Origin of the sequence: Marilutibacter chinensis (assembly GCF_021725675.1) — a bacterium.
Taxonomy (GTDB): Bacteria; Pseudomonadota; Gammaproteobacteria; order Xanthomonadales; family Xanthomonadaceae; genus Marilutibacter; species Marilutibacter chinensis.
This window is the reverse complement of the sequence record NZ_JAKJPO010000004.1, coordinates 164529-279871: the sequence shown is the minus strand read 5'-3', so window position 1 is coordinate 279871 and position 115343 is coordinate 164529. Positions and strand designations below refer to the sequence as shown.

93 protein-coding genes, 1 tRNA gene, 1 pseudogene and 1 riboswitch (2 of these 96 cut by a window edge) are annotated in these 115343 nt (G+C 68.8%); of the genes and pseudogenes, 64 read left to right on the top strand and 31 right to left on the bottom strand.

Translation table 11 applies throughout. The features are described from left to right. The 7 genes from murG to lpxC form a co-directional block, all read left to right on the top strand. On the top strand, positions 1–1013 hold the 3' portion of the coding sequence (murG, locus tag L3V18_RS09730; RefSeq protein WP_237054477.1) for an undecaprenyldiphospho-muramoylpentapeptide beta-N-acetylglucosaminyltransferase. 106 nt of this gene lie to the left of the window's left edge; the window shows 1013 of its 1119 coding nt (coding positions 107–1119); its start codon lies off the left edge, out of view; the stop codon is at positions 1011–1013. After that, positions 1010–2464: a UDP-N-acetylmuramate--L-alanine ligase gene (murC, locus tag L3V18_RS09725; protein ID WP_237054476.1), complete on the top strand. Its 1455-nt coding sequence runs from the start codon at positions 1010–1012 to the stop codon at positions 2462–2464. The genes murG and murC overlap by 4 nt, the downstream gene beginning before the upstream one ends. Further along, positions 2461–3468 carry a D-alanine--D-alanine ligase gene (locus L3V18_RS09720; RefSeq protein WP_237054475.1) on the top strand — a complete coding sequence of 336 codons (1008 nt, stop codon included), beginning with the start codon at positions 2461–2463 and terminating at the stop codon, positions 3466–3468. Before murC ends, L3V18_RS09720 begins: the two co-directional genes overlap by 4 nt. Then, complete coding sequence (locus L3V18_RS09715; RefSeq protein WP_237054474.1) at positions 3465–4202, top strand: cell division protein FtsQ/DivIB; 738 nt, start codon at positions 3465–3467, stop codon at positions 4200–4202. The genes L3V18_RS09720 and L3V18_RS09715 overlap by 4 nt, the downstream gene beginning before the upstream one ends. Next, positions 4199–5449 carry a cell division protein FtsA gene (gene ftsA / locus L3V18_RS09710; protein WP_237054473.1) on the top strand — a complete coding sequence of 417 codons (1251 nt, stop codon included), beginning with the start codon at positions 4199–4201 and terminating at the stop codon, positions 5447–5449. Before L3V18_RS09715 ends, ftsA begins: the two co-directional genes overlap by 4 nt. A gap of 150 nt (positions 5450–5599) precedes the next feature. Then, a complete protein-coding gene (ftsZ, locus tag L3V18_RS09705; RefSeq protein ID WP_237054472.1) occupies positions 5600–6820 on the top strand; it encodes a cell division protein FtsZ in 1221 nt (406 codons plus the stop codon). A gap of 482 nt (positions 6821–7302) precedes the next feature. Further along, entirely contained in the window at positions 7303–8214 is a 912-nt protein-coding gene (gene lpxC / locus L3V18_RS09700; RefSeq protein WP_237054471.1) for a UDP-3-O-acyl-N-acetylglucosamine deacetylase, read from the top strand. A 318-nt stretch (positions 8215–8532) separates the two neighbouring features. On the opposite strand, the gene L3V18_RS09695 is transcribed toward lpxC, so the two are convergent. Further along, on the bottom strand, positions 8533–9063 hold the full coding sequence (locus tag L3V18_RS09695; RefSeq protein WP_237054470.1) for a DciA family protein: 531 nt from the start codon (positions 9061–9063) through the stop codon (positions 8533–8535). On the opposite strand from L3V18_RS09695, the gene L3V18_RS09690 reads away from it, so the two are divergent. From L3V18_RS09690 to L3V18_RS09680, 3 genes are all read left to right on the top strand, one after another. Continuing rightward, the gene (locus L3V18_RS09690) at positions 9044–9955 is read left to right on the top strand and encodes a M23 family metallopeptidase (protein ID WP_237054469.1); all 912 of its coding nucleotides are present in this window, start codon (positions 9044–9046) and stop codon (positions 9953–9955) included. The two genes, L3V18_RS09695 and L3V18_RS09690, sit on opposite strands and share 20 nt — an antisense overlap. A 763-nt stretch (positions 9956–10718) precedes the next feature. Continuing rightward, entirely contained in the window at positions 10719–13460 is a 2742-nt protein-coding gene (secA, locus tag L3V18_RS09685) for a preprotein translocase subunit SecA (protein WP_237054468.1), read from the top strand. Positions 13461–13577: 117 nt separating this feature from the next. Then, a complete protein-coding gene (locus L3V18_RS09680; RefSeq protein ID WP_237054467.1) occupies positions 13578–14531 on the top strand; it encodes a Nudix family hydrolase in 954 nt (317 codons plus the stop codon). 113 nt (positions 14532–14644) lie between these two features. Here the strand turns inward: L3V18_RS09680 and coaE are convergent, their stop codons facing one another. The 4 genes from coaE to pilB form a co-directional block, all read right to left on the bottom strand. Further along, complete coding sequence (gene coaE, locus L3V18_RS09675; protein ID WP_237054466.1) at positions 14645–15265, bottom strand: dephospho-CoA kinase; 621 nt, start codon at positions 15263–15265, stop codon at positions 14645–14647. A gap of 294 nt (positions 15266–15559) precedes the next feature. Continuing rightward, positions 15560–16423 (bottom strand): prepilin peptidase, encoded by an 864-nt coding sequence (locus tag L3V18_RS09670; protein WP_237054465.1) that lies wholly within the window; start codon positions 16421–16423, stop codon positions 15560–15562. 3 nt (positions 16424–16426) lie between these two features. Further along, positions 16427–17683 (bottom strand): type II secretion system F family protein, encoded by a 1257-nt coding sequence (locus L3V18_RS09665; protein WP_237054464.1) that lies wholly within the window; start codon positions 17681–17683, stop codon positions 16427–16429. A gap of 239 nt (positions 17684–17922) precedes the next feature. Further along, positions 17923–19641 carry a type IV-A pilus assembly ATPase PilB gene (gene pilB, locus L3V18_RS09660; RefSeq protein WP_237054463.1) on the bottom strand — a complete coding sequence of 573 codons (1719 nt, stop codon included), beginning with the start codon at positions 19639–19641 and terminating at the stop codon, positions 17923–17925. A 137-nt stretch (positions 19642–19778) separates the two neighbouring features. On the opposite strand from pilB, the gene L3V18_RS09655 reads away from it, so the two are divergent. Continuing rightward, the gene (locus tag L3V18_RS09655; protein WP_237054462.1) at positions 19779–20645 is read left to right on the top strand and encodes a glycosyltransferase family 2 protein; all 867 of its coding nucleotides are present in this window, start codon (positions 19779–19781) and stop codon (positions 20643–20645) included. 37 nt (positions 20646–20682) lie between these two features. Here L3V18_RS09655 and L3V18_RS09650 read toward each other — a convergent pair whose 3' ends face one another. The 9 genes from L3V18_RS09650 to L3V18_RS09600 all read right to left on the bottom strand — a co-directional run bounded on the left by L3V18_RS09650 (position 20683) and on the right by L3V18_RS09600 (position 32329). Next, a complete protein-coding gene (locus tag L3V18_RS09650; RefSeq protein ID WP_237054461.1) occupies positions 20683–21585 on the bottom strand; it encodes a lysylphosphatidylglycerol synthase domain-containing protein in 903 nt (300 codons plus the stop codon). Continuing rightward, the gene (locus L3V18_RS09645) at positions 21585–22160 is read right to left on the bottom strand and encodes a class I SAM-dependent methyltransferase (protein ID WP_237054460.1); all 576 of its coding nucleotides are present in this window, start codon (positions 22158–22160) and stop codon (positions 21585–21587) included. The genes L3V18_RS09650 and L3V18_RS09645 overlap by 1 nt, the downstream gene beginning before the upstream one ends. After that, positions 22157–23209: a DUF354 domain-containing protein gene (locus L3V18_RS09640; RefSeq protein WP_237054459.1), complete on the bottom strand. Its 1053-nt coding sequence runs from the start codon at positions 23207–23209 to the stop codon at positions 22157–22159. Before L3V18_RS09640 ends, L3V18_RS09645 begins: the two co-directional genes overlap by 4 nt. Before the next feature lie 99 nt (positions 23210–23308). Beyond that, on the bottom strand, positions 23309–25228 hold the full coding sequence (locus L3V18_RS09635) for a tetratricopeptide repeat protein (RefSeq protein WP_237054458.1): 1920 nt from the start codon (positions 25226–25228) through the stop codon (positions 23309–23311). Then, positions 25225–27117 carry a tetratricopeptide repeat protein gene (locus L3V18_RS09630; protein ID WP_237054457.1) on the bottom strand — a complete coding sequence of 631 codons (1893 nt, stop codon included), beginning with the start codon at positions 27115–27117 and terminating at the stop codon, positions 25225–25227. The genes L3V18_RS09635 and L3V18_RS09630 overlap by 4 nt, the downstream gene beginning before the upstream one ends. Positions 27118–27298: 181 nt before the next feature. After that, on the bottom strand, positions 27299–27718 hold the full coding sequence (locus L3V18_RS09625) for a pilin (RefSeq protein ID WP_255783901.1): 420 nt from the start codon (positions 27716–27718) through the stop codon (positions 27299–27301). A 147-nt stretch (positions 27719–27865) separates the two neighbouring features. Then, positions 27866–28279 carry a pilin gene (locus tag L3V18_RS09615; protein WP_305068985.1) on the bottom strand — a complete coding sequence of 138 codons (414 nt, stop codon included), beginning with the start codon at positions 28277–28279 and terminating at the stop codon, positions 27866–27868. Positions 28280–29146: 867 nt separating this feature from the next. Next, on the bottom strand, positions 29147–30508 hold the full coding sequence (locus L3V18_RS09605; RefSeq protein WP_237054456.1) for a sigma-54-dependent transcriptional regulator: 1362 nt from the start codon (positions 30506–30508) through the stop codon (positions 29147–29149). A 129-nt stretch (positions 30509–30637) separates the two neighbouring features. Continuing rightward, complete coding sequence (locus tag L3V18_RS09600) at positions 30638–32329, bottom strand: sensor histidine kinase (protein WP_425493502.1); 1692 nt, start codon at positions 32327–32329, stop codon at positions 30638–30640. A 236-nt stretch (positions 32330–32565) separates the two neighbouring features. Between L3V18_RS09600 and sucC the strand changes: the two genes are divergently transcribed. From sucC to L3V18_RS09580, 4 genes are all read left to right on the top strand, one after another. Further along, positions 32566–33729 (top strand): ADP-forming succinate--CoA ligase subunit beta, encoded by a 1164-nt coding sequence (gene sucC, locus L3V18_RS09595; protein WP_237054454.1) that lies wholly within the window; start codon positions 32566–32568, stop codon positions 33727–33729. Positions 33730–33897: 168 nt separating this feature from the next. Beyond that, a complete protein-coding gene (gene sucD / locus L3V18_RS09590; RefSeq protein WP_237054453.1) occupies positions 33898–34773 on the top strand; it encodes a succinate--CoA ligase subunit alpha in 876 nt (291 codons plus the stop codon). 254 nt (positions 34774–35027) lie between these two features. Beyond that, positions 35028–35411, top strand: coding sequence for an endonuclease domain-containing protein (locus tag L3V18_RS09585; protein ID WP_237054452.1), 384 nt, complete (start codon positions 35028–35030; stop codon positions 35409–35411). A 17-nt stretch (positions 35412–35428) separates the two neighbouring features. Beyond that, positions 35429–37096, top strand: a complete 1668-nt coding sequence (locus L3V18_RS09580) for an NAD+ synthase (protein WP_237054451.1) — start codon at positions 35429–35431, stop codon at positions 37094–37096. Positions 37097–37216: 120 nt separating this feature from the next. Here L3V18_RS09580 and L3V18_RS09575 read toward each other — a convergent pair whose 3' ends face one another. Then, complete coding sequence (locus L3V18_RS09575) at positions 37217–38092, bottom strand: outer membrane protein assembly factor BamD (RefSeq protein WP_237054450.1); 876 nt, start codon at positions 38090–38092, stop codon at positions 37217–37219. A gap of 217 nt (positions 38093–38309) precedes the next feature. Here L3V18_RS09575 and rluD point away from each other — a divergent pair, with 217 nt between their 5' ends. The 4 genes from rluD (at position 38310) to L3V18_RS09555 (ending at position 42559) form a co-directional block, all read left to right on the top strand. Further along, the gene (gene rluD, locus L3V18_RS09570; protein WP_237054449.1) at positions 38310–39284 is read left to right on the top strand and encodes a 23S rRNA pseudouridine(1911/1915/1917) synthase RluD; all 975 of its coding nucleotides are present in this window, start codon (positions 38310–38312) and stop codon (positions 39282–39284) included. Between the two features lies 1 nt (position 39285). Next, positions 39286–40161: a peptidoglycan editing factor PgeF gene (gene pgeF, locus L3V18_RS09565; RefSeq protein WP_237054448.1), complete on the top strand. Its 876-nt coding sequence runs from the start codon at positions 39286–39288 to the stop codon at positions 40159–40161. 153 nt (positions 40162–40314) lie between these two features. Beyond that, the gene (locus L3V18_RS09560; protein WP_237054447.1) at positions 40315–41898 is read left to right on the top strand and encodes a SulP family inorganic anion transporter; all 1584 of its coding nucleotides are present in this window, start codon (positions 40315–40317) and stop codon (positions 41896–41898) included. A gap of 130 nt (positions 41899–42028) precedes the next feature. Further along, positions 42029–42559 carry a DUF4166 domain-containing protein gene (locus tag L3V18_RS09555; protein ID WP_237054446.1) on the top strand — a complete coding sequence of 177 codons (531 nt, stop codon included), beginning with the start codon at positions 42029–42031 and terminating at the stop codon, positions 42557–42559. Here L3V18_RS09555 and L3V18_RS09550 read toward each other — a convergent pair. Then, on the bottom strand, positions 42532–43689 hold the full coding sequence (locus tag L3V18_RS09550) for a saccharopine dehydrogenase family protein (protein ID WP_237054445.1): 1158 nt from the start codon (positions 43687–43689) through the stop codon (positions 42532–42534). The two genes, L3V18_RS09555 and L3V18_RS09550, sit on opposite strands and share 28 nt — an antisense overlap. 356 nt (positions 43690–44045) lie before the next feature. On the opposite strand from L3V18_RS09550, the gene clpB reads away from it, so the two are divergent. The 14 genes from clpB (at position 44046) to chrA (ending at position 59995) form a co-directional block, all read left to right on the top strand. Beyond that, positions 44046–46631 carry an ATP-dependent chaperone ClpB gene (gene clpB, locus L3V18_RS09545; protein WP_237054444.1) on the top strand — a complete coding sequence of 862 codons (2586 nt, stop codon included), beginning with the start codon at positions 44046–44048 and terminating at the stop codon, positions 46629–46631. Positions 46632–46820: 189 nt separating this feature from the next. Beyond that, positions 46821–47078, top strand: a riboswitch (cobalamin riboswitch). A 111-nt stretch (positions 47079–47189) separates the two neighbouring features. After that, positions 47190–49040: a TonB-dependent vitamin B12 receptor gene (gene btuB, locus L3V18_RS09540; RefSeq protein WP_425493501.1), complete on the top strand. Its 1851-nt coding sequence runs from the start codon at positions 47190–47192 to the stop codon at positions 49038–49040. A 56-nt stretch (positions 49041–49096) separates the two neighbouring features. Continuing rightward, complete coding sequence (locus L3V18_RS09535; RefSeq protein WP_237054443.1) at positions 49097–49678, top strand: hypothetical protein; 582 nt, start codon at positions 49097–49099, stop codon at positions 49676–49678. 10 nt (positions 49679–49688) lie between these two features. Next, a complete protein-coding gene (locus L3V18_RS09530; RefSeq protein ID WP_237054442.1) occupies positions 49689–50294 on the top strand; it encodes a hypothetical protein in 606 nt (201 codons plus the stop codon). Then, positions 50291–50929, top strand: a complete 639-nt coding sequence (gene cobO, locus L3V18_RS09525) for a cob(I)yrinic acid a,c-diamide adenosyltransferase (RefSeq protein ID WP_237054441.1) — start codon at positions 50291–50293, stop codon at positions 50927–50929. The genes L3V18_RS09530 and cobO overlap by 4 nt, the downstream gene beginning before the upstream one ends. Next, entirely contained in the window at positions 50929–52221 is a 1293-nt protein-coding gene (locus L3V18_RS09520) for a cobyrinic acid a,c-diamide synthase CobB (protein WP_237054440.1), read from the top strand. Before cobO ends, L3V18_RS09520 begins: the two co-directional genes overlap by 1 nt. Beyond that, positions 52221–53147, top strand: coding sequence for an adenosylcobinamide-phosphate synthase CbiB (gene cbiB, locus L3V18_RS09515; RefSeq protein ID WP_425493508.1), 927 nt, complete (start codon positions 52221–52223; stop codon positions 53145–53147). Before L3V18_RS09520 ends, cbiB begins: the two co-directional genes overlap by 1 nt. Next, on the top strand, positions 53140–54147 hold the full coding sequence (gene cobD / locus L3V18_RS09510; RefSeq protein ID WP_237054438.1) for a threonine-phosphate decarboxylase CobD: 1008 nt from the start codon (positions 53140–53142) through the stop codon (positions 54145–54147). Before cbiB ends, cobD begins: the two co-directional genes overlap by 8 nt. Then, positions 54144–55616 carry a cobyric acid synthase gene (locus tag L3V18_RS09505; protein ID WP_237054437.1) on the top strand — a complete coding sequence of 491 codons (1473 nt, stop codon included), beginning with the start codon at positions 54144–54146 and terminating at the stop codon, positions 55614–55616. The genes cobD and L3V18_RS09505 overlap by 4 nt, the downstream gene beginning before the upstream one ends. Further along, positions 55604–56125 carry a bifunctional adenosylcobinamide kinase/adenosylcobinamide-phosphate guanylyltransferase gene (gene cobU / locus L3V18_RS09500; RefSeq protein ID WP_237054436.1) on the top strand — a complete coding sequence of 174 codons (522 nt, stop codon included), beginning with the start codon at positions 55604–55606 and terminating at the stop codon, positions 56123–56125. Before L3V18_RS09505 ends, cobU begins: the two co-directional genes overlap by 13 nt. 50 nt (positions 56126–56175) lie before the next feature. Next, a complete protein-coding gene (cobT, locus tag L3V18_RS09495; protein WP_425493500.1) occupies positions 56176–57207 on the top strand; it encodes a nicotinate-nucleotide--dimethylbenzimidazole phosphoribosyltransferase in 1032 nt (343 codons plus the stop codon). Beyond that, on the top strand, positions 57204–57836 hold the full coding sequence (locus L3V18_RS09490) for a histidine phosphatase family protein (RefSeq protein WP_237054435.1): 633 nt from the start codon (positions 57204–57206) through the stop codon (positions 57834–57836). Before cobT ends, L3V18_RS09490 begins: the two co-directional genes overlap by 4 nt. Beyond that, positions 57833–58570: an adenosylcobinamide-GDP ribazoletransferase gene (locus L3V18_RS09485; protein WP_237054434.1), complete on the top strand. Its 738-nt coding sequence runs from the start codon at positions 57833–57835 to the stop codon at positions 58568–58570. The genes L3V18_RS09490 and L3V18_RS09485 overlap by 4 nt, the downstream gene beginning before the upstream one ends. 117 nt (positions 58571–58687) lie before the next feature. Continuing rightward, entirely contained in the window at positions 58688–59995 is a 1308-nt protein-coding gene (chrA, locus tag L3V18_RS09480; RefSeq protein WP_237054433.1) for a chromate efflux transporter, read from the top strand. 36 nt (positions 59996–60031) lie between these two features. Here the strand turns inward: chrA and ybaL are convergent, their stop codons facing one another. Together ybaL and L3V18_RS09470 are read right to left on the bottom strand one after the other, a co-directional pair. Beyond that, a complete protein-coding gene (ybaL, locus tag L3V18_RS09475) occupies positions 60032–61717 on the bottom strand; it encodes a YbaL family putative K(+) efflux transporter (protein WP_237054432.1) in 1686 nt (561 codons plus the stop codon). Positions 61718–61931: 214 nt separating this feature from the next. Next, positions 61932–64319, bottom strand: coding sequence for a TonB-dependent receptor plug domain-containing protein (locus L3V18_RS09470; protein ID WP_237054431.1), 2388 nt, complete (start codon positions 64317–64319; stop codon positions 61932–61934). A 445-nt stretch (positions 64320–64764) separates the two neighbouring features. Here L3V18_RS09470 and L3V18_RS09465 point away from each other — a divergent pair, with 445 nt between their 5' ends. Next, on the top strand, positions 64765–66639 hold the full coding sequence (locus L3V18_RS09465; RefSeq protein WP_237054430.1) for an ABC-F family ATP-binding cassette domain-containing protein: 1875 nt from the start codon (positions 64765–64767) through the stop codon (positions 66637–66639). A gap of 151 nt (positions 66640–66790) precedes the next feature. Then, positions 66791–68011 (top strand): cation:proton antiporter, encoded by a 1221-nt coding sequence (locus L3V18_RS09460; protein WP_237054429.1) that lies wholly within the window; start codon positions 66791–66793, stop codon positions 68009–68011. Positions 68012–68174: 163 nt separating this feature from the next. On the opposite strand, the gene L3V18_RS09455 is transcribed toward L3V18_RS09460, so the two are convergent. After that, positions 68175–68384, bottom strand: coding sequence for a hypothetical protein (locus L3V18_RS09455; protein ID WP_237054542.1), 210 nt, complete (start codon positions 68382–68384; stop codon positions 68175–68177). On the opposite strand from L3V18_RS09455, the pseudogene L3V18_RS19435 reads away from it, so the two are divergent. Both L3V18_RS19435 and L3V18_RS19245 read left to right on the top strand, forming a co-directional pair. Further along, positions 68290–68973 (top strand): annotated as a pseudogene (locus L3V18_RS19435) (sodium:solute symporter family transporter); the annotation flags it as partial. The gene L3V18_RS09455 and the pseudogene L3V18_RS19435 overlap by 95 nt on opposite strands. A gap of 103 nt (positions 68974–69076) precedes the next feature. Then, entirely contained in the window at positions 69077–69790 is a 714-nt protein-coding gene (locus L3V18_RS19245; RefSeq protein WP_343226325.1) for a sodium:solute symporter family transporter, read from the top strand. Positions 69791–69920: 130 nt separating this feature from the next. Here the strand turns inward: L3V18_RS19245 and ggpS are convergent, their stop codons facing one another. After that, positions 69921–72197: a glucosylglycerol-phosphate synthase gene (ggpS, locus tag L3V18_RS09445; protein ID WP_237054428.1), complete on the bottom strand. Its 2277-nt coding sequence runs from the start codon at positions 72195–72197 to the stop codon at positions 69921–69923. Positions 72198–72286: 89 nt separating this feature from the next. Beyond that, positions 72287–73570, bottom strand: a complete 1284-nt coding sequence (locus L3V18_RS09440) for an MFS transporter (RefSeq protein ID WP_237054427.1) — start codon at positions 73568–73570, stop codon at positions 72287–72289. A gap of 254 nt (positions 73571–73824) precedes the next feature. Here L3V18_RS09440 and L3V18_RS09435 point away from each other — a divergent pair, with 254 nt between their 5' ends. The 10 genes from L3V18_RS09435 to L3V18_RS09390 all read left to right on the top strand — a co-directional run bounded on the left by L3V18_RS09435 (position 73825) and on the right by L3V18_RS09390 (position 83216). Next, positions 73825–74154: an FmdB family zinc ribbon protein gene (locus L3V18_RS09435; RefSeq protein WP_237054426.1), complete on the top strand. Its 330-nt coding sequence runs from the start codon at positions 73825–73827 to the stop codon at positions 74152–74154. A gap of 515 nt (positions 74155–74669) precedes the next feature. Then, positions 74670–76436 (top strand): aspartate--tRNA ligase, encoded by a 1767-nt coding sequence (gene aspS, locus L3V18_RS09430; RefSeq protein WP_237054425.1) that lies wholly within the window; start codon positions 74670–74672, stop codon positions 76434–76436. Positions 76437–76520: 84 nt separating this feature from the next. After that, positions 76521–76721, top strand: coding sequence for a DUF6289 family protein (locus L3V18_RS09425; protein ID WP_237054424.1), 201 nt, complete (start codon positions 76521–76523; stop codon positions 76719–76721). Positions 76722–76966: 245 nt separating this feature from the next. Next, positions 76967–77524, top strand: coding sequence for a DUF3016 domain-containing protein (locus L3V18_RS09420; protein WP_237054423.1), 558 nt, complete (start codon positions 76967–76969; stop codon positions 77522–77524). Between the two features lie 252 nt (positions 77525–77776). Next, positions 77777–78415, top strand: coding sequence for an esterase/lipase family protein (locus tag L3V18_RS09415; protein WP_237054422.1), 639 nt, complete (start codon positions 77777–77779; stop codon positions 78413–78415). 131 nt (positions 78416–78546) lie between these two features. Next, positions 78547–79287, top strand: a complete 741-nt coding sequence (locus tag L3V18_RS09410; RefSeq protein WP_237054421.1) for a YebC/PmpR family DNA-binding transcriptional regulator — start codon at positions 78547–78549, stop codon at positions 79285–79287. A gap of 92 nt (positions 79288–79379) precedes the next feature. After that, positions 79380–79958, top strand: a complete 579-nt coding sequence (ruvC, locus tag L3V18_RS09405; protein ID WP_237054420.1) for a crossover junction endodeoxyribonuclease RuvC — start codon at positions 79380–79382, stop codon at positions 79956–79958. A 109-nt stretch (positions 79959–80067) separates the two neighbouring features. Then, entirely contained in the window at positions 80068–80658 is a 591-nt protein-coding gene (gene ruvA / locus L3V18_RS09400) for a Holliday junction branch migration protein RuvA (protein ID WP_237054535.1), read from the top strand. 38 nt (positions 80659–80696) lie between these two features. Continuing rightward, positions 80697–82607, top strand: coding sequence for a potassium transporter Kup (locus L3V18_RS09395; RefSeq protein WP_425493499.1), 1911 nt, complete (start codon positions 80697–80699; stop codon positions 82605–82607). Between the two features lie 153 nt (positions 82608–82760). Continuing rightward, positions 82761–83216, top strand: coding sequence for a helix-turn-helix domain-containing protein (locus L3V18_RS09390; RefSeq protein WP_237054419.1), 456 nt, complete (start codon positions 82761–82763; stop codon positions 83214–83216). A 112-nt stretch (positions 83217–83328) separates the two neighbouring features. Here L3V18_RS09390 and L3V18_RS09385 read toward each other — a convergent pair whose 3' ends face one another. Together L3V18_RS09385 and L3V18_RS09380 are read right to left on the bottom strand one after the other, a co-directional pair. Next, positions 83329–84006, bottom strand: coding sequence for a potassium channel family protein (locus L3V18_RS09385; RefSeq protein WP_237054418.1), 678 nt, complete (start codon positions 84004–84006; stop codon positions 83329–83331). Between the two features lie 159 nt (positions 84007–84165). Then, positions 84166–85497 carry a TrkH family potassium uptake protein gene (locus L3V18_RS09380; protein WP_237054417.1) on the bottom strand — a complete coding sequence of 444 codons (1332 nt, stop codon included), beginning with the start codon at positions 85495–85497 and terminating at the stop codon, positions 84166–84168. A 291-nt stretch (positions 85498–85788) separates the two neighbouring features. Between L3V18_RS09380 and ruvB the strand changes: the two genes are divergently transcribed. The 13 genes from ruvB (at position 85789) to L3V18_RS09315 (ending at position 96604) form a co-directional block, all read left to right on the top strand. Beyond that, positions 85789–86835 carry a Holliday junction branch migration DNA helicase RuvB gene (gene ruvB / locus L3V18_RS09375; protein WP_237054416.1) on the top strand — a complete coding sequence of 349 codons (1047 nt, stop codon included), beginning with the start codon at positions 85789–85791 and terminating at the stop codon, positions 86833–86835. 122 nt (positions 86836–86957) lie between these two features. Continuing rightward, positions 86958–87383, top strand: coding sequence for a tol-pal system-associated acyl-CoA thioesterase (gene ybgC / locus L3V18_RS09370; protein ID WP_237054415.1), 426 nt, complete (start codon positions 86958–86960; stop codon positions 87381–87383). Between the two features lie 105 nt (positions 87384–87488). Next, entirely contained in the window at positions 87489–88271 is a 783-nt protein-coding gene (tolQ, locus tag L3V18_RS09365) for a protein TolQ (protein ID WP_237054414.1), read from the top strand. 51 nt (positions 88272–88322) lie between these two features. Then, positions 88323–88760, top strand: a complete 438-nt coding sequence (gene tolR / locus L3V18_RS09360) for a protein TolR (protein WP_237054413.1) — start codon at positions 88323–88325, stop codon at positions 88758–88760. A 1-nt stretch (position 88761) separates the two neighbouring features. Next, the gene (gene tolA / locus L3V18_RS09355) at positions 88762–89718 is read left to right on the top strand and encodes a cell envelope integrity protein TolA (protein ID WP_237054412.1); all 957 of its coding nucleotides are present in this window, start codon (positions 88762–88764) and stop codon (positions 89716–89718) included. 89 nt (positions 89719–89807) lie between these two features. Further along, positions 89808–90254 carry a cell envelope integrity TolA family protein gene (locus L3V18_RS09350; RefSeq protein ID WP_237054411.1) on the top strand — a complete coding sequence of 149 codons (447 nt, stop codon included), beginning with the start codon at positions 89808–89810 and terminating at the stop codon, positions 90252–90254. Positions 90255–90338: 84 nt separating this feature from the next. Further along, entirely contained in the window at positions 90339–91682 is a 1344-nt protein-coding gene (tolB, locus tag L3V18_RS09345) for a Tol-Pal system beta propeller repeat protein TolB (protein WP_237054410.1), read from the top strand. Positions 91683–91844: 162 nt separating this feature from the next. After that, positions 91845–92372, top strand: coding sequence for a peptidoglycan-associated lipoprotein Pal (gene pal, locus L3V18_RS09340; RefSeq protein WP_237054409.1), 528 nt, complete (start codon positions 91845–91847; stop codon positions 92370–92372). 30 nt (positions 92373–92402) lie between these two features. Beyond that, positions 92403–93200, top strand: a complete 798-nt coding sequence (gene ybgF, locus L3V18_RS09335; protein WP_237054408.1) for a tol-pal system protein YbgF — start codon at positions 92403–92405, stop codon at positions 93198–93200. Between the two features lie 49 nt (positions 93201–93249). Then, on the top strand, positions 93250–93927 hold the full coding sequence (queE, locus tag L3V18_RS09330; protein WP_237054407.1) for a 7-carboxy-7-deazaguanine synthase QueE: 678 nt from the start codon (positions 93250–93252) through the stop codon (positions 93925–93927). Between the two features lie 110 nt (positions 93928–94037). After that, positions 94038–94751: a 7-cyano-7-deazaguanine synthase QueC gene (queC, locus tag L3V18_RS09325; RefSeq protein ID WP_237054406.1), complete on the top strand. Its 714-nt coding sequence runs from the start codon at positions 94038–94040 to the stop codon at positions 94749–94751. Between the two features lie 291 nt (positions 94752–95042). Beyond that, positions 95043–95118, top strand: a tRNA-Lys gene (locus tag L3V18_RS09320). A gap of 94 nt (positions 95119–95212) precedes the next feature. Further along, positions 95213–96604: a cryptochrome/photolyase family protein gene (locus tag L3V18_RS09315; protein ID WP_237054405.1), complete on the top strand. Its 1392-nt coding sequence runs from the start codon at positions 95213–95215 to the stop codon at positions 96602–96604. A 129-nt stretch (positions 96605–96733) separates the two neighbouring features. Here the strand turns inward: L3V18_RS09315 and L3V18_RS09310 are convergent, their stop codons facing one another. From L3V18_RS09310 to L3V18_RS09290, 5 genes are all read right to left on the bottom strand, one after another. Further along, a complete protein-coding gene (locus L3V18_RS09310) occupies positions 96734–97693 on the bottom strand; it encodes a DUF4097 family beta strand repeat-containing protein (RefSeq protein WP_237054404.1) in 960 nt (319 codons plus the stop codon). Positions 97694–97807: 114 nt separating this feature from the next. Continuing rightward, entirely contained in the window at positions 97808–98407 is a 600-nt protein-coding gene (locus L3V18_RS09305) for a DUF3379 domain-containing protein (RefSeq protein ID WP_237054403.1), read from the bottom strand. After that, entirely contained in the window at positions 98404–99036 is a 633-nt protein-coding gene (locus L3V18_RS09300; RefSeq protein ID WP_425493498.1) for an RNA polymerase sigma factor, read from the bottom strand. The genes L3V18_RS09305 and L3V18_RS09300 overlap by 4 nt, the downstream gene beginning before the upstream one ends. 60 nt (positions 99037–99096) lie before the next feature. After that, positions 99097–100953 carry a DNA helicase RecQ gene (gene recQ, locus L3V18_RS09295; protein ID WP_237054402.1) on the bottom strand — a complete coding sequence of 619 codons (1857 nt, stop codon included), beginning with the start codon at positions 100951–100953 and terminating at the stop codon, positions 99097–99099. A 285-nt stretch (positions 100954–101238) separates the two neighbouring features. Further along, on the bottom strand, positions 101239–101793 hold the full coding sequence (locus L3V18_RS09290; RefSeq protein WP_237054401.1) for a Dps family protein: 555 nt from the start codon (positions 101791–101793) through the stop codon (positions 101239–101241). Positions 101794–101872: 79 nt separating this feature from the next. Here L3V18_RS09290 and hrpA point away from each other — a divergent pair, with 79 nt between their 5' ends. After that, positions 101873–105886, top strand: a complete 4014-nt coding sequence (gene hrpA, locus L3V18_RS09285; RefSeq protein ID WP_237054400.1) for an ATP-dependent RNA helicase HrpA — start codon at positions 101873–101875, stop codon at positions 105884–105886. A gap of 337 nt (positions 105887–106223) precedes the next feature. Here hrpA and L3V18_RS09280 read toward each other — a convergent pair whose 3' ends face one another. Then, on the bottom strand, positions 106224–106748 hold the full coding sequence (locus L3V18_RS09280; protein WP_237054399.1) for a hypothetical protein: 525 nt from the start codon (positions 106746–106748) through the stop codon (positions 106224–106226). Positions 106749–106842: 94 nt separating this feature from the next. Between L3V18_RS09280 and L3V18_RS09275 the strand changes: the two genes are divergently transcribed. Beyond that, positions 106843–108999 carry a RelA/SpoT family protein gene (locus tag L3V18_RS09275; protein ID WP_237054398.1) on the top strand — a complete coding sequence of 719 codons (2157 nt, stop codon included), beginning with the start codon at positions 106843–106845 and terminating at the stop codon, positions 108997–108999. A 391-nt stretch (positions 109000–109390) separates the two neighbouring features. Then, entirely contained in the window at positions 109391–111019 is a 1629-nt protein-coding gene (locus L3V18_RS09270) for a hypothetical protein (protein WP_237054397.1), read from the top strand. 28 nt (positions 111020–111047) lie between these two features. On the opposite strand, the gene L3V18_RS09265 is transcribed toward L3V18_RS09270, so the two are convergent. Both L3V18_RS09265 and L3V18_RS09260 read right to left on the bottom strand, forming a co-directional pair. Beyond that, positions 111048–112322: a glycosyltransferase gene (locus L3V18_RS09265; protein WP_237054396.1), complete on the bottom strand. Its 1275-nt coding sequence runs from the start codon at positions 112320–112322 to the stop codon at positions 111048–111050. A 57-nt stretch (positions 112323–112379) separates the two neighbouring features. Next, a complete protein-coding gene (locus L3V18_RS09260) occupies positions 112380–113666 on the bottom strand; it encodes a glycosyltransferase (protein WP_237054395.1) in 1287 nt (428 codons plus the stop codon). A gap of 88 nt (positions 113667–113754) precedes the next feature. On the opposite strand from L3V18_RS09260, the gene mrcB reads away from it, so the two are divergent. After that, on the top strand, positions 113755–115343 hold the 5' portion of the coding sequence (mrcB, locus tag L3V18_RS09255; RefSeq protein ID WP_255783895.1) for a penicillin-binding protein 1B. 838 nt of this gene lie beyond the right edge of the window; only the first 1589 of its 2427 coding nucleotides appear in the window; its start codon is at positions 113755–113757; the stop codon falls past the right edge of the window.

The following is a 115343-nucleotide window of genomic DNA, read 5'->3' as shown; positions in this document are numbered from 1 at the left end:
TGCGCGGGCGCGGGGTGCCGGTGCTGTGGCTCGGCGCCGACGGCGGGATGGAAACCCGGCTGGTTCCGCAGCACGACATTCCGATCGACACGATCGCGGTGCGCGGCGTGCGCGGCAAGGGCCGGCTGACCAAGCTGGCCGCGCCGTTCCGATTGATCGTGGCCGTACGCGCCGCGTACCAGACCCTGCGCGAACGCCAGCCGCGCGCGGTGATCAGCTTCGGCGGCTACGCGGCGGGCCCGGGTGGCCTGGCCGCGCGCCTGCTGGGCATCCCGTTGTTCGTGCACGAGCAGAACCGTGCGCCAGGCCTGACGAACCGGGTGCTCGCGCGAATGGCGCAGCGGGTGCTGACCGGTTTCCCCGACACCTTTCCGGCCCTGCAGGAGACCGTCGTCGGCAATCCCGTACGCGAGGAGATCGCCGCCGTGGCGCCGCCGGAAGCGCGCTATCAGGGACGCAGCGGTCCGCTGCGGTTGCTGGTGCTCGGTGGCAGCCAGGGCGCACGGGCGCTGAACGAGGCCGTGCCTAAGGCGGTGGCGATGCTGCGCAACGTGGTCGAGTTCGAGATCCGCCACCAGTGCGGCGAGAAGATGCGTGCCGAGGCCGAGCAGGCCTATGCCGATGCGAAGGTCGAGGCGTCGATCGAACCCTTCATCGCCGACATGGCCGACGCCTACGCGTGGGCCGACGTGGTGGTGTGCCGTGCCGGCGCGCTGACCCTGGCGGAGCTGTGCGCGGTCGGTACTGCCTGCATCCTGGTGCCGTTCCCGCAGGCGGTCGACGATCATCAGACCAAGAACGCGGAGTTCCTGCAGGTGCGCGGCGCCGCGCAGGTGCTGCCGCAGGGCGAGACGCTGTACCAGCGGCTCTCCGCAACCCTCGAAATCCTCGACCAGCGCATCGATCTGCAGCGCATGGCCGTGTGCGCCCGCGCGCTGGCGCGGCCGGATGCGGCGGAGCGTGTCGCCGACGCAGTGCTGGGCCGGAACACACAGAAGGAGTCGGCCGCATGAGCGCGACCGTACGCAGCCGCCGGTTGCAACACGACGGCGACCTCGCCAAGGCATTTCCACGCGTGCATTTCGTCGGCATCGGCGGCACCGGCATGAGCGGGATCGCGGAGGTGATGTGCACGCTCGGCTACCAGGTGTCCGGCTCGGACCTGGCCGACAACGCGGTCACCCGGCGGCTGTCCTCGCTCGGCGTGACCGTGCATCGCAAGCATGTCGCGTCCAACGTGCTCGGTGCCGATTGCGTGGTGGTATCGAGCGCGATCAAGGCCGACAACGCCGAGCTGATGGAAGCGCGCGCGCAGCGTATCCCGGTGGTGCCGCGCGCGGAGATGCTGGCCGAGCTGATGCGCTTCAAGCGCGGTATCGCGGTGGCGGGTACCCACGGCAAGACCACGACGACCTCGTTGACCGCGAGCGTGCTGGGCGAGGGCGGCATCGACCCGACCTTCGTGATCGGCGGACAACTGCTCGCCGCCGGCGCCAACGCGCGCCTGGGCAAGGGCGACTGGCTGGTGGCCGAGGCCGACGAGAGCGATGGCAGCTTCCTTCGCCTGAACCCGCAGATAGCGGTGGTCACCAACATCGATGCCGATCACCTGGAAAACTACGGCGGCGAGTTCGCGCGGGTGCAGGCGGCGTTCGAGGAATTCATGCACCGGTTGCCGTTCTACGGCCTCGCGGTGCTGTGCATCGATGATCCGGAAGTCGCCGAACTGGCGACGAAGACGCCACGCCACGTGATGACCTACGGCATCCACACCGAGGCCGACGTACGTGCCGAGGACATCCGCCAGCAAGGGCCGAACATGCACTTCACCCTGTGCCTGCCCGATGCCACGCGTACTCCGGTCGAGCTGGCGCTGCCGGGTCATCACAACGTGCTCAACGCGCTGGCCGCGGCAGCGGTGGGCTGGCAGCTGGGCGTGTCGCCCGAAGCGATCGCGAAGGCGCTGCAGGGCTTCGCCGGGATCGGCCGTCGCTTCAACCTGCTGGCCGAGCTGGTGACGCCGAAGGGCGCGCGGATACAGCTGGTCGACGACTACGGCCATCACCCGAAGGAGCTCGAGGCGGTGTTCGCCGCTGCGCGCGGCGGCTGGCCGGACCGGCGCCTCGTGGTCGCGTTCCAGCCGCATCGCTATTCCCGCACCCGCGACCTGTTCGACGAGTTCGCCGCGGTGCTGTCGTCGGTCGACGCGCTGGTGCTGACCGAGGTGTATCCGGCAGGCGAGGCGCCGATCGTCGGTGCCGACGCCAAGTCGCTGGCGCGGGCGATCCGTGCGCGTGGCCGCATCGACCCGGTGGTGGTCGGTGGTGCCGGCGAGCTGCCGGCGGTGCTGCCGGACGTGCTGCGCGATGGCGATCTGCTGCTGGTGATGGGCGCCGGCGACATCGGCCACACCGCGCAGGAGCTGGCGGCCGAGGGTTTCGCGACGTCCGGAGGCGAGGCATGAGCACGCCGTTGACGACCGCGCGCTACATCGATCCGGCGGTATTCGGCCGCGTCGCCGTGCTGATGGGCGGCACCAGTGCCGAGCGCGAGGTCTCCCTCGATTCCGGCCGCAACGTGCTCGAGGCGTTGCAGGCGCGGGGCGTGGATGCCTTCGCCATCGACGGCATCCCGGCCCTGGTCGACGCGATCCGTGCCGGTGCCTCCGACCCGGCGCGACGCGTCGATCGCGTGTTCAACATCCTGCACGGCAACAGGGGCGGCGGCGAGGACGGCGTGCTGCAGGGCCTGCTCGACGCACTGGCTGTGCCATACACCGGTCCGGGCGTGCTTGGGTCGGCGCTGACGATGGACAAGATCCGCACCAAGCAGGTGTGGATGGCGGAGGGACTGCCAACGCCGCGCTTCGTCCGTCTCGCCGCCGGTGCCGACCTGTCTGCCGCTGCGCGTTCGCTGGGCCTGCCGGTGTTCGTCAAGCCCTCGTGCGAAGGCTCCAGCGTCGGCGTGTTCCGCATCCTCGGCGAGGCCGACCTGGCCGCGGCCGCGCAGTTCGCAGCGGGTTACAACGGCGAGCTGCTGATGGAGCGGATGGTGCAGGGGGCCGAGTACACGGTCGGAATCCTCGGCGATGTTGCGCTGCCGTCGATCCGGATCGAACCGGCCGGCGACTGGTACGACTACCACGCCAAGTACGTTGCCGACGACACCCGCTACATCTGTCCCGGGTTGGAGGGTGGGGAAGAGGCGGAAATCCGCGAGCTCGCGCTGGCCGCGTTCCGCGCCGCCGGCTGCAGCGGCTGGGGCCGGGTCGACGTGATGCGCGATCGCGAGCTCGGCTTCCAGCTGATCGAGGTCAACACCGCTCCGGGGATGACCAGCCATTCGCTGGTGCCGAAGGCCGCTGCCCGGCTCGGCATCGACTTCCCGTCGCTGTGCTGGCTGATCCTGGAGCAGACGATCCCCGTACAGACAGTTGCGGACGGCGGCGAAGGAGGCGTGCACGCATGAACGCGCTCGTGCGCCTGCTTGGCTGGACTCTGGCGGTGGCCCTGGTGGTGCTGCCGGTGGTCGCCGTGCTCAAGGGCTGGATCGGCCAGGAACAGTGGCCATTGACCCGGCTGCGCGCGACCGCCGAGTTCGAGCGGGTGGACGCGGCCGCATTGCAGAAGGCGCTGATGCCGTACGCGAAGCAGGGCTTCTTCGCGGTCGATCTTGAGGCCGCGCAGGCGGCGGTCGCCGGGTTGCCGTGGGTCGAGCATGCCGAGGTGCGCAAGCGCTGGCCGGACATCCTCGAAGTGTCGGTGGTCGAGCATCGGCCATTCGCGCGCTGGGGCGATGCCCGGCTGCTGTCGGAACAGGGAAGGCTGTTTCCGGCGAAGGGCATCGAGGTGCCGGCGAACCTGCCCAGGCTGGCCGGCCCGGATACCCGTGTCTCCGACGTGGTCCGCTTCTACAACGAGTCGCGCACGCTGTTCGCGCCACTCGGCGTCGGCGTACGAAGCGTCGAGCTCGACGCGCGCGGCAGCTGGACGCTCGACCTCGCCAGCGGCACCACCGTCGTGGTGGGCCGCACCCGTCCGGACGAGCGGCTGCGTCGCTTCATCCGCGTCGTCCCGCAACTGGTCGCGCAGCGGGCGCAGGCGCTGACGCGGGCAGACCTCCGCTACACCAACGGTTTCTCGCTGACGTGGGGCGACACGATCGAACCCGCGCCGGCTCTGCAGACGCAAGGACAATCATGAACCGCAAAGGCGACAAGTCGCTCATCGTCGGCCTCGACATCGGCACCTCCAAGGTGGTGGCGCTGGTGGGCGAATACACACCCGACCACAGCGGGCCCGGCAATCCGATCGAGGTGATCGGCATCGGCTCGCACGAGTCGCGCGGCCTGCGCAAGGGCGTGGTCGTCGACATCGAGTCGACCGTGCAGTCGATCCAGCGTGCGGTCGAGGAGGCCGAACTGATGGCCGGCTGCGAGATCCGTTCGGTCTATGCGTCGATCTCCGGCAGCCACGTGCAATGCCGCAACTCGCAGGGCATCGCTCCGATCCGCGACGGCGAGGTCAGCCACGGCGATCTCGATCGCGTGCTGGAGGCGGCCAAGGCGGTCGCGATCCCGGCCGACCAGAAGATCCTGCACGCGATCCCGCGCGACTACGTGCTCGACGACTCGCAGGAAGGGATCCGCAACCCGGTCGGGATGACCGGCGTGCGCCTGGAGGTGCACGCGCACCTGGTGGTCTGCGCGCAGTCGGCGGCGGCCAACGTCAGCAAGTGCGTGCAGCGCTGCGGCCTGCAGGTCGACGACCTGATCCTCGGCGTGCTCGCCTCCAGCCAGGCGGTGCTGACCAGCGACGAGCGCGAGCTCGGCGTGGTGCTGGTCGACATCGGCGCCGGCACCACCGACATCGCGGTGTTCGTCCATGGCGCGATCGCGCACAGCGCGAGCCTGCCGATCGCCGGCGACAAGGTCACCGAGGACATCGCCCACATGCTGCGTACGCCGACCCCGGAGGCCGAGCAGATCAAGGTCCGCTACGCCTGCGCGCTGGCGCAGATGGCGACCGCGGAGGAGTCGATCCAGGTGCCGTCGGTCGGCGACCGTCCGCCGCGGCGGATGCCGCGCCATTCGCTCGCCCAGGCGGTGCAGGCGCGTTACGAGGAGCTTTTCGAAATGGTCCAGGCCGAGCTGCGCCGCAGCGGGTTCGAGCAGCACGTGCGCGCCGGCATGGTGCTGACCGGCGGCGCCTCGAAGATGGAGGGCGTGGTCGAACTGGCCGAGGAAATGCTGCAGATGCCGGTGCGCGTCGGCATTCCGCAGCACGTGACCGGCCTGGGCGAAGTGGTCGGCAATCCGGTCCACGCGACCGGGGTCGGCCTGCTGCTGATGGGCAGCCAGATCGAGCATCCGCGGCGCCCGGTCATCCCGACCGGACGGGCCGGTTCGTTCTTCAACAGGCTGAAGAACTGGTACCGCGGGGAGTTCTGATTTTCGACGGTCGCGGCGAGGGCGCCGGGACCGGGCAGGCAAGGCGGAAGACGGCGGTATGTAAGACCGGCAACACACTCAATCTCCCCAATGCAAGACCACAACAACAACTAGCACTGCATAGACACTGCACAGACAGAGGACGAGGACATGGCACATTTCGAACTGGTCGAGAGCATGGCACCCAATGCCATCATCAAGGTCATCGGCGTCGGCGGCGGCGGCGGCAACGCGGTCGCGCACATGGTCAGCAGCAACGTCGATGGCGTCGAATTCATCACCGCCAACACCGACTCGCAGGCGATCAAGAACTGCGGCGCAAAGCTGCAGCTGCAGCTCGGCAGCAACGTCACCAAGGGCCTTGGCGCGGGCGCCAACCCTGAGGTCGGTCGCCAGGCCGCGCTGGAGGACCGCGAGCGCCTGATGGACGCGATGGAAGGCGCCGACATGGTGTTCATCACCGCCGGCATGGGCGGCGGCACCGGTACCGGCGCGGCACCGGTGGTCGCGCAGCTGGCCAAGGAGATGGGCATCCTGACCGTCGCCGTGGTCACCAAGCCGTTCCCGTTCGAGGGGCGCCGCCGCATGCAGGTCGCGCTCAAGGGCATCGAGGAGCTGAGCCACCATTGCGATTCGCTGATCACGATTCCGAACGAGAAGCTGATCACCGTGCTCGGTCGCAACGCTACGATGATCCAGGCGTTCCGCGCGGCCAACGACGTGCTGCTCGGCGCGGTGCAGGGCATCGCCGACCTGATCGTGCGTCCGGGCCTGATCAACGTCGACTTCGCCGACGTGCGCACGGTGATGAGCGAGATGGGCCTGGCGATGATGGGCACCGGCAGCGCCCGCGGCGACGACCGTGCCCAGGCTGCGGCCGAGTCGGCGATCCAGAACCCGCTGCTGGACGACGTCAATCTGTCCGGCGCCAACGGCATCCTGGTCAACATCACTGCCGGCCCGGATTTCACGATGGCCGAGTTCGACGAGGTCGGCCGCACCGTGGAGCAGTTCGCGTCCGAGGATGCGACCGTGGTCATCGGCACCGTGCTCGACCCGGACATGCAGGACGAGGTCAAGGTCACGGTGGTCGCCACCGGCCTCAACCGTGCGGTCTCGAAGCAGGCCCGCCCGAACGAGCACCGCGCGCCTATCCAGTTGGTCCGCAACGGCACCACCGGCCAGCCCGAGTTCAGCGCGATGGACGAGGCCCCGGTTTCGGCGGCGCCCAGCTTCGGCGGCAGCCTGCGCCGCGGCGGCGGCATGGCGGACACCGCTCCGGCGGCGTCCTCGGCGCCCGAGGCCGCAGACTTCGGCAGCGACAGCAGCTACCTGGACATTCCGGCGTTCCTGCGCCGCCAGGCCGACTGATGCAGTCCAGGGCGACGCACTGCCGCTTCGGGTGGTCCGGCCAGGCCTTCCATGGTCAGGCGTTCGGCACCGCGCACGACGGCGGTTTGCGGGTGCGGCGACTCACGCTGCGTCGCCGGACGGACTGAGCAGGTACATCGCGGCGCGCCGGTAGCGAAGGCAGGCCGCAGCCCTGGACTGGCCGGACTCGTCCCCGGCCAGGCGGGATATACGTCCCGGGCCCCGGCCCGGGATCTTCGGCCGGTCCGGCATCCGGACCGGCCAGTTTCTCCCTCCCTGATGACAGGTCCGGGACTGGGCCGGCTTTTCGTTCAGGTTCAGCCACCTGCGTGGTATTCTCCCCATGATTTTGGGCGTGCCGGTCCGGCACGCATGCAGGCGTCGCGACTCCGCGCGGAAGGCCCGGCAGAGGGCCGATGGCGTACCGGTCCCGGCCGCCTGGGCTTCGACACCATAACAACACCGACAGGCCCGTCCCGAACATGTTGCGCCAGCGCACTCTCAAGAATCTGATCCGCGCCACCGGCGTGGGCCTGCACAGCGGCGACAAGGTCTTCCTGACCCTGCGTCCGGCCCCGGTGGACAGCGGCATCGTGTTCCGCCGCGTCGACCTCGACCCTGTGGTGGAGATCCCCGCGCGCGCCGATCTGGTCACCGAGACCCTGCTGTGCACCGGGTTGAGCGCTGGAAACGGCAAGGTGATGACGGTCGAGCACCTGATGTCAGCCCTGGCCGGCCTGGGGGTCGACAATGTGATCATCGACCTGTCCGCGCCCGAGGTGCCGATCATGGACGGCTCGGCGGGCCCGTTCGTGTTCCTGCTGCAGTCGGCCGGTATCGTCGAGCAGGAGGCTCCCAAGCGCTTCATCCGGATCAGGCATCCGGTCGAGGTGCGCGACGGCGACAAGGTCGCCAGTTTCGCTCCGCACGAGGGGTTCCGGATCGGCTTCACCGTCGAGTTCGACCATCCTGCGATTCCGGCTTCGCAGTCGCGTGCGGAAGTCGAGTTCTCGACCGCCTCCTACGTCAAGGAAGTCAGCCGCGCCCGCACCTTCGGTTTCATGCGCGACCTGGAGTTCATGCGCGAGCGCAATCTCGGTCTTGGCGGTTCGATGGACAATGCGATCGTGCTCGACGAGTTCCGGGTCCTGAACGAGGACGGCCTGCGCTACGCCGACGAGTTCGTACGCCACAAGATCCTCGACGCGGTCGGCGACCTCTATCTCGCCGGCCGGCCGATCATCGGCGCCTATGAGGGCTTCAAGTCCGGCCATGCATTGAACAACAAGCTGGTACGTGCGCTGATGGCCCAGCCGTCCGCGTGGGAAGAGGTCAGTTACGTCGACGAGCGGCAGCCGGTCCCGGTCGCCTACGGCACCCCGGCCAACGCCTAGCCGGCGGTCGGCCCGGCCTTCCGATCGACCCTGCGGAGATCGATCCCGCCCGGTCCCCGGGTACTCGCCTCCACGGCTCCAGCGTCCTTGGCGGCGCTGAGGCGTTTGGAGGCTGCATCTAGCAACGCGGGATTGCCCGCGCGGCCGTCCGGTCATGCGTGCATCAGCCCTCGGAGTCCGTTCCGATGTGCAGCCGCTGCTTCGCACGGCGCAAACGTGCGACCGTCACAGACGTGAACAAACGCCCGCCGGTTAACTGAAATTTAACAAATTTTTTCCTATTTGTTTCTTTATAGTTAACAAATACAGCTACTTGCGTCAGTAGGATGCCCCGTCCCCCGGCTTTTTGTGGGCGTTTTCCCCCAGATCGCTGGACTTGGCTCCGTTCTGATCGTCCGAATCGGCGGTCGGAAGCGAGGCCAGGGCGGCCTGCAGCGCTTGCTTCGCGTGTGCGGACATGGGGACGGGCTGACGTGGAGCCGGTCTGGGCGGCGCATGGGGAGTCTTCGACGCCTTGATCACCACGTCGGTCGCAGCAAGCCCGATGGAGCGGGCCACGTCGATCAGTTCCGGCGCGGACATCCTGAGTCTGGATTGCCACACCGGAGCATCGACGACAAAAACCAGCCTGCCGTGGTCGATATTCGCAAGCCTCGCGTGCGGGGCCAGTGAAGGCGGCAGATGGGGACGTAGGCGACGGTCCACCTCGTCGAGCCATAGGGCGCGACGGATCGGGTCGCCGGCAGGTTCCGCGAGCAGCGCGTCGAGCGCCTCCTGCGGAGCCGGCTGACGGCGCGAGGATCTGGCTTTGGAATCAGACATCGGAAATATGACCTTCGAGAACATCATTCAATCATCGCGCCGGAGGGCTGCACACCTGCTTCAGCAGGGGCACCGGATCGGCGCGGGTCGCCCCGGCCTGTATGCATCGCTGCTCCTCGCCACCGGCCTGGGCGCGGGACTTGCCGCCGGCATAGCCATGACCGCCACGCTACGCGCACAGGTCGTCGAACAACAGACCCAGATCGAGGATACCCGCCGCGAGGCGCAGCGCGAGATCAACGCGCTCGCCGCCCGTCTGGGCGAACTCCAGGCCGAAGCCAACCGCCTCAACGCGCTCGGCGAGCGGCTGACCCGGATCGGGCAACTGCAGGACGGCGAATTCGACTTCGAGAAGCCGGTCGGCGTTGGTGGTGTCGGCCCGGTCGAGGACATCTCCAAGCCGGAACTGGACGAAGGGCTGCAGCAGCTCGATGCGCAGTTCGAGGCCGCCGGCCAGCAGCTCTCGGTGCTCGAGGCGCTGCTGTTCAACCGTCAGCTCGATCTCAACGCGGTGCCGTCGCGCTCGCCGGTGGCTCGCAGCTACATCACCTCCGGATTCGGCTGGCGCGCCGATCCGTTCCGTGGCGGCCGTGCGCTGCACAAGGGCATCGACTTCGACGCGAACACAGGCGATCCGGTGTTCGCAGTGGCCGACGGCGTGATCAGCTACTCCGGCGTGCGCTCGGGCTACGGCAAGGTGGTCGAGGTCGATCACGGCAACGGGTACGTGACCCGCTACGCGCACAACTCGCGGCTGACCCGCAAGGTCGGTGAGCTCGTCCGGGCCGGGCAGGAGATCGCCAAGGCGGGTTCGACCGGCCGCTCGACCGGCGCCCACGTCCACTTCGAGGTCTGGGAAGACGGCCGCGTCGTCAATCCGCGCAATTTCCTCAGCCAGCAGTCGCCGCTGAAGGGCTGAAGCACGAGGTGGCGTGGAGACGGGGCGAGGGTGCCCCGTTTTCCATTCAGGGCAGGCAAGCTGAGGGCTCTCCGCGTAGACGCGGCGCAAGCCGCCATCTGCTTTCGGGGAGATCCGATCGCGGCTTGCGCCGCGTCTACGGCTGCCTCTGTCTCGAATCCGCCCGGGGATGGGATCTGGAAAGCCCAGGCTATAGCGCCGCATGCGGGTTTCCTCGCGCCAGCCCTGCGCGGCACAGCCGTCTCCGGATGCTTGTCGGTTTATGGGGGCGGAGCCGTGCAGGGAGATCCCCTCGTCCGGGTCTTGCGCGGTACGGCCGCTCGGGGCGCTCGTCGGCTTGCGAGGTGGTGCCTCGTAAGCAAGCCTCCTCTTCCGGCCCTGCGCGACGCAGCCGCTCCTGGCGCCCAGAAGCCCGCAAGACAGTGCCTTGCAAGCAGGCTTCCTCGTTCCGGCCCTGCGCGGCACAGCCGCTCCGGGCGCTCGGAAGCCCGCAAGGCCAAGCCTCCTCTTCCGGCCCTGCGCGACGCAGCCGCTCCTGGCGCCCAGAAGCCCGCAAGACAGTGCCTTGCAAGCAGGCTTCCTCGTTCCGGCCCTGCGCGGCACAGCCGCTCCGGGCGCTCGGAAGCCCGCAAGGCAGTGCCTTGCAAGCAGGCTTCCTCGCCCCCAGCTACAATCGGAGTGCCAGACGGGCGCAAGGCGCCCTTTTTTATTGGGGGCCTGGCGCGTGCGCCGGCCCGTTCATGCAACCCAACCGGTTCCGTCCATGCTCAACAGCTTGCTTACCCGTGTCTTCGGCAGCCGTAACGAACGCCTGCTGCGCCAACTGCAACGCTCCGTGGTCAAGATCAACGCGCTGGAGCCGGAGATGGAGAAGCTCTCGGACGCCGAGTTGCAGGCCAGGACGCCCGAGCTCCAGCAACGCATCCGCGACGGCGAATCGCTCGACAAGATCCTGCCCGAGGCCTTTGCGGTCTGCCGCGAGGCTTCGCGGCGTGTTCTGGGCATGCGTCACTACGACGTCCAGCTGATCGGCGGCATGGTCCTGCACCTGGGCAAGATCGCCGAGATGCGCACCGGCGAGGGCAAGACCCTGGTCGCGACCCTGCCGGTCTATCTGAATGCGCTGGAAGGCAAGGGCGTGCACGTGGTCACCGTCAACGACTACCTGGCCCGCCGCGACTCGGCCTGGATGGGGCGGCTCTACAACTGGCTGGGCCTGAGCGTTGGTGTGGTCTACCCGGGGATGCCGCATGGCGACAAGCACCAGGCCTACGCGGCCGACATCACCTACGGCACCAACAACGAGTTCGGCTTCGATTATCTGCGCGACAACATGGCGCTGTCGAAGGAGGACCGCTTCCAGCGCGAGCTCAATTACGCGATCGTCGACGAGGTCGACTCGATCCTGATCGACGAGGCGCGCACGCCGTTGATCATCTCCGGCCCGGCCGACGAGTCGCCGGAGCTGTACATCAAGGTCAACCGGATCGTCCCGACCCTGGTCCGCCAGCAGTCCGAGGACGCGATGGGCGACTACTGGGTCGACGAGAAGAGCAAGCAGGTCTACCTGTCCGAGGCCGGACAGGAGCATGCCGAGGAGTTGCTGCGCAAGGCCGGGATCCTGCAGGGGGAGGACTCGCTGTACGCCGGTCACAACCTCAGCGTGGTCCACCACCTCAATGCCGCGCTGCGTGCGCATGCGATCTACCAGCGCGACGTCGACTACATCGTCCGCGACGGCGAGGTGATCATCGTCGACGAGTTCACCGGTCGCACCCTGGCCGGGCGTCGCTGGTCCGACGGCCTGCACCAGGCGGTCGAGGCGAAGGAGGGCGTGCCGGTCCAGCGCGAGAACCAGACGCTGGCGAGCATCACCTTCCAGAACCTGTTCCGCATGTACGGCAAGCTGGCCGGCATGACCGGTACCGCGGATACCGAGGCCTACGAATTCCAGAACATCTATGGTCTGGAGGTGGTGGTCATCCCGACCAACAAGCCGGTGCAGCGCAAGGACTACCCGGACGCGGTGTTCCTGAACCGCAATGGCAAGTACCGGGCGGTGCTGAACGAGATCAAGGAGGCGAATGCCAACCGCCAGCCGGTGCTGGTCGGTACCACCTCGATCGAGGTCTCCGAGCTGCTCAGCCGTCAGCTGCGCGAGGCGGGCATCCCGCACGAGGTGCTCAACGCCAAGCAACACGAGCGCGAGGCGCATATCATCGCCCAGGCCGGCCGTCCGGGTGCGATCACCATCGCCACCAACATGGCCGGCCGCGGTACCGACATCGTGCTCGGCGGCTCGCTGGAGGCCGAGGTCGAGGCCGCCGAGGCACAGGCCGGGGCGCCGCTCGACGAAGTGACCCGGGCGCGGATGAAGGCCGAGTGGCAGCAGCGCCACGACGCGGTCAAGGCCGCCGGCGGTCTGCATATCATCGGCACCGAGCGCCACGAGAGCCGCCGCATCGACAACCAGCTGCGCGGTCGCGCCGGCCGCCAGGGCGATCCGGGCTCGTCGCGCTTCTACCTGTCGCTGGAAGACAACCTGATGCGCATCTTCGCCGCCGACTGGGTGCAGAAGGTGATGGCGCGGATGGGCCTGAAGGAAGACGACATCATCGAAAGCGCACTGGTGACCAAGCAGATCGCCAATGCGCAGCGCAAGGTCGAGGCCCACAACTTCGACATCCGCAAGAACCTGCTCGACTTCGACGACGTCAACAACGACCAGCGCAAGGTCATCTACGGCCAGCGCGACGAGCTGCTCGTGGCCGACAGCGTGCAGGAGAACATCGACGGCATCCGCTACGACGTGGTCGCCGAACTGGTCGCGCGCCACGTGCCGGCGGATTCGGTCGACGAGCAGTGGGACCTGCCGGGGCTGGAGTCCACGCTGGAGAACGAGCTGGGCGTGCGGGTCGCGCTGACCGAGCTGATCGCCGGCAGCCAGTCGCTCGACGCCGAGGGCATCCAGGAACACGTACTGAAAGCGGTCGACGCGCACTTCGCCGAGCGCGAGGCACAGCTGGGCACGGAGACGATGCGCCAGCTGGAGAGGCACATCATGCTCAACGTGCTCGACCAGAACTGGAAGGAGCACCTGGCGCGCATGGACTACCTGCGCCAGGGCATCCACCTGCGCGGCTATGCCCAGAAGCAGCCCAAGCAGGAGTACAAGAAGGAGGCCTTCGAGCTGTTCAGCGAGATGCTGGAGAAGGTCAAGCGCGAGGTCATCACGCTGTTGTCGCGGGTGCGGATCCGCACAGAGGAAGAGATCGCGATGATGGAGGCGCAGGAGCGCGCCGCCGCCGAGGCCAAGGCCCGGCAGATGCAGTTCCAGCATGCCGATGCCGGTGGCTACGGCGCCGACGAGGAGGCCGCCGACACCGCTGCGCCCGGGCAGGGCTTCCAGCAGGCCGCGCGCGCAATGCCCAAGGTCGGCCGCAACGATCCCTGTCCCTGCGGCAGCGGCAAGAAGTACAAGCACTGCCATGGGCAGCTCGACTGAGGGCCCTCCGCCTCGAAGGTCCCGCCCCGTCGTTCGCGACGGCGCAGGGGTAAACGACGGCGAACCTGGAGCGGGCCGCGGACGCGGCCTGTCGGACACGAGGGCACAGGGACGGCCATGACGGCCACACGAATCGTAGAAGTCGTCGCGGGAGTGATCCGCGATGCCCGTGGCCGGGTGCTGCTCACGCGCCGTACCGAGGGGCGTGATCTCGCCGGTCTGTGGGAGTTCCCGGGCGGCAAGCGCGAGCCTGGCGAGTCGCCGGAGGCGGCGCTGGTCCGCGAGCTCGAGGAGGAGCTCGGCATCCACGTCCGGATCGGCGCGCCCCTGATCCGGGTTCCGCAGCGCTATCCGCACAAGCGCCTGCAACTGGACGTGCGCCATGTCGACGACTGGCAGGGCGCGCCGCGCGCGCGCGAGCAGCAGGCGATGGCATGGGTACCGATGGACAAGCTGTCGCGCTACAGCATGCCGCCTGCGGACCTTCCGGTGGTGGCGGCGCTGCGACAGCCCGATCGCTACCTGGTGACTCCGACTCCCGGCGAGGACGACGCCAGCTGGCTGGCGGGACTGGATGCGGCGCTCGCCGGCGGCATCCGCCGTGTCCAGCTGCGCGCGCCCGGCATCGATGGCGAGCGTTGGAAACGGCTGGCGGGTGCGGCGGTCCGACGCTGTCGCAAGGCGAAGGTCGACGTGCTGATCAATGGCGATCCTGCGCTCGCCGAGGCACTGGGCGTCGGCGCACACCTGACGGCCGCCGCCCTGATGTCCAGCAAGCGGCGCCCGCTGCCGGCCGACATGCCGCTGGCCGCGTCCTGCCACGGGCTCGAGGAGCTCCGGCATGCGCAGGCGATCGGCTGCGATTTCGTGGTTCTGGGGGCCGTCAGGCCGACCGCGAGCCATCCCGGAGCGGAAGGCATCGGCTGGGCACGCTTCGCCGAGCTGCGCGAGCACGTGTCGATGCCGATCTACGCGATCGGCGGCCTGGGTCCCGACGACCTCGTCGAGGCCCGCGGGTACGGCGCCCAGGGCATCGCCGCGATCCGTGGCCTATGGCCTCCGGGCGCGTAGCAGCAGCGCAGGGCCGGCATAGGACGCGGTAGGAGCGGCGTGAGCCGCGATAGGGCCTTCCATGAAAGCTTCATTGCGGCTTACACCGCTCCTACGGCCGCCTCTGCATGCGTCTACGCATGATGGGTGGCGGCCAATGCCCGGTAGCGCCGGTCCAGCGCCGCCACATGAGCGTCCAGCGCCTCGACCGGACCGTCGTTGACGATCACGTCGTCGGCGATCGCGAGCCGTTCCCGCCGGTCGGCCTGGGCGGCGATCATGCGCTCGGCCAGGGCGACATCGATGCCGTCGCGTGCGGTCAGGCGTCGCCGTTGGGTCTCGGGCAGCACGTCAACGACCAGGATGCGGTCCAGCCATGGGTAGGCTTCGCGGCCGCCGCCTTCGGCGAGCAGCGGAATCGCGGCGATCGCGTACGGTCCCGGCGCCGCTTCGCATTCGGCCATCAGTTGCCGGCGCACCCGGGGATGGACGATCGCCTCCAGGCGCGCGCGGGCGGCGGAATCGGCGAATACGCGGGCCCGCATCGCTGCGCGGTCCAGCCGGCCATCGGCGGCGAGTACGCCGGTGCCGAAGGCCGCGACCACCTCGGCGAGGCCGTCGGAGCCGGGCGCGACCGCATCCCGGGCGGCGAGGTCGGCGTCAGCGACCGTCACGTCCAGCGCCTGGAATCTGGAGGTGACGGCGCTCTTGCCCGCCGCGACTCCGCCGGTGATGCCGATGATGAATCCGCTCATGACGGCATTATGTCGCAGTCGGAAGAGTGGCCTCGACGCGGATGCCGTTCCTGCTGGAGCCATACGGTGCAGTCGATGGGTGGCTTCGTCAGGCAAAGCGTACACGGGAGTCGAGCGATGCCCCGGGCGCGCTTCGCTTATCCGGGTTCCGGGTCCCTGTTGAAGTGGCGTAGAAGAAGCGTGAACCTCGATCGGACTCGCCACCGTTCCGCGTCTGTCGAGCGACCTGAGCCGCGACCGGACCTTCCCATGAGGGCGCCATCGCGGCTCACGCCGCTCCTGCGGAGTAGCCGGCTAGCCCAGCCTCGCATACTCCAGGTAGCGGTTGATAAGCGCGTCGCCCCAGAAGAACACGATCCAGCCGGCGATCGCAAGGTAGGGGCCGAACGGAATCGGCGTGGCCTTGTCGCGGCCCTTGGCCGCCAGCCAGATCGAGCCGATCACCGCGCCGACCAGCGAGGACAGCAGGATCGTCGGCAGCACGCCCTTCAGTCCGACCCAGGCGCCGATCGCGGCGAGCAGCTTGAAGTCGCCGTGACCCATGCCCTCCTTGCCGGTCAGCTGCTTGAACACCCACCACACCGACCACAGGCTCAGATAACCCGCGACCGCGCCGAGCAGGGCCGGTTTGACCGGGAAGTAGAGGTTGTCGGCGCTGGCGATCAGCCCCAACCACATCAACGGCAGGGTCAGCTGATCGGGCAGCAGCTGGGTACGGAAGTCGATGCCCGACAAGGCGATCAGGAAGCACGAGAACAGCGCGGCGCCGAAGCCCTGCCAGCCGAAGCCGAACTGCCATACGCTGACCAGCACCAGCAGCATCGTCAGCAGCTCCACCAGCGGGTACTGGATCGAGATCGGCGTCTTGCAGCTGCGGCAGCGCCCGCGCAACGCGAGCCAGCTGAACACCGGGATGTTCTCGTACCAGCTCAGCTGGTGCTTGCAATGCGGACAGTGCGAGCGTTCGACGACGATGCCGGGCGGTGGCGGGTCGTAGCCGTCCGGCTCGCCCAGCATTTCGCGGCTGTCGCGGCGCCATTCCCACTCCAGCCGCTTGGGCAGGCGCAGGATGACCACGTTCAGGAAGCTGCCGACCAGCAGCCCGAGGCCGGCCACCAGCGGATAGCCGATGGCCGGGTTCTGATCCAGATACGCCATGCGTCAGATCGTCGCCGCCAGTTTGAAGATCGGCAGGTACATGCCGACGACCATGCTGCCGACGATCACGCCGAGGATGATCATGATCAGCGGCTCGAGCAGGCTCGACAGGGCGTCGACCGCGTTGTTGACCTCTTCCTCGTAGAACTCGGCGACCTTGTACAGCATCGTGTCGAGTGCGCCGGCCTCCTCGCCGATCGCCGCCATCTGGATCACCATGTGCGGGAACAGATTGGTCTGCTTCATCGCCATGTTGACCTGGTAGCCGACCGAGACGTCGTCGCGGATGCTGAGCACCGCCTTTTCGTAGACCACGTTGCCGGTCGCGCCGGCCACCGTGTCCAGCGCCTCGACCAGCGGCACGCCGGCCTGGAAGGTCACCGCCAGGGTGCGGGCGAAACGCGCGATCGCCGAGTTGTGCAGGATCTGGCCGACGATCGGCAGCTTCAGCATCATTCTGTCGAGGAAGTGCGCGAACGCCGGAACCCGGTTCTTGGCCATGATGAAGGCCACGCCGGTGCCGATCACCGCCAGCAGCACCGCCCACCAGTAGGCGATCATGAAGTCGCTGGCGGCGAGGATCATCAGGGTGAATGCGGGCAGTTCGGCGCCGAAGCTGGCGAAGGTCTTCTCGAACTGCGGCACCACGAACACCAGCAGGATCGCGCTGACCAGGATCGCCACCGCGATCACCGTGGCCGGGTAGTACAGCGCCTTCTTGATCTTGCCCTTCAGGCTCTCGATGTTTTCCTTGTAGCTGGCGATCGTGTCGAGCACGGTTTCCAGCACGCCGGCCGACTCGCCGGCGCGGACCAGGTTGCGGTACAGCTCGTCGAACTGCACCGGATGCTTGCTCAACGCCTCGTACAGCGACAGGCCGCTCTCCAGGTCCGCCCGGATCGCGTTGACCAGGGTCTTCATCTTCGGATTCTTCTGGCCGCCGCTGATGATTTCCAGTGCGGTCACTATCGGCACGCCCGACTTCATCATCGTCGCCAGCTGGCGGCTCAGGATCGCGATGTCGCGCGGGGTGATTGGCTTGGAACCAGCGGCAAAGAGCGGCTTGCCCTTGGCCTTGACCACTTTCGGGGTGATGCCCTGGCGGCGCAGCTCGGCGCGCAGCATGTTCGCGCTCTTGGCGGGCTGTTCGCCCTTCATCACCTTGCCGCGCTTGTCGGTGCCTTCCCAGACGAACATCTCCAGCGGGTTGGCCCGCCGGATGGCCGGCTGCGGTTTGGCTGCGGTACGGGTAGCGGACATGAAGAGCCCCCAGTCGATACGAAGTTAGCGATGGCGACGCGCCGGAGCAGCCGCGTCAACCCCAGGCCTGACCCGCGACGCTCCCCCGCCGCGGCGACCGGCGACCCGGACCCATGGCCAGGATTGCCGTCACCAAGCATATCCTGACCTTACGCGTCAGGACAGCAACTGCGGTCACACCCTCAATCCACCCGTCTCCAGTTGGCGGGCGATCGCCAGGATGGCTGCCTCCGGCGGGCTCAGTCCTTGGTGACGCGATTGATCTCGGCCAGGCTGGTGACGCCGTTCCTGACCTTGCGCAGGGCCGACTGGCGCAAATCGTTGATGCCGGCCTTCTGCGCCGCTTCGGCGATCTGCAGCGCGTTGCCGCCGGCCAGCACGATCTCCTGGATCTCCTCGGTCATTGGCATCACCTGGTAGATGCCGGTCCGGCCCTTGTAGCCTTCGGTACAGTCCGGGCATCCGACCGCGTCGTACAAGGTGAGGCCGGCGTCGATCTCCTCCTGGCTGAAGCCCTCGGCCAGCAGCGCGTGCTCGGGCAGTTCGACCTTGCGCTTGCAGTCGTGCAGGCGCCGGGCCAGGCGCTGGGCGATCACCAGGGTCACCGAGGAGGTGATGTTGTACGGCGCCACGCCCATGTTCATCAGACGGGCGATGGTCTGCGGCGCGTCGTTGGTATGCAGGGTCGAGAGCACCATGTGGCCGGTCTGGGCCGCCTTGATGCCGATCTCGGCGGTTTCCAGGTCGCGGATCTCGCCGACCATGATCACGTCCGGGTCCTGGCGCAGGAAGCTGCGCAGCGCGGCGGCGAAGGTCATGCCGCGCTTGACGTTCATCTGCACCTGGTTGATGCCGGGCACGCGGATCTCGACCGGGTCCTCGACCGTGGAGATGTTGCGGGTGTCGTCGTTCAGGATGTTCAGCGCGGTGTACAGCGACACCGTCTTGCCCGAGCCGGTCGGGCCGGTCACCAGCACCATCCCGTATGGCTTCTGGATCGCCTCGAGGTACAGCTGCTTCTGGTCGTCCTCGTAGCCCAGCTTGTCGATGCCGAGCCGGGCCGCGCTGCCGTCGAGGATACGCAGCACGATCTTCTCGCCGAACAGGGTCGGCAGGGTGCTGACGCGGAAGTCGATCTGCCTGCTCTTGGACAGGTTCAGTTTGATGCGACCGTCCTGCGGCACCCGCTTCTCGGCGATATCGAGCTGGGCCATCACCTTCAGGCGCGCGGCGATGCGGGCCTGCAGCTTGACCGGCACCTTGGCGACCTGCTTGAGCAGGCCGTCGATGCGCAGGCGCACCCGGTATTCGGCCTCGTAGGGTTCGAAATGGATGTCCGAGGCGCCCCTGCGGATCGCATCGACCAGCACCTTGTTGACGAACTTCACGACCGGGGTGTCGTCGCCCTTCGCGTCGACGCCGGAGTCGGTGCCTACGTCGTCGTCGCCGCTGCCGACTTCCAGGTGTTCCAGGCCCTCGTCGTCGCCGCCCTCCAGCACGTCGGCGCTGTCCAGCCAGCGGTCGAGGTTGCGCCGGATCGACTCCTCGTCGACCAGCACCGCGTCCACCACCAGGTTGCTCTGGAACTTGATCTCGTCCAGCGCATGGATGTTGGTCGGGTCGGCTATGCCGACGAACAGGCGGTTGCCTCGCTTGAACAGCGGCAGCACGTTGTGCTTGCGGATCAGCTCCTCGTTGACCAGCTTGACCGCCGACTGAGTCGGGTCCAGCGCGCCGGGGTCGAACAGCGGCATGCCGAACTCGATCGAGTTGGCCGCAGCCAGCGCCGGCTGGGAGACCAGGCGCTTCTCGGCCAGGTAGCTCGCCAGCGGCTTCTTCTCGGTGGTGGCGGACTCCATCGCCTCGCGGGCGGTGGCCTCGTCGAGGGCGCCGTCCATGACCAGGCGCCGGGCGATTCCGGTGATGCCGATGAGGTTTGCGGTCGTGACGGTGTTCATGGAGCCCCCCAAAGCCGTTCCCGGCCGACTTTACCGCAAAGCCCCGGGACGGCGGGAGTCACCGGTCATGAATCGACGCAGTGCACCTTTTCGGGGCATCGATTCAGGTTAAATTGACGCGCTCAGGGGAGGGACACATGCGCATTTCCGTAGTACTGCCGGCCAAGAACGAGTCCGAGGGGCTCCGACGGACGCTGCCGGCGCTGAAGCAGGCCTTGCCTGAGGCCGAGATCATCGTGGTCGACGACGGCTCGATCGACGAAACCGCCATCGTTGCCCGTGACGCCGGCGCGCGGGTGTTGTCGTCGCCGTACTCGATGGGCAACGGCGCGGCGATCAAGCGCGGCGCACGGGCTGCGGGCGGCGAGGTCATCGTGTTCATGGATGCCGACGGGCAGCACGACCCGGCCCACATCCCGTTGCTGCTGGAACGGATCCAGGCCGGTTACGACATGGTCGTGGGCGCCCGCGACGGCAACGGCCAGGCCAACCTGCATCGCGGGCTGGCCAATCGCCTCTACAACACCCTGGCCAGCTGGATGACCGGGCACGACATCCGCGACCTGACCTCCGGCTTCCGTGCCGTCCGTGCAGAGCGCTTCCGCGAGTTCCTGCACCTGTTGCCGAACGGCTTCAGCTATCCGACCACCAGCACGATGGCGTTCTTTCGCAGCGCCTACCCGGTGGCATACGTGCCGATCGATGTCGCCCGTCGGGTCGGCACCAGCAGCCATATCCGCCCGATCCGCGACGGCATCCGCTTCCTGCTGATCATCTTCAAGATCGCGACGCTGTATTCGCCGCTGAAGCTGTTCGCTCCTGCTTCGATGGGGTTCTTCCTGCTTGGAGCGAGCTACTACGGTTGGACTTACGCGACGATGGGACGGTTCACCAACATGAGCGCCCTGCTTCTGAGCGCTTCGGTGATTGTGTTCCTGATTGGCTTGATCGCCGAGCAGATAACCGCCCTGACCTATCGAAGCGAACTTCACGGGTCCCGGTAGCGCGGGAAGCGGGCAAGGGAAGTGGGCAACGCGGCCCTTACGGTGATGCCCGAGAGGGGGCCAATCTGTAGAAGATGGCGCTGATGCCGAGTTCGGCAACGACGGTCACGAGCCGTATCAGTGCCACGGTCACGACGGCGGCGGGAAGCGGAATCAGTGTCCTCAGCAGACCGGCGAGAACGGCTTCCCGGACGCCGATGCCTGCCGGCGCGAACAGTGCAAGCATCCCGGCCAGACCCGCGAAATAGTAGTAGACGGTAATCTCGACGATGGCGGCCGCAGGAGCCTCCGATATCGCGCTGATCGCAAAGTAGAGGCTTGTGCCATGCAGCACCATCACTCCCATCTGCAATGGGATGATCGTCATCCAGAGTCCCGCTCCTCCCTTCCGGCTGGGCGGGCGCAACTTCCTCAGCACCGGAAACCGGTTGGACGCGAAGTCGAGAAATCGTCGGGAGGACAGCATCGCCAGGGCAGCCAGTCCTACGCCAAGAAGCGCGACCCAGACCAGGTCCACCGGCAACGCGCCTCGCGCGGAGAAAAAAACGGTGAACACGCATATCGCGATCAGCGAGGACATGATCTCGACGTACAGGGAAACCCCGGCACTTATCTTGTGGGTATCGGGGTAGCGTTCCAGGCGCAGGTATATCGTCGCGACCTTGCCCGGCACATACCGCCCCAGGCGCGAAATCGACCATGCGCGTGCATGCTCCGACCAGCTGGCATGAGCGCCACAATGGTTGGCGATTCGCGTCCACACCTGAATGTTGAGCAGGTACGCGAGCATGGCGAACACGATGGACAGGGCTACGAATCGAAAATCGAAGCCATGGCCGTATTCGCGCAACTGGCCGACGTTCCGCCAGACATACCAGGCGACCGTCGCCCCGATCGCGGCCCACAGCATTCGTTTCAGAAGCAGGGATGCCCGCCCCATCACCCGGCCTTGGTTGCTATGGCAATGGTTTGATGGCACCAGGGGCGCGGAAACGGAACCGTGCCGATGAACGGCAGCGGGAACCCGCCGGACCGAAGCCGTACGTCCTTGAATCCGCAGTTCTCGAGCATCCGGATCAGCCATCTCTGTGGATAGAGGCAGAGATGCTCCCGCGTATAGAAGAACTTCCTGTTGAGCGTCAGGGTCAGCAGCCGCTCGATCGGCGAGTTCGGATTGGGGGTGGAGAGCGCGAGTTTTCCGCCCGCCCGAAGGAGGTGATGGCAGTCGCGAAGAAATCCGTAGGGATCCTCGACATGCTCGATGATCTCGCCCGCGACGATGGCATCGAACTCGGCCGTGCCGAGAAGGTGCCGCATCTTCCGCACGTCGCCCGTGACGGCCGCATGATAGTTGCCGGGAAGCGCGGCATCATCGAGATCGAAACCGACGACGCGACGGTTGCAGAGGAAGCGGTTGGGGATTTGTGCCCAGCCGAGGTCCAACACTTCATCGCAGCCGGCGACGGCAGCCGCGAGCCGTCTCATCCGCAGGGATTCATCGACATGGAAGCTCATCCCCGGCGCCTCGGCCTGGAAGCTACAACGTCCAGTATCCGCCGGGCCACGTGGTCAGCCACGTCGATGCACTCATTGAGCATCGCCTGTCTCGCGGCCGACAGGTCCGCCGACGTCCGCTCCAGCAGCCATTCCAGGCCGGCCTCGATACTCTCCGAGTCGAGGGCCCGCACGTTCCGGACAAGGCCGTATCTGGCTTCCTGCTCGTCGGTATAGCCCCGGCTGGAGTTCGCCGCGTACACGGCCGGAACTCCGAGAACCGCGCATTCGGACGCCATGGTCGCACTTTCACCGAAGTAGCCGCTGCAGAATGCCATCAGGTGATGCATGTCCTCTGGAGACCCCCGGTAGCGGAGATGCCCGAATCGTTCGGGCAGACTGCTTTCGGCGGAGATGATTACATGTCCGACGGCTTCCAGACGACTGACGACCCGGGTCATCTCCTGCTCGCCGAGGCCCTTGTCGCCGATGTCGTGATTCGCGGTCCATGACACCAGCCGCACCAGGAACGTCGGAAGCTCCATGTGCAGGCCGCCGGCGTGGGCGCGTGCGGGATCGGGCTGGAAGCGGTTCGGGTGCAGATAGCTGAGTTCATGGTAACCCGCGTAGCGTTCCGACTTCCCCGAAGGCAACCATCCCTGATAGCAGCGGGGTACCACCACGCGCGAGGCCAGCGGGTAGGTGATGCGGTTCTGCAGATGAGCCATCTCGGTGTCGTAGAAGACAATGCTCGGAACCCCGTGCAGGGTCGCCGCATGGACTGCGAAGGTGCCTCCCAGCGCGGCGATCACGTCAACGTCGAGCTTGCGGGCGAGGCGCCATAGCTGCCAGTCGCGAACGACCAGTTCCTTCAGCAGTCCCAATGGCCCTGACGCTGCTCGTCCCAGCGGATGATGTGCGATGTCCGCCGCCTCCAACAGCTGCGTGGCCACGTCCTTGTCGCGAGACGACACATGCACCGTATGGCCTTCGCTACGCAGTATCTCTATCGGTTGGCGGAAGAAATGGACGTGCGCGGGATGACAGACGTCGATCAGGATGCTGGCCATTCGTGCTTTATCTGTGCGACGTCAAGTTGATGGAGAAAGGAATTCCGGTGATCGGTCGTTTGCGACCAAAGCTAGGTCTTGCGTAGGAGCTAGACCCGGTCACTCTTCGAGCAAAGCATGAAGGCGCGCGAGCATCTTCTTGCCTGACAGGTCATGCTCCCCTACATCTTCATCCAGTAGAGCCAGTATCTCCTGAGCCCTTTCCCTATTTCCAGTCATCGCGTGGCATTCTGCAAGTAGTCCTAGAACTTCATTTGGCGCACCGGGTTGAGCTGCCAGACCGGCCTGTTCCAGTGCCTTTTGCCAGTCGCCGGCACGGGAGTACAGGATCGCCGACGCGTAGCGCACCTGGTACTTCGGCTTGGCGCTGTCAGCTTGAGCTGACGCCCTGTCGGCGAGCCGCGCGAGGCGGGAAGCGATGATGTCTTGCCGCACCGGGGTACATCTGTCGTTGCGACTGACCTGAACAAGGAATCCGATGGCCTGGACATCGCTCACCATCAGCCGGTCGGGAGCGTCCGTCAATGCGCGGTCAAGAAGCTCCGTCCCACGGATTGAGCCCGCCAGGCACGCGACCGAGAACATGTCGATGTGCGCATCCAGACGCACCCGTGGATCGGGATGCCTGGTCAGTTTGTCGAGGAGTCGGGTCGCGGCTGGATAGTCGCCCTTGTTGATCTTTTCGATGATCAGCGCTTGCGCGGCCCGGATCGACTCCGGATGGTGGACGATTGCTTGCCGGACCAAGGCTTCCTTGCTCTGCCAGGCACGTACCTGCGACGAGGTGATCAGCCCAAGAGCGGCGAACATGGCGACCGCCCCTGCTGGGACAGCAAGACGCCTGATTGTCGACGTGCACAACAGGCCGATGACGGATGGAGCCAAGAGGCCACCTGCTGCCAGTAACAGGCCCAGTGAGGGAAGGTAATTGCGGTGTTCGTAGTACAGATCGAGAGGCAGGAAGCTTGACTCCACCGCATGCGCTCCCAGGAAAAAGAACCAGCCCGCAAATAGGTATGAACGTGTACGACGAGCCGCTATCACCCAGGCGCTGATCGCCAGCAGTGCGATGATTGCAAGTAGCGTGATCGGTGGTGCGAGAATGCCCGTCGATGCCGGGAATCCATCGGTAAATACCCCCATGCGGCCACCGCGGGGGAGGAACCACATGCCGAGGTAGTCGACTAGCGCGCGTGGCTGTGTGAGCAGCCTTTCCAATGGCGTGAAATCCCTCATCTCGTACCCACCCAGAAGGCGGTCCGGAAACAGCATCAATAGTCCGACTGTCGCCAGTGCAGGCAGCGCGACAAAGATCGAATGAAAGACGACAACTGGACGAATGGTGTGCTCGTTCCGGCTGAAATAGGCGGTCTCCAGAACCAGACACAGCAACGGCGCGACCGCAGCATTCTCTTTCGCCAGCATTCCGGCCGTCAGAAGAACGGGGAACGCGATGAACAGCAACGATCCGCTTGTCCGGGACAGCCGGCCGTCGCTTTCCAGTCGCTCCCGCGAGTGAACGTAGACGAGGACAGCCAATAGCGCGAACAACGTGCTGAGCTGTGCCATGCGCTGCACCGCGTAAAGCACCGTGCTCACATGCAGGGGGTGAACGAGCCAGATCGTGGCCAGAACGACGGCAACAGGTTTGGCATGGCGCTTCAGTCGGGCGTCGCGCTCCAGTGCCCAGCTCAGGAGCAGGTAGCTCAGCCATCCGCAGAGCAGGTGGATGACGAGGTTAAAGGCCTTGAAGTAGAGCGGGTCCAGCCCATTGATCGATGCACTGGCCAGGAAGCTGAACATCGATACCGAGCGCCCGAGCGGCCCTGATGTGTTGCCGAATACCACCGTCTGCCAGGACGAGCGGCCGAGAATCCAGTCTTGCAGCGGTGCGAAGTTGATCGCATCGTCGAAGATGAAGGCGCCGCTCAGGCCCGGTCCATAAAGCAGGCAGGTTGCCGCAAACGCGATGAACAGTCCTGTTCCTGGTGAGACCGGGAGTCGCATGGTGCGGTTCATTCAGCCGGTGTTGCGGTCTCGATGGATGTTGCTTCCGCGATGTAGGCCTGCATGCGCGCCACCTCCGCGAGGGCGAGCTGGTCGAACCGGCCAGACCGCGCAGCCATTTCCACGACGGTCCTCCTGGCGAGTTCAGTATCGCCTTGCTGCACTGCCAACTGCACCAGTGTGCTGCCAACTGCGATATCGGCGCCTGGTTGCCACGCCAGCCGGGCCTGGGTCAGGGCATCGGCGCCGCGACCGGCTTGCGCAAGACTCTGAGCGAGCACGAGACGCAGTCGCCATTTCGATTTGCTTGTGTCGGGTTGGTCGCTGGCGACCTCAAGTGCATGAGCCATGGCATCAGCGATACCGGATGGTGTAACGCCTGCACAGGAGGTATCGCCGACCACCCGCGACAGCAGCCCGAAGGCTTGGTAGTCCGCGAGCGTGACCGGCGACAGAGATGCATCCATGGCAGCACGGAGCAATGCCGAGTCTGCGCTCCCTTGGCTGATGCAGTCGAGGCTGGCCATGCCGAGAAAACCGATCTCCCGGTTGTGCGGGTCGCGAGCCTGTGACAGAGCTTCCAGCTGCGCGCGACTCTCCGCGAATCGCGAAGCCTGCATCTCCACCGTGGCCAGGCTCAAGCGCGCGCGCAGCGAGTCCGGGTGATGGGCGACCGATTCGCGAGCGATGGCGTCCATCGACTGCCAGACACGCGCACGCTGGTGGGTCGCCAGACCCAGCGCCACCGCCGCGAGCAGGCCGGCCACGGTCGCCATACGCCGCCATCGCGAGATGTCGCCCGGCGAGTATCGGACCAGGTAGCCGACGCCGGTGACGGCTGCCAGCAACAGCCCCGCCATCGGAAAATAATTGCGGTGCTCGTAGTAGAGGTCGAGCGGCAGAACCGTCGATTCGACCGCATGGCCGACGAGGAACAGGAACCAGCCCGCAAACACGCCTGGAAAGCGGCGGCGCAGCAGCCAGCACGCAATCGACACGCCGATGATGGCCAGCCCGCAAAACAGGGTCGAGATCGGGGTGAGCAACCCGCTTGAGGGGACGAAGTCGTCGTGGTAAAGCCCCATGCGCCCGCCTTGGGGAAAGAAGGTCTGCGAGACGTAGTCGAGCAGTACGCGGCCCTCGGTCAACAAGCGTTCCCATGGGCCGAAATCGCGTGCGGCGTAGGCACTGACCAGCCGGTCCGGCTGCCAAAGCAGGACCGCGATCACCGCGATCGCTGGGGCGGCGAGAAAGACTGTGTAGAACAGGCGGAGGCTACGGCCGCTGTTTTGCCCCCGGAACCACGCCAGTTCGATCACCAGGCACAATGCCGGCAGTACCGCGGCGTTTTCCTTGCTCAGCAGACCGAGAAGCAGCATTGCCGGGAATAGCGCGAACAGTTTCCAGCGCGCCCTACGTGGCCGGCCGGCTGTCTGGTCCAGTCGCGCGCTGGTATAGGCCCACAGCCCGGCAAGCATGAACAGCGTGCTGAGCTGCGCCATGCGCTGGACGACGTAGAGCACGGTGCTGGCGTTGAAGGGATGCAGCAGCCATAGAGCCGCGACCAAGCCCGCAACCGTAGTCCCATGCGGGGCAAGCCGTTCGTCGCGGGACATCAACAGCCGCACCAACTGCCACAGCAGACCTCCACACACGAGGTGGACCAAGAGGTTGGTCAGCTTCATCAACACCGGCTGGATGCCGCCTGCCATGCTCGCATTCAGCGCGAGCGTCGCCATGGAGACAGGGCGCAGCAGCAGCCCCGAGCTCGTGCCGAAGATCGCTTCATACAATCCTGCGCGGCCCTCGAGCCAGCGTTGGATCTGCGCTAGGTTCGCGGCATCGTCGAACAGCAGAGGGCCGGAAAGGCCGATCCAGTATGCCGCGATGGTGGCCAGCAAGGCGGCAGTCAGTAGGAATCGGAGCGGATTAAGCCTGAGTGTCGAGTCTGCAGTGGGCATGGGCGTCTTTGCAGCGAAGGGGCGAGTCCCTTTTCGCGCGGCCAAGCAGAGCGAACCAAGACGCCCCGCCGCGCGGGGCGAATGACCAGCTTACCTGAATGATGTAGGTGCCGAACGTGAGTCAGCGGCACTCGGCTGGAATCTGGGTCCGTGGTACGCCGTTGAGTTCGGTGCAGTGCCACGAAACGCGGCCGCTACCCTCACCAGGCGTCAGTTGGAAACTGGCGTCGGGTCCCCCGGTATTCTGCGTGATTGCGGTGATCACACCACCATTGGCTATGGTCACCGATGCGCAGTAGCTGCTCGCACCGAAGCTGTAGCCGGTGCTGGTCGGTGTGATCAGCGCCAACTGCCCACGGTCCTGTGCTGATTCACCTACCGACAGTTTGGCCGACGCTGCCACGTTCAGGCACTCGCTATTTTTTGCGCGGATGCTGAAGTCCAGATATGCGGGCAGCGCGATTGCAATGAGGATGCCCAAGATCGCGATTACGATCATTAGTTCGATCAGGGTGAAGCCCCTTGTGCGCGACAGTTTCATGTTGGTCCCCTAGCCCGGAATGAGCCCCTGTAAGTTTCAATGCAACAGGCGTGCCAACTGAAGCGCGGCTATCGTGAGGCCGGTCAAAAAAAGAAACCCCGACAGATGCCGGGGTTTCGATACAGCAAAAGACTGCGAAGCTTTGGATCAGCGGCACTCGGCCGGGATCTGGGCATCGTTCTCCTGACCGGTGGCCGAGCAGTCCCAATCGATGCGACCCGCAGCGGCTTCCGGAGCCAGGGTGAAAGTGACGTCCGGGCCGCCAGTCTGCTGGGTCACGGCGGTAATGTCGCCGCCGGCGGCAACGGTCACGCTGGCGCAGTAGGAGCTGGCCGCGAAGCTGAAGCCGGTGTTGGTCGTGGTGACCATGCCCAGGCTGCCGCGATCCTGCGCGGTCTCGGAGACCGCCAGCTTGGCGCCAGCCGCCACGTTCAGGCACTCGGCGTTCTTGGTGCGGATGGTGTAGTTCTGGTACGCCGGCAGAGCGATGGCGATCAGGATGCCGAGGATCGCGATCACGATCATCAGCTCGATCAGGGTAAAGCCTTGCTGCTTCTTCATTGGTATTTCCCCTAGGAGTTGGTTGAACTTCACGTGCCTGCCGGCCCGGATCCCCGGTCCATCGGCTTGCCGTGCTTGCTGCACGTGCAGGGATATATACGCACATCCCGTGCCAAGCGGCCACCTCTGTCTGCACGGACGCTAAATCCCGTCACCATCACCCTATTTTTGTGATGAAAATCACTTTTGTTGTGACCTAAATGGGCGAGCAGGCGGGGAAAACTGACAAAAATTGTCACTTTTGCGGTCCCCTTGCATCGGCGGACTCCTCGCATGGCCGCGCTTGATTAACTCGGCGGACCTTACGAGGGCGGTACTTGGGCGAGGGCCCGAATCCAGCCGGCTCGATTCATGAGGCGCCGCCGGTTCGCGGGAGCCCCTGATGTTTGCCATGGAATCTGAACAGGGTCGCCTCGACGGTTGCGCCCGCTCCTGGAGGGAACAAGGCGCTCTGCCGGGTACGCGGCTGCAGGGCGGTGGTACGGGTCGGATCGGGAATCTTCCGCACCGATGGTCAGGTGGCGCCCGCTCCCTTTCTCTCGCCAGCGCGGTGTTCGAGGCGCGCTGACAGGCGTGGGGCATGGCAATACGTCGTCTGTACGCGTATTGCAGTTGACGGCCAGGGGCGCCCACCCCCCATCCATAGATGCACATATGGAAAGCGGGATGGCGCAGAGATGTCGCGAGGCCCCTGCGGGTGTTCGGCCGAAGAGGCTCTGGGGAGAGAACATCTTGGCGAGGGCGGCCTCGGGCTCCAGCACCCCGGCAGGCAGAGCCGATCCGCGCATCGCGGGCGCCGTGCCCGGGAGGTGACAGGTGAGCAGGCCGCCCCGCACATCTGCCCATTCCCGCCAGTGGCGGAGAGATTCAGTCGATCCCGAGCTTCTTCAGCTTGTAGCGCAGGGCCCGGAAGGTGATCCCCAGCGCCTGGGCGGTGCGGGTCTTGTTGTAGCGGTTTTCCTGCAGCGCGTGCTGGATCGCGGCGCGCTCGATTTCCTCGATGTACGAGGGCAGGGCGCTGGTCGCGGTGTCGCGCGGATCGAGGTTGCGCGGATCGACGCCGGCACGGCTGTCTTCCTCCCGGCGTGGGAGGTGCAGGTCTTCGGCGGTCAGCAGTTCGCCGTCGGCGAGGGCGAGCGCGCGCTCGAGGATGTTCTCCAGCTCGCGCACGTTGCCGGGGAACGGGTACTCGCGCAGCGCTTCGACGGCGCCGTCGTCGAGCGTCGGCACCGGGCGGCCCTGGGCTTCGGCCAGGCGGCCGAGGATCTTGGCCGACAGGCCCGGCAGGTCGTCGAGCCGCTCGCGCAGCGGAGGCACGCGCAGTTCGATGACGTTGATCCGGTAGTACAGGTCCTGGCGGAAGCGGCCTTCGGCGACCAGCTTGGACAGGTCCTTGTGGGTGGCCGAGAGGATCCGCACGTCGACCGGGTTCTCGCTGTTGGCGCCGACCGCGCGCACCGACTTCTCCTGGATCGCGCGCAGCAGTTTGACCTGCATCGGCAGCGGCAGCTCGGCTACCTCGTCGAGGAACAGGGTGCCGCCGTCGGCGCTCTGGAACAGGCCGGGCTTGTCGGCGTGGGCGCCGGTGAAGCTGCCCTTCTTGTGGCCGAAGAACTCGCTTTCCATCAGCTCGGACGGGATCGCGCCGCAGTTGACCGGCACGAACGGACCGGAGGCGCGGGCGCCCTCGGCATGGATGGTGCGTGCGACCAGCTCCTTGCCGACGCCGGACTCGCCGGCGATGTAGACCGGGGCCTGGCTGCGGGCGACCTTGGCGATGGTCTGGCGCAGCGAGGTCATCGCCGGCGACTGCCCGTACAGCCGCGAGGCGACCGCGTCGGTGTCGGCTTTGCGTGCCTCCTGCAGGTCGAGCGCATGGCGGACCAGGTCGCGCAGCACGTTGAGGTCGACGGGTTTGGCGACGAAGTCGAAGGCGCCGGCCTTCAGCGCCTCGACCGCGGCCTCGACGTTGCCGAACGCGGTGATCATCGCGACCGGGGTTTCCGGGTACTTCTGGCTGATGTCGCTGACGATCTCGATGCCGGAGCCGTCGGGCAGCCGCATGTCGGTCAGGCACAGGTCGTAGCGGTTGCGCTGCAACTGGCTGCGCGCCTCGCCGACGCTGGCCGCGGTGTCGCAGCGCAAACCCATCCGGCCCAGGGTCATCACCAGGAGCTCGCGGATGTCGCGCTCGTCATCGACTATGAGTGCACTGCGTGTTTCGGCCATCCTCTCCTCCGCCCGCCACGATAGCCGATGCACGGCCGATGGGCCAAGCATCGGCGCCGCCGCGACCGCGCTCGGGACCGTGGATCCGGCGTCCCCGACGGCCGCCCCGAACGCGGCGAGGCCGGCCGTTCAGCGTCTGCCGGCGACGGCCTGCGCGGGCTTTGCCGGCGTCGCCTGCTCGCGGACGCCGGGGGTGAAGCGGATCCGGAAGCAACTGCCGATGCCCGGTGTCGCGACGTAGTCGAGCGTGGCCTGATTGGCCCGGCACAGCTCCCGGGCGATGTACAGGCCAAGGCCGGTGCCGTGCGGGGACGTGGTGAAGAACGGCCGGAACAGCTGCAGGGCGACCCGTTCGGGGATGCCGGGGCCGCGGTCGATCACGTCGATCCGGTGCTTGCCGCTGCTGTCGGCGGCGACGTGGACGGTGACCCGCGCCGGTTCGCCGGGCTTGCGGCCGTAGAGCAGCGCGTTGTGGACGAGCACGGTCAACACCTGGTGGAGCTGGCGCGGATCGACCATCACGGTCGGCTGGGACTGGCTGGCGGTGGCGGTGAGGGTGTCGTTCTCGATCGGGTGGCCGGCCAGGTATTCCTCGACGAACTGGCGGGTCAGCGCCGCCAGATCCACGTGCTCCGGCTTGGCGGGCTCGCGCCGGGCCAGGCCCAGAACGTTGTCGACGATGCCGTTCATGCGCATGCTTTGCTGGCGCACGATCTCCAGCAGGCGGCGATCGGCCGGCCGGATGTCGTCGGATTCCTCCAGCAGTTGCACCGCATAGTTGATTGCCGCCAGCGGGTTGCGGATCTCGTGGGCGAGGCTGGCGGAGAAGCGGCCGAGGGTGGCCAGGGTGATCGACTCGGCGCGACGCGACACCAGCGAGGTGTCGTCGAGGAAGATCAGCGTCTGCTCGCTGCCTGCCAGCAGCCGGGTGAAGCGCGGCACCACTTCGGGGAGATCGGGGCCCAGCTGCAGCGGCGCCTCGTCCGGCGCGGCGCCGTTGCGCCAGGCGCCCAGCCGGCGGGCCAGCTCCGGCATCGCGATGTCCAGCACGATCTCCTCGTCCGGGCTGTGGCCGCCGAGCAGGGCGCCGGCAGCCTCGTTGGCGAGGCCGATCCGGTTGTGGCCGTCGACCAGCAGTACGCCGGTGCGCAGGCGGCGGATGATCAGCTCGTTGACCTCGACCAGGTGCGCGGTCTCCTCGCCGCGGCGTTCGGCGAGCTCCTGGCTCGCGCGCATCTGGCGGCCCAGCACGCTGGTCAGGGTGGCCATCGCCATGTAGCCGACCGCGAACATCAATGGCTCGACCAGCGAGCCCTGCTGGGACTGGTCCTCGATCAGGCCGGTCCACAGGTGCTCGACGATCAGGCCCGCGACCGCCACCAGCGCCATGCCGATGCCGTAGCGGGTCGGCAGCAGCAGCGCCGCCGCGCCGACGTTGAAGATCAGCATCAGGGCGATGCCGGTGCCGGCGACCGGTATCGCATGGATGGCGAGCAGGCCGAAGAACAGGTCGGCGCCGATGCCGGCCAGGGTGCTGACGCGCAGGTCCCCCTTGCGGCCGAAGACGAACAGCAGGATGGCGACGAAGGTGTAGGCGATCGCCAGCGCGCGGGCGAACAGGTCGTGCCGCGGCGGCGGCAGCTGCTCGGCGATCGGTCCGAACAGGACCAGCAGCAGCATCGCCGCTTCGAGCAGGCGGTACAGGGTGAAGAAATGGAGTTCGCGGCGAAGTGCCTTGTCGGCATCGGCGACTTGCAAGGCGGCGATTCGAAGCGGCAAAGGCTGCGTCCCCGGTGCGTGGCCTGGGACGAGTATAGGCATCGCCGCCGCCGCCGTGTGAGGACCGCTCGTCCCGCGCGGTGGAGCAGGAGCGGTCTGCCGCGGGCCGCCGGTCAGCCGGCGAGGCCTGCCTGCGGGTACCGGGAGCCGCCCGGGCCCTTGGCGGGGCGGTTTTGCCCGACACGCCGCGATCGGCGACAATGGCGGGCCCCCTCGCGTCCGCACCGCCCTGCGGCTGCCACCGCGTGGGACGTCTGTTCAACTCCCCTCGGTGACGCATGAACTTTCACGAATACCAGGCAAAGCAGCTCTTTGCCGACTACGGCATCGCAGTGCCGACCGGGCGCGTGGCCCGCACTCCCGACGAGGCCGTCGCGGCCGCCAAGGAAATCCCGGGCGACCTGTGGGTGGTCAAGGCGCAGATCCACGCCGGCGGCCGCGGCAAGGCCGGCGGCGTCAAGCTGGCGAAGAACTTCGACGAAGTCCGCGAGTACGCCAAGGCGATGCTCGGCGCGAAGATGGCGACCTACCAGACCGCCGGCGTCGAACTGCCGATCGATTCGGTGCTGATCTCCGAGGGCACCGACATCGCCAAGGAGCTGTACCTGTCGGTGCTGGTCGACCGTGGCACCCAGTCGATCACCTTCATCGCCTCCGCCGAGGGCGGCATGGACATCGAGCAGGTGGCGGCCGAGAAGCCGGACGCGATCCACACTCTCAACGTGAACTACGTGGAGGGCCTGCAGCCGTACCAGTGCCGCGAGCTGGGCTTCGCGATGGGCCTGAACGCCAAGCAGGTCGGCCAGCTGAGCAAGATCATGCTGGGCCTGTACCGCCTGTTCAACGAGAAGGACCTGGCGCTGGTCGAGCTGAACCCGCTGGCGATCCTCACCAACGGCGACCTGGCCGTGCTGGACGGCAAGATCAACAGCGACGACAACGCGACCTTCCGCCACAAGGACCTGGCCGCGATGCGCGACATCCGCCAGGAAGACGAGACCGAGGTGCTGGCCAGCCAGCACGACCTCAACTACGTCACCATGGACGGCAACATCGGCTGCATGGTCAACGGCGCCGGCCTGGCGATGGCGACCATGGACGTGATCAAGCTCAACGGCGGCGAGCCGGCGAACTTCCTCGACGTCGGCGGCGGCGCGACCAAGGAGCGCGTGACCGAGGCGTTCAAGCTGATCCTGTCGAGCGACAAGGTGAAGGCGATCTTCGTCAACATCTTCGGCGGCATCGTCCGCTGCGACATGATCGCCGAAGGCATCATCGCCGCGGTCAAGGAAGTCGACGTCAAGGTTCCGGTGATCGTGCGCCTGGAAGGCACGAACGTGGAAGCCGGCAAGGAACTGCTGAAGAACTCCGGCCTCGCGATCACCCCCGCAGACGACATCAACGACGGCGCCAAGAAGGCCGTCGCCGCCGTCGCCGCCTGAGGATCGCCCGGGGCGTTTCCGTGCTCCCGCCCCCTTGGGTCAAGGGGGGGCGAATCCGGCGCAAGGCGCCGGATCGGGGATCTGGAAGCACGCCTCGGCGGACATCGGCGCGCCGATGTCCGAAGCATCCGAAGCCAGTCAACAACAAAGTTTTGAAGGACTACCAGAATGTCCGTTCTCATCAACAAGAACACCAAGGTGATCGTGCAGGGCTTCACCGGCTCGCAAGGCACCTTCCACGCCCAGCAGATGCTCGAATACGGCACCCAGGTCGTCGGCGGCGTCACCCCGGGCAAGGGCGGCACCGAGCACCTCGGCCTGCCGGTCTTCAACACCGTCGCCGAGGCCGTGAAGGCGACCGGCGCCGACGCTTCGGTCATCTACGTGCCGCCGCCGTTCGCGGCCGATGCGATCCTCGAGGCGGCCTCGGCCGGCATCAAGGTGATCGTCTGCATCACCGAGGGCATCCCGGTGCTCGACATGCTGCGCGTGAAGAACGTGCTCAAGGGCCACGACGACGTCGTCCTGGTCGGGCCGAACTGTCCCGGCGTGATCACCCCCGGCGAGTGCAAGATCGGCATCATGCCGGGGCACATCCACAAGCCGGGCAAGATCGGCATCGTGTCGCGTTCGGGCACGCTGACCTATGAAGCGGTCAAGCAGACCACCGACGTCGGCCTCGGCCAGTCGACCTGCATCGGCATCGGCGGCGATCCGATCAACGGCACCAACTTCATCGATGCGCTGAAGCTGTTCCAGGACGATCCGCAGACCGAAGGCATCATCATGGTCGGCGAGATCGGCGGCAGCGCCGAGGAAGAGGCGGCCGAGTACATCGCCAGGCACGTGACCAAGCCGGTGGTCGGCTTCATCGCCGGCGCCAGCGCCCCGAAGGGCAAGCGCATGGGCCATGCCGGCGCGATCGCCTCGGGCGGTTCCGGCACTGCGGAGGGCAAGTTCGCGGCGATGGAGAAGGCTGGTGTCACCACGGTGAAGTCGCCGGGCGATCTCGGCGCGGCGATCGCGGCGCGGCTGGCGAAGTAAGCTCGCATTGCGATGCATCGCGAAAGGCCGCCTTCGGGCGGCCTTTTTTGTTTGAGGCGGGGAGGAAGAGCGCCCTCACCCCAACCCCTCTCCCGCACGCGGGAGAGGGGCTTTAACCCGAAGCCGCTGCTTTCATAGCCCCTCTCCCGCGTGCGGGAGAGGGGTTGGGGTGAGGGCTGCCTTTAGGATTTTTCCTATGGTTTCTGATCCGCGATTCGTTGATCCTGCCCCCATCCAGAAGCAGGAGCGCAAGGATGCGCCAAGGTGAGAAACGCGATTTCGCCCGCCAGTTGCGCCGAGCCATGACTGATGCCGAGCGCCGTCTCTGGTGCCACCTACGCAATCGTGTCCTGATGGGGTGGAAATTCCGCCGCCAGCATCCGATCGGGCCCTACATCACCGATTTCGCCTGTATCGAGGCGGAGCTGGTGGTCGAACTCGATGGAGGCCAGCATGCCGAGGACCCGCGCGATGCCATCCGCGATGCCTTCCTGCAGGCCGAGGGCTACCGCGTGCTCAGATTCTGGAACAATGACGCCCTGGAGCGGACCGAGGTGGTGCTTGAAGTGATCCTTGCGGCGCTGGTGTCCGCCGGCCCTCACCCCAGCCTCTCTTCCGCGGACGGGAGAGCGGCCTGAACAAGGCTATCGACCGCATGACCAAGACTCTCCGCATCGCCATGGCCCAGTTCGACTTCCCGGTCGGGGCGGTCCGCGAAAACGCCGAACGCATCGTCGCGATGATCGACGAAGCGCGCGACGAATATGGCGCCCAGGTGGTGCTGTTCCCGGAACTGGCGCTGAGCGGCTATCCGCCGGAGGATCTGCTGATGCGGCCGGGCTTCCTGGCCGATTGCCATGATGCGCTGGAGGGCATCGCCGCGCGGGTGCATGGCATCACCGCGGTGGTCGGCTGGCCGCAGGCGGCCGGCAGCGTGGTCTACAACGCCGCCAGCGTGCTGCGCGACGGCCGGGTCGCCCATACCTACCGCAAGCGCGAGCTGCCGAACTATGCGGTATTCGACGAACGTCGCTACTTCACCATGGATCCCGATGGGGAGGCCTGCGTGTTCGAGGTCGAGGGTGTGCGGTGCGGAATGGTGATCTGCGAGGACCTGTGGTTCGCCGAGCCGATGTCCGAGGCGGTCGCCGCCGGCGCCGAACTGATGCTGGTGCCGAATGCTTCGCCGTTCGAGCGCGACAAGCACGCCGACCGCGATGCGCTGATCGGTCGCCGCATCCGCGAAAGCCGTGCGCATGGGCCGGGTGTCGGCCTGGCTTACCTCAACGTGGTCGGTGGACAGGACGCGCTGATGTTCGACGGTGCGTCGGTCGTCGCCGACGCCGACGGCAGCGTGCATCCGGCGGCCGCTGCGTTCACCGACCAGTGGCTGGTGGTCGATTTCGACCGCGAGAGCCGCAGCTTCCTGCCGGTGCAGTGGATGGACGACGGCGACGAAAGCCGCGATGCGCTGGCCTGGCGCGCGGTGGTGCGCGGGGTGCAGGACTATTGTCGCAAGAACGGCTTCGGCAAGGTCTGGCTGGGACTGTCGGGTGGCATCGATTCGGCGGTCGTGCTGGCGATCGCGGTGGACGCGCTGGGGGCGGAGAACGTCACCGCCGTGCGGATGCCGTCGCGCTATACCGCCGGGTTGTCCAACGATCTGGCCGCGATCCAGTGCGCGTCGCTCGGGGTGGAGCTGATGACGCTGCCGATCGAGAAGCCGTTCCAGGGTTTTCTCGATGCGCTGGCCGACACGTTCGAGGGGCGGGCAGCCGACACCACCGAGGAGAACCTGCAGTCGCGCACGCGCGGCGCGCTGCTGATGGCGCTGAGCAACAAGTTCGGCGGACTGCTGCTGACCACCGGCAACAAGAGCGAGTATGCGGTCGGCTACGCGACCATCTACGGCGACATGTGCGGCGGCTATGCGCCGATCAAGGACCTGTACAAGACCGAGGTATACGCGCTCGCGCGCTGGCGCAACACGGTCGGCGGCAGTGCGCCGCACGGTGGCGAAGTGATCCCGCAGAGCGTGATCGACCGGCCACCGTCAGCCGAGCTGCGCGAAGGCCAGAAGGACCAGGATTCGTTGCCGCCGTACGACGTGCTGGATGCGATCCTGCTGCGCTACGTCGACCAGGAACAGTCGCGCGACGACATCGTCTCGGCCGGCTACGATGCGGCGACCGTCGACAAGGTACTGCGGCTGGTGCGGATCAGCGAATGGAAACGGCACCAGTCGGCGCCCGGGCCGAAGGTATCGCGTCGGGCCTTCAGCCGCGAACGCCGCTACCCGATCACCAACGGCTACGGTTCCTGAGGCGGCGCGCCCGGGGCGTCTGGAGATCCGGGGCCCGCTGCGGTCGCCGCCAACGAAAACGCCGCCTCGAGGGCGGCGTTTTCGTTGGCGGAAGCGCGAGAGCCGGGTCTGTCCGCGTGCTCAGTCTTCCATGTTGTCGAGGGCCGACTTCTCGCCCGCGAACGGATTCAGCTTGCGCCAGTCGCTCGGGTAGTCCGGCCAGTCGCCCGTCAGGTAGGGATGGTCGGGAGCCTGCTGCTGCAGGGTCGCGCGCGCGCTGGAGGCCAGCGCCTCGTTGCCGAGGCCTTCGTAGGCGGCGACCAGCGTGGCGACCGCGTCGTTCTGGTACTTGCTGCCCGGATAGGTCTCCATCAGCGCGGTCGCCCGGTTGGCCGCGGCGACGTAGGCGGTGCGACGCAGATAGTACAGGGCGACGTCCATCTCATGGCGGGCGAAGGTGTCGCGCAGGTCGTTCATCCGTGCCTGCGCGTCGGCGGCATAACGGCTGTTCGGGTAACGCTCGACCACCAGCCGGAAGTCGTTGTAGGCCTGGCGCGGGGTGTCCAGGTCGCGACGGCTGGCATCCAGGCGCCAGACCCGCTGCAGGAACACCGCATCGCGGCTGGAGTTCGCCAGCCCGCGCAGGTAGTACATGTAAGCCGCGTTGCGATGGGTCGGGTAGGTGCGCAGGAAGCGGTCGATGCTGCTGACCGCGTCGTCGTGCTTGCCCGCCTTGTACTGGGCATAGGCGGTTTCGATCAGGGCCTGTTCGGTGTACGGGCCGTACGGATACTGCGCGACCAGCCGCTTGAACGTGGTTTCCGCCGACGCCCAGTTGCCGTTGCGCATCGACTTGCTGGCCTTTTCGTACAGGGCCTCGACCGGCTGGCCTTCGTCGCTGTCCTTGTCCTTGAAGCGGGAGCAGCCGGTCGCCAGCAACGCGGCCATCACCAGCAGCGCGGCGATCCGGGGCAGGGGGCGGGAAAGGAGGGAGCCGGGGGTGGAGCTTGGGGTCATGGCAGGCTTCGACGGGCGCCGGGGGCACGAACTGCCGATAATAGCAGTACGGGCCAACGTGGCCTTAATCGATGCCGGGGTCTGGGGCCGCAAGGCCCGGCGTTATCGCCGGGTCGCGTATCGACATACACTTCTCCGTTCTTACGGCTCCGCACGGCCCAGACCCGGCGCGGTGCCCCGACAGCGTTGACAGATTCCGGCCGAGACCCCGTTTGCCATGAGCGATGCCGCCCCCGCGCTGACCGCCACCGTTCCCGACAGCGCTGCCGGGCGCCGTTTCGATGCGGTTCTGGCGGAACTGTTCCCGGACTATTCGCGCTCGCGGCTGGCGGCGTGGATCAAGTCCGGCGACGCCCGTCTCGACGGCCGCGAGGCGCGCCCGCGCGATGCCGTGCGCGGTGGCGAGACGGTCACCCTGAACGTGATCGAGGAGGTCCAGACCCGATCGGCGCCGGAGGACATTCCGCTCGCCGTGCTGTACGAGGACGAACACGTCATCGTGATCGACAAGCCGCCGGGCCTGGTCGTGCACCCGGGGGCGGGCAACCCGGCCGGCACCCTGGTCAATGCCCTGCTGCACCATGACCCGGGGCTCGACAGGCTGCCGCGCGCCGGCATCGTCCACCGCCTGGACAAGGACACCTCGGGCGTGATGGTGGTCGCCCGCACCCTGGTCGCGCACACCGCGCTGATCGCGCAACTGTCCTCGCGCGAGGTGCATCGCCAGTACCTGGCGGTGGTGGTCGGGGCGATGGTGGCCGGCGGCACCGCCGACGCGCCGATCGACCGCCATCCGCGCGACCGCGTCCGCATGGCTGTGCGCGAGGACGGCCGCGAGGCGGTCACCCACTACCGGCTGCGCGAGCGCTTCCGCGCCCATACCCTGGTCGAATGCCGGTTGGAGACCGGCCGCACCCACCAGATCCGGGTGCACATGGCCCACATCAAGTATCCGATCGTCGGCGATCCGATGTACGGCGGTCCGCTGAAGCTACCGAAGGGCGCGACCCCGGAGCTGGTCGAGGCGCTGCGCGGGTTCCGTCGCCAGGCCCTGCATGCGGAGACGCTGGAGTTCGCGCACCCGGTCGGCGGTCAGCCGGTCCGATGCAGCGCGCCGATGCCGGACGACATGCAGGCGCTGGTCAGGGCACTGCAGGACGACAGCCGCGCCGCCGCGGAGGCCGGGCGTTGAGGTGAACGCGTCGGCGCCGTCGCCGTTGCCGTGGCTCGATGCCGACTGGCCGGCACCGCCGGGCGTCCGCGCCCTCACTACGCTGCGGCATGGCGCCGGCGTCTCGCCGCCACCGTTCGACCGCTTCAATCTCGGGTCGCGCTGTGGCGACGAACCGGCGCATGCGCTGGCGAACCGCGCTGCGCTGGCCGAGCTGGCCGGGTTGCCGTCGGCGCCGCGCTGGCTGCGGCAGGTGCATGGGGTGGAAGTGGTGCGGTTCGCGGGTGGCTCTCACCCCAGGCCTTCTCCCGTGCGCGACAGAGGGACTCGGGAAGCGGGCGCGGGGTTTCTGTCTCCGCTGCCGCAAGCCGGTTACGACTGGAGCGATGGTGCCGGCGAGCCCGAGGCCGACGCCGCGGTCACCTCCGAAGCCGGCGTGGTGCTGGCGATCCAGACCGCCGACTGCCTGCCGGTCCTGTTCTGCGCCGACGACGGCAGCGAGGTCGCCGGCGCGCATGCCGGCTGGCGTGGTCTGGCCGAAGGCGTGCTCGAGGCCACCGTCGCGGCGATGCGCACGCCGCCCGCGCGGCTGCTGGCCTGGCTGGGCCCGGCGGCGGGGCCGCAGGCCTACGAAGTCGGCGTCGACGTGCGTGATGCCTTCGTCTCGCGCGAACGGGCCGACGCTGCCGCGTTCACGGATACCCGCGAGCGACACTGGCGCGTCGATCTCTACCGGCTCGCGCGGCGGCGTCTGCAGGCCGCCGGGCTGGCCGTATCCCGCATCCACGGCGGTGGCCTGTGCACGATTTCCGACCCGGAGCGCTTCTTCTCGCATCGCCGCGACCGTCGCACCGGTCGCATGGCTTCGCTGATCTGGATCGAAGCCGCAGGCGCGTGATCCCGTCGCTGCCGCGCGACTTCCGGGCTCCCGCACATGTCTCAGTGGCATCGCATGCGAAGGGCCTGGCCTGGCGCCTTCCGCGGACTGGCCGGCCCGGGGCAGGGCAAACCCGGCTACGATCGTCAGCCGTAATCCAACCCCCGTCCGCCCATGCACAACGCTAGACCGCGCTGGTTCGTTGCCGGCGATCTCAACGGCTTCTTCGGCCTGGTCGTCGACAACCTGTCGATTCTCGGCTTCATCGCCGCAGCGCTGGTCGGGATCTTCGGCTTCCCGGCCGAGGTCGTGTTCACCCGGATGTTCCCCGGCACCGCGTTCGGTGTGCTTGTCGGCAACCTGATCTATACCGCGATGGCGCGCCGGCTGGCCGCGCGCAGTGGCCGCGACGACGTGACCGCGATGCCGCTGGGCCTGGATGCGCCGACCAGCATCGGCATGGCCCTGCTGGTGCTTGGGCCGGCGTTCGTACAGTTCAAGGCGCAGGGCCTGGACGAGGCCTCCGCGGCGACCGCGACCTGGCAGCTGGGCATGGCCTCGCTGATGGTGATGGGTACGTTGAAGCTGGTGCTGTCGTTCGCCGGCGACGCGATCACCCGGCTGGTGCCGCGTGCGGCCCTGCTCGGTTCGATCGGCGGCGCGGCGTTGATGCTGCTGGGCTTCCTGCCGCTGATCGAAACACTGCGCGCGCCGGTGGTCGGCTTCGCCACCTTCGGCCTGCTGCTGTACGTGCTGGTCGCGCGCGGGCCGCTGCCGGTGCGGATCCCCGGCGTGCTGCTGGCCTTCATCGTCGGCACCGCGCTGTACTACGGACTCGGCCTGGCCGGACTCGGTGCGCCGGGATTCCGTATCCCCGACGCGCTGCCGCTGGCGCTGACCCCGCCGTGGCCGACGCTCGGTTTCGTCGACGGCCTGCCGTACACCTTGCCCTACCTGTCGCTGCTGCTGCCTTTCGGCCTGCTGATGGTGGTCGGCGGCATCAACGTCGCGGAGAGCGCACGCGCCGCCGGCGACGACTACCGCACCCGCGACGTGCTGCTGGCCGAGGCGGTCTCGACCCTGGTCGCCGGCTTCTGCGGCGGCGTCGCCCAGACCACGCCCTACATCGGCCAGCCCGCCTACAAGCACATGGGCGCACGCTCGGGCTACACCCTGCTGGCCGGGCTGTTCGTCGGCATCGGCGGCATGCTCGGCATCGTGTCCGGGCTGGTGCAGTGGCTGCCGCTGGCGGTGCTGGCGCCGATCATCGTCTACGTCGGCCTCGACATCACCGTGCAGGCCTTCCAGAGCACGCGCCGCGAGCATGCGCTGGCGGTGGCGCTGGCGTTCCTGCCGGCGATCGCCTACCTGCTGGTGATCAAGCTCGGCAATCCGGCGTGGATCGATCCGGCCCGTTTCGCCGAGCTGTACGCGCACGGCGAGGGCAGCGGCCTGCCGGAGCTGGCGACGATCGTCGTGCTCGGCAACGGTTTCATCATCACGGCGATGCTGTGGGCCTCGGCGCTGGTGGCGATGGTCGAGAGCCGCTTCCGGCAATCGGCGGCCTGGTGGCTGCTGGCCTCGGTGCTGACGCTGTTCGGGGTGATCCACTCGGTGCATCCGCAGGGTGGCGTCTACCTGCCGGGCTCGCTGGAGGGCGTCGCGCGCTCCATCGCCTGGCAGTTCGCGGCCGGCTACGCGGTGCTGGCGACGATGCTCGGCCTGCTGTCGCTGCAGAGGGGCAAAGCGGGAGCCTGATCCGGGTCCGGCATGCGTCCGGCCGCTATGCTTCGCGCGGGGCGCCTGCTCCGCCGGGCGGGCACCTGCCGGGAAGCATTCCGGAGCCGGCGGAGGCGGTGGCGAAACACGCAGGCCAAGGGGCATCCGGATGCATCCGACCGTATTCCAGCAGGTGCTGCGCGCACCATTCTTCAACCTGCCCGATTCATTGCGCGCGCTGCATGGCATCCGCGGGCGCGGCGTCTGGGCGGGGCGGGCGACGATCGAGCGCGGTCGCAATCCGCTGGCCTGGTTGTGCGCGGTCGCGACCCGTCTGCCGCCGACGATGCATGACGTGCCGGTGCGGATCGAGTTCGTCGCAGACGGGAAACGCGAGATCTGGCACCGCGACTTCGCCGGAAGGAAGATGGTCTCCAGGCTGTACTGCCGCGATGGCCTGCTGTGCGAGCGGCTGGGGCTGGTGCAGTTCCGCTTCGCCCTGCATGCGTGGGACGGCACGATCTTCTGGAACGTCGAACGCGTGCGGCTGCTGGGCGTGCTGCCGCTGCCGGCTCGACTGTTCTCCGGCGTGCAGTGCCGCGAACGCGAGCACGAAGGCCGTTACCAGTTCCTGGTCGAGGCGCGACTGCCCCTGATCGGGCAGCTGGTCCGCTACGAGGGCTGGCTCGAGCCCGCCTGATGCCCGAGCACCACGGTCCGGGTATCGACCGCGAATCCGTGCAGCGCCGACAGATATTCCTCGAGCGTGAACAGGTCCAGGCAGGGGCCGGCGCCCGCGCCCGGCAGTTCGCCCCGCGCCAGCTTCCGCGCCAGCACGACGGCGGCGGTGCAGGGCACCTGCGGACCATCGCCGTCGCGCAGGATCATCTGCCAGCGCAGCGCCAGCGGTTCGCCGCCCGCGCCGACGCCGTGCATGTCGACGTGCATCAGGCCGACGTCGGAACCCGTGTCGAGCCATTGCTCGCTCAGGCGCAGCAGCAAGCGCGCCCATGGCTGCAGGCTGGGCACGAGCCGGAGGCGTACCGCCCAGCTGCCCAGCCACAGGCCGAAATGCATCCGCCGCAGCTCCAGGCCGGCGCGGAAGTCGCAGTGCTTCAGCGTCGGGTAACGCGCCGGCAGCACGTCCAGGTCGGGCACCTCGCAACGCGCGAACCAGCGCGGGCCGACGCCGGGCCACTGCAGTCTGCGCAGCGATTGCCAGCCGTGGACCCGCCGGCGTTCGCCATCCAGCAGGACCGGATAGGGGCGGCCGACGTAGCCGAGGATCGCGCGGGTGGTCGCCAGTCCGCGTGGGGTGCGGTTGCCCGGGGAGATGCCGGCTTCCACCGCATCCAGGCGGGTGAAGCGGTGCAGGTGGGCCTCGATCACCGCCGCGCTCAGGCCGGGCACGCTGCTGGCACCGCTGATGGCGCGGCGACCGGCGGCCTTCGCCTCGGCGTCCAGCGAATCGAAACCGGCGACGAAGCCGCGCGCGTCGGCCAGGTCGACATAGTGCGCGCCGGCCTGCAGGGCCGCGCGGGCGACCCGGTAGCCATCTGGCGTGCAGTTCTGCTCCTGGAACGGACCGGCGGTATGGATGACGAGATCCGGGCGCGACTGTTCGAACGACCGCGCGAGCGCTGCAGCGTCGCCGGCATCCAGTCGCAGTGGACGCATCGCACGCCGGCCTGCGCCGCTGGTGTCGATGAAGGTTCGGGCACGTTCGATGTCGCGTCCGGCGACGAGGATGTCGAAGCGGTCGTCGGCGGCCAGCGTGCGGCTGATGCGACCGCCGAACTGGCCATAGCCGCCCAGGATGAGGATGCGCATGCGTGCATGGTAGCGAGAGCCGGGCGGTCGCGGCCCAGGCCTGGAGGACGGGGCAAGCTCCACCCCCTGTAGGCCGCTGCTTTTTTGCCGTATTGCCCGCGCGTGCCGCGGGGGACGGCCAGGCGTGCCGTCGCCATCCGGCGTCCCGGCCGGCACGGGCCGCACGATGCTGCCGCGCTGGCGGCCGGCTCATCCACGGCGTGCATTCCGACGATCCCGGGACCGCCGCCGTCAACGGTCACGATCCCTGAACAGCGCCTGCCGCATCCTTGAACCCCGCTTGAATCGCCTTCGTCCGGCCGCATGTCCGTCGCATCGCGGCAACGATCGCCGCCCCTGATTCCAAGAGGTTCTCCATGCGGATGGACAAGCTGACATCGCGCTTCCAGCAGGCGATCGCCGACGCGCAGTCGCTGGCGGTCGGGCGCGACCACAACGTGATCGAACCGGTGCACCTGCTCGCCGCGTTGATCGACCAGCAGGGCGGCGGTACCCGGCCGCTGCTGGCGCAGGCCGGGGTCAACGTGCCGTTGCTGCGCGAGCGGCTCGGCGAGGCGCTGGACAAGCTGCCGAAGGTGAGCGGGCAGGAAGGCAACGTCTCCGTCGGCAACGACCTGGCGCGCCTGCTCAACGTCACCGACAAGCTCGCCCAGCAGCGCGGCGACGCCTTCATCGCATCGGAGCTGTTCCTGCTCGCCGCACTCGACGGCAATACCGAGGCCGGCAAGCTGCTCAAGGCCGCGGGTGCGGACAAGGGCAAGCTGGAAGCGGCGATCGACAAGGCCCGCGGCGGCGAATCGGTGCAATCGGAGAACGCCGAGGACCAGCGGCAGGCGCTGGAGAAGTACTGCATCGACCTGACCGCGCGCGCCGAGTCCGGCAAGCTCGACCCGGTGATCGGCCGTGACGAGGAGATCCGCCGCACCGTGCAGGTGCTGCAGCGCCGGACCAAGAACAACCCGGTGCTGATCGGCGAGCCCGGCGTCGGCAAGACCGCGATCGTCGAGGGCCTGGCCCAGCGCATCGTCAACGGCGAGGTGCCGGAAGGGCTGCGCGGCAAGCGCGTGCTCGCGCTCGACATGGGCGCGCTGATCGCCGGCGCCAAGTTCCGCGGCGAGTTCGAGGAGCGCCTGAAGGGCGTGCTCAACGACCTGTCGAAGAACGAGGGCCAGGTGATCCTGTTCATCGACGAACTGCACACGATGGTCGGCGCCGGCAAGGCCGAGGGCGCGATGGACGCCGGCAACATGCTCAAGCCGGCGCTGGCGCGGGGCGAACTGCACTGCATCGGCGCGACCACGCTCGACGAGTATCGCAAGTACGTCGAGAAGGATGCCGCACTGGAGCGCCGTTTCCAGAAGGTGTTCGTCGGTGAGCCGAGCGTGGAGGACACCATCGCGATCCTGCGCGGACTGAAGGAGAAGTACGCGGTCCACCACGGTGTGGAGATCACCGATCCGGCGATCGTCGCCGCGGCGACGCTGAGCAACCGTTACATCGCCGACCGCCAGCTGCCGGACAAGGCGATCGACCTGATGGACGAAGCCGCCAGCCGCATCCGCATGGAGATCGACTCCAAGCCCGAGGAACTGGACCGCAAGGAGCGCCGGCTGATCCAGCTGAAGATCCAGCGCGAGGCGCTGAAGAAGGAGAAGGACGAGGCCTCGAAGCAGCGTCTGGCCGACCTGGAGGCCGAGATCGCCACGCTGGAGCGCGAGTTCAACGACCTGGAGGAGGTCTGGAAGGCCGAGAAGGCGACCCTGCAGGGCGCGACGAAGATCAAGGAGCAGATCGAGACGGCCAAGCTCGAACTGGAGGCGGCGCAGCGCAAGCAGGATTTCGGACGCATGAGCGAGATCCAGTACGGCACCCTGCCGGAGCTGGAGAAGCAGCTGCAGGCGGCGCAGGAAGCCGAAAGGCAGGGCTTCACCCTGCTGCAGGACAAGGTCACCGCCGAGGAGATCGCCGAAGTGGTCTCGCGCTGGACCGGCATCCCGGTGTCGAAGATGCTCGAGGGCGAGCGCGAGAAGCTGCTGCAGATGGAGGGGCACCTGCATGCGCGCGTGGTCGGCCAGGACGAGGCGATCAAGGTCGTCTCCGACGCGGTACGCCGTTCGCGTGCCGGCCTGAGCGATCCGAACCGTCCCAGCGGCTCGTTCCTGTTCCTCGGTCCGACCGGCGTCGGCAAGACCGAGCTGTGCAAGGCGCTGGCCGAGTTCCTGTTCGACTCGCCCGACGCGATGGTCCGCATCGACATGAGCGAGTTCATGGAGAAGCACGCGGTCAGCCGCCTGGTCGGCGCGCCCCCGGGCTACGTCGGCTACGAGGAGGGCGGCTATCTGACCGAGGCGGTGCGCCGCCGTCCGTACAGCGTGATCCTGCTCGACGAGGTCGAGAAGGCGCACCCGGACGTGTTCAACATCCTGCTGCAGGTGCTGGACGATGGCCGCCTGACCGACGGCCAGGGTCGCACGGTCGACTTCCGCAACACCGTGATCGTGATGACCTCCAACCTCGGCAGCCAGATGATCCAGGAGATGTCGGATACCGACTCCCCGGAGGGCTACACGCAGATGAAGGCGGCGGTGATGGGCGTGGTGCAGAACCACTTCCGCCCGGAGTTCATCAACCGGCTCGACGACATCGTGGTGTTCCATCCACTGGCCAAGGCGCAGATCCGCGAGATCGCGAAGATCCAGCTCGCCGGACTCGACAGGCGCCTGGCCGAGCGCGGCCTGAAGCTTCAGCTGACCGACAACGCGATCGCGCTGCTCGGCAACGTCGGCTTCGATCCGGTCTACGGTGCCCGTCCGCTCAAGCGCGCGATCCAGCAGCAACTGGAGAACCCGCTGGCGCAGCGGATCCTGGCCGGCGAGTTCGTCGCCGGCGACACCGTCGTCGCCGATGCCGAGGGCGGCCAGCTGGTGTTCCGCAAGGCGTAGTTCTGCAAGAGCGACCCTTCAGCCGCGGATTGGCGCGGATCGACACGGATAAAGCCATCAAGGGACTGGATCCGTGGTCCGGGCCATCCTGTCTGCCCGGGTCGTTCGCATGTCCGGCGCTGCGCGCTCATCCCACCCGCTTCTGCGGCCATGCGCTTTCGCATGGCGGGATGGCCCCGGCTTGCTGCTAGACTGGCGCCCGCCTGAGGTGACCGCCGCCCCGACCGGGACGGCGGTTGAAACGGGAATCCGGTGCGCCGGGTCGAGCTCCACACGTCCGTGGATACGACCGGCAATTCCGGAGCTGCCCCCGCAACGGTAGGCGAGACAAGGTCCGCACACGGCCACTGTGCTTGATGCATGGGAAGGCGCGGACCGGGAGCCGGCGATGTCGCATCGCCCGCTCCGCTCGCGAGCCCGGAGACCGGCCCCAGGCATGACCCGACATGCGGTGGGCGATGTCACGGGCTGCGCGCTTGTGGCGCGCCGACTCGAACCCTCCTTCCGTCTGTCCGTTCCCATGCCATCCGCGCGGGCAGGCGCGGTGAAGGAGTCCGTGTGCATAGCCGTACCGTCGTGTTCTGTCGTGCCGTTCTGGCGACGACGCTTTTCCCGGTTCTTTTCCCCGTCGCTCCGGCCCTGGCTGAAGGCGTCGCCGCCGACCTGGAGGGCGTCGTTGTCACCGCCACCCGCACCGCCCGGACCCAGGACCAGACCCTGGCCACGGTGACGGTGATCGATCGCGTCGAGATCGAGCGCCTGCAGCCGCCGTCGTTGCCGGACCTGCTGCGCGGCCGCGCCGGCATCTCGCTGGCGAACAACGGCGGGCCCGGCAAGTCGACCTCGCTGTTCCTGCGCGGGACCGAGTCCGACCACGTGCTGGTGCTGGTCGACGGCGTCCGCATCGGTTCGGCGACCAGTGGCGGCGCCGCGCTGCAGGACATCCCGGTCGAGCAGATCGAGCGCATCGAGATCGTGCGTGGTCCGTTCTCCAGCCTGTATGGCTCGGAGGCACTGGGCGGCGTCGTGCAGATATTCACCCGGCGCCCGCGCGGACCGTTCGAGCCCAACGCGATGGCGGCGTCCGGCAGCGAGGGCACCTGGCGCGCGTCGGCGGGCGTGGCCGGGCGGGGCGCTGACGGCTGGTACTCGGTGCAGGCGGCGCACGAGAGCACCGAAGGCATCAACGCCTACCGCGGCACCCGCAATTTCGATCCCGATCGCGACGGCTACCGCAACAGCTCGCTGAGCGTGCAGGGCGGCCACCGTTTCGGCGAGCGCTGGGACGGCGATGTGCGGGTGTTCCGTTCCGAGGGCCGCAACGAGTACGACGGCGGCCCGGCCAGCGAGGCCGACACGGTCCAGCAGGTCGTCGGCGGACAGCTGCGCTACGTCGCCGGACCGGGCTTCAGGCTCACCGCCAGCGCCGGTACCAGCGCCGACCTGAGCGACAACTACTTCGACGGTGCGTTCTACTCGCGCTTCGACACCCGCCGCCAGCTGGCCGGGCTGCAGGCCGACATCGGGATCGGCGACGGTCTGCTTACGCTCGGCTTCGACTGGCAGCGCGACGAGGTCGAGGGCACCACCGACTACGCGCTCGACTCGCGGATCAACCGCGGCGCGTTCGCGCAGTGGCAGCAGGCGTTCGGTGCGCAGTCCCTGCAGGCCAGCGTGCGCCGCGACGACAACGAACAGTTCGGCGGCAGGACCACCGGCAGCCTGTTGTGGGGCTGGGACTTCACCGATGCGTTGAGGCTGACCGCCAGCGTCGGCACCGCGTTCAAGGCACCGACCTTCAACGAACTCTATTTCCCCGGCTACGGCAACCCGGCGCTGGGGCCGGAGACCTCGCGCAGCGGCGAGATCGGCCTGCGCGGCGAGCACGGCTGGGGCCGCTGGTCGATCGATGCCTACCAGACGCGCATCGACGACATGATCGCCTACGACGCCGATCTGGGTCCGTTCGGCGGTCCCAACAACATCGATCGCGCGCGCATCCGTGGCGTGGAGGCGGTGATCGGCACGACCGTGGCCGGCTGGGAGCTGGCCGCGACCGCGACCCTGCTCGATCCCGAGAACGACGCCGACGCGTCCGGCTATCCGGGCAATGTGCTGCCGCGACGCGCGAAGCGCAGCGGCCGCGTCGACCTGGATCGCCGCTTCGGCGCCCTCAGCCTGGGCGCCTCGATCAGCGGCGCCGGCGAGCGCCACGACAATCTCGCCAACACGCGCCGGATGGGCGGCTACGGGCTGGCCGACCTGCGCGTCGGCTATGTGCTGTCGCCGGACTGGCAGCTGCGGCTGTCGGTCGACAACGTGTTCGACAAGCAGTACGAGACCGCGACCTTCTACAACCAGCCTGGCCGCCAGTGGCTGCTGAGCCTGCGCTGGCGCCCGGACGCCTGAGCGCATGCGCCCACGGCCATGGAGCGGCCTTCCTTCAATCCCACACGAGGCCTGCCATGAAGCCGCTTTCCAGACCGATGAATCTCGTCCTGCTGTCCGCGTTCGCGACGTTGATGGTGGCGACGCGCTTCAATCACTTCGGCGATGCGCTGCACCTGCCCGACGCCTCGATGGCGCTGTTCTTTCTCGGCGGCCTGTACCTGCGCCGGCACTGGCAGTTCGTCGCGATGCTGGTGCTGGCGGTCGCGGTCGACTGGGTGTCGATCGAGTACGCCGGGGTCAGCGATTTCTGCATCACGCCGTCGTACGCGTTCCTGCCGCTGGCCTATGCGGTGCTCTGGTATGGGGGACGCCTGTACACGGGACGGCTGGATGGGCGGATGCTCCCGCTGCTCGGCGCGGCCGGAGTCGGGCTGGTCGCGGCCAGCGCGTCGTTCCTGATCTCCAACGGCGCGTTCTACTGGCTCGGCGGACGCTACCAGGATCCCCACTTCGCCGAGTACCTTGCCCGTGCCTGGCAGTGGGGGCCGCTGTTCGTGCGTACGACGATGATGTACGTCGCCGTTGCCCTGGCGGTGCACGGCATGGCGACCTTCGCCCTGCGCGGTCGCATCGCGCATCAGATCGATTCGCGCTGAGGTGACCGCCATGAACGGACAATCGACCCCGCCGCTGCCGCTGGTTTCCGTGCGCGGCCAGTGGTTGGCCGGACTGGGACTGGCGGCGCTGATGATCGCCACCCGCGGCCAGCACTTCGCCAGCGTCGATGCGCTGCCCAGCGCATCGTGGGCGGTGTTCTTCCTCGCCGGCGCGCTGCTGCGTCCGATGTGGGCGCTGCCTGTGCTGTTCGTGCTGGCGACCGCGCTCGACCTGGGCAGCCATGCCGCCGGCACGATCAGCGACTGGTGCCTGTCGCCGGCGTACTGGGCGCTGGCCTTCGCCTACGCGTCGCTATGGCTGGGCGGGCATGTCTACCGTCGGTTGCACGTGGACGACTGGCGGACGCTGCCGTGGCTGGCGCTGACCCTCGTGGTGACTGCCAGCGTCGCCTACCTGCTGTCCAAGGGCGGCTACTGGTTCTTCTCCGGTCGATACCCGGATCCGACCCTGCAGGGCTTCCTCGCCCGCGTCCCGGCCTACTACCCGCGCGCGCTCGGCACACTGGCCGGCTATGTCGGAGCGGCGTTCGCCTTGCGCGCGGCGTTGCGTGGCGCGAGGCTTGGAGGCCCCGCTTCGAAGGAGGTCGTGTCGTGAGCCGCGGCTCCGAACGCCTCGGGCGCACCGAGGAAGAGCACTACCGGGAACGTGCGCGGCGCAAGAAGGAACTGGTCGACCGCCGGATCGCGCGGGCGACGATCGACCGCGGCGTACTGGTGGTCAACACCGGCAACGGCAAGGGCAAGAGCTCGTCGGGATTCGGCATGCTCGCGCGCTCGCTCGGGCATGGATTCCGCTGCGGCGTGGTGCAGTTCATCAAGGGCAGCTTCAGCACCGGCGAGGACCTGTTCTTCCGCGGCATGGACGGCGCATTCGCCGACCGCCTCGAGTATCACGTGATGGGCGAGGGGTTCACCTGGGAAACCCAGGACCGTGCCCGCGACGTCGCCGCCGCGACCGCGGCGTGGGAGGTCGCCGCGCGGATGCTCGCCGATCCGGATTTCGACTTCGTGCTGCTGGACGAGCTCAACATCGCGCTGAACAAGGACTACCTGCCGCTGGACGCGGTGCTCGCGGCGCTGAAGACACGGCCGCCGCGTCAGCACGTCGTTGTCACCGGTCGCGGTGCGCCGGACGCGCTGGTCGAGGCCGCCGATACGGTGACCGAGATGCGTCTGGTCAAGCATGCATTCCGCGCCGGCATCAGGGCGCAGCACGGGATCGAACTGTGATGGCGACCGCCCGCTGTCCCGCATTGCTGGTGTCGGCGCCCGCGTCGGGACAGGGCAAGACCAGCGTCACCGCCGCGCTCGCGCGTTGGCACCGGCGCAATGGCCGGCGGGTGCGGGTGTTCAAGACCGGTCCGGATTTCCTCGACCCGATGATTCTCGAACGTGCCTGTGGTGCGCCGGTGCAGCAGCTCGACCTGTGGATGTGCGGCGAATCCGACGTGCGCGCGCGCCTGCATGCCGCCGCGCTGGAGTCTGACCTGATCCTGGTCGAGGGCGTGATGGGGTTGTTCGACGGCGAGCCGTCCAGCGCGGATCTTGCGATCGCACTCGGCCTGCCGGTGCTGGCGGTGATCGACGGTTCGGCAATGGCGCAGACCTTCGGCGCGCTGGCGACCGGACTGGCCCGATACCGTGAAGGCCTGCAGCTGCACGGGGTCGCCGCGAACCGCATCGGCAGTGCGCATCACGCCAGACTGTTGCGCGACAGCCTGCCGGCGGACATCGCCTGGATGGGCGCATTGCCGCGGCGACCTGGGCTGGCATTGCCGGAACGGCATCTGGGCCTGGTCGCGGCCGGCGAGCTCGCCGACCTGGACGCGCGCCTGGACGCGCTGGCCGACGCCTGGGGCGAGCACGCGGCGACCGCGCTGCCGCCGGCGCTCGAATTCGCAGCCGCCGAGCCGCCGCCGGTGCCACGCCGGCTCGAAGGCTGGCGTATCGCGGTCGCGCGCGACGCTGCGTTCTGTTTCCTGTACCCGGCCAACATCGCGCTGCTGCGCGATGCCGGCGCCGAACTGCGGTTCTTCTCGCCGGTGGCCGGCGATCCGCTGCCCGAATGCGACGCGGTCTGGTTGCCGGGCGGGTATCCGGAGCTGCACCTGGACGCACTGGGTGCCAACACCGACCTGCACGCGTCGCTGCGTGCGCATCGCGATGCGGGACGTCCGCTGCTGGCCGAATGCGGCGGTCTGCTGTTCGCGCTCGAGGAACTCGCCGATCGCGACGGGCGGCGCGCGCCGATGGCGGGCCTGATTGCCGGTGCGGCGGCGATGCAGTCGCGCTTCGTCGCGCTCGGCATGCAGGAGGTCTCGTTGCCGGAAGGAACCTTGCGCGGGCACAGCTTCCACTATGCGCGCGCCGAGATCCGTGCCGACCCGATCGCGATCGCGGCCAATCCGAACGGCGGGCCGACCGCCGAGGCGGTCTACCGCGACCGTGCGCTGACCGCGAGCTTCGTCCACCTCTACTTCGCATCCGATCCCGCAGCGGCGGCGAGGCTGTTCCGGCCATGATCGCGGCGGCCGTCGCGATCGCCGCGGTCGCGCTCGATGCCGTGCTCGGCGAGCCGAGGCGCGCGCATCCGCTGGTTGCGTTCGGACGCTGGGCCGGCTGGATCGAACGCCATCTGCACGCTGGCTGCCGGCTGCGCGGTCTGCTTGCATGGTCGTTGGCGGTGTTGCCCTGGGTCGGTGTCGCATGGGCGCTGGACGCGTTCGCCAGGCAGCTTCCGACATGGCTGTCGGCGGCGTATGCAGCGTTGGTGCTGTACGCCGCCATCGGCCTGCGCAGCCTCGGCGATCATGCGCGGCCGGTCGCCGACGCGCTCGACGCCGGCGATCTCGACGCCGCACGTGCGGCGGTCGGCCGGATCGTCAGCCGCGACACCGGGGCGCTGTCGTCGGGGCAACTGGCCGCCGCCGCGACCGAGTCGGTGCTGGAGAACGGCTGCGACGCGGTGTTCGGCGCACTGTTCTGGTTCCTGCTGCTCGGCGTACCCGGCGTGGTCCTGTACCGGCTTGCGAACACGCTCGACGCGATGTGGGGCTACCGGACGCCGCGCTTCGCACGCTTCGGCTGGGCGGCGGCGCGGATCGACGACGCACTGAACCTGCTGCCGGCGCGGCTCACCGCGGCGACCTACGCGTTGTGCGGCCATACCGCATCGGCCTGGCATTGCTGGCGCCGGCAGGCCGGGGCCTGGGACAGCCCGAACGCCGGTCCGGTCATGGCCGCCGGCGCCGGTGCGTTGCGAACATGCCTCGGCGGGCCGGCGCCCTACCACGGCCGCTGGAAGGCCCGCCCGCCGCTCGGCGAGGGGCAGCCGCCGGACGCCATCGCGGTCCGGCGTGCGCTGGTCCTGGTACGCAACGGCGTCGTCGTGTGGCTGGCGGTCGCATCGGTGGCGACATTCGCGCTGGAGGCGTGGCGGCATGCTTGAGCACGGCGGACGGCTGCTGCGCGCCGCGAACCGGTACGGGATCGCTGTCGCCGACTGGCTCGACCTGTCGACCGGCATCAGTCCGTTCGCATGGCCGGTGCCGCCGGTGCCGGCGGCGGCCTGGCACCGTCTGCCCGAGGACGACGACGGCCTGGTCGACATCGCGCGTGACTACTACGGTGCGCCACGGCTGTTGCCGGTCGCCGGTTCGCAGGCGGCGATCCAGGCCCTGCCGCGCCTGCGCGAGCGGTCCCGCGTCGGGGTGATCGCACCTGGTTACGCCGAGCACACGCATGCGTGGCGCGCGGCCGGACACGAAGTCGAACGACTGCACGCGCGGCGGCTGTCCGATGAAGTCGCGCGCTTCGACGTGGTCGTGCTGATCCACCCGAACAATCCGGGCGGGGAGCGTTTCGAACGCGATGCACTACTAGAACTGCATGCGCGGCTGGCGTCACGCGGCGGTTGGCTGGTGGTTGACGAGGCCTTCATCGACGCGACGCCCGAACGCAGCCTGTGCGCGGACAGCGGGCGCAACGGCCTGGTCGTGCTGCGCTCGGTCGGCAAGTTCTTCGGCCTGGCCGGCGCGCGCGCCGGCTTCGTCTGCGCCGTGCCCGCGGTGCTGGAGTCCCTGCGTGAACGGCTCGGTCCGTGGACGCTGTCCGGGCCGACCCGGCACGTGCTGCTGCAAGCGCTCGCCGATCGCGACTGGCAGTCGGCCGCGCGCACGCGGCTGCTCGCGGCCGGTGCGCGCCTGGGGGCGCTCCTCGATGCGCATGGTCTGGTCGATGGCGCGGGCTGCGCGTATTTCCAGTGGCGACGCCATCCGGATGCGCCCGTTCTGCACGATGCACTGGCCCGGCGTGGAGTCCTCGTGCGCTGTTTCGATACCGACGAGGCGACGCCGCCGAGTTTGCGCTTCGGCCTGCCGGGCGACGACGCCGGCTTCGCCCGGCTCGACCGGACCCTGCACGAGGCGCTGCGGGAGGTCGCCGCATGAGCGCGCGCGTGCTGATGGTGCAGGGCTGCACCTCCGATGCCGGCAAGAGCACCCTGGTCGCGGCATTGTGCCGCTGGTTGCGCCGGCGGGGCGTACGGGTCGCACCGTTCAAACCGCAGAACATGGCGCTGAACGCGGCAGTGACCGTCGACGGCGGCGAGATCGGCCGCGCCCAGGCGGTACAGGCTCAGGCCTGCGGGCTCGCTCCGCACACCGACTTCAATCCGGTTCTGCTCAAGCCGTGCAGCGACAGCGGAGCGCAGGTCATCCTGCATGGACGCGCGATCGGGCAGATGGACGCGGTCGGGTACCACGGCTACAAGCGGGTGGCATTCGACGCGGTGATGACATCGCATGTGCGGCTGGTCGAAGCCTTCGACGCGGTGGTGGTCGAGGGTGCGGGCAGTCCGGCCGAGATCAACCTGCGCGCGAACGACATCGCCAACATGGGCTATGCCGAGGCGGTCGATTGCCCGGTGGTCCTGATCGCCGACATCGACCGCGGCGGGGTGTTCGCGCACCTGGTCGGCACGCTGGCGCTGTTGTCGGAAAGCGAACGCGCCCGCGTCGTCGGCTTCGTGATCAACCGTTTCCGCGGCGACATCGCGCTGCTGCAGCCGGGCCTCGACTGGCTGCAGCGCGAAACCGGCAAGCCGGTGCTCGGCGTGCTGCCGTATCTGCACGGCCTGCACCTGGAAGCCGAGGATGCACTGCCCCGCGACCGCGAGGCCAAGCCGGCGGCAACGCTGCGGGTGGCCGTACCGGTGCTGCCGCGGATCAGCAATCACACCGACTTCGACCCGCTGCGCGCGCATCCGCAGATCGATCTGCGCTTCGTCGGACCGGGCGAAAGCGCGCCGCGCTGCGACCTGATCGTGCTGCCCGGCAGCAAGGCCACGCGTGCGGATCTGGCGTGGCTGCGCGAGCACGGCTGGGATATGGCCATCGCGCGTCACCTGCGTTACGGCGGCAAGGTGCTCGGCATCTGCGGCGGATTGCAGATGCTGGGCCGCGCGGTGCACGACCCGGACGGCATCGAGGGCGGGGCCGGGTCCAGTGCGGGGCTGGGCTGGCTCGACCTGGAGACGACCCTGACGCCGCGGAAGCGGCTGCGCAACGTCGGCGGCCGTTCCCGCATTGGCGATGTACCGGTACGCGGCTACGAGATCCACTGCGGAGTCAGTACCGGTCCGGCGCTGGCGCAGCCGTTCGCGCAGCTCGACGACGGCCGTGGCGACGGCGCGGTTTCGGACGACGGACAGGTCGCCGGCAGCTATCTGCACGGCCTGTTCGACCATCCCGAAACGCTGGCGGCGATGCTGCAGTGGGCCGGCCTTGCCGCGGCACGTCCGCTGGACATCGCCGCGCTGCGCGAGGCATCGATCGAGCGGCTTGCCGACATGGTCGAAGCGCATCTGGATACCGGGCGCCTGGCCGCGCTGCTGGAGGGCGACGCATGCATACCCTGATCCTCGGCGGGGCGCGGTCGGGCAAGAGCGCGCTGGCCGAACGCATCGCGGGCGACTGCGGCCTGGCGGTGAGCTATGTCGCGACCGCGCAGGCCGGTGACGGCGAGATGGGCGCACGCATCGCCCATCACCGTGCGCGACGGCCGGCACATTGGGACTGCATCGAAGAGCCGCTGGCACTGGCGGAGACGCTGCGCGCGCACGCAGCGGCCGACCGCTGCCTGTTGGTCGACTGCCTGACGCTGTGGCTGAGCAATCTCCTCGGCGATGCCGACCCGGACCGCTTCGCACGCGAACGCGGCGCCCTGCTGGAGGCACTGCCGACGTTGCCCGGTCGCGTGCTGCTGGTCGGCAACGAGGTGGGGCTCGGGGTGGTGCCGATGGGCGAACTCAGCCGCCGCTTCGTCGACGAGGCCGGGCGCTTGCACCAGGCGCTTGCCGCGCGCTGCGAACAGGTGCTGTTCGTTGCGGCCGGATTGCCGATGGCGTTGAAGGGGGAGTGTCCATGAGCGAGGCAACGATGGAGATGAGGGAAAAGCCCCGGACAATGGATTTCGACATGTGCGGCCCCTGCCGGCGGCCGGACGTCGATGCGCGGGAGGCGGCACGGGCAAGACAGCTGCGGCTGACCAAGCCGCCGGGCTCGCTAGGCGCGCTGGAGCAGGCTGCGATCGCGCTGGCCGCATTGCAGGGCTGTGCACAGCCGACACTGGAACGGATCTGGATCAGCGTGTTCGCCGCCGATCACGGGGTCGCCGCGGAAGGGGTGTCGGCGTTCCCACAGGCAGTGACCGGCGAGATGGTGCGCAACTTCGCTCACGGCGGCGCCGCGATCAGCGTGCTTGCGCGCCGTCTCGACGCGACCCTGGAGGTGGTGCAACTGGGCACGGTCAACGATCCGGGACCGTTGCCGGGCGTGGTACGGGTGATGATCGCGCCCCATACCGCGAACTTCTGCGAGGCGCCGGCGATGGACGACACGCAGCTGCGGCAGGCGCTGCAGGCCGGCGCGGACAGCGTCGCGCGCGCGACAGCGGCCGGGACACAGGCGTTCATCGGCGGCGAGATGGGCATCGGCAACACCACGGCGGCGACCGCGCTGGCCTGCGCATTGCTGGGGGAGTCGCCGGCGGTGCTGGCGGGTGCCGGAACCGGTCTGGATGCGGAAGGCGTCGCGCGCAAGCAGGCGGTGGTGGCGCGCGCGCTGGACCGCCATGCCGATGCCGACGCTCCGCTCGAGGTCCTGCGCCGGCTCGGCGGCTTCGAGATCGCCGCGTTGACCGGCGCCTGCATCTCGGCCGCCCAGCGCGGGATGCCGGTGATCGTCGATGGATTCATCGCGACGGCGGCGGCGCTGGCGGCGGTACGGCTCAATCCCGGTGTCCGCCCCTGGCTGTTGTTCTCGCACTGCTCGCACGAACGCGGCCACCGGCGTCTGCTCGACGCGCTCGACGCGCATCCATTGCTCGATCTCGGGCTGCGCCTCGGCGAGGGCAGCGGTGCCGCCGTTGCCGTGCCGCTGCTGCGATTGGCCTGCGACCTGCACGCGGAGATGGCGACCTTCGAGCAGGCCGGGGTCTCGACAGCATGAGCGGCGACGGTACCGGCGTCGTCGGCCCCGCCATCGACCTCCCTGCCCGCGCGGAAACTCACATCGAGCTATTGCGGCATGGTGAAACCGGCCATCGCGGCTTCCGGGGCCAGCTCGACGACCTGCCGACCGCGGGGGGAATCGCGCAGATGCGTGCCGCGGTCGCGGGCGGCCACTGGGACGCGGTGGTGAGTTCGCCACTGCGTCGCTGCGCGCTGTTCGCGCGCGAGTTCGCCGCCGAGCGGGGCGTGCCGTTGCGGCTGGAACCGTGCCTGGCCGAGTACCGCTTCGGCCGATGGCAGGGCATGCCGATGGAGGTGCTGGCGCAGAATCATGGCGAGGCGCTGGCGCGGTTCTGGGCCGATCCGGCGGCGCATCCGCCCCCGGACGCGGAGACGATCGCGCAGTTCGAAGCGCGCGTGCGCGCCGCGCTCGCCGAAGTCGCCACCCTGTTCGCCGGCCGTCGCGTACTCGTCGTCACCCACGGTGGGGTGATCCGCCTGCTGATGTGCGCGACGCGCGGACTGCCGTGGTCGGAAATGGCGATGCTGGAGGTCGCGCATGCGTCGCTGCATCGCCTGCCGCCGACCCCGATGGCAGGACCCGACGCGGGGAAGGGTGGAGGATGAACGGCCTGCTGGTCGCGATCGGCTTCCTGACCCGGATTCCGGTGCCCGCGTCGGCATTCGGACGCGCCGGCGCCCAGTCGCGTTCGCTGCCCTGGTACCCGCTGGTCGGCGCGCTGCTCGGTGCGCTGCTCGGCGGACTGGCATGGCTGCTGCCGGCGGGAGCGCCGATGCTGGCCGCGGCGGTCCTGCTGCTGGCCTGGGTACTGCTGACCGGGGGGCTGCACCTGGACGGCCTCGCGGACAGTGCCGATGCCTGGGTCGGCGGGCTTGGCGATCGCGAGCGGACCCTGGCGATCATGAAGGATCCGCGCTGCGGACCGGCCGGAGTGACCGCGCTGGTACTGGTGCTGCTGCTGAAATTCGCGGCGCTGGCGACCGTGCTGCCGGCCGGTGGCTGGGCCTGGTTGCTGGCGCCGGTGCTGGCGCGGGCGGCGCTGGTGCTGGCATTCGCGAGCACGCCCTATGTACGCGCGAACGGGTTTGGTTCGGCGCTGGCGGCCGCTCCACGCCTGCCGGCCATGCTTGTGTTGACGGCGACGGTCGCCGTCGCGGCCGCATCCGGCGCGTCGGGCGGCATCGCCGTGCTGATCGCCGCACTGGTGTTCCTGGTCTGGCGCCATGCCTGCCTGCGCCGACTCGGCGGCATGACCGGCGACACCTGCGGTGCGCTGGCGGAGCTGGTCGAAGCCGCCGTGCTGGTCGCGCTGGCCTGGCGGACGGCCGCAGCCGCCTGAGCGCCAGGGAGAGCGCGGGCTGTCGGCGCTGTTTCCGCCGCGGCCGATGGGTGCCGGCCTTGACCGGTGGGCGGGCGCACGCGAGATTGGCGCCGGCCTCCACGACCGGCTTCATGCATGCCGCCGTCCTTCAGTGATGCGTTCCTCGTCTGGCTCAGGATCGGACTGGCCAGCTTCGGCGGGCCGGCCGGGCAGATCGCGCTGATGCACCGCGTGCTGGTCGAGGAGCGGAAGTGGATCGACGAGTCGCGCTTCCTGCATGCATTGAACTACTGCATGCTGCTGCCGGGACCTGAAGCGCAGCAGTTGGCGACCTACGCCGGTTGGTTGCTGCACGGAACCCGGGGTGGCCTGGTCGCCGGCATGTTGTTCGTGCTGCCCGGCTTCCTGCTGATGGTCTTCATCGCGGCGGTGTACGTGTCGTTCGGCGAGCTGGACTGGGTCCGCGGGCTGCTGTTCGGCATGCAGGCGGCGACGCTGGCGATCGTGGTAGAGGCGGTGATCCGGATCGGACGCAAGGCGCTCAGGCACCGGCTGCTGTGGGGCATTGCCGCGGCGTCGTTCGTCGCCATCTTTGCGTTCGGCGTGCCGTTTCCGGCGGTGGTGCTCGGCGCCGGCCTGGCCGGATTCGCCGGCGCGCGCTGGCGTCCGGAGGTGTTCGTTCCGGTGCGGCCCGACGATGGCGCCGACCCGTTGCCCGGTCCGAGGGGCGGCGCCGGCTGGACGCTGCGGGTGCTGCTCGGTGGCGTCGCGCTGTGGGGAGTGCCGGTGCTGCTACTGGTGGCCGTGCTCGGTACCGGCCACGTGTTCGCCGACGAGGCGGTGTTCTTCAGCAAGATGGCCGTGGTGACCTTCGGCGGCGCGTACGCGGTGCTGGCCTACATGACCCAGCAGGCGGTCGAGCGCTACGGCTGGCTCGGCCCGACCGAGATGGTGCAGGGGCTGGCACTGGCGGAAACCACGCCCGGCCCGCTGATCCTGGTGATCACCTTCGTCGGCTTTCTCGGCGCGCACGGCGATCCGGGCGGACTGGACCCGCTGCTGTCCGGACTGCTCGGCGCGACGCTGTCGACCTGGGTGACCTTCGTGCCGTGCTTCCTCTGGATATTCCTGGGTGCGCCGCATATCGAGCGCCTGCGCAGCCAGCGCCTGTTGTCGGCGGCGCTGACCGGCATCACCGCGGCGGTGGTCGGAGTGATCCTGAACCTGTCGCTGTGGTTCGCGATCCATGTGCTGTTCGCCGATGTCGGGCGTTGGCAGGCGGCCGGCCTCGACCTGCCGTGGCCGCGGCCGACCTCGCTGGATCCGGCCGCGCTGGCGCTGGGCGCCTTCGCGCTGCTGGCGATGCTGCGTTTCCACGTCGGCCTGCTGAAGACACTGGCCGCGTGCGCGGTGATGGGCCTGCTGTTGAAGACGGTGTTCTGAGCTGGTTGCCGTAGCCCGGAACCGATCGGGAATTCCCTAGGCCGAGGCCGGCGGCAGATGACGGTCGCCGCGGAACGCCGGCGTCGCCATCACCATCTCGGCGAGGCTGTGGGCGAGTTCGCGTTCGGCCATCACCGCGCCATCGGCGCCGTGTTCGAGCAGGTGCCTGACCTCGTTGTCGCTGTGCGCGCGGGCGACGATGGTCAGGCCCGGGTTGATCTCGCGCAGCCGGGCGATGATCTCGCCGGCCTCCAGAACGTTCGGAATCGCCAGCATCACCGTGTTGGCCCGCTCCGGCCGGGCTTCGGCGAGCACCCGCTCGTTCGCGGCGTTGCCGCGGATCGACGGCAGGCCGGCCGCGCGCGCGTGCTCGACCAGGTCGTCTTCGCCGTCGATCACCACCAGCGGCACCTTCTGCGCCTGCAGCAGACGGCCGAGCTCGCTGCCGACCCGGCCGAATCCGATCAGGATCACATGGCCCGACAGGTCGTCGGGGATGGCGGGGATGGCCCGCGGCGGTCGTGACGACATGGTGGAGGCGCCCTTGCGCATGCGCTGGTCGAGCCACTGGAACAGCAATGGATTGAGGATGATCGACAGCAAGGCTCCGGCCAGGATCAGGTCCTGGCCACGCTCGGGCAGGATGTCCAGTTGCAGGCCGAGGCCGGCGAGGATGAAGGAGAATTCGCCGATCTGCGCCAGGCTGGCCGAGATCAGCAGCGCGGTGGAGTCGGGCTTGCCGAACGCGCGCACGATCGCGTATGCGGCGATCGACTTGCCGAGCACGATGATCAGGAAGGTCGCGATCACCTCGAACGGATGTTCGACCAGGATCATCGGGTTGAACAGCATGCCCACCGAGACGAAGAACAGCACCGCGAACGCATCGCGCAGCGGCAGGGTTTCGTTGGCGGCCTTGTGGCTGAACTCCGACTCGTTCAGCAGCATGCCGGCGAAGAATGCACCCAACGCGAACGAGACCCCGAACATCTCCGCCGATCCGAACGCGACGCCCAGTGCGATCGCCAGCACGCATAGGGTGAACAATTCGCGCGAACCGGTGCCGGCCACGCGTTCGAGGATCCACGGGATCACCCTCCGGCCGATGATCAGCATGAAGGCGACGAAACCGCCGACTTTCAGGAAGGTTTTCAGCAGCACGAGCAGGACCGAAGGCGGCTCCTCGCCAGCCCCGCCACCGATGATCTCGGCCAGTGCCGGCAGCAGCACCAGCGCCAGCACCATCGCCAGGTCCTCGACGATCAGCCAGCCCACCGCAATGCGGCCACGCTCGGTTTCGATCAGTCGGCGTTCCTCCAGTGCCCGCAGCAGCACCACCGTGCTGGCCACCGACAGCGCCAGTCCGAACACGACGCCGGCCACGTGCGACCACCCCAGCAGTTGTGAAAGTCCCCAGCCCAGCACGGTGGCCACCGCGATCTGTGCGATCGCGCCGGGCAGTGCGATCGCCCTGACCGAAAGCAGGTCGCGCATCGAGAAATGCAGGCCGACACCGAACATCAGCAGGATCACGCCGATCTCGGCCAGCTGCGGCGCCAGTTCCTGGTCCCCCACGAACCCGGGCGTGAACGGACCGGCGACGATGCCGGCGATCAGGTAGCCGACCAGGGGCGAGAGCCGCAACCGCTGCGCCAGTGCCCCGAACACGAATGCGAGGACGAATCCGGCGACGAGGATGGCGATCAGCGAGGTGTGGTGCATCGACGCTCCGGAGGGAATGGATCATTGCAGGATGTGGTCGCCGGGAACGGATGCAACCGGCCTGAAGCGCCACGAGACGGAAACACCAGATTACGCCAGCTGCCGTCATGGAGAGGTGGGCGGCAGGCGGGCCTTCGCACGCGAGAGGCATGCATGAAAGAAGACGCCCCGCGTCCGGCGGGGCGTCGTTCTCATCGCCCGTGGCGGTGGACGCTTACCACGTGTAGCCGACCCTGGCGTAGGCGAACGCGCCGTTGAAGCCGAACGGCGAGGAGGCGCTGTACGGCAGCTGGCCGGAATTGGAGTTGGCGAAGATCACCTCGTCCGGGTACTCGTCCAGCACGTTGTCGCCGCCAACGGTGAACTCCCAGCCGTCGAGGCGGTAGGTCGCCGACAGGTCCAGCGTCCACTTCGGGTCGAAGGTCTGGTCGCGGGCCGGGTCGGAATTGCGCACGGTGAACTCGCCATAGCGCGTCGCGGCCGCCCCGAAGCTGAACGAACCGACGTTCCAGACGCCGCTCAGGAAGAACTTGTCGCGCGGCGCGCCGACCTCGAAGCGACCCAGCTCGACCCGTCCGAAACGCACCGCGTCGGGATCGATCGCTTCCAGCGCAGGCGGATTCGGCGCGACCCTGTCGATGCTGGTCTTGTTGTAGTTGAGGCCCGCGGTCAGGTCCAGGCTGCTGGCCGGCAGCGCCCAGGCGTAGGTCGCGACCACGTCGACGCCGTCGGTGGTGGTGTCGATCGCATTGGTGAAGTAGCGGCCGCCGGCCACCGCCGGGAAACCGTTGGCGTTGAGATACTCGCGCACCGGCGTGCTGATCAGGTTCTCGGACAGGGTGATGCGGTCGTCGACCTCGATCCGGTAGGCGTCGATGGTGATGTAGAGCGCTTCAGCCGGCTGCAGCACCAGACCCAGGCTGTAGTTGGTCGACTCCTCGGCCTTCAGCGGTTCGGCACCGAGCGCGATCGCGGCCGGATGGTTGGTGCGGAAGGTCGCGATGTCGAACGGCACGCCGCCGATGAAGTTGGTCGAGGTGGTCTGGTAGAACTGCTGCTGCAGCGACGGCGCGTGGAAGCCGGTCGAGACCGTGCCGCGCAGCGCGACCGCGTCGGTGAACGCGTAGCGGGCGGTGACCTTGCCGGTGGTGGTGTCGCCGAAATCGCTGTAGTCCTCGTAGCGCGCGGCCACGCCCATCGACAGCTTCTCGGTCAGGTCGCCTTCCAGCCCGGCGTAGAACGAGAAGCTGTGGCGGTCGAAGCTGCCGCTGTCGCTCGGGCGGAAGCCGGGGAAGACCTGCGAGCCGGACGGTGCCGGCGAGCCGTTGGGCAGCAGCACGCCGCCGTTGATGTACGACGCCGGCTCGCCCGGAGACTGGGTGAACTCCTCGCCGCGCCATTCCGCGCCGTAGGACAGCGTCAGCGGATAGGCCAGGCCCCAGTCGAGCAGCTTGTTGAAATCCAGGTTCAGCACGTGCTGCTCCAGCTCCAGCGCGCCGGCGTAGAACTCGGTCTGCGAGCCCGGTCCGATGCTGCGGTTGAGCGAATTGCGGACATCGAAGCTCAGCTCGTTGCTGCCGTAGGCATAGCTGAAGTCGACGTCGGTGCCGCCGGCGGTGGTGGCTTCCAGCCCGGCCACGAACTGGACGTCCTCGGACTCGTTGTAGATCTGCGGCAGGAAGCCGTCCGGATAGATCTCCGGGATGTTGCGCGAGTCGCCCGCGGGGCGGAAGAAGCCGTTCGACAGCACCTCGCGCTTGGTGAAGATGCCGTAGGAGTAGAAGCTCAACGCATCGGCGATGTCGTAGCCGGCGTTGTAGGAGAACGAGCCGTTGTCGATTTCCGGATCGCCGTAGCGCTGCACGACTTCGCCCAGCGGCGGAGAACTGGCGGTCGGCGTGCCGATGAACGGGCGCGCGCGGTCGGTCTGGTCCTGGTGGCCGCCCTGCGCGGCGAGATGGACGAAGCCGTCCGCACCCAGCCCGAAGCCCGCGTTGCCGGCGAGCTGGTACTGCTGGCCATCGCCGGCGCTGTACTGACCGTAGGTCGCGGCGATGCTGCCGCCGCTCTCGCTGCCCTTGAGTACGATGTTGACCACACCCGCGATCGCGTCGGAGCCGTACTGCGCCGATGCGCCGTCGCGCAGCACCTCGACGCGGGCGATCGCCGAGATCGGGATCGAGTTCAGGTCGGCCGGGGAGGAGCCGCGGCCCTGCGAGCCGTTGACGTTGACCAGCGCGCCGGGGTGGTAGCGCTTGCCGTTCACCAGCACCAGCACGTGGTCGGGCGAGAGGCCGCGCAGCTGCGCCGGACGCACCGCATCGGTGCCGTCGGTGATCGCCGGGCGGGGGAAGTTCAGCGAGGGCACCGCGCGCGACAGTGCGGTGGCCAGCTCGACGGTGCCGGTGGATTCGAGCACCTCCGGCGTGATGATGTCGATCGGCGCCGTCGACTCGGCGACGGTGCGGTCGGCGACGCGGGTGCCGGTGACGATCAGCGTGTCGAGGGTGGTGCGGGCGTCGCCGGTTGCTTCCTGGGCGAGAGCGGCGGGGCCGGCGAGGCCGAGCAGTACGGCGACAGCGAGCGGGGAAAGGCGGGTCATCGAGTGCTCCGTCTAGAGTCGGGGGAGGGCGCTTTGCTGAATCTGGCGCCTCAAGCCGAATAGCAGGCGGGACAAGTGCCTGTCAACGGTTTTTTAACAATCCATTGGTCGTAGCGGGGGGGATTGCCGGTGCGCGATCCGGGACCAGCGCCGGGAAGTCGTCGTCCGTTCCCGGCCGTGCCCGGGCTCCGATCGCTGGCGATCCTCGATAAAACCGGACTCGCGGCTCCGGGCCTGCACGGAAATGCGTTCGCGCGCCCCCAAGCGCGAACCCCCGACACTCGCGCGCCTCCAGGCGCTAACCCGTGACACCCGCGCGTTCTCCTGCCCCGGCTGCGCGGCAACGGCCGCTTTCCAGCTTCGCTCTCCGGACGTGGCTCAACAGCTTCGTTGGCCCAGCCGATAAACTGCGCGCCTTCGCAGCCGCAAAACACCGGTCCCCGTCGTGATCTCCTTCCGCAATTTTGCCCTCCGCCGCGGCCAACGCCTGCTGCTGTCCAACGTCGACCTGGCCCTGCATGCGGGCTGGCGGGTCGGTGTGATCGGCCGCAACGGCACCGGCAAGTCTTCCCTGTTCGCGGCGATCCGTGGCGAGGTAGAGGCCGATGCCGGCGACATCGACGTCCCCAACAAGGTCCGCATCGCCAGCGTCGCCCAGGAGACCCCGGCGCTGGACGACAGCGCGCTCGACTTCGTGCTGTCCGGCGACGCCGAGGTGCATGCGGCGATCCAGGCCGAGGCCAATGCATTCGCCAACGAGGACTGGGAGGCGGTCGCCGAGGCCCACCAGCGGCTCGAAGCGCTGAACGGCTACGACGCCGGCGCGCGCGCCGGCAAGCTGCTGCATGGCCTGGGCTTCTCCGCCGATACCCACGACCGTGCGGTCAAAGCGTTCTCCGGCGGCTGGCGGGTGCGGCTGAACCTGGCACGCGCGCTGATGACGCCCAGCGACCTGCTGCTGCTGGACGAGCCGACCAACCACCTCGACCTCGACGCGGTGCTGTGGCTCGAACAGTGGCTGCTGAAATACCCGGGCACGCTGCTGCTGATCAGCCACGACCGCGAGTTCCTCGACGGCCTGTCGACCCACACCCTGCATCTGCACGACGGCAGGGCGAAGCTGTACACCGGCGACTACACCGCGTTCGAGCGCCAGCGCGCCGAGCACCTGCGCCAGCAGCAGATCGCGTTCGAGAAGGAACAGGCCGAGCGCGAACACCTGCAGCGCTTCATCGACCGCTTCAAGGCCAAGGCCAGCAAGGCGAAACAGGCGCAGAGCCGGGTCAAGCGGCTGGAGAAGCTGGCCGGCACCGAGGCGGTGCGGGTGGAGCGGTCGCTGCGGATCGACCTGCCCGTCCCCGACAAGCTGCCGCACGCGCTGCTGCGGCTGGGCGACGCCGACTGCGGCTATGCGCTGGCCGATGGCGGCCAGGCGCGGATCCTGGAGGACGTCGGCTTCATCCTCGAAGCCGGCGACCGGGTCGCGCTGCTCGGTCCGAACGGCGCCGGCAAGTCGACCCTGGTCAAGTCGCTGGTCGGCGAACTGCCGCTGCTGGCGGGCGAGCGCAGCGGTCATCCCGACCTGCGGATCGGCTATTTCGCCCAGCACACGGTGGAGTCCCTGCACGAAGGGCGCAGTCCGATCGATCACCTCGGCGACATCGCACCGGGTGTCGCCACGCAAGCGCTGCGGGACTTTCTCGGCAAGTGGAACTTCCCGGGCAACCGCGCGTTCGAAGCGGTCGATGGATTTTCCGGCGGCGAGCGCGCGCGGCTGGCACTGGCGCTGATCGCCTGGCGCAAGCCCAACGTGCTGCTGCTCGACGAACCGACCAACCACCTCGACCTCGACATGCGCGAGGCGCTGGCCGAGGCGCTGGCCGATTTCGATGGCGCGATCGTGCTGGTCAGCCACGACCGTCACCTGATCGGCCTGGTCTGCGACACCTTCTGGCGCGTTGCCGATGGCCACGCACAGCCGTTCGACGGCGATCTCGACGAGTACGCGGCCTGGCTGCGCAACCGCGACGCTTCCGAGGATGGCCGGGCCGCGGGCAAGCGCAAGGCCGAGACCGCTCCGCCGCCGCCCGCACCGGCGACCAAGCCGCGAAAGGCCAACCCGGTCAAGCTGGCCCAGGCCGAGGCACGGGTGGCCGAGCTGGAACGAAAGCTCAAGCAGATCGACGCCGCACTCGCCGACCCCGGCAACTACAGCGACGGCAGCGGGCGGGCCGCCGAGCTGACCCGCGATCGCGAAACGCTGGCGGCGCAGCTCGCGGAGGCCGAGGCGGCATGGCTGTCGCTCTACGATGCCGCCTGAAACCTGGCCGGCGGGCGCCGCTCCCTGGATCGTGCCGAGGATGCGGCGTTGATCCGGCCGCGGCTATGGTGCCGCGCCGCGTGATCGCGATCACGTTCGGCGGAGATGCTGCGGCGAGCCGACGCCCTCACGCAAGCCTACCGAGGTCCCGATGCGAAACGAACTGATCTACCTGGTGCTGGTCTTCGGTCTGCTGGTGGTGCCGCGCGCGCTGCAGCGGTTCAAGATCCCGGCGCCGCTGACCTGCCTGCTGTTCGGCGTCGGCGCGATGCTGGCCTGGGGCGACCAGTCGCACGATCCGCTGGTCGGCTGGCTGGCGACCCTCGGCATCTCCTCGCTGTTCCTGTTCGCCGGCCTGGAAGTCGACCCCGGCGCGCTGCGCAAGGGCCTGTGGCCGCTGCTGGCGCATCTGGCGATCCGCACCCTGGCGCTGTGCGGCGTGACCTGGCTGGCATGGCGCTACTTCGAACTCGACTGGCGGCCGGCGACCCTGCTCGCGCTGGCGCTGATGACGCCCTCGACCGGCTTCATCCTCGACACCCTGGAGCGGCTGGGCCTGGACGAGGGCGAGCGCTTCTGGGTGACCAGCAAGGCGATCGCCGGCGAGCTGTTCGCGCTGGTCGCGCTGTTCGTGGTGCTGCAGGCCAACGATCCGGTCCACCTCGGGTTGTCGTCGCTGGCGCTGGTGGCGATGATCGTGGGCCTGCCGCTGCTGTTCATCGCGTTCGGCCGCTGGGTGGTGCCGCACGCGCCGGGGTCGGAATTCTCGCTGCTGGTGATGGTCGGCCTGGTCGCGGCGTTCGCGACCGCCAAGCTCGGCGTCTACTACCTGGTCGGCGCGTTCGTCGCCGGCCTGATCGCGCGCCTGCTGCGGATCCGCATGCCGCGGCTGGCATCGAACCAGAACCTGCACGCGGTGCGCCTGTTCGCGACCTTCTTCGTGCCGTTCTACTTCTTCAACGCCGGCACCAAGGTGCCCGAGGGCGCGCTCAGCTGGCACGCGCTGGGCCTGGGCCTGGCACTGACCGCGGTGGTGCTGCCGTTCCGGATCGGCACGGTCTGGCTGCAACGCCGCTTCATGTTCGGCGAGAACCACCGCAGCAGCCTGCGGGTTTCGATCTCGCTGGCGCCGACGCTGATCTTCACCCTGGTGCTGGCGGGCATCCTGCGCGACCGCTTCGCGCTACCCGACGAGCTGTTCGGCGCGCTGCTGCTGTATGCCACGCTGACCACGATCCTGCCGTCGCTGGTCCTGCACACACCGTTCGACGTCGATCCGCTGGACCAGCGCAAGCCGCCCGTGCATCCGGAGGACGCGATCACCGGCGAGCGCCGCGCCAGTCCGTCGAAACGGCCCGAGATCACCGGCTGACCGGTTGACCGGCTGCCGTCGTCCGCTTCGGCGAATCGCCCGGCGGCGGACGACGGCAGCCCCGCATCCGCTGGGCATGGGTTTGACGAAACGCACCGCGTCGTGTTTCGGTAAAAGGCGGTTCGTGCACGGAAGGTGGAATGGGGGCGCTGCACACGCTCGATTACGTCGTCCTGGCGGCATACGTGGTGGTGGTGATCGTGGTCTGCGCGCGGGTGTCGCGACGCAGCCCGGATTCGGACGAGCTGTTCCTGGCCGGCCGTACCCTCGGTGCCGGCGTGGTCGGACTCTCGCTGTTCGCGTCGAACATCTCGTCGACGACCCTGATCGGACTGCCCGGCGCGGCCTGGTCGTCCGGTATCGCGGTCGCCAACTACGAATGGATGGCGGCGCTGGTGCTGCTGTTCTCGGCGCTGTTCGTCGTGCCGGTGCTGCTCGGCAACCGGTTGACCACGATCCCCGAACTGCTGGAGCGGCGTTTCGATCCGCGCCTGCGCAAGTACCTGTCCGCGGTCAGCGTGTTCCTGTCGATCGTGCTCGACACCGCCGGCAGCCTGTACGCCGGTGCGGTGGTGCTGAAGGTGTTCTTCCCGGCGCTGCCGCTGGTCGAGACGATCGTCGCGATCGCGCTGTTCGCCGGCGTCTACACGGCAGCCGGCGGGTTGCGTGCGGTGGTCTACACCGACGTGCTGCAGTCGGTCGTGCTGCTGGCCGGATCGGCGGTGCTGGCAATGCTGGTGTTCGCCGAGTTCGACTACTCGTGGGCGAAGGTCACCGCCGCGGTACCGGCCGACCACCTGTCGTTGATCCGGCCGCTCGACGATCCAGACCTGCCGTGGCTGGGCACCCTGATCGGCCTGCCGATCCTGGGGTTCTTCTACTGGACGATGAACCAGTACGTCAGCCAGCGGCTGCTGGGCGCGCGCAGTGTCGATGCGGCCGGCAAGGGCGCGATCCTCGCCGCGGTGCTGAAGCTGCTGCCGCTGTTGCTGATGGTGCTGCCGGGGGGGGGGGGCCGCGCGCCGCTGCCGGCCCGGCCGCGCCGCGCCGCGGGGGGGGGGGGGGGTGTGGGGGCGGCGGGGCGCGCGCCCCCCCCCGCTGCTGCCGGACCTGCAGCGCGGCGACGAGGTGTTCGCTCGGCTGCTGGCCGAGTACGCGCCGGTCGGGCTGGCCGGGCTGGTGCTGGCCGCGCTGCTGGCGGCGATCATGTCCAGCGTCGACTCCGCATTGAACTCGGCATCGACCCTGATCACGCTCGACTTCATCGAGCCTCATTTAAGCAGGAGGAGCCGGGCGGGGCTCGACACCCGCGCGCTGGCCCGGATCGGCCGTGTCACGACCCTGCTGCTGATGGCGCTGGCCGCGGCGTGGGCGCCGATGATCGACCATTTCCCCGGCCTGTTCGCCTACCTGCAGCAGACCTTCGCCTACGTCACCCCGCCGCTGGTGGCGGTGTTCGTGCTCGGCCTGTGGTGGAAGCGGCTCGCCGCCGGCCCGGCGCTGCGGGCGCTGGTCACCGGACACGCAATCAGCGCGGCCTGGTTCGTCGCCACCCAGCTCGGCTGGCTGCACGTGCATTTCACCATCGTCGCCGGCGTACTGCTGGCGCTGACCCTGCTGGCCGCGGTGCTGTGGCAGGCGGCGAGCACCGCAAGGCCGCGGGCCGGCCAGCTCGACGTCGTCGACGTGTCGAAGGCGCCGCGGGTACCGCTTGCGGTTCGCCGGGGCGTCGCCCTCGTCGTGGTGCTGACGGCGGTTCTGGTGCTGGCGTTCTGGTGAACTGACAACATCGTAGCCCGGGCAAGGCCCATGCCGATGAAGGCGTGGGCCTTGCCGGGGAGCCGTCGCGCCGCCGCAAGGCCCCGGGTGCGCTCCGCTTACCCGGGCTGCGCGCGTGCCGCGCGATCAATCAGTCCCGCTCCAGCTCGTACACGTGCCGGCGCAGGCCGCTGCCTGCGGCTTCGACCGCCTCCAGGAACTCGCGGCCCCAGCGCTCGACGTCGTAGCGCTCGACGATGTCGAACAACTGGCGCTGACGCGACTCGGCCTCGTCGGCCGGCATCGCCAGCGCATGCTGCAGGCCGAGCATCAGGTCGGCGGGGTCGTGCGGGTTGGTCAGCACCGCGCCCTTGAGCTCGGCCGCGGCGCCGGCGAACTCCGAAAGCACCAGGATTCCAGCGCTGTCCTCCACGCCATGCGCGGCGATGAACTCCTTCGAGACCAGGTTGAGGCCATCGCGCAGCGGCGTGATCCACATCACGTCGGCCGCGGCGTAGTGGGCGACGACCTGCTCGAACGGCAGGCCGCGGGCGAAGAAGCGCACCGGTGTCCAGTCCAGTTGCGCGTGACGGCCGTTGATGCGGCCGACCGCCTGTTCGATCTGGGTCTGCAACTGGCGATAGACGGTCATCTCCTGCGCCGCCGGCACGCAGACCATCAGCAGGGTCACGGTGCCGCGCAGGTCCGGGCGGTCCTCCAGCAGGCGCTCGAACGCCAGCAGCTTCTCCAGTGTGCCTTTGGTGTAGTCCAGGCGCTCGATCGACAGCACCAGCTTGCGGCCGCGGAATTCCTCGCGGATCCGGTCGATGCGTTCGCGCACGTCCTCGCGCGCGAGCACGCCGCGGATGCGGCCCATGTCGGTGCCGATCGGATGGGCGCCGAGCGCGATCTGGCGATCGCCGACCCGGATCGCGGTGGTCATGCGGTCCAGGCCGACCGCGCAACCGTAGGTCAGGAAGCGCGGTGCACAGCTTTCGCGCGAGACGGTTTCGATCGGCATCGCCCCGCGCACCACGTCGACGAAGTTCTCCACCTGGCGCGGGATGTGGAAGCCGATGTAGTCGCACTGCAGCAGGCTGCCGAGGATGTCGCGGCGCCACGGCACCACGTTGAACACGTCGGCCGACGGGAAGTAGGTGTGGTGGAAGAACGCGATCTTCAGGTCCGGGCGCATCTCGCGCAGGAACGCCGGCACCATCCACAGATTGTAGTCGTGCAGCCACACGGTCGCGCCGTGCGCGGACTCGGCGGCGGCGGCCTCGGCGAACTTGCGGTTGACCTTGAGGAAGGTCTTCCAGTCCTCCTCGCGGAAGCGCGCGCGCTCCCAGAACGTATGCAGCATCGGCCAGAACGCTTCCTTCGAGAAGCGCTTGTAGAACGCGTCGACCTCGGATTTCGCCAGCCGCACGCGGGCGGCGGTGAGGTTGGGATAGAGCTCGGTGTCGACCGTGGTGTGGGTCTCGAACGGCAGGCCGGACTTCGGGTCGTCGATGCTCCAGGCCACCCACGAACCCTTGCGGCCGCCGGAGAAGAAGCCCAGCAAGCTGGGGATGATGCCGTTCGGCGAACGCGGCTGACGACGCTTGAGCCGGCCGTCCTCGACGTACTCCTCGTACGGCAGCCGGTGGTAGACCATCACCAGCTCCGACTTGCCGAACTTCAGCGAGGCCGGCGTGCTCAGCTGCAGTTCCTCTTCCGGCAGCAGCTTGAAATGGCGGATCGCCTCGAGGATGCCGCCGCAACCCGGCGCCTTCGCATGCATCACGTTGGCCAGCTGGCGGGTCGCACGGGTCAGTGCGCGCTCCGATTCGCCGACCGCCACGCCCTGGAACCCGGCGGTGAACATCGACAGGTCGTTGAGGGTGTCGCCGGCGACCAGCACCCGCGCATGCGGAATGCCGAGCTGACCGGCCAGCGCGGCCAGGGTGCGGCCCTTGTCGGTGTCCGGCGGCAGGATGTCGAGATAGCGGTCGGCCGAGTACAGCACCGAGCAGCCGACAGTGGCGGCGGCGGCCTCGACGTCGTCGCGGATCCGCTTCAGCGCCTTGGGGTCGCAGAAGTACGAACAGCGGCGCTCCTGCGGCACGTCCTGGCGGACGAGGCCGGGAAAGTCGTCGATCAGATCGGCGACCGCGTGTTCGCCCGGCCAGCGGGCGTCGATGCCGGCCTGCAGCGGCTGCACCGGCTGCAGGCTGTGGCCGTCGACGACGGTCGCGCCGACGTCGCAGATCACGTAGTCCGGGCGCGGCAGGGTCGGGTCCGACAGCAGCGGCATCACCGCCTCCAGGCCCCGGCCGGTGACGAACACCAGGCGGATCTCGGGGTGGCGGTCGACCAGCCGGTACAGGTGCTGGCGGTGCTCGGCGTTGCCGGCCAGGAAGGTGCCGTCGAGGTCGGTGGCCAGCATCAGCTTCGGCAGCCGGCCGGAGGTCTGCGCACCCTCGGGCGGGATGGAAGAAAGCGCTTGGGTTTCTGCGGTTTGTCTTGTTTCCTGGGTCAACGGTTTTCCTTGGTGGGGGTGATGTGCGGGGATTGGCGCACGGCGTCACCTTCGTTCTCGGTCTGCACGTCGGGCAGCAGCTCGAAGGCGGACGGCGTCGTGCGCAACATTGCATGGAAGGTGGCAGGGCTCTCGAGGTCGCGCCGGCGCAGCAGGCGGCGGCCGCCGGCGATCAGCGCGGTCAGCCCGAGTATCGCGGCGAAGAATCCCGGCAGCGCCTCCGGTCCGAAGCGGGTCATCGCGGCGCCCGCGATCGCCGGCCCGATCGCCGAACCGACGCCGTTGAGCAGCAGCAGGCTGCTACCCGCCGACAGGGTGTCTTCCGGCGGCAGGTGGTCGAGCAGGTGGGCCATGCAGATCGGGTAGATCGCGAAGGCCAGCCCTCCGAACAGGAAGAACAGCCCGTACAGCATCGGCCCCGAGCCGCCGGCCGGCAGCGTCATCGCGACCGAAACGCCGGCCGCCAACGCGCAGATCGCCGCGAGCGTGGTACGGCGGTCGCCGCCGTCGGAAAGGCGGCCGATCGGCCATTGCAGGGCCGCGCCGCCGATGATGGTCATGCTCATCAGCAGGGCCACGCCCTGGAGGTCGAGCCCGATCCGGGTCGCATAGACCGCGGCCAGACCCCAGAAGCCGCCCATCGCCAGCCCGGCCAGCAGCGCGCCGATGGTGGCGGCCGGGGCGGCTTCGAACAGGGCTTTCAATGCCAGCCGCGGCATCGCCGGCAGCTCCGGCTGGATCATCCGGCTCGCGGTCACCGGCAGCGCCGCCAGGCAGACCAGGACCGCGACCAGGCTGAACGGCACGAAGCCGGCCGGCGGGGATATCCCGACCAACCACTGTCCTGCGGCCAGCGCGAGCAGGTTCACCGCCATGTAGATCGCGAACACCTGGCTGCGCTGGGTCGGTGGCGCCTGCACGTTCAGCCAGCTCTCGATCACCGTGTAGAGGCCGACCAGCGCGATCCCGGTCAGCAGCCGCAGCAGGCCCCATGCCCACGGCGTCACGAAGATCGCGTGCAGCAGCACCGTCGCCGCGCTCAGCGCCGCGTAGAACGCGAACGCGCGGATGTGGCCGATCCGCTGGATCAGCCCCGGCGCGGCGTAGGTGCCGAGGAAGAAACCGACGAAATAGGCCGACATCACCAGGCCCAGGGTCTGGTCGTCGAAGCCCTCGATCCGCCCACGCACCGCCAGCAGCGTGCCCAGCAGGCCGCTGCCCATCAGCAGCAAGGCCACGCCTGCGAGCAGCGCGGCCAGGGGGCGGACGGTCGCGATCATGGTCCGGTGGTTCCGATCTGATACCTCTGATCCGGTTCTTTCGGACAAGCCCGGTATCCTAACAGATTGAAAAATCAGCAATATTGATCGCGTTCATGAAGGGCGGGCGTCCGCGACACGTCGTCCGCCGTGTCGGCGACACTCATCGGCGCCTTGAAAGCTCCCCATCCGCCCCCAAAAATCGCGCCGGGCGCGGCCGCCCGGCCCCGCCCCAGCCGCTCCATCAGGCCCTTCCACCGGTAGTCCGACCCGCCATGCCGATCTATGCCTTCGAATGCGCCGCCTGCGGCCACAGCTTCGACCGCCTGCAGAAGCTCTCCGATGCCGATCCCAGCCAATGCCCGGCCTGCGGCGACGCCGGCGTGCGGCGCCAGCTGACCGCGCCGCAGTTCCGCCTGGCCGGTGGAGGCTGGTACGAGACCGATTTCAAGAAGGACGGCGACAGGAAGCGCAACCTGGCCGGCGATGCCGGGGCGTCGAAGCCAGCGGAGTCGAAGCCCGCGGAATCGAAACCCGCGGAATCGAAACCCACCGAGTCCAGGCCGACTGCTCCCGCCAAGACCGAAGCGAAGGCGGGCGGGTAGGCTTGCCTGCTTTCGAGCGGGTGCGTTGCTGGCTCCGGATGGAGCGGCGCCCGAAGCGGGTATTGCTCCCCGGCTTGGTCGGACATCCTGCCTGACTCGCCGACGCCGCCCATCCCTGGGCCGCTATCCGCAATACCCGCTCCTGACGCCGCACGGGCGCCTGTTGTTCCCCACTTCGTGAGATTGCGACCCGCCTTTCGTTCCGAAGTCATGGAAATGACGCGCCGACGCGATGTCCTGCCCGGGTATTGCGTACAGCCGGCCATGGGTGAGCTCGGGCTGTTTGCGCAGCACTGCTGTGCAGCCCGTGCGAACGCCCGGCGCGCTACACCGGGCCGGACCGCGTAGCGGGCCGGCGGCGGCGAGCCGGGCCATGGATGGATACGACCGAGCCGGGGAGCAATACCCGGACAGGGCGCCGTTCAAATCCGAAGCCGAAAAAACACCCACGTGGGCCGTGCCGTTAAACTACCCGGCTTTCCGCGTCCCAATTGCGGCCCATGTCCGGAGTCTCCATGCGTACCCACTTCTGCGGCCTGATCGACGAATCGCTGATCGGCCAGACCGTCACCCTGTGCGGCTGGGCCGACGTTGCCCGCGACCTCGGCGGCCTGTGCTTCATCGACCTGCGCGACCACGAGGGCATCGTCCAGGTCGTCGCCGAGCCGGAGCAGGGCGTGGAAGGCAATGCCGAGGTCATCGCGACCGCCGCCAAGGTCGGTTACGAGGACTGCCTGCACGTGACCGGCGAGGTGCGCCGCCGCGAATCGCCGAATGCGAAGATCAAGACAGGCCAGGTCGAGGTCGTCGCGCGCCGCATCGAGGTGCTCAACAAGGCCGAGCCGCTGCCGTTTCACGCCCATGAGAACCCGGGCGAGGACATCCGCCTGCAGTACCGCTACCTCGACCTGCGCACTCCGGAGATGCAGCGCAAGATGCGCACCCGCACGAAGCTCGTCCAGGCACTGCGGCGCTGGCTCGACGCGCGCGGTTTCCAGGACATCGAAACCCCGATCCTGACCAAGGCCACGCCCGAGGGCGCGCGCGACTTCCTGGTCCCGGCGCGCATGCACCCGGGCGAGTTCTACGCGCTGCCGCAGTCGCCGCAGCTGTTCAAGCAGATCCTGATGGTGGCCGGCTTCGACCGCTACTACCAGATCGCGCGCTGCTTCCGCGACGAGGCGCTGCGTGCCGATCGCCAGCTCGAGTTCACCCAGCTCGACATGGAGTTCGCCTGGGTCTCCGAACGCGACGTGCAGGACACCACCGAGGCGATGATCCGCGAGGTGTTCAAGGAGGTCATCGACGTCGATCTCGGCGAATTCCCGCGCATGACGTATGCAGAAGCGATGCGCCGCTACGGCTCGGACAAGCCCGACCTGCGCATCGCGCTGGAACTGGTCGATGTCGACGCGCAGGTGAAAGGTTCGGAGTTCAAGGTGTTCACCGACTGGGCCGGTGTCGACGGCGGACGCGTCTGCGCGCTGTGCGTGCCGGGTGGCGCGACGCTGAGCCGCAAGCAGATCGACGAGTACGCCGCCCACGCCGCCAAGTACGGTGCGCGCGGGCTGGCCTACATCAAACTGTCGGAAACCGGCGAAGTGTCGTCGCCGATCGCCAAGTTCTTCGGCGATGAACAGTTCGCCGCGCTGGTCGCACACGTCGGAGCAGGCAACGGCGACATCGTGTTCTTCGGTGCCGGCCAGTACGCGACCGTCAGCGACTTCATGGGCGCGCTGAGGCTGAAGGCCGGCAAGGACTTCGGCCTGGTCGAGGCCGGCTGGAAGCCGCTGTGGGTCACCGATTTCCCGATGTTCGAATGGGACGCCGAGGAAGGCCGCTACGTCGCCCTGCACCATCCGTTCACCGCGCCGGCGGTGGACGACGTCGACGGACTGCGCGCGAACGCGCGAACCGCGGTCAGCCGCGGCTACGACATGGTGCTCAACGGCAACGAGATCGGCGGCGGTTCGATCCGCATCCATCGCACCGCGATGCAGTCGGCGGTGTTCGAGCTGCTCGGCATCGGCGCGGAAGAGGCGCAGGCCAAGTTCGGCTTCCTGCTCGACGCGCTGAGGTACGGTGCACCGCCGCACGGCGGCATCGCGTTCGGCATCGACCGCATCGCCGCGCTGATGGCCGGCACCGAGTCGATCCGCGACGTGATCGCCTTCCCCAAGACCACCACCGCGCAGTGCCTGATGACCGGCGCGCCGTCGCCGATCCCGGATGCGCAGCTGGCCGAGGTGCATGTCGCGGTGAGGCCGAAGACAGCAGGCTGAAGCGGCTGCCGCACGACCGCGGTGCGCGGCCGATGTCATGTTCGTCGCTGCACTCTGCGAGCCGTCCGATGTTCGGTTACGGGGATGCAGGCATGCGCGACCGCGCTGGCCGGCAACGCACTGGCCCGGTACCCGATACTGGGCGAGGAGTGGGGCGAGAGGACCTGCTACGACAGCAACGGCAAAGCGATCGGCGGCATGCGGATCGAGTGCGACGGCTACGTGGCCACCCGGGGAACGACCAGTGGCCGCCCCGGGCCGATGATGATCTACCCCTGCCATTGATCGGTTGCTGCAATTGATCCGGGTGCCATCGCAGCGGATCGGGTGGACGGGTGCCCCTGCGGCCGCCCGTCCGTCCTCGCGGATCAACACGATCGGGCCGGCACCACGCTTGATCGCGTGCAGGGCCAGCTGAACGGATCCGTTCCGTGAACGCGACGCTTCGGCGCTTGTCGAACGTATAGGCACAATGAGCGGGCAGCGACCCGCGGCATTGATCCAAGCGCAACGACCCCGGAGCCATCGAGATGAATCTGCACACCCTTTTCCGCACCGCCGCCGTGACGGTCCTGCTGCTCGCGGGCTCCCAGGCCGCCGCGCGGACCGTGACCGACCCGGACCGCCCGCGCCAGTTGGAGAACGGGCATCCGGTGAGCGTGAGCTGGGACGATCCCGCCGGTTTCACCGAGCTCCGCTACAGCGGCAATCGCTGGGAGGCCAAGCAGGGCAACTGGGTCGTCGAGCTGGCCGAGTACCTCCGCGAGCGCGTCGGCAAGGCGTTGCCGGCGGGCCAGCGGGTCGACATCCGCATCACCAACATCGACCGTGCCGGCGACTACGAGCCCGGTCGCGGGATGAACGCCGACCGTATCCGCGTGATGCGCGACATCTATCCGCCTCGGCTCTGGCTGAGCTTTACCCGCTACGACGCCGACGACCGGGTGATTGGCCAGGGCGAACCCAGGCTGGCCGATCTCGGCTACCTGCAGCGGACCAGTCGCCACTTCAACAGCGATCCGCTGGCCCACGAGAAGCGGCTGGTCGACGACTGGGTCGCCCGCGAGTTCGGCCGCGCCGGTCGCTGAACGCAACGGACGGGACTTCGTGACGCGGCGGGGCGCGGGCGACGCTCCGTCCGGTCTGTCACGCGCGACGGCCGCTCCGTCGATCCGTCGTCCGCCGATCCGTCCGGCGACGATCGGCGCGGGTGAGGCGGGCCTTCGCGGCCGCGTGGCCGCCCGGGTGTCGTCCTGGTCTGCCCTGGCCGGTACGCGTGAGCGCCGGCTGCGGCCGCCGGGCATTGTCGTCATGGCGGTCCGTGCCCGACACTGCCCCGCATGAGCCCAGTCGATCCGTCCGTCCCGCGCGTGCTGCTGCTGCACGGCATCTGGAACGCGAAATCCTGGATGGCACCGCTGGCGCGGCGATTGCGCGGGCACGGCTTTCGGGTCGAGGTGTTCGGTTACCCCAGCATCTTCGGTGGCCCGGAGCCCGCCATCGAAGCGCTGATCGAACGGCTGAAGGGCGGCCCTCCCGTGCATCTGGTCGGGCACAGCCTCGGCGGCATGGTCGGCATGGAGGCGTTGCGGCGCGAGCCGGACCTGCCGGTCGTGCGGATGGTCTGCCTGGGATCGCCGCTGTGCGGCAGCGTGGCCGCGCGCACCCTGGGGCGGCGCACGTGGACGGGCCTGGTGCTCGGCCGCAGCGGGCGGCTGCTGCAGCAGGGCTGTCCGCCGTGGCAGGGCGGGCCTCCGGTGGGCATGGTCGCCGGCAACGTCGCGCGCGGCATGGGCCGCCTGCTGACCCGCTTCGAGGGCGAGTCCGACGGCACGGTGGCACTGGCCGAGACCCACCTGCCGGGCCTGGCCGACCACTGCGTGGTGTCGGCCAGCCATACCGGGCTGGCGTTCTCGGCGGACGCGGCCCGCCAGGCCGCCCATTTCCTGCGCAACGGGCGGTTCCTGCACGACGCCTGAGGCTTGCCTATAATTGCGCGCCGCAGCAAAGCCCATCCGGGCCGGCCCGTCGCGGGCCTCCGGACGGCGCACCTCTCCTTTTTACAGGGCGAGCCATCAGGCAAGCCACCAGGCAGGCGATCCAGGACACCATGGCCGGTCATTCCAAATGGGCCAACATCCAGCACCGCAAGGGCGCCCAGGACGCCAAGCGCGGCAAGATGTTCACCAAGATCATCCGCGAGATCTCCGTCGCCGCGCGTGCCGGCGGCGGCGATCCTTCCAACAATCCGCGCCTGCGCACCGCGATCGACAAGGCGCTGGGCGCGAACATGAGCAAGGACGTGGTCGAGCGCGCGGTCAAGAAGGCGACCGGCGAGCTCGAGGGCGTCAATTACGAGGAGATCCGCTACGAGGGCTATGCGCCGGGCGGGGTCGCGGTGATCGTCGACTGCCTGACAGACAACAAGGTCCGAACCGTCGCCGACGTGCGCCACGCGTTCGGCAAGTTCGGTGGCAATCTCGGCACCGACGGCTCGGTCGCGTTCATGTTCCGCAAGCTCGGCGTGCTCAGTTTCGCCCCCGGTTCGGACGAGGATGCGATCACCGAGGCCGCGATCGAGGCCGGCGCCGACGACGTGGTGGTCTATCCCGAAGACGGCTCGATCGACGTGTTGACCTCGCCGGAGGCATTCGACGCGGTCAGTGCGGCGATGATCGCGGCCGGCCTTGAGGCGGCCCAGGCCGAGGTCACCTACCGGGCCGACAACGACGTCGCGGTCGAGGGCGAGACCGCCCAGCAGGTCGCCAGGCTGCTGGACTGGCTGGAGGACCTCGACGACGTGCAGAACGTCTACTCCAACGCCGAGCTGGGTGAGGACGCCTACGCGTAATCCGCGTAGGCTGGACACCGTGACTTGCGTTCATCCAATGCGGGAGGCGGGCGTGGCGCCGCTCGTGGCCCGATCCGGCTGGCGCCGCCGGAATGCCGTCCCGCACGGGGACGCACGCTCCGGTGGCGGACGCTAGCGTGCGCATTTCCTCCCGCATCCTCGGCATCGATCCCGGTTCGCAGCGCACAGGGCTGGGCGTGATCGATGTCGGCGCCGATGGCCGCTGCCGCTACGTGCATGCGGGTGTGCTCAGGCTGCTCGACGCGGAGGACTTCCCGTCCCGGCTCGGGCTGCTGTGCGAAGGGCTGGAGGCCGCGCTCGACGAATGGCGCCCCGACCAGGTCGCGATCGAGACGGTATTCATGGACAAGTCGGCGACCTCGGCGCTGAAGCTCGGCCACGCACGCGGTGCCGCGCTGGCGACGGTGGTCCGGCGGCGCCTGCCGGTCAGCGAATACGCGCCGCGGGTGATCAAGCAGTCGCTGGTCGGGCGTGGTGCGGCCGACAAGCAACAGGTCCAGCACATGGTGCGGCTGCTGCTGAACCTGGGCGATGCGAAGCTGCAGGCCGACGCCGGCGACGCGCTGGCGATCGCGCTGACCCATGCCCACATGAGCGCCACCGCCGGTCGCACCGGCATTGCGGTCAACCAGTTGCGGAGGCGGGGTTGAGCACTTCCGTGTCGCCATCCATCGCGCCCGCAGCGGTCGCGCCGCGATCAACCATGCGGGAGACTGCCGCGTGGCAATCCATCCGCGCCTGCGTCTGGGGGGACAGGCAATGATCGGTCGACTGAAAGGCACCCTGGTGCACAAGCAGCCGCCATGGCTGGTGATCGACGTCCACGGCGTCGGCTACGAGCTGGAGGCGCCGATGAGCACGTTCTACGACCTGCCGGACATCGGCCGCGAGGTCGCGCTGTTCACCCACTACGCGCAGAAGGAGGACAGCGTCTCGCTGTACGGCTTCATGCGCGAGGCCGAGCGGCGCCTGTTCCGCGACGTGCAGAAGGTGTCCGGAATCGGCGCCAGGATCGCGCTTGCGGTACTCTCGGGCGTCAGCGTCGACGAGTTCGCGCGGCTGGTGCAGGCCGGCGACGTGACCGCGCTGACCCGTATCCCCGGGATCGGCAAGAAGACCGCCGAGCGCATGGTCGTCGAGCTGCGCGATCGTGCCGCCGACCTTGTCGGAGGCGGCGTGTCGCTGACGGGCGGCGGGATTCCCGCCGACGCCCAGAGCGAGGCGGTCGTCGCCCTGCAGCAGCTCGGCTACAAGCCGGCCGAGGCCGCGCGCATGGCCAAGGCCGCGACCGAGGCCGGCGACGATGCCGCCACCATCATCCGCAAGGCGCTGAAATCCGCGCTCCGCTGAGCCGGCCGTCGCCCACCACCCTCATCACAGTTCATCCCATGAACGATTCCACGACTCCAGCATCGTCCACGCGGCCGAGCGAAAAGGACAACGGCCTGCGCGGTCTGATGATCGGCGCGATGGCCGTCGTCTTCGGCGACATCGGCACCAGTCCGCTGTACACCCTGAAGGAGGCGTTCTCGCCGCACTACGGCCTGCAGCCCAACCACGACAACGTGCTCGGCCTGTTGTCGCTGGTGTTCTGGTCGCTGATGCTGGTGGTCGCGCTCAAGTACGTGACGGTGATCCTGCGCGCGGACAACGAGGGCGAGGGCGGCATCATGGCGCTGATGGCGCTGGCGCAGCGCAGCCTGTCGAAGGGCTCGCGTTCGGTCTACGTGATCGGCGTGGTCGGCATCTTCGGTGCGGCGCTGTTCTTCAGCGACGGCGTGATCACCCCGGCGATCTCGGTGCTGGCGGCGGTGGAGGGCCTGGAAGTGGTCTCGCCGGACCTCGGCGTGGTGGTGATCCCGGTGACCCTGGTGGTGCTGATCGCGCTGTTCGCGATCCAGCGTCACGACACTGCGCGTGTCGCCCGCCTGGTGTTCGGGCCGATCGCCGGGATCTGGTTCCTGGTGCTGGCGGTGCTGGGCATCGCCGACATCCTGCATGCGCCACAGGTACTGCAGGCGGTCAATCCGCTGTGGGCGGTGCGGTTCTTCGCCGACCATGCCTGGGGCGGCATCTTCATCCTCGGTGCGGTGATCCTGGCGGTCACCGGCGGCGAGGCGATCTACACCGACCTGGGCCGTTTCGGCGCCCGTCCGATCCGCCACGCCTGGTATTTCTTCGTGCTGCCGGCGCTGATGCTGAACTACCTGGGGCAGGGCGCGCTGGTGCTGGAGAACCCGGTCGCCGCGCGCAACCCGTTCTACATGGGCGTGCCGGAATGGGGCTTGATTCCGCTGATCGTGCTGTCGACCGCGGCCACGGTGATGGCCTCGCAGGCGGTGATCACCGGTGGTTTCTCGGTCGCCCAGCAGGCGATGCAGCTGGGCTACATCCCGCGGATGACCGTGCGCCACACCTCCAGCAGCAACATCAGCCAGATCTACATCCCCGGCATCAACTGGACGATGATGGTGATCGTCGTCGGACTGGTGATCGGCTTCGGCAGTTCCTCGGCGCTGGCCAACGCCTACGGCGTGTCGATGTCGATGACGATGCTGATCGACACCGTGCTGCTGGCGGTGGTCGCGCGCGCGCTGTGGCCGCGCTGGCGGGTCTGGGTGCTGCCGTTCTGCCTGGCGCTGCTGTGCATCGACCTGGCCTTCTTCGCCGCCAACTTCGTCAAGATCCCGCAGGGCGGCTGGTTCCCGGTGGCGCTGGGCGTCGTGCTGTTCACGATGCTGCGCACCTGGCGCCGTGGCCGCAAGCTGCTGCGCGCGGAGATCCAGAAGGAGGGCATCGACCTGCGCACCTTCCTGCCCAGCCTGATGCTGGCGCCGCCGGTGCGGGTGCCGGGCACGGCGGTGTTCCTGACCGCCGACAAGAACGTGGTGCCGCACGCGTTCCTGCACAACCTCAAGCACAACAAGGTCCTGCACGAGCAGAACGTGTTCCTGACCGTCGCCACCCTCAACGTGCCGTATTCGCACAAGCGGATGATCGTCGAGCAGATCGGCGACGGCTTCTACAAGGTGCTGTTGCGGTTCGGCTTCATGGAAACCCCGGACGTGCCGCTGGCGCTGATGCAGACCTGCGACGTCTGCGACCTGTCGATGGACCCGATGGACACCACCTACTTCCTCAGCCGCGAAAGCATCGTCGCGGTCGCCCGCCGCGACGGCATGCCGATCTGGCGCGACAAGCTGTTCGCCACCATGCACCGCAACGCGGCCCCCGTCGCCGGCTACTTCCACATCCCCGGCAACCGCCTGGTCGAGCTCGGCACCCAGGTCGAGATCTGAGGGCCGCGGCGGCCCGGTCGGGCGCGCCGTCGCGATCCCCGCCGCGGCGCCGGGGTTCCGATGGGGCTGCGCCACCGATCCATGCGGGCGCGCCAGGGCGGCAGGCGATACCCAGGCCGCGGAGAGCGGCGGCCCGCCACCGTTCGTCAGGCGATGCCGTTCACCGGCGCCAGCCGTGTCCGTGTTTCCAAATGGAAACCGTATGCGCATGTAAAAGGAAACGACAGAGGTTTCCGAGCCGCCGAGAATGCCGCCATGGAGCATTTCGGCATCCGATTCAAGCGCTTCCGGGATGCCCGTGGCTGGTCCCAGGAACAGATCGGCTTCGAGCTGGATGTCACCAAGGCGACGATTTCCAAATGGGAGGCCGGGCTCGCGCAGCCGCGCCTGGAGAACCTGGCCGGGATCCGCCGGCTGGTCGCCGAGGACGGGCTGACCCTGGAGTACCTGATCGAGGGCGTGGCGACGGACGACGCGCATGTCGCCGAGCCCGCGCCCGCGTACCGGCCCGGTGTCGTGCGCAACGCGGACGAGGCCGACCTGCTCGCACGGTTCCGCGGCCTGAAGCCCTCGCAGCGCAAGGGCCTGCTGGCATTGCTGGGCAAATAGGCCTCCCGCGGCAACAGGATCGGAAGCATGCGTTCGCGAGCCGGCTGCGGGCCGGAGCGTGCCGGCCGGCAAGCCGGGGACTGGCGGAGGCGAGCCAGCCGCCGGCCGCGCATCACTCCAGCGCGGCGAACTTCTCGATCAGGCTGGTCGGGCCGGAGATGACCAGGATGTCGCCGGGCTCGATGTAGGTGTCGGCCTGCGCGTAGATGAAGTCGGCGTGCCGGCGCTTGAGGCCTACCACGGTGATGCCGTGCTTCTGGCGCAGGTTCGACTCGCTCAGGGTCTTTTCCAGGGCCTCTTCCGGGGCCTTGGTCTTGGCGATCGCGAAGCCGTCCTCGAACTCCAGGAAGTCCATCATCTTGCCGGTGACCAGGTGGGCGACGCGTTCGCCCATCGCTGCCTCCGGGTGGACCACGTGGCGGGCGCCGGTGCGCTCGAGGATCAGGCCATGGCGGGTGCCGGTGGCCTTCGCCCAGATGTCGCGCACGCCCAGCTCCTCCAGCGCGAGCACGGTCAGCACGCTGGCCTCGATGTCGCTGCCGATGCCGACCACCGCGTGCTGGATGTGGTTCATGCCGAGCTGGCGCAGCGCCTCGGCGTCGGTGGCGTCGGCCTGCACCACGTGGGTCAGGCGGTCGGACCACTTCTGCACGAGCTCGCCGTTGGCGTCGATGCCGAGGACCTCGTGGCCCAGCCGCATCAGGGATTCGGCGACCGCGCCGCCGAACCGGCCCAGGCCGATGACCGCGATGCTGTCGCTCTGGGTGGCGGGTTTGGAACCTGTCTTCATGCTCGGCGTCGTCCGCGTCGGGCACCGTCTGCCCGGGCTGCAGGGAAGAATGGGGAAGTGTATGCCAACGGGCGACGCAGCGATGGCGCCGCGGCACGGGCGAGCGGGCCCGGCCCCTTGCGTGGCGGCGCGGTTCCTGCCGGGCGGGAGCGCAGGGCCTCAGCCAACGATCGGGCGCTCCTCCGGGTAGCGGTACAGACGGCGGCGTGCGCGCAGCGCCAGGCCGGTGGCCAGGGTCACCGAGCCGACGCGGCCTACGTACATCAACACGATGACGATGCCCTGCGCGACCGGTGGCAGTTCGCCGGTGATGCCGGTGGACAGGCCGACGGTGGAGATGGCGGACACCGCCTCGAAGATCACGTCGTGCAGCGCGAAGTCGGTCACGCTCATCAGCGCCAGCGTGCCGAACGACAGCACGGTCATCGCCATCAGCACCACGGTCAGCGCCATCCGAAGGGTCTCGTTGGGGATGCGGCGGCCGAACGCGATGGTGTCGGGCTCGTTGCGGATCTCCGACCACACCGCGAAGCCGAGCAGGAAGAAGGTGGTCAGCTTGATCCCGCCGGCGGTGCTCGCGCTGCCGCCGCCGATGAACATCATCGCCCAGGTCGCGGCCTGGCTCTCCAGCGTCATCGCGCCGGTGTCGATCGAGTTGAAGCCGGCGGTGCGCGCGGTGATCGCGCCGAACATCACGCTCAGCAGCTTGCCGTGCAGGGTCATCGGGGCGAGCGTGTCCGGGTTGCGCCATTCGTACAGCGCCAGCACCACCGCGCCCGCGAGCGCCAGCACCAGGCTGCCGAGCAGGGTGATCTTGGTGTGCACCGACCAGCGCCGGTAATTGAACAGCTTCTGCCGCAGCTCGTAGAGCACCGGGAAACCGAGTCCGCCCAGCACCACCGCCAGGCTGATCGAGATCATGATCCAGGCATCGCTGGCAAAGCCCATCAGGCTGTTGGACCATAGCGCGAAGCCTGCGTTGTTGAACGCCGAGATCGCGTGGAACACGCCCTCCCACAGCGCCATGCCCCAGGAGTAGTCGTAGCTCAGGTGCAGCCGCAGGGCCAGCACCAGCGCCGCGCTCGCCTCGACGATGAAGGTCGTCAGCAGCACGATCCTCACCACGCCGCCGACATTGCCCAGCCCCAGCCGGGTCTCGGCCTGGGCGGCGACGCGGGTGCCGAGGTTCAGGCGTCCGGCGACCAGCATGCCCATCAGGGTCGCGCCGGCCATGATGCCGAAGCCGCCGACCTGGAACAGGCCCATGATCACCACCTGGCCGAAGGTCGACCAGTAGGTCGGCGTGTCGACCACCACCAGCCCGGTCACGCAGACCGCCGATGTCGCGGTGAACAGCGCGGTCAGCCAGGGCGCCGACTGTCCGCTGGCCGAGGCGGCCGGCAGCATCAGCAATCCGGTGCCGATCAGGATGATCGTGAGGAAGGCCAGCGGAATCAGGCGGGCGGGATGTCGTAGGCCTTGTCGCTGCACGGTGGATGTCCGGGCCGGCGCCGCTGGGACGCCGCGTGGCGCGCATTCTGCCACAGGCGTCGGCGACGGGCGGGCGACCCCGGGCCGGCAGGGTGTCTCTCGATCCCTGCTCATGCGACCATGCGCGGATGAACCAGGATCGCACCACCGACGTCTTCACCGCCCCACGCGGCGGGCCGGCAGCCCGCGATGCATCGCCGCGTGCCTGCGAACGCGCGGGAACGGCGGACCGTGCCGCGGTCGCGCGTCGTCGATGGTCCGGTGCCGCGGCCGGGCGGCGCGGGTAGCCGGATGGAAGACGAACGCATGATCTCGGCGACGGCATCGCGCGAGGACGAGATGCTGGAAGCCTCGATCCGGCCCCGGCGGCTGGACGAATATCTCGGCCAGCAGCCGGTGCGCGAGCAGATGAATATCTACATCGAGGCCGCCAAGGGCCGTGGCGAGGCGCTCGACCACGTGCTGATCTTCGGGCCGCCGGGGCTTGGCAAGACCACCCTGAGCCACGTGATCGCCAACGAGCTGGGGGTCAACCTGCGGGTGACTTCGGGGCCGGTGATCGAGAAGGCCGGCGACCTGGCCGCGCTGCTGACCAACCTGCAGCCGCACGACGTGCTGTTCGTCGACGAGATCCATCGCCTGTCGCCGGTGGTCGAGGAAGTGCTGTACCCGGCGATGGAGGATTTCCAGATCGACATCATGATCGGCGAGGGCCCGGCCGCGCGCTCGATCAAGCTCGACCTGCCGCCGTTCACCCTGATCGGCGCGACCACCCGCGCCGGTCTGCTGACCGCGCCGCTGCGCGACCGCTTCGGCATCGTCCAGCGGCTGGAGTTCTATAACGCCGAGGAACTGACGAAGATCGTGCGGCGATCGGCGCAGATCCTCGGTATCGACTGCGCGGCCGACGGCGCCGCCGAGATCGCGAACCGCTCGCGAGGCACCCCGCGCATCGCCAACCGCCTGCTGCGGCGCGTGCGCGACTACGCCCAGGTCAAGGCCGGCGGTGCGATCACCCGCGAAGTCGCCGACGCCGCCACCGCGATGCTCAAGATCGACGCCCAGGGCTTCGACGAACTCGACCGCCGGCTGTTGCTGACCATCATCGAGAACTTCGACGGCGGCCCGGTCGGGGTCGAGTCGCTGGCCGCCGCGCTCAGCGAGGAGCGCGGCACACTCGAGGACGTCATCGAGCCCTACCTGATCCAGCAGGGTTTCCTGGTGCGGACCGCGCGCGGCCGGATGGCGACGGCGAAGGCATACCGCCATGTCGGCCTGCGTCCGAAGTCGGGTGCGGACCTGTTCGAGGCGAACGCCGGAGCCGGGAATGCGGATTAGGGCAGCCGCCCGCGCGACGGTCCCCTGGTTCCTGGCGCGACGCCGGCTGGACCGTCCCGCCCCGGCCGCGGTGTCGTTCCCGCACCGGCCCCCACGCCCTGTTTCGGCGCTTTCTTAAAGCAATGTTCAGCCTTCCGATCCGGGTTTACTGGGAAGATACCGACGCCGGCGGGGTGGTCTACCACGCGCAGTACGTCGCGTTCCTGGAGCGCGCGCGGACCGAATGGATGCGGGCGCACGGTCACGGCCAGGAACGCCTGCGCCGCGAGCACGACCTGGTGTTCGCGGTACGGGCGATGGTAGTGGACTTCCTGCGGCCGGCACGGCTGGACGACCTGCTCGAGGTTTCGGCGGGGCTGCTGCAGTGCCGCCGCGCCAGTGCGGTGTTCGGGCAGGAGATCCGCCGCGGCGGCGAGAGGCTGCTGACCGCGCAGGTGCGCGTCGCAGCGCTGGAGGCGGGAAGTTTCCGTCCCCGGCCGATTCCGGAGCCGCTGTACGGTCAGCTCAAGGCGCTCGAATCCGGTGCGGACACCGGGATCGGGGCCTGAGCCGGAGCGGGCTGGAGCGCCCGCGGCGATCGACCCGGTGCGTGTCCGCACGCACCACCCCACAACGACTGATAGCAAGCCCTGCGGGGCGCGGAGAAACCAAGCATGACCCCATTGCCGAGCGCGCTGCTGGCCACCGTCGTGGAGCCGCTGCCGGAACAGGCCGTCGACGCCGCCGGCCAGGCCGTTTCCGAAGCCGCCGCGGCCGCGGCCGGAGGCGGCGACCTCAACATCATCCAGCTGATCCTGCACGCCAGCCTGCCGGTGCAGGCGGTGATGCTGCTGCTGGTGTTCGCCTCGATCGCCTCGTGGATCATCATCTTCCGCAAGAAGCGGGTGCTCGACCGCGCAGAGCGCGAGGCCGACCAGTTCGAGGAGAAGTTCTGGTCCGGCGCCGAGCTGAGCAAGCTGTATGCCGGCACCACCGAGCGCCACCGCGAGATCGCGGGCCTGGAGGCGATCTTCGAGGCCGGTTTCCGCGAATTCGGCCGCCAGCGCCAGCGCCGCGGCATCGACAGCAAGACCCAGCTCGAAGGCGCCCAGCGCGGCATGCGGGTGGCCGCCTCGCGCGAACTCGACGGGCTCGAGCACAACCTCGAGTTCCTCGCCAACGTCGGTTCGATCTCGCCCTACATCGGCCTGTTCGGCACCGTCTGGGGAATCATGATCTCCTTCCACGGCCTGGCCAACATGAAGGAGGCGACGATCGCCACCGTCGCGCCGGGCATCTCCGAGGCGCTGGTCGCCACCGCGATGGGCCTGTTCGCCGCGATCCCCGCGGTCTGGGCCTACAACCGCTTCGCGACCAAGGTCGAGCGCATCGGCGGCCGTTACGACGCCTTCGCCGACGAGTTCTCCTCGATCCTCGAGCGCCAGGCCCAGGACTGACCCCGGGATCGGCTCCGAGCCGTTCCGTCCCCCGAACACGAGAGAAACCCCATGTCCGGCATCGCCGCGCGCCGCCAGCGCAAGCGCAAACTCAAGGCCGAGATCAACGTCGTCCCCTATATCGACGTGATGCTGGTGCTGCTGATCATCTTCATGGTCACCGCGCCGCTGCTGAACCTCGGCGTCGACATCGAGCTGCCGAAGTCGAACGCGAAATCGATGCAGGAGAAGAAGGACCCGATCGTGGTCAGCGTCGATATCGACGGCAACTACTTCCTGACCCTCGAGGCCGGCAGCAACGAGGCGCTCACCGCCGACGACCTGAAGGCGAAGATGGCCGCGATCGTCGGCCAGAACCCGGACGTGCCGGTGTTCGTCGCCGGTGACGGCCAGGCCAACTACCAGAAGGTGATGGACGCGATGGTGCTGCTGCAGAACGCGGGCGTCGAACGCGTCGGCCTGATGAGCCAGCCGCAGGACCGTCGCTGATATGCGGGAAACGCGCGCCGACACCGCGCAGGCCGTCGTCCTCGCGATCGGACTGCACCTGCTGCTGTTCCTGCTGATGATCGCGGGACTGTGGTGGGACCGCAGCAATCCGCAGGTGCAGGCGATGGGTTCGCCGATCTCGGCCGAGCTGGTCGACGCCAACGCGCTGTCGCAGGCGATGCAGCGCACCCTCGCCGAGCGCCCGGAACCGGCGCAGCCGGAGCCGCCGGTGGTCGAGACCCCGGCCGAGGAGGAAACCGTGCCGCCGCCGCAGCCGCTGCCGACCCCGGTCGTCGAGGATGCACCGACACCGCCGCAACCGGAGGCGCAGGAGTTCATCCCCGAGCCCGACGCCGTCGACCAGGAGGAGGTCACCGACCAGCCGACGCCGACGCCGGCCGAGGAGCAGGAGCGGCAGGAGGCGAAGCAGCGCCAGGACCAGGTCGACCTGACCGAGCGCAAACGGCAGGAGGAGGCCGAGCGCAAGCGCCGCCTCGCCGAGCAGGCCGAGGCCGAGCGCCAGGCCAGGCTGGCCGATATCCGCCGCCAGCGCGAGGCCGCCCAGCGCGAGGCGCGGCTGGCCGAACAGAAGCTCAGGCAGATCGCCGACGCCCAGGCGCGCACCGCGTCCGACAGCGCCGCCGCCGCGCCGGCCGGGCAGGGCGGCCAGGACACCGACCTGGCCGCCCGCTACCAGGCTGCGCTGACCCAGGCGATCCTGTCGAAGTGGACCCGTCCGGAAACCGTGCCGCTGGGCGCGCGCTGCAAGCTGGTGATCCGCCAGCTGCCGGGCGGCGAGGTGATGAGCGCGGAAGTGTCGTCGCCGTGCGCCTACGACGAGCAGGGCCGGCGTTCGATCGAAGCCGCCGTGCTCAAGGCCCAGCCGCTGCCGTACGCGGGCTTCGAGCCGGTGTTCCAGCGCACCCTGATCCTGAACTTCGAGGCCCGCGACCGTTGACCGCGGTTACGGTCGCCGGAAGATGCTCCGCCCGGATGCCGCGACGCCATCCTCCCAATGACTTCATTCCGGATCGCCACGACATGCCGATGAAACGTCTCCCGCGTCCGACCCGCGCGCTGCCGCCCGGTACCGCGCCGGCGCCAACGCCAGCGCTGATGCTTGCCCTGCTGCTGGCCTCGTGGCCATTCGCCGCCGCTGCCGAAGGCCCGGTCCCGGACCCGGCGGTCAGCGACGCGGGTGGACTGGACGACGCCCTGATGGCCCGCTACGGGGACGCGTTGAGAGACGCGGTCGTCGCCCACTGGATCCGCCCGCAGAGCGTGTCGCCCGGCGCTCGCTGCATGCTGCTGGTCCGCCAGCTGCCCGGCGGCGACGTGGTCAGCGCGGAAGTGTCATCGCCGTGTGACTACGATGAAGCGGGGCGGGCCTCGATCGAGGCCGCCGTATACAAGGCGCAACCGCTGCCGTACGCGGGCTTCGAGACGGTGTTCCAGCGCCAGCTGCTGCTGAATTTCGAAGCCCGTGACCGCTGACCGGCCTTCTTCAGGCCTGTTCAGCTTTGAGCCAGCGTTCACGTCGAAGCTGTTAACACTCCACGTCAAACTCCGGAAATGCCGATGAAACGATATCTGAGCCGGCTCACAACCACGCTGGCCTTGCCCGCGCTGGCAGCGGTGTTCGCCGCCCTGCTGCCGTTCGCCGCGTCCGCCCAGCAGGGGCTGGAGCTGGACATCGTCGGCGGCAACGCAGCGGCGCTGCCGATCGCGGTGGTGCCGATGCCGTACCAGGGCAGCGCCGCCGCTCCCGAGACCGATGTCGCCGCGGTCGTCGCCGCCGACCTCAACCGCTCCGGCCAGTTCCGCAGCCTCGCCGCCGACCGGTTGATCGAACGTCCGACCCGCGGCAGCGAGGTCAACTATCCGACCTGGCGCGCGCTCAACCAGGACTACCTGGTCGTCGGTCGCGTGGTCGATGCCGCAGGTGGCGGTTACCGGGTCGAATACGAACTGTTCGACGTCGCCACCCAGGAGCGCCTGCTCGGCTTCGCGATGACCGCGCGGCCGGCGGCGATGCGCGATGCAGCCCACCAGATCGCCGATGCGATCTACGAGAAGATCCTCGGCGTACGCGGCGCGTTCTTCACCCGCATCGCCTACGTGACCGCGACCGGCACCGGTCGCGACACCCAGTACGCGCTGATGGTCGCCGACTCGGATGGATACAACCCGCAGACCGTGGTGCGCTCGTCCGAGCCGCTGCTGTCGCTGTCGTGGAGCCCGGACGGCAACCGCCTGGCCTACGTCAGCTTCGAGGGCGGCAACTCCTCGATCTACATCCAGGAGATCGGCAGCGGCAGCCGTGAGCGGATCGCCCAGTTCCGCGGCATCAACGGCGCGCCGGCGTTCTCGCCGGACGGCCGCCGGCTGGCGCTGACCCTGTCCAAGTCCGGCAACCCCGAGATCTACGTGATGGACCTGGGCAGCCGGGCGCTGACCCAGCTTACCAACCATTTCAGCATCGATACCGAGCCGACCTGGAGCGCCGACGGCAGCACCATCTATTTCACTTCCGACCGCGGCGGCCGTCCGCAGATCTACCAGGTGCCGGCCGGCGGCGGCAGCGCCAGCCGGGTCACCTTCCAGGGCAATTACAACGCCAGCGCCGACGTCTCGTTCGACGGCAAGAAGATGGTCACCGCCCAGGGCAGCGGCAACACCTACCGGATCGCGTTGATGGACAGCAGCCTGGGCTCGCCGCGCTGGAGCACCCTGTCGCCGGGGTCGCTGGACGAGTCGCCGAGCTTTGCCCCCAATGCCGCGATGATCATTTATGCTGCGCGCGAGGGCCGCAAGGGGGTGCTGTACGCGGTTTCGGCCGATGCCCGGGTGCGCCAGCGCCTGGTGTTGGCCGATGGCGACGTGCGTGAACCGGCCTGGGGACCGTACCGCCTCAAACGTTGAAGCCCGATGGCGCTTCCCCGACGTGCACGGGGTCTGATGCATGAATAGAAGGAAACATTCGCCAGGCCCGCGCGGCCCGGTCCCAGATACAAGACGTAGATCGTTCAAGAACGCAGTCCCTTTCGCGAACCCATCTGTCCCACGCAACGACGAGGAACAACCATGAACAGCACCACCCCGGCCACCATCGGCAAGATCGTTCTCGCCGCCGTCCTGTGCACGGTCGCCGTAGCCTGCTCCAAGAAGGTCAAGGAAGAGCCGCCGGCCGACACCACCCCGACCGCGCCTGTCACCGACACCACGCCGGTCACCCCGGGCGCCTACACCCCGGAAGACCTGGACACCGACGCCTGCCTGCGCCAGCGCGTGGTGTACTTCGACTTCGACCAGGACGCGCTGCGTCCGGAGTTCCAGTCGATCGTCGCCTGCCACGCCAAGTACCTGCGTGACCGCCCGACCTCGCGGATGACCCTGGAAGGCAACGCCGACGAGCGCGGCAGCCGCGACTACAACGTCGGCCTCGGCGAGCGCCGCGGCAATGCGGTGTCCTCGGCGATCCAGGCCAACGGCGGTTCCGGCAGCCAGATCACCGTGGTCAGCTACGGCGAGGAGCGTCCGGTCTGCACCGAGTCCAACGAGGACTGCTGGGCCCGCAACCGTCGCGTCGAGATCGTCTACACCGCCAAGTAATGCGGCGCGTATAGGATATCGATGATGTCGATGCGTCATTTGCTCGCCAGCTCGATGCTCGCGGCGGCCCTCGTGGCCGCCGCACCGGCGTCGGCCCAACGCATGAGCCTGGCCGACCGGGTCGCGCTGCTCGAACAGCGCGCCGCCGACAACCAGGCCACCATGGACCTGCTCAACCAGGTCAACCAGCTCAAGGCCGAGGTGCAGGCGCTGCGCTCGCAGGTCGAGGAGCTGAACCACCAGTTGAAGCAGCAGCAGGAGAGCGGCAAGGCCCAGTATCTGGACCTGGACGGGCGCCTGAACCGCCTCGAGGGCGGGCAGGTCGCACCGCCCGCGGCAGGGGCGGATGCCATGGCCACTCCGGCTCCGTCGCCCTCGGCGGCGGTCCGGGACACCCCGCCGTCGGTCTACGGCGACCCCGGCACGATCGCCCAGGGCGCCGACGAACGCACCGCCTACGATGCCGCGTTCACCGCGCTGAAGACCGGCGAATATGCCGATTCGGCCAGCCTGTTCCAGTCGTTCCTGCAGCAGTACCCGGACGGCGCCTATGCGCCCAACGCGCTGTACTGGCTCGGCGAAAGCTACTACGTCACCGGCAACTACCCGTTGGCGATGACCCAGTTCCAGGCCCTGATGGAGCGCTATCCCACCCACGACAAGGCGCCCGGCGCCCTGCTCAAGCTGGGATTGTCCCAGTATGGCCTGGAGCGGATCGACGAGGCCGAACGCACCCTTTCGATGGTGACCGAGCGCTATCCGGGCACCGACGCGGCGCGCACCGCCGCCGACCGGCTCAGCGCGATCCAGCTGAACCGCCTGCGCTGAAGCCGGCGCCCGGCGCCTCTCAGGCGGCGGCGTCCGCTAGAATTTCCCGATGAGTACCGTGACTGCCGATGCGGCCGCCGCGTCGCCGGACCGGCTGCGCATCACCGAGATCTTTCTGTCGTTGCAGGGCGAGTCCCGCAGCATCGGCTGGCCGACCGTGTTCGTGCGCCTGACCGGCTGCCCGCTGCGTTGCCAGTATTGCGACACCGCCTACGCGTTCCACGGCGGCGAATGGTGGACGATCGATCGCATCCTCGACGAAGTCGCGTTCCATGGCGCCCGCCACGTCTGCGTCACCGGTGGCGAGCCGCTCGCGCAGAAGCGCTGCATCGGCCTGCTCGAACGGCTCTGCGATGCGGGCTACGAGGTTTCGTTGGAGACTTCCGGCGCACTGGACATCGGCGCTGTCGATCCGCGGGTCTCGCGGGTGCTCGACATCAAGACGCCGGGTTCGGCCGAGGTCCATCGCAACCTGTGGTCGAACCTGCCGCTGCTGACCGCGCACGACCAGGTCAAGTTCGTGATCTGCTCGCGGGAGGATTACGGCTGGGCCCGCGACATGGTCGCCGAGCAGCGGCTGAGCGAGCGCTGCGACGTGCTGTTCTCCCCGAGTTTCAGCCAGGTCGACCCGAGCGCACTCGCGGACTGGATCGTCGCCGACCGCCTGCCGGTGCGCTTCCAGCTGCAATTGCACAAGATCCTGTGGAACGACGAGCCGGGGCGCTGAGCATGCGGTTCCGAACGCCGGCATGCAGGTGCGCGGGAAGCTTCCCGCGGCGGGCGCGCAGCCGCGTGCGGTAGCCTAGTCCGGATTCCAGGTTCCGAATCCCGATCCCCATGAAGAAAGCCGTCGTTCTCGTTTCCGGAGGCATGGACTCCGCCGTCGTCGTCGCCATCGCCCGCGAGCAGGGCTATGCCGTGCATGCGCTCAGCGTGCGCTACGGCCAGCGACATACCTCCGAGCTGGACGCCGCCGACCGGGTCGCGCGCAGCCTCGGCGCGGTCGCGCACAAGACGGTCGATGTCGATCTGCGCAGCATCGGCGGCTCGGCATTGACCGACGACATCGAGGTGCCGACCGATGCCGACGGCCACCCGGTCGGCGAGGCCGCGCTCAACGACCCGGCCTACAGGAACCTGATTCCCGTCACCTACGTGCCGGCGCGCAACACGATCATGCTCTCGCTCGCGCTGGGCTGGGCCGAGGTGCTGGGTGCGGCCGACATCTTCTGCGGCGTCAACGCGGTCGACTACTCGGGCTATCCCGACTGCAGGCCGGAATTCATCGACGCGTTCCAGGCCCTGGCCAACCTGGCGACCAGGGCCGGGGTCGAGGGCGCCGGCATCCGCGTGCACGCGCCGCTGCAAAAGATGAGCAAGGCCGAGATCGTCCGCGAAGGGCTGCGCCTGGGCGTCGATTTCTCGCAGACGGTGTCGTGCTACCAGGCCGATGCCGACGGCCTGGCCTGCGGCCATTGCGATGCCTGCCGCCTGCGCGCCGAAGGCTTCGCCGCGGCCGGCGCCGCCGATACCACCCGCTATCGGGGCTAGCAGCGGTCCCGCGCATCGCGGCCGCTTCCGCGGATCGTCCCATCCGCCGGCGATGGCGCCGACGGCCGCTCGTGAGTGGCCCCGGGACGACGGACGTCGCCTGGATCCTGACAGCCGCCGCACCCGCACCCGCACCCGCACCCGCACCCGCACCCGCACCCGCGTCCGATGGAAGCTGCGCCCGGCCAGCCGCTTGCGTTAGAATGGCGGCCCTCCGGAAGGAGACGGACCGTCACGGTCCGCATCAGCCGCGATCACCGCCACGATGGCCGTCGTGGTCGCCGCATCCCCGGGTCGTTAGCTCAGTCGGTAGAGCATCGGACTTTTAATCCGCTGGTCGTTGGTTCGAATCCAACACGACCCACCATCTCCTGCTTCGCGGCGGCCCGGTTCCGGGGCGGCGGGCCGGCGTGGCCGTGAGGCGCATTGGCCGGCCTGCGCCTGCGGGCGATACTCGCGGCATGAGTCGAGGCATCTACTGGTTCCGGCGCGATCTGCGTCTGGCCGACAACCCGGCGCTGGAAAGGGCCTGCCGCTCGCACGACGAGCTGCTGCTGGTGTACGTCGACGAGGCCCGCGACGCCGGGGTGACCGCCGGCCGGGCGTGGCTGCGCCGTTCGCTGGATTCGTTGTCGGCGGACATCGCCCGGATCGGCGGTCGCCTGCACGTGCTGGCCGGCAGCGCCGAGCGGGTGATCCCCGCGCTGGCCGGGGCCGCTGGCGCGGAGGCGGTGCACGTTTCCGCATTGCATGAGCCGGCCGCCGATGCGCGCGACCTACGGATGGCGCAGGCGCTCGCCCGCGACGGCGTCGCGATGCGGCGCTCGGCTGGCCGGTTGATGACCGAACCGGAGATGGTGCTCAGCAAGGTGTCGACGCCGTACCGGGTGTTCACGCCTTTCCTCAAGGCGGCGCGGCCGGGTTGGCGCCATCGGCCGCGTGCGGCGCCGGAGCGGTTGGCCTGCTTCGGGCTTCCGTCCGGCATGCAGCGGCTGCAGACGTCGATCGCCGCGCCCGAACCGGACTGGGACCGTGGTTTCTGGGAGGTTTGGACGCCCGGCGAACGGCACGCGCAGCAGCGCCTGGAACGCTTCCTCGAACGGCTGGACGCCTATCCCGGAGAGCGCGACTGCCCGGCCGTCGAGGCCACCTCGCGACTGTCGCCGCACCTGCATTTCGGCGAGATCAGCCCCGCTCGCGCCCTGGAAGCCGCGCAGCGCCGCGGTGGACCCGGCGCCGACAAGTTCATCGCCGAGCTCGGTTGGCGCGAGTTCGCGTACTACGTGCTCAACCACTGGCCGGACAGCACGACGGAGAACTTCAACCCGCGCTTCGATGGCATCGACTGGCGGCACGACGAGGCCTGGCTGGATGCGTGGCGGCATGGCCGCACCGGGGTGCCGCTGGTCGACGCCGGCATGCGCCAGCTCTGGCACGAGGGCTGGATGCACAACCGCGTGCGGATGGTGGTCGCGTCGTACCTGACCAAGCACATGGGCATCCACTGGTCGAGCGGGGCGTCATGGTTCATGCATACCCTGGTCGACGCGGACCTGGCCAACAACACCCTGGGCTGGCAGTGGGTCGCCGGCAGCGGTGTCGATGCCGCGCCGTATCACCGCGTCTTCAATCCGGTCGCCCAGTCGAGGCGCTTCGACCCCGCTGGCGCGTATCTGCGGCGGTGGCTCCCGGAGCTGCGCCGGCTCGACGACAGCGAGATCCACGCACCCTGGGAGACCGGCGCGTCGCCGCACGGCTATCCGGCGCGCCCGATCGTCGACCTCGCCACGGGCCGCGCGGAAGCGCTGGAGCGGCTGGCCAGGGCGCCGAAGCCGGCGACGACAACGGGCTGAACCGCCGGGGCCGGGCACGCTGCAGAGTGCTGCCTGCGGTGCAGGACGAACGACCGTCCGGGAAGAACGGCCGTCCGCTGGAAGCGGTGCGCCGGGAACCGTCGGGACGGAGCGCCCGGCGCGCGCGGCTCAATCCATGTGCAGGGTCGCGTCGCCGGAGAAGGTCTCGATCGAGACTTCGCCTTCGCCGCTGCCGTAACGGTGTTCGAAGCTGGCGCCGGGACCGTGCCTGGGGCGCTGGATGTCCGCGCCGGGAGCGCGCAGGCTGCCGCTGAAGGTCTCGCCGCGCACGCCGGCCGACAGTCCGCGCGGCAGGTACAGGTCGACGTCGCCGCTGACCGTCTCCAGATCGATGCGGCCGTTGCCGGCGAGTGCGGTGCGCAGGCTGAGGTCGCCGGAGACGCTGGCGCCGGAGAAGCGACGCAGGGCGGACTCGACCACCTGGACCTGGGCGTCGCCGGATACGGTTTCGATCGACACTTCGTCGCTCAGGCGCCCCCGCAGCTCGATCTCGCCGCTGACCGTCTCGACATCGACGTTGCGGCTGTTGACGACCAGCCTGAGGTCGCCGCTGACCGAGTCGACATCGATCTCGTCCGGCGCGCCGGCGACGTCGACGTCGCCGCTGACGCTGTCGATCGACAGCTCGGCCGGGGCGACACCGGCGACCTTCACGCTGGCCGACACCGAGTCGATGTCGAGGTCGGCGCGCAGCGGCACCATCAGCACCAGGTCGGTCGGTTCGCTGCGGTCGCTGCCGGTGAAGAAGCCCAGGCCGCTGCCGCGATTCGGATATTTGACCTTCACGCTCAGGTACTGGCGGTCGCCGGTGATCTCGAGTTTCTCGACGCCTTCGCCGAGGCTGCCGGTGATCCTGACCTCGGAGCGGTCCCAGGCGCGGACGTCGATGCTGCCCTTGACGTTGTCGATCTCGACCCGGCCGCGCGGATCCAGCGGACGCGTCTCGTCGATCGGGGTCGCCGCCTGCAGCGGCAGCGCCAGGCCGGCGAACAAGGCCAGCGCGAGGAGGGTGGTCGCGGCGCGGGCCGGACGCGGGTCGCTGCGACGGAGTGTGGGATTGCGGAACATGGGGCCTCCAGGAAATTCGCGAAGGATTGCGGGAGCGGTTCGGTCGGGAATCCGCGCTTGCGGTTGCGTGCTCATGAAGACGTGCTCAAGGACGCGCATTCACGAAGGCGACGGTCATGAGTGGACCAGCCGCTGGCTGAGTGCGAGGCGGCGGGCATAGGTGCGGTGCAGGCGTTCGAGCAGCAGGCGCGAGTCGGGCTGTTCGGACAGGGCCTGCAGGATCAGCTCGGCGTTGCGGTCGAGCTCGGCCAGCGCCGGATGCAGGCCGCTGTCGACCGGCACCGCGCCGATCTGTTCGAAGGCGGCCTGGTACTGCCGGGCCATCCCGGCGGTTTCCAGCGCCAGCATCGACGGCGTCCGCGCCGTTGCGGTATCCGGCGTGGTGGCGGGCACGGCGTCGGCGCGGGACAGGGCCGGCGTGGCGGCCGGCGGCGGGCTGCCAACCGGCTTCAGTGGCGCGTTCCAGCCGAGCACGCCGACCACCAGCAGCAGGCTGGCAGCCATTGCGACCGGCGCCAGCCAGCGGGCCGGCCGGCGTGGAGGCGCGGCGATCGCGTTGCGGGGCGGTAGCCGCGCGGCGATGTCCGGCCACAGGTCGCGGTCCGGCGCCCGTTCGTGGCGCAGCGCGCGCAACTGCCAGCGCAGGCCGTCGGGCAACGGAGCGTGCGCGTTGCCGTCATGCGGCAGATCGTGCTTGTCGGAAGGATCGTTCATCGTAAGTCTCCTGGCCCGGCTTCAAGCCAGGCCGCTTCGCCCAGGCGCTCGCGCAACAGGCTGCGGGCGCGATGCAGCTGGGCCTTCGAACTGCCGACCGCCATCCCGAGTTCGGCGGCGATCTCCTCGTGCTTCCAGCCTTCGACGTCGTACAGCACCAGCACCATCCGGGCCCGCGGCGGCAGGCTGGCGACCGCCCGTTCCAGGTCCATCGACAGCGCGGTCGCATGCCCGGCCGAATCCGCCTGCCCCAGCGAGTCGAGGGCGTCGTCGTCGCCGTCGTGCTGGGGGCGGCTGCGCTGGCTGCGCATGTCCATCAGCGCGGTGTTGACCGCCAGCCGGTGCAGCCAGGTCGAGAACGCGGACTCGAACCTGAATGCCGGCAGTGCCTGCCAGGCGCGTACGAAGGCCTCCTGGGTCAGGTCCTCGGCACGGGTGCCGTGGTGGCCCACCAGGCGGCCGATCACGCCATGGACCCGGCCCGAATGACGCCGGTACAGCGCCTCGAAGGCCGCCACATCGCCGCGGGCGGCGGCCTGCACCCAAGCGCTCTCGGCGTCGCCATCGGCGCCGCGGGTCGCGGTGCCTGAGGCAGGGATGTCGGGTTCTTCGGCCACGGCATTCAGCATAACCACTCGGATGCAGGCTGCCGCGCGGAGGTTTAAACCCGCTGTCCGGCCCGGGCGGGCTCAGGCCGCCGGATCGGGCGCGCAGCGGGCCAGGTGATCGAGCAGGTCGTCGCCGTAGCGCTCGAGCTTGCGCTCGCCGATGCCGGGAATCCGGGCGAGGTCGCGGACATCGCCGGGATCGGCCTCGGCGATCGCGCGCAGCGTGCTGTCGTGGAAGATCACGTAGGCGGGGACGTTCTGCTCCTTCGCCAGCGCCGAGCGCCACTCGCGCAGCGTTCGGAAGCGGGCCAGTGCGTCGGTGTCGAGCTCGATCTCCAGCATCGACGAGCTCGCGCGTCGGCCTCGCCGGCTGCGCGGTTCGGGCTCGCGCCGGAACGAGAGCACCTGCTCCCCGCGCAGTACCGGTGCCGCCGCCGCGGTCAGCCGCAACGCGTTGTAGCGCTCGGCGTCGGCCTCCAGCAGGCCCGCGGCGAGCAACTGGCGGAACACACCGCGCCATTGGCGGGCGTCGAGGTCGCTGCCGATCGCCCACGTGCTGAGACGGTCGTGGCCGTACTGGGTCACCTTGTCGGTCGTCTTGCCGGTCAGGATGTCGATCACGTGGCCGGCGCCGAAGCGCTGGCCGCTGCGGTAGACCGCCGACAGCGCCTTGCGTGCGGCGACGGTGCCGTCCCAGGTCTCGGGCGGTTCCAGGCAGTTGTCGCAACCGCCGCAGCCGGCGTCGCCGACCTCGTGGTGCTCGCCGAACCAGGCCAGCAGCGCACGGCGCCGGCACTGGGTGGTCTCGCAGTAGCCGAGCAGGGCGTCGAGCTTGCCGCGTTCGAGCCGCTTGCGCTCGTCGCTGGCCTCGCCCTGGTCGATCAACGCACGCAGATTGACCACGTCGCCCAGCCCGTAGCTCATCCAGGCCTCGGCGGCAGCGCCGTCGCGTCCGGCGCGTCCGGTCTCCTGGTAGTAGCCCTCGATCGACTTGGGCAGGTCGACATGGGCGACGAAGCGCACGTCGGGCTTGTCGATGCCCATGCCGAACGCGATCGTCGCCACCATCACCACGCCGTCCGCCTGCAGGAAGTGGCGCTGGTTGGCGGCGCGGGTCTCCGCCGGCAGGCCGGCGTGGTAGGGCAGGGCGTGGATGCCGGCTTCCACCAGTTGTTCGGCGACGGCCTCGACGCGGCGGCGCGAGAACGCATAGACGATCCCGCTTTCGCCGTCGTGGCGGCGCAGGAAGTCGAGCAGCTGGCGGATGCCGCCACCGTCCTTGTGGACTACGGTGTAGCGGATGTTCGGGCGGTCGAACGAACTGACGAACTGGCGCGCCTCCTCCAGTGCCAGCCGTTCGACGATCTCCTGCCGGGTCGGCGCGTCGGCGGTCGCGGTCAGCGCGATCCGCGGCACGTCCGGCCAGCGTTCGTGCAGCACCGTCAGCTGGCGGTATTCGGGGCGGAAGTCGTGCCCCCATTGCGACACGCAGTGCGCTTCGTCGATCGCGAACAGCGCGACCTGACCACGCGCATGGGCACGGTCGATCAGGCCGAGCATGCGACCGCCGAGCAGGCGCTCGGGAGCGACATAGAGCAGGTCGAGCTGTCCGTCGAGCCATTCGCGCTCGACGGTGGCGGCGCTGTCGGCGTCCAGGGTCGAGTTCAGGCAGGCCGCGCGTACGCCGAGCTGGCGCAACGCCTCGACCTGGTCCTGCATCAGCGCGATCAGCGGCGACACCACGATGCCGCAGCCGTCGCGCAGCATCGCCGGCAACTGGTAGCAGAGCGACTTGCCGCCGCCGGTCGGCATCAGTACCAGCGCATCGCCACCGTCGGCGACGTGCTCGACGATCGCGCCCTGCTCGTCGCGGAAGGCCTCGTGGCCGAAGGTGGAGCGGAGCAGGTCGAGGGCGTGGTCGAGGGTGTTGCGCGGCATCCGCGCAGGATATCAGCCAGGTCGCGGATTATCGGCCTTCACGTGCGAGCCGGCCGGCATTCCGGCCAGTAGCCCGCCACCGTTTCCCGATATCGGCAATCGAGAGGGCGGCTCGCAGTGGGGGGCGATCCAGGGACGGATCCCGTCGACCTCGCCAGCATGAAAGCATCGGAGGGAGATGCCCCCGGCATGGCGCACACCGAAAGCTGAGGGCGGGAAGCGTCGTGCGGTACGCGGGTTCCGCATGGCGAAACCCGCGGGCATCAGGCGTTCAGTGCTGCGATTTCACTGCAGCAGCGAGCGCAGCATCCAGGCGGTCTTCTCGTGGACCTGCAGCCGCTGCGTCATCAGGTCGACGGTCGGGTCGTCGCCGGCGTCGTCGGCGATCTTCAGGGTCTTGCGTGCGGTACGGCAGACCGCCTCGTTGCCGACGGTCAGCTGGCGGACCATCTCGCGCCAGTCGGCGGCATCGGCCAGGCCCGGTTCCTCGGGGATCGACGACAGCCGGGTGAACTCGGCATACGAACCAGGCGCGTTGAAGCCCAGCGCGCGGATCCGCTCGGCGACCTCGTCCAGCGCCGCCCACTGCTCGGTGTACTGGCCCTCGAACATCACGTGCAGCGAGTTGAACATCGGGCCGGTGATGTTCCAGTGGAAGTTGTGGGTCTTCAGGTACAGGGTGTAGGCGTCGGCGAGGAAGTGCGACAGGCCCTCGGCGATCTTCTTGCGGTCGCCGGTGCCGATGCCGATGTCGATGGCCGGGGCGCTCGAGCCCGGGGCGGGCGACGCGGTCGGCTTGGCGGTCTTGGACGGCTTCTTGGTGGACTTGGACTTGGCCATGCGGTTTCTCCTGTGGACGCGTTGCGGCGACAATGTCGCCTGATTCGTTGTTCCTGGAAATTTCGTCGTACCGAACCAGATGGAGTCTATCGGTCCAAATGCAAACGCCGCGTCACGGAAGATACGGTCCGGCGACGCGCGCGGGAAGGCGCTGCAGGACGGCCGTCGCGCGATCGACGCCGGGCTGAGCCGCGACCGTGGCCGCCTGCATGGCCTGTGGTCGCGCTGGAAGGGCAAACCCGCCGATGCCGGGGCAGAGGCGGCCTTCCGGGAGGCATTGACCGCGTCGATCGCGGCCCGCGAGGCGCGTGAATCGTCGCTGCCGCGGGCGCCGGTCGACGACTCGCTGCCGATCGCGCGCGAGGCCGGACGCATCGTCGAACTGATCCGCAGGCACCCGGTGGTGGTGATCGCCGGCGAAACCGGCTCGGGCAAGACCACCCAGCTGCCGAAGCTGTGCCTGGCCGCCGGGCGTGGCGCGGCCGGGATGATCGGCTGCACCCAGCCGCGGCGGATCGCGGCGCGAGCGGTCGCGCGGCGCGTGGCGGAGGAGCTGCAGGTGCCGTTGGGCGGCGCGGTCGGTTACCAGGTGCGGTTCACCGAGAACGTCGGCGAGCAGACCGCGGTGAAGTTCATGACCGACGGCATCCTGCTGGCCGAGATCGCTTCCGACCGCTGGCTGTCGCGCTACGACACGATCCTGATCGACGAGGCGCACGAGCGCAGCCTCAACATCGATTTCCTGCTCGGCTATCTGAAACAACTGCTGAAGAAGCGCCGCGACCTCAAGGTCATCGTGACCTCGGCGACGATCGACACCGCCCGCTTCGCCTCCCATTTCGACGACGCGCCGGTGGTCGACGTCGAGGGCCGCGGCTATCCGGTCGAAGTGCGTTACCGGCCGCTGGAAGGGGAGGGCGACATCGAGGATGGCCGCGGTGGCGAGCGCACCGTGACCGACGGCATCGTCGCCGCCTGCGACGAGATCATCCGCGAGGACGCATCGCGTGGCTTCGGGCGCGGCGACGTGCTGGTGTTCCTGCCGGGCGAGCGCGAGATCCGCGACGCCCACCAGGCGCTGGAACGCCGCAAGTATCGCGACACCGAGGTGCTGCCGCTGTACGCACGGCTGTCGGCGCGCGACCAGGACCGGGTGTTCAATCCCGGTGTGAAGCGGCGCATCGTGCTGGCGACCAATGTCGCCGAGACTTCGTTGACGGTGCCGCGGATCCGCTACGTGGTCGATCCGGGCCTGGCGCGGGTCAAGCGCTACAGCCAGCGCGGCAAGCTCGACCGTCTGCACATCGAGCCGGTCAGCCAGGCCAGCGCGAACCAGCGCAAGGGGCGTTGTGGCCGCGTCGCCGAGGGCGTCTGCTACCGGCTGTATTCGGAGCCCGACTTCGAGTCGCGGCCGATGTACACCGATCCGGAAATCCTGCGCGCGGCGCTGGCCGGGGTGATCCTGCGGATGCTGGCGCTGGGCCTGGGCGATATCGAGTCGTTCCCGTTCCTGGAGCCGCCGGAGCCGCGCGCGATCGCCGATGGCTGGCAGCAACTGGCCGAGCTGGGCGCGGTCGAGGCCATCGCCGGGGACGGCCGGCGCCGGCTGACCGCGACCGGCCGGCTGATGGCGAAGTTGCCGGTGGACGTGAAGCTGGCGCGGATGCTGGTCGCCGCCAACGCGCAGGGCTGCCTGCGCGAGATGCTGGCGATCGCGTCGTTCCTCGGGATCCAGGATCCGCGCGAGCGGCCCGCGGACCAGCGCGCCGCGGCCGATGCGGCGCATGCGGAGTTCGCCGACCCGAGGTCGGAGTTCGTCGGCATCCTCAAACTGTGGGCCGCCTACGAGAGCGCGCACGAGGAACTGACTCAGTCGCGGCTGCGCAAATGGTGCGACAAGCACTTCCTCGGCTTCCTGCGCATGCGCGAGTGGCGCGAACTGCATCGCCAGCTCAAGCTGATGGCGGCCGATCTCGGCTGGCAGGTGGCCTCGCGTGACGGCGAGCTGGATGCCGCCGGCTACGCGACCCTGCACCGCGCGATCCTCGCCGGCCTGCCGACCCAGATCGCGCACCGCGGCGACCGCAATGTCTACGAAGGTCCGCGCGGCCGTCGTTTCCAGCTGTTTCCCGGGTCGTCGCTGGCGCGCAAGCCGCCCCCGTGGGTGCTGTCGGCGACCCTGCTCGACACCGAGCGCGTGTGGGGCCTGACCAATGCGGCGATCGAGCCGGAATGGGCGATCGCCGAGCTGCCGCACCTGCTCGCGCGGCGGCCGCACGATCCGCGCTGGGCGCGTTCGCAGGGTCGGGTCGTCGGCAGCGAGCAGATCAGCCTGTTCGGCCTGGTGCTGGCGCCGAAGAAGCCGATCCACTACGGCGCGCTGTTCCCGGAGGAGAGCCGCGCGATCTTCGCCCGCGATGCGCTGGTCACCGGCGAGATCAACACCCGTTCCGCCTTCCTCCCCCGCAATCTCGCGACCCTGGCGAAGGCGCGCGAGGAGGAGGCCAAGCAGCGTCGCACCGGCCTGGTCGTCGAAGAGGACTGGATGACGCGCTGGTACCTGGACCGGTTGCCGCCGGACGTGCACAACGCGCAGGCGCTGGACGCCTGGTACCGCAAGCTGCCCGCGGCGGAAAAGGCGGGACTGGAATGGTCGCTGGACGACCTGATGGTCGTCGACGAGAGCGACGCGGCGCGGTTCCCGCCGTACATCGCGCTCGGTGATGTTCGGCTGGCGGTGAGATACCGTTTCGAGCCGGGTGCGCCGGATGACGGGATGACCCTGGCGGTGCCGCTGCACCTGCTCAACGCGCTCGACCCGGTGCGGCTGGGCTGGCTGGCGCCGGGCTTTGTCGAGGACAAGGCGGCGGCGCTGATCCGGTCGCTGCCGAAGGCACAGCGGCGCAATTTCGTGCCGGCACCGGACTTCGCCCGCGCCTTCCATGAAGCCCATGCGGTGACCGACGAGGGCGATACCCTGACCGGTGCGCTGGCGCGTTTCCTGCGCAAGCTGACCGGTGCCGAGGTCGCCGCCGTCGACTTCGACGAGGGCGCGCTCGAGCCGCACCTGCGGATGAACCTGCGGCTGCTCGACAGGGATGGCCGCAGCGTGCTGGCCGAATCGCGCGACCTGGACGAGCTGCGTCGCCGCTTCGGCGAGCGGGCCGCACGGGCGTTCGCCGCGCGTGCGGCCGACGGCCTGGCCCGCGACGGGCTGACCGCGTTCCCCGATGAGCCGATCCCGCTGTCGGTGCCGGGCGCGGGCGGGGTGCCGGCGTGGCCGGCGCTGCACGACGACGGCGACAGCGTATCGCTGCGCGTGCATACCGAGCGCGAGGTCGCCGAGGCCGCGCACCCGGCGGGCGTGCGCCGGCTGCTGGCGCTGGCGCTGGCGGACCGGATGCGGCAGGCGCGCAGGCAACTGCCGGTGTCGCCGAAGACCGGCTTGCTGTACGCGGCGATCGAGTCGCAGGCGCCGCGCAGCGATGGCCTGAAGGACGGCGACCGCCTGCGTGCGGACCTCGTCGACGGCGCGTTTGCCGCGCTTTCGGCCGACGGTCTGGGTGCGATCCGCGATCCGGCGACGTTCGCCGAGCGCCTCGACGGCATCGCCAGGGGACTGTTTCCGGAAGCGGTCGAGCGGCTGAAACAGGCCGAGGGCATCCTCGCCGCGGTGGCCGAGGTCCGCGCGAAGCTGGAGTCTCCGCTGATGGGGTGGGCCAGCGGCAATCTGGACGACATGCGTGCGCATCTGGCCGCGCTGACCCCGCCGGGTTTCCTGCGCGACGTGCCGGCGGAATCACTGCGCGAGTACCCGCGCTACCTGAAGGCACTGGCGCTGCGCGGCGAACGCGCGCTGCGCGATCCCGGCCGCGACCAGGCCCGGATGCTGGAACTCAAGCCTTTCGTCGATGCGCTGGAGGCGGCGCGCGCGCGGGGACGTTCCGACGACAGCGGCTGGCGGGCTTTCGCCCACGACCTGGAGGAACTGCGGGTGTCGCTGTTCGCGCAGGAGCTGGGGGCGCGAGGCGGCGTCTCGCCGAAGAAGCTGGCCCAGCGGTTGCAGTCGCTCGCTCTTCCGGAACGGCCGTAGGAAGAGCCGTGGGAGTAGCGTGATCAGCGATCCCCGGGCTGCACCCGGGAATCCCCAAAATCTGCCCTGCAAAAACTTGGGCCGTTGCGCTGCCACACCCCCATTCGTGCCCGCGGCACGAATCGCCCCCTGACTCAGGGGGGACGATATCCGGCTGCACCCGGATATCTCCCAAAGTTTGCTGCGCAAACCCTGGGCCCCGCCGTCACGCTGCCACACCCCCATTCGTGCCCGCGGCACGAATCGCCTCCTGACTCAGGGGGCTGTACCACCACGCGATCCCATGCCGCTTCTACGGCGTCAAAGCGCAGCCCTCGGCCCTCCGCCCTCGGTACCGTCACTCCACCCGCTTGACCTTGGCGCGGGTGTTGTAGCCTTCGACCGACATGTACCAGGTGTTGCCGACCAGGCTCGGCCGGATCGTCGCCTTCGGGTTCGGGTTGCGCGCGCCGACCAACGACGCGTTGTCGATCTGTTCCCAGACCTGGCCATTGTCGAGCGTGTAGCGGCGGCCCTTGCCGAAGCCGCGGAACTCGCTGGTCACCGTGCCGACCACGGGCTCCTCCGAGCCGAAGCTCAGGAAGCCGCGGTTGTCGTCCTCGACCTTCTTCTTGGCTGCGGCGGCGGCCAGCGCGGTCTCGGTCTCGATCTTGCGGCCGAGCCAGCGGTTGAGGTTGGCCAGCTCCTCGGCGCTGAGCTTGTCGAGGCCGGCGGCCTCGAATTCCTCGGCGCTCATCTGCTGCTGGATCGGCTGGTCGGCCGTCGCCGGCTGCTGGGCGGGCGGCTGCTGGGCGAACGCCAGCGGGCCGAATGCCAGGCAGCCGATCAGGGCAAGTGTGCGAAAGGACAGGGGACGCATCATGGTGTTCCTCCGGACGGTTGGCGGTAGTGTAGTCGTCGCGCGCGTCGCCATCACGGTTCCGACGCCGTCCCCCCAGAGCACGTTCGATCATCCGTTGAATACGCCCTCTCCATCGCCCGCGGACGACCTGACCCGGCTGCTCGATGCGTCGGCGCTGGATGCGATCGCGCCTGCCGACCGCGAACCGCTGTGCGCCGCGCTGGCCGCCCCCGACGGCGCTGCCGGCGCCCGCGATCCGTTGCCGGTGGTGCTGGACATGCTCGATTCGCTGGCGCGGCTCGGCGCCGACGGCGATACCGTGACCGCGGCCCTGTTGCGCCAGTATCCGGCGCTGCCGGCGCGGCTGGGCAAGGCATTCGAACAGCGGCATCCGGCGGTGTTCGGACTGCTGGAAGGACAGCAGGCCGCGACCCAGGTGCGCGCGCTGCATGCCGAGCAGGGCGGCCACGGCAGCGCCGAGGGCCTGCGCCGGCTGCTGCTGGCGATCGTGCGCGACCTGCGGGTGGTGTCGATCCTGCTCGCCCGCCAGCTGGCGCGGATGCGCCACGCGATGGTGCTGGACGAGGACGCGCGCCGCCAGCTGGCGCGGCTGACCCGCGACATCCATGCACCGCTGGCGAACCGGCTCGGCATCTGGCAGTTGAAGTGGGAGCTGGAGGACCTCGCCTTCCGCTACCTTGAGCCGGACACCTACAAGCAGATCGCGCGCCTGCTCGACGAGAAGCGCGGCGACCGCGAGCGCTACATCGAGGGCGTCAAGCAGACCCTGCGCGATGCGATGGCCGCGCAGGGGATCCGCGCCGAGATCGCGGGGCGGCCCAAGCACATCTACAGCATCTGGAAGAAGATGCAGCGCAAGGACGTGCCGATCGGCGAGCTGTACGACCTGCGCGCGGTGCGGGTGATGGTCGACGACGTCGCCGCCTGCTACGCCGCACTGGGCGTGGTGCACGCGCAATGGGCGCCGGTCCCGGCCGAATTCGACGATTACATCGCCCGGCCCAAGCGCAACGACTACCGCTCGCTGCACACCGCGGTGATCGGCCCGGAAGGCAAGACCCTGGAGGTGCAGATCCGCACCCACGAGATGCACCGCCAGGCCGAGCTCGGCGTCGCCGCGCACTGGAAGTACAAGGAGTCCGGCAGCCAGGCCGCCGATGCCGCATTCGACCGCAAGATCGCGTGGATGCGCAAGCTGCTGGAGGGCCGCGACGACGAGGCGGCGCTGGCCGGCGAGCTCGACAGCGAGTTGATCGAGGACCGCGTCTACGTGCTCACGCCCAAGGGCGAGGTGGTCGACCTGCCGGCCGGGGCGACCCCGCTGGACTTCGCTTATCACGTGCATACCGAGGTCGGGCATCGCTGCCGCGGTGCCAAGGTCGACGGACGGATCGTGCCGCTCGACCACAAGCTCGAAAGCGGCGACCGGGTCGAGATCATGACCGCGAAGACCGGAGAACCGCGCCGGGACTGGCTGGTGGAGGCCAACGGCTTCCTTGCGAGCAGCCGTTCGCGGCAGAAGGTCCGGACCTGGTTCCACAAGCTCGATCGCGCGCGCAACGAACAGGCCGGCAAGGAAATGCTCGACAAGGAGCTGCGCCGGCTCGGATTGCTTGGCGCCGATCTGGCGCCGGCGCGCGAGCGCTTCAGCGTCGCCCACGACAGCGACCTGCATATCCAGGTCGCACTCGGCGACCTCGGGCCGCACCAGGTCGGCCGGGTGCTGCTGGAGCACGAACGTGCGCAGGAAGCGCCGAAGGCGCCGCCGGCCATGCCCGTGCCGGCACCGCAACGGCAGCCGGTACGCACCAGCGAATTCACCGTGGAAGGCGTCGGCAACGTGCTGACCCAACTGGCGCGCTGCTGCCAGCCGCTGCCCGGCGAGGCGATCGTCGGCTATCTGACCCGCGGCCGCGGGGTCAGCGTGCACCGGCCGGGCTGCGCGACCTTCCTGCGCCTGTCCGCGCAGCAGCCGCAGCGGGTGCTTCCGGTGGAATGGGGCCGCGCCGGCAAGAACCACGAAGTCGACGCCGAGCTGCGCGCGATCGATCGCAAGTGGCTGCTGAAGGACATCACCAACCTGGTCGCGCAGGACAACGTCCACGTCACCAACATGCGCAGCGATTTCGAGCGCGACCGCGCGCACGTACGGGTGCGCCTGCGCCTGCGGGTCGCCGACTTCGGCCAGCTGTCGAGCGTGCTCGGCAAGCTGGCGGCGTTGCCGGGCGTCGAGTACGCGCGCCGCGCCTGAGAGCCTGTTCATGCTCTCTACGCAACCCGCGTGGCCCCACAGAGGCCGTCAGGGGTGTTGCGCGCCGCAGCGCCTGACTGGCGGCCAGGTCAAGGCGTGCGGCGCCGCATGACGGTCACTGTGGGGCCACCCGAAGGGCCGGGGCTGTGAGCCCGCATGGCCGCGTCATTACTCGGTCGTGTATCGACATACACTCCCGCGTTCTTCCTTGCCCTGCGCGCTCACGGTCCTGGCGCGGGCTGCGTAGAGAGCGTGAACAGGCTCTGAGAGCCGCTCGAAGTCTCCGGCGCGGACCGCGGAGATGCTGAACAGGCTCCGGGGTCGCCCGGCTGCGTCGGGCCGCGCCGACGGTCACGCGGCATGCAAGCGCTGCGATTATGCTGGCGCGTGCATGGAGAAGAATCGCAACGCGTTTCCGGGTTCAGGCCAGTCGGGCGGGCGGCGGGTCGAGCCGACGTTCGATCCCGACCGGCTCGCCGCGGCGATGCGGGTCGTCGACCGTTGTCCACCGGAGGATCAGCGCCCGCACGGCCCGCTTCCGGCATGGACGTGGTGGGCGGCGTCGGCCGGCGTGGGGCTCGTGATCGTCGCGTTGATGGCGTTCCGGCAGCCGTTGGCCGACCGGCTGTGGCCGGAGACGCGTGCGCAGCAGCTGCGCACCGAGGCCGAGCAGGCGCTGTCCGAAGGACGCCTGAGCGCGGCCGACGGCAGCGGCGCGCGCGAACTGTACGAGGCGGCGCTCGCACTCGAACCCGATCGCCTCGAAGCCCGCGCGGGCCTGGCGCGGGTGGCACGGCAGGCCCTGGCGCAGGCACGCACGGCCATGGATGCCGGCCGTTATCCGGATGCGTACCGTGCGCTGGCGCTCGCCCGCGAACTGGGGGTGCCGCGCGCCGATGCCGATGAAACGGCGGAGCGGTTGCGCGAGCGCCAGGCGGCGCATGCCGACGTCGACCAGTGGCTGGTATCGGCGGCCTCGGCGCTGAAGGCCGGCCACCTCAGCGGCGACGAGCGTGCGGCGTTGCCGCTCTACCGGCGGGTGCTGGCGTTGCAGCCGAACCGGACCGAGGCCCTGGAGGGCCGCGAGGACGCGCTGAGCGCGTTGCTGCAGCATGCTTGGAGTGCGATGCGGGACGGCGATCTCGCAGCGGCCGGGCGGCGGATCGAGCAGGCGCGGGAGTTCGACGCGGGGCATGCCGAGTTGCCCGACGCGACCGCCGAGCTCGCCCGGCTGGTCGAGCTCCGGCACGAACGCGCGCGCGCTGCGTTGCGCCGCGACCGTCTGGACGACGCGCGCCGGCTGTGGCGCGAGGTGCTCGCCGTCGACGGCGAAGACGCGGCAGCGCGCCAGGGTCTGCTGTCGGTGGCCCGGGCCCAGGCCGCGCAGGCGATACGCGAAGCACGCGATTTCCGTTTCGAGACCGCACAGGCAGCGCTGGCCGAGGCCCGCGACACCGCGATCGATGCGCCAGCGGCGGCGCCGGCAATCGCCGAAGCCGAACGGCAGCTGCGGCAGGCGCGCCAGTCGCGGCAGCGGCTGCAGGCCGTCGGCGCCTCGATGACCGCGGCCGAGCGCGAACAGCGGGTGAGCCGGCTGCTGCGGGCCGCGCTTGCCGCGGAACAGCGCGGCGATCTGCTGCAACCGCCCGGCGAGAGCGCCTTCGATGCGGTGCGTGCCGCACGCGCGCTGGCGCCCGACGACGCACGGGTCGCCGAAGCCACGGCGCGTCTGCTGCCGGCCTCGCAGCAGTGCTACCGGGACGCGCTTCGCGACAATCGTCTGGTCCGTGCCGGTCGCTGCCTGCAGGCCGGCGAGGTGCTGGGCGTGGACTCCGACATCCTGCGCGAACAGCGGCTGCGTCTCGCCCAGCGCTGGATCGCGGTCGGCGACGAGCGTCTTGGCGCCGGCGAACTGGCGGTGGCGCAGGCGGCGCTGGAGGCGGCCCGCGCGCTCGATCCCGCGGCCGCCGGCCTGGACGCCCTGGCCAGGCGGGTGGAGACCGCTGCGGTAGGGGATTGAGTCGAAGACCTCACCGATCTGATCCGGCCTATGTTGGGATGCTTTCCAGGACTCCCGTAATTTTCCGGGCCGATGCGCTCCAGCTGAATTCGGCGACCCTGGCAGAGTCCAACTGCAATCCTGTGTCGAGTCTGTATTCCTGCTTGGCCTGTTGGGCATCCCGCAGCCAACACGTGATTGCCTCACAGCTGTTTTCTACACTCCATCCGCGTTGCAGTGATTGGATCATCGTGCCGATGGCATCGCCGCCGCCGTTGAGGTGCAGGATTGGACGGCATGCGCCCAGATATTCGTATATCTTGCCGGGAATCTGGGAGTGATCGGCGTTGGCGATGTTCACCAGCACGTCGGCGTTGCGCTGAAGTTCCAGGATTCTGGCGTGTGGCAGGAATCCCAGCAGATGGATCCTGTCGGGCATCCTGCGTGCTGCGTTGAGAATCGTCTCCGGAACGGTGACCGCGGCGATGCTGAGCCGGACATTCTCGCTGGTTTCGATTGCGCAGATCAGAGCGTCGGGTTTCCTGAAATCGTAGAAGCTGCCGGTATAGAGCAATTCGAGCCGATCCGATGTTGGTGGAGGGCAGGCATGGTCGGCACCCCAGGGGGCGAAGCCCTGGGTGATCACGTCGACGCCACTGGTACGTCCATGACGTTGGGCGAGCAGTTCGGCCGCGCCTGCGTTGGTCACGAATATGTGATCCGCAAGCTCGCAGACCTGGCGTTCAAGCTTGGTCGAACGTTCCTTCCATCGCGGAGGCGTGTAGCCGGCGAGGACCGGATCGCCCAGATCGGCCACCCACCTGAAACCCATCTGTCGCGAAATCAGCCCTAGCTCCAGCGTGGTGGCCGGTTCATGGGATGAGATGACAACGTCCGGGGCGACGGTGGTGAGCAGGCGCTTCAGCCCGTGCTGTCCCCAGGGTTTCCATTCGCCCCGAAGGTCCGGAAACAGGAATCTTGCGGCAGTGGATTGCAGCGTCTCCCACAGTGTCTGTTTCCAACTGCGAGGAGGCTTGATCTGGCCATCGAAAGAGGCAGTTTTTTCCGCGGCAACATGGGAGGTCGTGCGATGCCTGCGTTCCCTCAGCATTGCCATCAGCCCCCGGAATGGACCGGCGAAGGTGCGGTGAACCCGGACGTCCGGGTGTGGCGCCGGCAGGCCCGGGGTTTCTCCGCCCAAATTGACGGTCAGTACGTGCACTTCGTGGCCCAGACAGGCCAGTTCCCGGCTCAGGTAGGCCCAACGGAGAGACTGGGGAGAAGGACTGGGCGGGTATTCGTACGCGATGAGCAAAATGCGCATGTAGATGTCGGGCTGGGTAGAGGACGGAACATGCCGTGGGAACCTGCGCTCGGGCATTCAGGTTCGAGGTGCGGCCGGGGTACCGAAGGTGCGGTGAATGGAAGGAAGGGCCGATTCGAACGAGAAATGCCTGTCGATATTGATGCCTCCTCCTGTAGACAGCCGTTGCCACAGCACCGGGTCGTTGTGCAGCCGGATGATCGCGTCGGCATAGGCCGACGCGGTGTCTGCCTCCAGTACATCGAGGCCGTCCTGCAGTTGCATGCCCTCCGTTGCGCAGGTAGTTGCCACGACCGGTACGCCGTGCGCCATGTACTGGTTGATCTTGCCCTTGACCCCGGCTCCATAGCGCAGTGGAGCAATGCCAACCAGACAGCTTTCCAACAAGGGTGTCATGTCCTCGACATGTCCATGCACGACGAGGCCATAACTTTCGGCGCCGGCCGGTACGAGGCCCTCCCCCACGATGTGTGCCTGGCAGCCGATCAGCTTGCGCCGCACGAGCGGAAGGATGTCCCTGACGAACCAGTCCACCGCGTCCTGGTTGGGGGGGTGCCTTCCGCTGCCCACGAAGAGGATGCCGGAGCGATTTTCGTGTGGCGGGACGCCGGCCTTTGACTCATGCAGGTTGGGGATCACTTCCACCGACAATCCAGGCACCTCGTCCAGCAGTGCCTTTCTCTCGACCGGGCTGACCACCCATACGGTGTCGGCGTCGCGCACCGCGGCCAGTTCCCATTTGCGGGTGCGTCGGGCGGCGCGGGCCAGGGCCCTGTTCCCACGAACTCTTGCTTCGCGCAGTTCGCGTATGTGATGGAGATCGACCGTGTCCAGTACCAGGCGAGGCCGGTCCGGCAGGCATCGAAGCAACGGGAACCAGGTTCTGGCGAGGTGGTAGCGGCAGACCACCACGGCACGGTAGCGGCGGTGGTTCTCGCGTAACCAGGAGGAGGGCGATGGGACGTCCGGAATGGCTATGACGCCGATGCCCGCTGCCATCAGATCGGCGGTGTAGCGGCCTGCCGCGCGGTTGTCGTCCGGCAGGAAATCCACGGCATATCCGGAGTCCACGAGGCGGCGCATCAGCGTGAACAGCCGCAGGGATCCAGAATCGCGATCGGGGCTTGGAGTCGTGCCGTCGATGAACAACAACTGTGGCCGGCCGGGCTTGCCGGCCCCACAGGTCTGCTCTTCGATGGGTATCCGCGCCCCGAGCCGTGACGGCCCCAGGCCTGAACGAGCCCGGGACAGCGATTGTCGAAAGCCCTTCGACAGGAATGCGATGCGCGCGCGGTGAACCTTGCCAAGGAACCGGTGCCAATGATGGAGGATTAGCGGATGCACCTGATCGGGAAATGAATTCTGTATGGAGGGAGAAAGGCGTCCAGGGACGGAGGGTTCGTGGCTGCGCTAGACTCCCGGACAACTCCCATTGTCCCATGCCGTGGCCCGGAAACCGCACAAGCACATCCCGTACGACGAAGACGACGACAACGACGGCGACGCGCGCCCGCAGTGGCGTCGCCGGCTGGTCACGGCGGTGCTGGCCCTGGCGGCGCTCGGGCTGGGCTTCCTGATCCCGTACACGCTCTATCTCAACCACGAGGTCAGCGAGCGCTTCGGCCAGTTGCAATGGCAGATCCCGACCCGTGTGTACGCGCGGCCGCTGGTGCTCGAACCCGGCCTGGCGCTGGACGCGGCGACCCTGAAGACCGAGCTCGACGCAGCCGCCTATCACGCCGGCGACGGCCTCGCCGCCGGGACCTATGCCCGCGACGGCAGCCGCTGGCGGATCTCCAGTCGCGGCTTCAACGATGTCGACGGCGCGGTGCCGGCGCGACGGCTGGAGCTGGCCCTGTCCGGCGGGCGGGTATCGCGACTGCGCGAGCTCGATGCGGCCGGTGAGCCCGGCAGCGCGGTCAAGCGTGCACGCCTGGATCCGGCCCGGATCGCGACCCTGTACGGACAGAAGCAGGAGGAGCGGCGTCTGATCCGGATCAGCGACGTGCCGGAGCTGCTGGTGACCGGCCTGCAGGCCGTGGAGGATCGCGACTTCGCCCATCATCACGGCATCGACGTCGGCGGCATGCTGCGCGCCGCCTGGGTCAACCTGCGCTCGGGCCGGGCGCGGCAGGGTGCGAGCACGCTGACCCAGCAGCTGGCCCGCAGCGGACTGCTGGGAATCGGCCGCGAGCAGACCTTCACCCGCAAGGGCAAGGAAATCCTCTACGCACTGCTGATCGAGGCGCGCTACGAGAAGGGCACGATCCTCGAGGCCTATCTGAACCAGGTCTACCTCGGCCAGCGCGGTGCGCAGGCGATCCACGGCGTCGCCGCCGGCGCCGAGTTCTGGTTCGGCCGCGACCTCAAGAGCCTGAGCACCGAGCAGATCGCACTGCTGGTCGGCATCGTCAAGGGACCGTCGGCCTACGACCCGCGCCGGTACCCACAGGCGGCGCTGGAGCGGCGCAACTTCGTGCTCGGCGAGATGCACGAGACGGGACTGATCGACGAGGCCGAGTACAAGCGCGCGCTGGCGGCGCCGCTGGGCATCAGCGACAGCCCCGGCAGCCTGTCTGCGAACCGCTTCCCGGCCTACGTCGAGCTGATCCGCCGGCAGCTGGCGCGCGACTATCCCGCCGATGCGCTGTCCGGCGCCGGGCTCAGTGTGATGAGCGGGATGTCGCCATCGGCGCAGGCCTATGCCGAGGCGGCGGTGGCCCGCACCCTGAAATCGCTGGACAACAAGCGCCGTCCGCCGCTGGAAGCCGGGCTGGTGGTCACCGACGTCCACAACGGCGACGTCGTCGCCCTGGTCGGCAGCCGTGAGTTCACCGCGCATGGCTTCAACCGCGCGATCGAGGCGCAACGCCCGGTCGGTTCGCTGCTCAAGCCGTTCGTCAACCTGCTGGCGCTGGCGCAGCCGGGCCGCTGGTCGCTGGCGAGCTGGGTCGACGACTCGCCGGTCACGGTGACCCTGGGCCGCGGCAAGAGCTGGTCGCCGGGCAACTCCGACGGCCG

What these genes read in the sequence shown, in the direction of transcription:
- L3V18_RS09395 (WP_425493499.1), top strand. Translation starts at nt 80,697, where the DNA reads ATGAACGATTCCACGACTCCAGCATCGTCCACGCGGCCGAGCGAAAAG.
- ruvC (WP_237054420.1), top strand. Translation starts at nt 79,380, where the DNA reads ATGCCGTCCCGCACGGGGACGCACGCTCCGGTGGCGGACGCTAGCGTG.
- L3V18_RS09485 (WP_237054434.1), top strand. Translation starts at nt 57,833, where the DNA reads ATGAACGGCCTGCTGGTCGCGATCGGCTTCCTGACCCGGATTCCGGTG.
- pal (WP_237054409.1), top strand. Translation starts at nt 91,845, where the DNA reads ATGAACAGCACCACCCCGGCCACCATCGGCAAGATCGTTCTCGCCGCC.
- L3V18_RS09390 (WP_237054419.1), top strand. Translation starts at nt 82,761, where the DNA reads ATGCCGTTCACCGGCGCCAGCCGTGTCCGTGTTTCCAAATGGAAACCG.
- L3V18_RS09665 (WP_237054464.1), bottom strand. Translation starts at nt 17,683, where the DNA reads ATGTCCGCTACCCGTACCGCAGCCAAACCGCAGCCGGCCATCCGGCGG.
- sucC (WP_237054454.1), top strand. Translation starts at nt 32,566, where the DNA reads ATGAACTTTCACGAATACCAGGCAAAGCAGCTCTTTGCCGACTACGGC.
- cobU (WP_237054436.1), top strand. Translation starts at nt 55,604, where the DNA reads ATGCATACCCTGATCCTCGGCGGGGCGCGGTCGGGCAAGAGCGCGCTG.
- L3V18_RS09300 (WP_425493498.1), bottom strand. Translation starts at nt 99,036, where the DNA reads ATGCTGAATGCCGTGGCCGAAGAACCCGACATCCCTGCCTCAGGCACC.
- L3V18_RS09615 (WP_305068985.1), bottom strand. Translation starts at nt 28,279, where the DNA reads ATGAAGAAGCAGCAAGGCTTTACCCTGATCGAGCTGATGATCGTGATC.
- cobD (WP_237054438.1), top strand. Translation starts at nt 53,140, where the DNA reads ATGCTTGAGCACGGCGGACGGCTGCTGCGCGCCGCGAACCGGTACGGG.
- L3V18_RS09440 (WP_237054427.1), bottom strand. Translation starts at nt 73,570, where the DNA reads ATGATCGCGACCGTCCGCCCCCTGGCCGCGCTGCTCGCAGGCGTGGCC.
- L3V18_RS09535 (WP_237054443.1), top strand. Translation starts at nt 49,097, where the DNA reads ATGAAGCCGCTTTCCAGACCGATGAATCTCGTCCTGCTGTCCGCGTTC.
- ftsA (WP_237054473.1), top strand. Translation starts at nt 4,199, where the DNA reads ATGAACCGCAAAGGCGACAAGTCGCTCATCGTCGGCCTCGACATCGGC.
- secA (WP_237054468.1), top strand. Translation starts at nt 10,719, where the DNA reads ATGCTCAACAGCTTGCTTACCCGTGTCTTCGGCAGCCGTAACGAACGC.
- ruvB (WP_237054416.1), top strand. Translation starts at nt 85,789, where the DNA reads ATGGAAGACGAACGCATGATCTCGGCGACGGCATCGCGCGAGGACGAG.
- L3V18_RS09635 (WP_237054458.1), bottom strand. Translation starts at nt 25,228, where the DNA reads ATGAACCGCACCATGCGACTCCCGGTCTCACCAGGAACAGGACTGTTC.
- L3V18_RS09350 (WP_237054411.1), top strand. Translation starts at nt 89,808, where the DNA reads ATGAAACGTCTCCCGCGTCCGACCCGCGCGCTGCCGCCCGGTACCGCG.
- lpxC (WP_237054471.1), top strand. Translation starts at nt 7,303, where the DNA reads ATGTTGCGCCAGCGCACTCTCAAGAATCTGATCCGCGCCACCGGCGTG.
- L3V18_RS09520 (WP_237054440.1), top strand. Translation starts at nt 50,929, where the DNA reads ATGGCGACCGCCCGCTGTCCCGCATTGCTGGTGTCGGCGCCCGCGTCG.
- recQ (WP_237054402.1), bottom strand. Translation starts at nt 100,953, where the DNA reads ATGCCGCGCAACACCCTCGACCACGCCCTCGACCTGCTCCGCTCCACC.
- ftsZ (WP_237054472.1), top strand. Translation starts at nt 5,600, where the DNA reads ATGGCACATTTCGAACTGGTCGAGAGCATGGCACCCAATGCCATCATC.
- L3V18_RS09555 (WP_237054446.1), top strand. Translation starts at nt 42,029, where the DNA reads ATGCATCCGACCGTATTCCAGCAGGTGCTGCGCGCACCATTCTTCAAC.
- L3V18_RS09435 (WP_237054426.1), top strand. Translation starts at nt 73,825, where the DNA reads ATGCCGATCTATGCCTTCGAATGCGCCGCCTGCGGCCACAGCTTCGAC.
- ggpS (WP_237054428.1), bottom strand. Translation starts at nt 72,197, where the DNA reads ATGCTGGCCACCGACCTCGACGGCACCTTCCTGGCCGGCAACGCCGAG.
- L3V18_RS09670 (WP_237054465.1), bottom strand. Translation starts at nt 16,423, where the DNA reads ATGGCGTATCTGGATCAGAACCCGGCCATCGGCTATCCGCTGGTGGCC.
- hrpA (WP_237054400.1), top strand. Translation starts at nt 101,873, where the DNA reads ATGGAGTCTATCGGTCCAAATGCAAACGCCGCGTCACGGAAGATACGG.
- chrA (WP_237054433.1), top strand. Translation starts at nt 58,688, where the DNA reads ATGCCGCCGTCCTTCAGTGATGCGTTCCTCGTCTGGCTCAGGATCGGA.
- rluD (WP_237054449.1), top strand. Translation starts at nt 38,310, where the DNA reads ATGAGCGATGCCGCCCCCGCGCTGACCGCCACCGTTCCCGACAGCGCT.
- L3V18_RS09310 (WP_237054404.1), bottom strand. Translation starts at nt 97,693, where the DNA reads ATGTTCCGCAATCCCACACTCCGTCGCAGCGACCCGCGTCCGGCCCGC.
- L3V18_RS09720 (WP_237054475.1), top strand. Translation starts at nt 2,461, where the DNA reads ATGAGCACGCCGTTGACGACCGCGCGCTACATCGATCCGGCGGTATTC.
- L3V18_RS09680 (WP_237054467.1), top strand. Translation starts at nt 13,578, where the DNA reads ATGACGGCCACACGAATCGTAGAAGTCGTCGCGGGAGTGATCCGCGAT.
- tolA (WP_237054412.1), top strand. Translation starts at nt 88,762, where the DNA reads ATGCGGGAAACGCGCGCCGACACCGCGCAGGCCGTCGTCCTCGCGATC.
- L3V18_RS09410 (WP_237054421.1), top strand. Translation starts at nt 78,547, where the DNA reads ATGGCCGGTCATTCCAAATGGGCCAACATCCAGCACCGCAAGGGCGCC.
- queC (WP_237054406.1), top strand. Translation starts at nt 94,038, where the DNA reads ATGAAGAAAGCCGTCGTTCTCGTTTCCGGAGGCATGGACTCCGCCGTC.
- L3V18_RS09420 (WP_237054423.1), top strand. Translation starts at nt 76,967, where the DNA reads ATGAATCTGCACACCCTTTTCCGCACCGCCGCCGTGACGGTCCTGCTG.
- L3V18_RS09270 (WP_237054397.1), top strand. Translation starts at nt 109,391, where the DNA reads ATGGAGAAGAATCGCAACGCGTTTCCGGGTTCAGGCCAGTCGGGCGGG.
- cobT (WP_425493500.1), top strand. Translation starts at nt 56,176, where the DNA reads ATGTGCGGCCCCTGCCGGCGGCCGGACGTCGATGCGCGGGAGGCGGCA.
- L3V18_RS09560 (WP_237054447.1), top strand. Translation starts at nt 40,315, where the DNA reads ATGCACAACGCTAGACCGCGCTGGTTCGTTGCCGGCGATCTCAACGGC.
- coaE (WP_237054466.1), bottom strand. Translation starts at nt 15,265, where the DNA reads ATGAGCGGATTCATCATCGGCATCACCGGCGGAGTCGCGGCGGGCAAG.
- tolQ (WP_237054414.1), top strand. Translation starts at nt 87,489, where the DNA reads ATGACCCCATTGCCGAGCGCGCTGCTGGCCACCGTCGTGGAGCCGCTG.
- L3V18_RS09305 (WP_237054403.1), bottom strand. Translation starts at nt 98,407, where the DNA reads ATGAACGATCCTTCCGACAAGCACGATCTGCCGCATGACGGCAACGCG.
- pilB (WP_237054463.1), bottom strand. Translation starts at nt 19,641, where the DNA reads ATGAACACCGTCACGACCGCAAACCTCATCGGCATCACCGGAATCGCC.
- L3V18_RS09550 (WP_237054445.1), bottom strand. Translation starts at nt 43,689, where the DNA reads ATGCGCATCCTCATCCTGGGCGGCTATGGCCAGTTCGGCGGTCGCATC.
- L3V18_RS09315 (WP_237054405.1), top strand. Translation starts at nt 95,213, where the DNA reads ATGAGTCGAGGCATCTACTGGTTCCGGCGCGATCTGCGTCTGGCCGAC.
- L3V18_RS09530 (WP_237054442.1), top strand. Translation starts at nt 49,689, where the DNA reads ATGAACGGACAATCGACCCCGCCGCTGCCGCTGGTTTCCGTGCGCGGC.
- L3V18_RS09650 (WP_237054461.1), bottom strand. Translation starts at nt 21,585, where the DNA reads ATGGGGCGGGCATCCCTGCTTCTGAAACGAATGCTGTGGGCCGCGATC.
- L3V18_RS09505 (WP_237054437.1), top strand. Translation starts at nt 54,144, where the DNA reads ATGAGCGCGCGCGTGCTGATGGTGCAGGGCTGCACCTCCGATGCCGGC.
- L3V18_RS09575 (WP_237054450.1), bottom strand. Translation starts at nt 38,092, where the DNA reads ATGACCCCAAGCTCCACCCCCGGCTCCCTCCTTTCCCGCCCCCTGCCC.
- L3V18_RS09600 (WP_425493502.1), bottom strand. Translation starts at nt 32,329, where the DNA reads ATGCCTATACTCGTCCCAGGCCACGCACCGGGGACGCAGCCTTTGCCG.
- L3V18_RS09695 (WP_237054470.1), bottom strand. Translation starts at nt 9,063, where the DNA reads ATGATGTTCTCGAAGGTCATATTTCCGATGTCTGATTCCAAAGCCAGA.
- L3V18_RS09490 (WP_237054435.1), top strand. Translation starts at nt 57,204, where the DNA reads ATGAGCGGCGACGGTACCGGCGTCGTCGGCCCCGCCATCGACCTCCCT.
- ruvA (WP_237054535.1), top strand. Translation starts at nt 80,068, where the DNA reads ATGATCGGTCGACTGAAAGGCACCCTGGTGCACAAGCAGCCGCCATGG.
- L3V18_RS09460 (WP_237054429.1), top strand. Translation starts at nt 66,791, where the DNA reads ATGCGAAACGAACTGATCTACCTGGTGCTGGTCTTCGGTCTGCTGGTG.
- L3V18_RS09640 (WP_237054459.1), bottom strand. Translation starts at nt 23,209, where the DNA reads ATGGCCAGCATCCTGATCGACGTCTGTCATCCCGCGCACGTCCATTTC.
- murC (WP_237054476.1), top strand. Translation starts at nt 1,010, where the DNA reads ATGAGCGCGACCGTACGCAGCCGCCGGTTGCAACACGACGGCGACCTC.
- aspS (WP_237054425.1), top strand. Translation starts at nt 74,670, where the DNA reads ATGCGTACCCACTTCTGCGGCCTGATCGACGAATCGCTGATCGGCCAG.
- tolB (WP_237054410.1), top strand. Translation starts at nt 90,339, where the DNA reads ATGAAACGATATCTGAGCCGGCTCACAACCACGCTGGCCTTGCCCGCG.
- clpB (WP_237054444.1), top strand. Translation starts at nt 44,046, where the DNA reads ATGCGGATGGACAAGCTGACATCGCGCTTCCAGCAGGCGATCGCCGAC.
- sucD (WP_237054453.1), top strand. Translation starts at nt 33,898, where the DNA reads ATGTCCGTTCTCATCAACAAGAACACCAAGGTGATCGTGCAGGGCTTC.
- L3V18_RS09415 (WP_237054422.1), top strand. Translation starts at nt 77,777, where the DNA reads ATGAGCCCAGTCGATCCGTCCGTCCCGCGCGTGCTGCTGCTGCACGGC.
- L3V18_RS09715 (WP_237054474.1), top strand. Translation starts at nt 3,465, where the DNA reads ATGAACGCGCTCGTGCGCCTGCTTGGCTGGACTCTGGCGGTGGCCCTG.
- L3V18_RS09470 (WP_237054431.1), bottom strand. Translation starts at nt 64,319, where the DNA reads ATGACCCGCCTTTCCCCGCTCGCTGTCGCCGTACTGCTCGGCCTCGCC.
- L3V18_RS09690 (WP_237054469.1), top strand. Translation starts at nt 9,044, where the DNA reads ATGACCTTCGAGAACATCATTCAATCATCGCGCCGGAGGGCTGCACAC.
- L3V18_RS09265 (WP_237054396.1), bottom strand. Translation starts at nt 112,322, where the DNA reads ATGCGCATTTTGCTCATCGCGTACGAATACCCGCCCAGTCCTTCTCCC.
- queE (WP_237054407.1), top strand. Translation starts at nt 93,250, where the DNA reads ATGAGTACCGTGACTGCCGATGCGGCCGCCGCGTCGCCGGACCGGCTG.
- L3V18_RS09280 (WP_237054399.1), bottom strand. Translation starts at nt 106,748, where the DNA reads ATGATGCGTCCCCTGTCCTTTCGCACACTTGCCCTGATCGGCTGCCTG.
- L3V18_RS09645 (WP_237054460.1), bottom strand. Translation starts at nt 22,160, where the DNA reads ATGAGCTTCCATGTCGATGAATCCCTGCGGATGAGACGGCTCGCGGCT.
- L3V18_RS09290 (WP_237054401.1), bottom strand. Translation starts at nt 101,793, where the DNA reads ATGGCCAAGTCCAAGTCCACCAAGAAGCCGTCCAAGACCGCCAAGCCG.
- ybaL (WP_237054432.1), bottom strand. Translation starts at nt 61,717, where the DNA reads ATGCACCACACCTCGCTGATCGCCATCCTCGTCGCCGGATTCGTCCTC.
- tolR (WP_237054413.1), top strand. Translation starts at nt 88,323, where the DNA reads ATGTCCGGCATCGCCGCGCGCCGCCAGCGCAAGCGCAAACTCAAGGCC.
- ybgC (WP_237054415.1), top strand. Translation starts at nt 86,958, where the DNA reads ATGTTCAGCCTTCCGATCCGGGTTTACTGGGAAGATACCGACGCCGGC.
- L3V18_RS09585 (WP_237054452.1), top strand. Translation starts at nt 35,028, where the DNA reads ATGCGCCAAGGTGAGAAACGCGATTTCGCCCGCCAGTTGCGCCGAGCC.
- L3V18_RS09605 (WP_237054456.1), bottom strand. Translation starts at nt 30,508, where the DNA reads ATGGCCGAAACACGCAGTGCACTCATAGTCGATGACGAGCGCGACATC.
- ybgF (WP_237054408.1), top strand. Translation starts at nt 92,403, where the DNA reads ATGCGTCATTTGCTCGCCAGCTCGATGCTCGCGGCGGCCCTCGTGGCC.
- L3V18_RS09655 (WP_237054462.1), top strand. Translation starts at nt 19,779, where the DNA reads ATGCGCATTTCCGTAGTACTGCCGGCCAAGAACGAGTCCGAGGGGCTC.
- L3V18_RS09385 (WP_237054418.1), bottom strand. Translation starts at nt 84,006, where the DNA reads ATGAAGACAGGTTCCAAACCCGCCACCCAGAGCGACAGCATCGCGGTC.
- L3V18_RS09425 (WP_237054424.1), top strand. Translation starts at nt 76,521, where the DNA reads ATGCAGGCATGCGCGACCGCGCTGGCCGGCAACGCACTGGCCCGGTAC.
- L3V18_RS09625 (WP_255783901.1), bottom strand. Translation starts at nt 27,718, where the DNA reads ATGAAACTGTCGCGCACAAGGGGCTTCACCCTGATCGAACTAATGATC.
- L3V18_RS09580 (WP_237054451.1), top strand. Translation starts at nt 35,429, where the DNA reads ATGACCAAGACTCTCCGCATCGCCATGGCCCAGTTCGACTTCCCGGTC.